Here is an 83,917-nt window from a genome sequence, read left to right on the forward strand (position 1 = left end):
CGCCTTGTTGTCCTTGCGGCAAGACGAGCTTCATCAATCGGCCGGTGTTGCTGTCGAAGATCGCGAGCGACCGGCCGCCATTGGTCCGGAAGTCTGCCGACGAGCTGAAGATATACGCGTAAACGCCCACGTCGGGGCGATGAAGCAGGCCGGTTTCCCGCATCGGATCAAGCGAAAGGCCACGGCGTGCCATCTCGCCTGCCGCAAGATTCTTGCCCACCGCCTCGGCCGCCCTGAAATCCAGCCGCGGCGTGGGGCGCGACGTAGCTGAAGGCACGATGCCCGCTTCCAATCGCTCGTAGCCGAATTGTTCCATCACGGGGTTATAGACCTGCGTCAGTGTGAAGGAGACGCCGGACCAAGCGAATACCAGCAGAAGCGGCCATATCCAGAGCGCTCCGGCGCGATGCAGATCGACCGTGAGGCGGTGCTGCCCGCCTGTCCAGCGCACGAGCCAGTTCGGCTTCCAGCGCGACCACCATCCGGTTGCGGAGACGCCGCCTTGTGGTGCACCACGCTTCAGCCGTAGCGGAAAAGTGAGCAACAGCCCGACGAAGCAGTCGATCGTCCAGATCAGCGCGGCGACGCCAAAAGCCAACATGCCATATTCGCCAAGCGCGAAGCTGTGGTGAAGTTGATACAGGAAGGGCATGAGATTGATCATGCCCTGTCCGATGTTTCCTACCTGGCGCTGCCCGAGCGATTGGCCGGTGTAAGGATCGACGGAGAGTTCGTCCCATTCCTCCGACCAGGGACGTAGGGCGCCGCTCGCAGGATCGACGCGCTCGACGTTCAGTCGCACGCTTTTCCAAGGTTCGAGATGAAGCGGCAGATAGGTGATGACCCCGCCAGGATGGCTTGCCAGCACCCGATCGCGCAGCACTTGCGGATCGAGCATCGCTGCCCCCTGAGCCGGCGGACGGGCGATATGCATGGTTGGCGCAAACAGGGCGTCGAGTTCCTCATAGAAAGCGAGGAGCGTGCCGGTGGTTCCGGCAACCGCCAGAAACAGTGCGATCGTCAACCCCGCCCAGCGGTGTGCGATCACCCAGATCCGGCGGCCGCGCATGGTTGATCAGAACCGCGTGGACAGGGACAGCCGCCACGTCCGCGGTGCGCCCGGCCATACTTCGAAAAGGCTGAACGCATGGGTGTAATAGCGCTCATTGGTGAGGTTTTCGACACTTGCGCCCAATTTGACGTTTTCGGTCAACGCGTAGCTCATCTGGAAGTCGGCGCGCCAATAGCCCGGCAGTTCGAAGCTATCCTCCAGATCGCCCGAACGGTCGCCGGTATACGTCGCCGAGCCACCGAACGCCAAGCCCGCAAGCATCCCGTTACGGACTTCATAGTCGCCCCGGAACACAAGGCTGTGCTGGGGGATGTTTCGGATGCGCTTGCCGACCAGCGCAACATTGGTGTCTTCGGTGGTCTTGGCGTCCGTATAAGCGTAGCCAGCGTAGAGGGATAGACCATCCACCGGTCGGGCGCTCGCCGACAGTTCGAATCCCTTGGCGACCTGCGCGCCGATCGCGATCAGCGCGGACGGATCGTCACGATCGGACACTGCAACGTCGCCGCGCTTCAGATGGAACAGCGCGGCGTTCAGCGCCAGCCGTCCGCCGAGCAGCGAGGCTTTTGCGCCCAGCTCATATTGGGTGCCGGTTTCGGGTTCGAGCGGCGAGCCATCGGCCGTCACGCCCTGGACCGGAAGGAATGAGGTTGTCCGGTTGGCGAACAAGGCGACATTCTCGACTGGCGTGTAGAGCATCCCGAGTTGGCTGGTCCACGCGGTCTGGGTCTGCCGGTTGATATTGAGGGGGCCCGTTCCCTGGGTGCTCTCGGTTCGCTGGCGGTAGTGTGACCAGCGCAGCCCGCCGACGAGCTTGATTTGGTCAGTCAGTGAGATGCGATCCTGAGCGAAGAGTCCTGCGGTGCGCGTGGATTCATCGGTTTCGCTGCCGAAATCGGGGAGCGGGAACGTGTCCGGGCGCGCCGCCAGATCATAGACGGGATCATAAACATCAAGACTTGCGGCAAGGCCGACGTCGCTCCGATTGTGACGGTCAAACCAGGTATAATCGCCGCCCAGCACCAGCGAATGGGTGATCGGCCCAGTGTCGAATTCCAGCGCCAGATCGCTGTGCGTGGTCCAGCTATCGCCCTTGGAGACGGAGGTCAGCACGGCGCGCATGAGATTACGCTTGGCGTCGTCCTCCCATCCGAGCAGGCCGAACACGCCTTCCTCGTCGGTCTTCTCATGTGTCCAGGAGAGCGCGGTGCGCCAGGTCGCTCGATCGCTGAAGCGATGCTCGACGCGTGCGGAGATATCGCTGTTCTCGCGGATCGATGGCGCAAAGGTCGGATCGGCGTGTCCGAGCGAACGTGGCAGCGGGCCGTTCGGGTTGGGGAGCACGGTGCCTTCCGCCGGCAATCCGTTGACGAAGCCGCTAAGCTTATTGCGCGTATAGAGGCTCTCGATCGTCACCGTCGTTGCTTCGCCGATATCGAACGCGATGGTCGGAGCGATGAAGAGGTGCTTGCGGCGCCAGAAATCGACAAAGCTATCCGCATCGTCATAGGCCCCGGTCAGCCGGAAACGGACCTTTCCGCCCGCGGTAATAGGCCCGGTGAGGTCGATGGTTCCGCGCCAGTCGTCAAAGCGGCCATAGCCGAGGCTCGCGGCACCGGCCCAATCGCGCTCGGGCTGCTTGGTGACGATATTGACGACGGCGCCTGGCTGGAGCTGGCCATAGAGCACCGAGGCCGGACCCTTCAGCACCTCGATCCGTTCGATCGCGATGCTGTCGCGCGCCTGGCGCAGCGCATTGGTGTTGATTCCGTTGACCGTCTGGTTGGCTTGGAACCCGCGGATCAGATAGGTGTCGCCGAAAGCGTCGAGCGTGGAGCCGTCACGCGAGGCTCCGGGCACGAACCGCAACGCATCTCCGACGGTTTCGCTGCCGGTGGATTGGAGCAACTCGCTGCCTAGCACATCAATCGACTGTGGAATTGTAAGCGTCGTGTCCTTTGCCAAGCGGCCAAAGACCAGAATCTCATCGTTTGCCTTTTCATCGCCGACTGATGCCGAATCACCTTCGGCCGATTGGGCCCATGCCGGCGCGGCGGAAAGCAGGCAGATTGCCAGTGCGGTCCCGGAAATTCTCAATGTCATATGTCCCCCGTTATCGCGCTGCGAAACCCGCCCGGTGCATGCCAACATTTGCATTTGCGACAGCTGAACGGAGCGCTGTCCGTGAAAAGATCGCGAATAATTGTCAATAGCGATTACTGAATCGGCTGACACGACAACTCGCGCAGGCGAACATGGCGCGCCAAGGCTTTGGAACGCGCAGCAGCCCTCATCATTGGCGAGCGGTGCAGCGGTTGAGTGTGAGATTGGGGATGCCCTTGCTCCGCCTGGACGGCAGTAATATCACTATTGCTAATCATTCTTAATATCTGTAGCGGCGGCGCGAGATTCATGCTGCGAGGGAATTGAGTGTGCGCCTGCTTCTGACCGTATCCGTCCTGGCGATCAGCCAGCCTTTCGGCGCTGCGCTCGCTGCCGAAGCGTCGAGCGCAGAGGGCGACAATGACACGCGCGTTATCGTTGTGACGGGGACACGCGATAGCGGCGGCTACGTCCAATCCGACAGCTCGATCGCCAAGATCGATGCACCGCTGCGCGACATTCCGCAAACCATCGATATCGTGCCGGACGCGGTGCTAAAGGATCAGCGGGCTTTGTCGATCCAGGATGCACTCAAGAATGTTCCGGGCGTCGGCCTGTCGCATGGCGACGGGCAGCGCGACCAGGTTACGATCCGCGGCTTCTCGGCGATCGCCGACCAGTTCGTCGATGGCTTTCGTGACGATGCGCTCTATTTCCGCGACCTTTCCAATGTCGAACGGATCGAGGTCGTGAAGGGCCCCGCCGCGGTCCTTTATGGTCGCGGATCCTCAGGCGGACTGATCAATCGCGTGACGCGCAAGCCCGGCACGAATATCGTCTCCGCGACCGCAAGCTATGGCAGCTTCGACACGAAGCGCGGCGAGGTCGATCTGGGGCAGGTAAACGCCGTCGGTGACGTGGCGTGGCGGCTGACCGGCGCGATCGAGCGCGACGACAGCTTCCGCGACCAGCAGTTTCTCGATCGGGAGGCGATCGCGCCTTCCATCCTCCTCGGTGGAGGCGGCGGTACGGTCCTGCTCGTGCAGGCCGATTACCTCAAGGATCGCCGCGTTACCGACTTCGGCATTCCGGCCTATCTGGGCCGCCCCGTCGATGTCGACCGCTCGACCTATTATGGCGCGGCCAACGCGCGCGACGCCGACGTGAGCCAGTCGGAGGTTTTTTCCCAGACGCTGACCTTCACGCATCGCTTCAGCGATACGCTGTCGTTCCGCAACGGATTTCGCCATTACAATTATTCGCTCGATCGCAAGAACACGTTGCCCGGGTCGGTCAACGCCGCGGCACGGACGGTCACGCTCAACCGCTCCAACGTCGACCGCGACGAGGATGGCTGGTCGAACCAGGCTGAATTGACGCAGACACTGAACATCGCCGGCACCCAGCATAAACTGCTTTATGGCTTCGAGATCGCACGGCAGGTGAAGGATTTGAAGAATGTGTCGCGCAACGGCATCGCGACCGTCGATCTGTTCAATCCCGCTCTGCCGGTCGTTCCCATCATCCTGACGAACCCACCAGCAGCCTATAATCGCGGCGTCTTCAACAACCGCGCACTCTATGTACAGGACCTCATCGACTTTGGCAGCGGCTTCAAGGCGCTGGTAGGGCTTCGTCACGACTGGTTCGATCAGCGGACGATCCAGTACATCGCGAACAAGCCCAATCTCGACCGCAAGGACCGGGATTGGAGCCCACGCGCTGGTCTCGTATTCCAGCCCGATACCGCGCAGTCCTATTATGTCTCGTGGAGCCGGTCGTTCCAGCCGTCCGGTGAAGCTTTCTCGATCGCTGCGAACAACGCCGACATTGCTCCCGAGCAGACGACAAACAAGGAAATCGGTGCGAAGTACACGCTGTTTGGCGGAGCATTGAACACGACGGTATCGCTGTTCGAATTGAAGCGCACCGGTATCAAGACCACCGATCCCGCCAACCCGACCCAGTTGATCCCGATCGGCGTCCAGCGAACGCGCGGCGCGGAACTCGCCGCGACCCTTGAATTGGCCTCGGGATGGCACGCCATTGCAGGCTATTCCTATCTCGATGCGGAAATTGTCCGGTCGACGGTGCCGAATGTTCAGGGCAAACGGGCGACGATCACCCCGAAGCATAGCGCCAACCTGTTCCTGTCGAAGTCCTTCGGCGACCGGTTCGGAATAGGCGCTGGTGGCAATTATGTGGGGGACCGTTATGCCGACCCGGCCAACACGGTGCTCTTGCCCGGATATGTGACCGCCGATGCATTTGCCTGGTATCAGGCGGGGCCGGTGCGGCTGCAGGTGAACGGCTATAATCTGTTCGACAAGAAATATATCATTTCGGGCCATGGCTCGTCGGCCAATCTCAACCTGCCGGGCGCGCCGCGCTCGATAATCGTCACCGCACGCTTTGCCATGTAGCGATTTTCCGAACGGGATTTGATTTCAAATCCCGTTCGGAACTGATCGTCAATTCGAGACAGCGCGCGGGACAATGCCAGTCCCATTCAGAGCTGTATTTCCCTTGCTTTAATCAAGCCTTGCCTTCGCGCGCGCCGAGCGAAAGGCGGCGTTCTCTCTTGCGCGGTGCGCGGCGGCACATCGCAGCTTCTCAGCCAATCAGCACACAAATTGCGCGACCTCGTGGAATAGACTCCCGCTTCATCCGTCATGAGTTTGGGGGACACACTGGGGCCTGCTTATGAACGCACATTTGGAATTCCGAACTTCGAGCAAAGCAACAACCAAACCCGCGACCGAGGGACGCCTCGCTGGCAGGGTTGCGGAGGAACAGGGTCAAATCCCTGAACGAATAGCTGCGGCGCGGAAGAGCTTCGTAACGCGGCGGGTCGATTTTCGCGACGCCAAAGCCTTGATCCGCGCACGGGCGCCTCGCGCCGGAGATCTGGTCCTGGCGCGGGTGAACTCCATCGGGCATCATGGTCGGCTAGAGACCCCAGCCGGCCGGCGCAGCAAACTCTACTGCGGCGACGAGATTATCGTCGCATATGGCGCTCGCTATGCTCCCGACCAGTTCGAGGCGGATGTTCCCTCCGATCTGGAGCCATGCGATCTCGTGGCCGGCGGCGGCATCGCTGCCCGCATGGTCAGCCGGCACGCGAAAGTGGGGCGCCCGACACGAATTACCCCCATCGCGTTGCTGGCCGACGGACGGGCCCGGCCTTTGAACCTCTCGCGTTATGCGATTCAGCCGCCCCGGTCACCTACCCCACGCCCACCGGTGATTGCGGTTGCCGGGTCTTCCATGAATGCCGGAAAGACCACAGCGGCGGCGGCTCTCATCCACGGCCTCTCCCGCGCTGGCCTCACCGTCGCGGGCACGAAGGCGACGGGCACCGGTTCGGGCGGAGACCTTTGGTCCATGGCGGATGCAGGGGCCGATCAGGTGTTCGATTTCACAGATATGGGACACGCCAGCACTGCGGGTCTTTCCCTTTCGTTTCTGGAGGAGATCGTCCGCGGCCTGATACTGCAAGTGTCGGAACTGGGCAGCGACGTCATCATTCTCGAGCTGGCAGACGGTATCTTCCAACGCGAAACAGCAAGCTTGCTCCAATCCCACCTGTTCGGCGACGCAATTGATGGCATTCTTTTCGCCGCCCCAGACGCCCTGAGCGCAACTTATGGCGTCGATTGGCTGCGAACGCGCAACCTACCAGTTCTAGGAATCACGGGGCTGATGACGGCCTCGCCGCTCGCGACCCGCGAGGCCGGGGCCAACAATGATATTGCAGTCGCTACACTCGAGAATTTGGCGGACCCGCATTTCGCAACCAAGCTGTGCTTCGGAGCGACAGCGAAGCCGCCCGCCGCCAAGGTATGACAGTGCCGGCATTCATACGACGCAACTTGCTACAATTTGCGGGTCTGCTAGCGGCGGCTTTCGCCTATGCGGGAGCAGCCATTTTTCTCGCATGGAGCATTGCTCGCCTGTTCGACACCGCCGTTGGTCGGGGCGCGGGCAATCATTCGCTTCCGATACATCCCGCGGCTTCGTCCATTCTGGCAATCATGGTCTTGCTGGTGACGGCAATGGTGCAGCGCCGAATGGCCGACGGCATGGGCTTGGCCTATGTACACTGGCTGCGACTGCGGCTTTTCAGGCATCTTCTGCGCGCGATCACACCCCCGTCGCTCAAGGGCAAGCGGGTCGGCCTGCTTCTGCCGTTCGTCGGCGATTTGGGAGCAATCCGTCAATGGGTGGGCGATGGTCTCGCCCGGCTCATACTCGGCGTGACGATCACCCTGACCCTCCTTGCGTACATCTTGATCCGCCACTTCTGGATCGGCTGTTGGCTGGCCACCGCTGTCATGGTGCTGGCGGTTGTTGCCTGGCGATTGAATAGCCCGCTTGACCAGGTGACGCGCGACATTCGTCGTCAACGTGCGAAGGTCTCCGGTTTCGTTACGGGGCGCCTGGAAGCAGCCGCGACCGTTGTGTCAATGGGTCGCAGCGTTTCTGAACTCCGCAAGCTGGAGCGACGTTCGCTCAGCCTGACCGCCGCAGCCCGTCGCCGCGCGTGGCTTGTCGGAGCCCTGCGCGGTCTTAGTCAATCGAGTGCCGCCATCATGATGCTCCTGCTGTTGCTGGCCGCAAGCAAGGAGGTGCGCGTGGGCACCATGACGAACGGCGATCTACTGGGCCTGATGAGTCTGATCGGAATAATGGGTCATGCGCTCCATGATACTGGGCGCGCATTCGAGCGCTTCATACCCGGGCGGGTAGCCATGCAGCGGATCGATCGCCTGATGGCGCTGCCACGCCGCTTCAATCGCCGAAAAGCCCATGCTCGACTCGACATGGCCGGGCTGAATATCGACAAACTCACATTGCCCGGAATGACCGGTATCATCGACCTCGCTGCAACCCCTGGCGAGGTCATATTGCTGGATGGCCCAGTGGGTAGCGGCAAATCGGCGCTGATGGCCATCCTTGGCCGGCTAAACTCGCCGCCGCAGGGAGCGATCCGGATCGATGGGGCGGATTTGGAAAGCCTGTCCGGGGCCGATGCACAGCGCCTTATTGGCCTTGCCAGCCATGCGGTTCCGTTGCTTCCTGGTAGCGTCGATATGAACCTGAGGTATCGGCAGCGGTCGGCCTCCGACCTCGAAGTCCTGCAACTGGCGGATCAGCTTGGCCTGGATAGCATCGGTCTCAACCTCCGACACATGATCGGCGAGCCGCGTACTTCGCTTTCGGGTGGCCAGCATGAGGCTCTGCTCATTGCTCGCGCCTTGCTCGGCCAACCATCGCTCCTGTTGCTGGATGCGGTGGAAGGCCATTTGCCCGACAGCATGATCGACAGGCTTGCTACCCTAATCGCAAATTACCCTGGTGTCGTGATCATGGTGGCGCGGCGCCACGGACTGCGCCGGATCGCCAATCGAGGCTGGCGTATCGAAGAAGGGAGTATCCGCGAGAGTTGCCAGAACCTCGAGCCTGTCGCGTCGACCGGAAATGGCAAGGCGTCACCAAAATGAACTGCGCCTCGCGAGAATATGCGGCGGAACCGCTTCCGAGAAAGGAGCATGTCCAGTTCCGCTCTATCCCCGGATTACCGCCGCGCGAATTCTTTCTCTATGTACCGAGGGCCGCGCGAAGGGATCGGATATTGGTCCTGATGCACGGTATTTCCGAGAATGGATGCGAGTTGGCACTGCGCTTCGCGGAAGAGGCGGAAGCACGGGGCGTGGTGCTCGTTGCGCCGCTGATGCGCCGATCGGTCGTCGGACAATATCAGCAACTTCTGGATCCGAAGACCGGCATTCGCGCCGACCGTTTGCTGTTCGATATTCTCGATGCCGTGCGCGGAGAGCTCGGCCTCAAGGCATGCCCAGTCGATATATTCGGCTTCTCGGGCGGTGGGCAATTTGCGCACCGTTTCGCCTTCAATCATCCTTACATGATCCGCAACGGCGTTCTGGTCGCGCCCGGCTGGTTTACCTTTCCCGACCGCGCGGCGCCCTATCCCCAAGGGCTGCGCAATTCGCCCGAGAAATTAGATGTGCCGGCGATCCGCTCGATCCCATTCCATGTGATTGTGGGTGACGAAGATATCGTTCGCGATTCATCGCTTCGCAGATCCCAAAGGATCGACCGGATTCAAGGCCGAAATCGCCTGGAACGGGCGAGGCGCTGGCACCATGCCATGCTGGAATGGGGGGCCGATCCGCGCACCAGCCTGACCGTTCTTCCGGGTCTGGCTCACAGCTTCGCGCAGGCGGCCCGAAATCACCACCTGCCGCGGCTCACGTTCGAGCTCCTGGAAGCAGGTATAAATTCAATATCTTAAACAAAAAGGGATTAGTGGCATGACGAAACATTTCTCACGGGCCTTTGTAGCGTGCCTGTTTGCCGCCTACGGGCTTGGCCAAACTGCGCCGCTAGCTGCCAAGGAAGGCCTTTCGACTGGCCCGGACGGAATCAAGTTGGAGAGTGGCGACGTGGAACTCACGCTCGGGGGGCGCCTGCATCTCGATGCAGCCATTTTTGATGACGGTACAGGGAGTGAAAGCGAAGCCGATGTTCGCCGCGCGCGCCTCGAATTCTCGGGTCGGATCGGGGATGTGTTGCGATTCCGCGTGGATCGCGAATTTGCCGGCGCCGATGGCTGGCGCAACCTCTGGGCCAGCATCAGGCCGGTCGATGCCATCGAAATCAAGGGCGGCAATTTCATCGTCCCGTTCAGTATGGAAGATATGCAAAGTTCGAACGACACGGTTTTCGTGGAACGCTCCTTGGCCAGCACGCTGGCGCCAGCATTCGGCCTAGGCGGCGCAGTGAAGGCGGCGGGAAACAATTGGACCGTCAGCGCCGGCTATTTCGGCGATGCGCTCGACGATGCAGAGGGGCGCGCCAAGGAACGCGGCGATGGCTTCGCAGGAAGGGCGACCTTCGCGCCGACGCGGGGCGACGATGGCTTCCTCCATTTGGGCGCCGCTTATGAGCGCCGCTCTTTCGACACCCTCGACGTTGTCCGTTTCTCGAGCGGACCGGGGTCCGATCTGGCGCCAAATCTCATTCAGACAGGGGGCATTGGCTCGCCATCGAAGCTGAACAATGCGGGAGCGGAATTGGCGTTCGCTCATAAATCGCTGCAGTTCCAGGGCCAGTATATCGCGACGCGGTTGTCGCGCGACCTAGGCCCCCGGCTGAAGTTTGACAGCTGGTACGGACAGGTCAGCTGGATGCTGACGGGAGAAAATTATCAATATTCCCGCAGCAACGGCCTCCCATCGGGGCCAAAACTCCACAAGAAGCGGGGCGGCGTCGAACTGGCTGCGCGCTATAGCGAGCTGGATCTCGACAATAGCGCGCTCGATGCCGGCAAGGCTTCGTCGGTTTCCGTTGGCGCAAATTGGTATGTTTGCAGCAACGTCCGCCTGATGGCGAATTATGTGCATTCGACCCATTCTGACAGCCTTGTCCGGCCGGATCGCAAGGTCGATCTCGGGGTGGCGCGTTTGCAGATCGCCTTCTGACGCGAGCGGACCGAGCGGTCGCCTGCCCGCCGTTCCGACCCCATTCAATTGGGGCGTGAGTTGATCCATTTTCGCGCGATCAACTCACGCTCCTGGGCGCTCGTCAACGCATCTCCTGCCATCATCGCGTCGACCGCGCCACCGAACCCATTTTCCTCGCCCGAGGTGGCCGCCTGGTAATTATCACTGGTCTTCGTTTCGGGATCCGAGGCGGAAGCAAGCCTCACATGCCATTGCCGATCACGATCAATACAGGCGATCGCGCCGACACTCTGCGAGGCTGACGTCAGTTCGAGTTCCCGGCAAGGGCTGCCGTCACGAGCAATGAAACTCAGTTTCATTTCCAAATTCTGCTTGCCGGGAAGCGCGCGCGTCGCGCCGCTTTCGGTATTCGCCAGCAAATCGTCGAGGGCGCTGTCCCGTTGGACCGGTCCGAGGGCGAGAGACATGGGGCCTTCGGTTGTCCCGGTGAGGCCGGCGACACCATATCCGGCGCCAAAGCCGAGCAACAGTGCGATCGAAGCCGCCAACGGCAAGGCATAACGTTGGGCAACCGGCCGGTTGCGATGCGGATTGATAGAAAGAATCGCTCCCTTGCCGATCCGAGAAGACTGTGTTTCTCCTTCGAGGAGCGCGCTGACGGCGCCAGGGAGCGGCAGCCGATCGATCGCGCTGAAATGCTCGACCATGATATTGTTGGCGCCGGTGAGTTCGGCCAGTCGCTTCGCGACCGACGGATCATTGCGGATCGCCTCTCCAACCGCCTTCTGTTGCTGATCGTCGAGTTCATGATCCAGCCATGCCGACAACAATTGATCATCGATCTGCATGGGCGGACTCCTTGCCTTGACCGGGAAAGCGATCGACGGGATTCGCCGAAAATTGCACGGCAAGGCTGGCGCGCGCCCGTGAAAGCCGGCTCATGACCGTCCCCATCGGAATGTCGAGCAGCTCGGCAGCTTCCTGATAGGACAGTCCCTCGATCGCGACGAGAATGAGCAAGGCCCGCTGCGCTTCTGGAAGATCCCTCATCGCCATATCCACTTCCTGGAAGGAGACGGCGACGTCGGCCAGATGCTGACCGTCCACGACGGTCTCGCCGATTTCGGACTGCAAGGCACTCCACTCGCTCCGCACGCGATTCGCTCTCCGCATGTCGATCCAGAGGTTACGGCAGATCCGGTAGCTCCATCGCCTGACATCTGCGTCCGCTGGCATTGGCCGTTCCAGAATCCGCAAGACCGTGGCCTGCATCAGATCGTCGGCATCTGCCATCGAGCCGGTGAGCGCATAGGCGAAACGCCGGATTCCTTTCAGGCAGGCCAACAACTCCTGACGTGCCCGTTCCTCCATCATCGTTTCCAATTTCTAGACGTTCAACCGAGCGTCATTATTCCACGTGTCGCGGAATAAATCCTTACTTCCCGCGTCTATTTCCTAATATGGTACCCGCACCGAGTGGTGGAGGATAAACTTGATTGGCCGTCGATCAACTGCGCGACCCCGCAAATCCAGGCTTCGCCACTTCGCGGTCCCGTTGCTGTGTGCGTTTGTCCTGTTGGCCCCATATCCTGGCAATGCCTGGGGCCAGAGTGGTCCGGACGAAGACGACGTCGCTGACTCCGTTGAAGATCAAGTGGAACGCGATGTCGAGGAGCAAATTGAGGATCATGTCGAAGCCGCGGCCGAAGCGCAGGTCGAGGATGCTGTCGACGAGGACGTGGAGCAGGTCGTCGAACCGGAATTCGGCGAGGAAGTAGACGATCGCGATGGCGAAAGTGAGAGCGAAGGCGTTTCTTCCACCGACCAGCAAGATCAGACCGAACATGACGACGACGATGATGGGGATGCGATAAAGAAGGTAAGTGCCGCAGAGCGGGAGTGGCGTGACACTGAACGAGCGTCCACAAATCGTGACGTGGGCGTGGTTGGCGACAGCATCGAACTGCGCGGCATCGCGCGCGACGTCGATGGCTTCGAGGTCGCGCGTGACGAATGGTTGATCGCGGCCACGAACAAGGAACTCGCCCTCCTCGCCGAAAACGGATTCCGTCTCCGTGCTGTGGAAGAGATTGGCCTGCTTGGCGAGTCGCTGGCACGGATTGAGGCGCCAGGAGGTGCCGATGACGAGAAGACGGAGCAGCGCATTCGCGCGATCGCGCCAGATGCGATCATCGACCGCAACCATCTCTATTCACCGCAGGCAGCGCGTAGCGGGAGCGGCGAAGGGGCGGTCCGTCCGAGGGACGTGTTCGCCCTGCCATCGGCGGCGGACAGGTTGACCAAGCCGATCGGGCTTATCGACACGGCCGTCGCGAAAGGCGTGCCAGCCCTGCGCCGCGCGCGCGTCTCGCGCATGGACTTTGTTACAAGCAACAATCAGCGGCCTAACGAACACGGAACCGCAATCGCATCGATTCTTGTGGGCCGGGATGGATCCTATGTAGGCCTCTTGCCTTCAGGCGCCCTATACGCGGCCTCGGTGTTCGAGGATCTGCCGGGTCGGCCGGGAACGGCCACGACGGCAAGTCTCGTTCGAGCCCTCGACTGGATGGCAAAGCAAGGGGTCGGCGTGGTCAGCATGAGCTTGACTGGCCCGCATAACCGAATTCTCCAGCAAGCCATCATACGGACGCGCGCGCGCGGTGTGACGGTCATCGCGGCGATCGGCAATGCCGGGCCTCACGCGCGGCCGCTATATCCGGCCGGCTACAGGGACGTGATCTCGGTGACAGCCCTCACGCCGGACCGCCAAGTTTATCGAATGGCGAATCGCGGCGCTTATCTCGACTTTGCGGCACCTGGAGTAGGCATTCTGCATGCTGGTCCGCGAGGCGGTTACGTAACATCATCCGGCACATCAATGGCGGTCCCGTTCGTCGCGGCCGCTCTTCTGCTTTCGACCGACCGCAATGGGCGATCGAACGCAGGAATCGAGGAGCGGCTGAAGCGATTTGCCATCGACCTGGGTCCCGCCGGTTTTGACGAAATCTATGGAAATGGTTTGATTCAGCCGCTGCCGTGAAAGGTCGGTCCGACCGATCGCATGTCGTCGATCCGTCCGTTTTTCGGTGGCAAGAAAGGGTGCATGTGAAATACAGCTTCAAGGTAGGGCATATAAGGCGGTTCAGGCTTTTCGCGCTGACCTTTTCAGCCCTGATGGTTCAGCCGCCATCGGCTTACGCAAATCCGGAATCGGCAGAGTCCAAGGCCTCCCTCAGCGGCGAAATCCAACTCGGTGCTCAATATGACAGCAATGTATCGGTTGACGATATCGATTCGAACGTCGGGCGCGGAGACTGGGCTGCCCTATTGGAAGCGCGAGCGAATCTGAAGACCGATCTATCGCGCAAAACCAGCCTCCGGCTTTCCTATGCCTTTTCCCAGTCGCTATACGAGAGCTTCACCGACTTCGACTTGCAGACCCATTTGGGTTCGGCCGATATTTCCCACGGCTTCGGCAGGGTTCGCATCGGCGCCGCTGGCCGGCTTGCCCACAGCAGGCTCGGCGGCGATGGGTTCCTCACGACGCAGCAATTCTCGCCTTATGTCAGCTTCAGGGCCAGTTCGTCCCTGCTGCTGCGGGTCGACTATAGTCATGCGAACAAGAATTTCATCGGCAGGGCCGATCGCGATGCACGAAACAACGCCGCGACGGCTAACGTCTATTATTTCGTGAACGGAACGCGCACCTATTTTCAAGCAGGCTACAGCTATGCCCACGAAAATGCCGAGGCCGCTCCGTTCGACTATGAAGCGCAAGGTTTCCAGCTGCGCTTCAATCAGAAGCTCGCAATCGGCAGCAATGACGCGACCTTGCGTCTTGGCTGGCGCTACGATCGGCGCAATTATGACGAAATCACGCCGGCCATCCAGGCGGAACGCCGAGAACGCCGGCATCGCCTGCAAGCGAATGTCGAACTACCGGTTTCGAAAAAGATATTCCTGTCAGGTGGCTATGAATATACCGACCGAAACTCCAATCTTCCTTCCGCCAACTATAATCAGCACCTTGTTTCCCTGATGCTGGGAGCAAGATTTTAGCCGCCATGGCAAAAGGACCGCCGCCGGTCCGATATGATCCAGACAACGCCGAACCTGCCGCGGCCAGTGGGATCGGCTGACCTGATAGTCAACTGCGACAAACCGGGCAGAATATTCGCTGAAACGTCGGAATTTTCACTGGCCCGGGCGCGAAGCGGAAAGACTATTCAGCCTTCCGCCATCTTGCAAACCTTAACCTGCCACATGGTCGCAGAGGAAGGAAGAACCATGCTTTCGATGAAAAAATTTGCGCTGGCGACGTTTCTCGGGGTGAGCGCGGTGGCCTCGTTGCCCAGCGAGGCGGCTGCGCATGACCGGCACCATCGCTATTCTCACTATGACGATGACGATGACGATGACGATGATGACTGGCGCGAACGCCGCGAGTATCGCAGGGATTATTATAGGGATCGCCGCTATTATCGCCCCCGTTATCGGTGCCGCACTAACGGAACATCAGGGATGATCATCGGCGGTGCTGCGGGCGCCTTGCTCGGCCGGAGCGTCGATCGCCATGGCGATAGGGCTTCTGGTACGATCATTGGTGCTGCAGGCGGTGCCCTGCTTGGGCGCGAAGTCGCCCGTGGACGCCGATGCTAGGCGCGCGCACCGTGCGATTGCCTGACGCTGCCTCTTCCAGATTTCATACAGATATTTGGAAAGCAGGCGGGCAGTTGCGGACGGCATGACCTGGCCTGCCAACCGGTGGCGGGGCCGTCGGTTCGGCTATCGCGTTCTGGGCTGTCTCCTCGCACGGAAGAGTGGTGAGGGACGCCCCAGAAGCATCAACCATCATGAAAGCGCGAGACCTTGCGGTTGAACTGGTAGAGAGCGGGGGGAGGCGCCACCGTTCGTGGCCATCGGCGCACCACATTTCCCTCATTGAGATCTAATATTGCAAATCAATCGCATTATCTGTAGGGGCGCGCGATAATCGCTACTCTCAGGGGGAAGTTCATGAAATCCAGATTGCTATTGTCGGCTGCCTTGCTTGCGTTTCCAACCGCCGCGATGGCGGCCGAAGCCGAGTCGGACGACAGCCGCACGATCATCGTCACCGGCAAAGCCGACGGCTATCTCGCGGAAAACTCGGTCACCGCGACCAAGACCGACACGCCGCTCATCGACGTGCCGCAGACCATCTCGGTCGTAACGCGCGAGCGGCTGGACGATCAGGCACAGCACAGCATCGCCGATGTCTTGCGCTACGTGCCTGGAACCACCATCGGCCAGGGTGAAGGAAACCGCGACCAGATTACCCTGCGCGGCCAGAACACGACCGCCGACTTCTTCCTCGATGGCGTGCGCGACGACGTGCAATATTATCGCGGCCTGTACAACATCGAGCGCATCGAGGTCCTCAAGGGCCCCTTCGCGCTGATCTTCGGCCGCGGCGGCAGCGGCGGCATTATCAATCGCGTGCAGAAGACGCCTTCCGCCGAGGCGCTGGCGATCGCCGGCACGGCGAGCGTCAACAGCTTTGGTGCGTGGGATGTGTCGGCGGACATCAACGCGCCCATCGGTGGCAATGCCGCTTTCCGCCTGAATGCCAATTACGAAAGCCTGGACAACCACAGGGACTTCTTTGGGGGTGAGCGCTATGCGATCAATCCCTATCTCGCGGTCGATCTGGGGCAGTGGAAGCTCGGCCTCTCCTACGAATATGTGAACGACGATCGTGTCACCGACCGCGGTGTACCTTCGATCGCGACCGCGGCGGGCCAGCCGAACCGCCCGATCTCTGGCTATCGCGACACATTCTTTGGCGTCCCGGGTGTCAATAGCTCTGGGCTCGAGGCGCATATCGTCAAGGCGCGGCTCGATGGCGAACTGACCGAAAACCTGAACTGGTCGACCACGCTCCTCTATGGCGACTATGACAAATATTATACCAATGTGTTCGCCAATGGCGCGGCCACCAGGCAGAGCGGCACCGTCGCACTGTCGAGCTATACCGATCCGACGACGCGCGAGAACTTCATCGCTCAGAGCAATCTGGTGTGGGACGTGAATTTCGGATCGATCGGCAACAAGATCCTGCTCGGCCTTGAATATGGCGACCAGAATTCTACCAACCAGCGCCGGAACGGAACGCTGTCGAGCAGCACGCTCAACCTCTCCAATCTCGTCTATCCGACGGTCAGCTTTGGCGCGCTGGCCCGGAATACCGAGTCCGACGTGCTATTCTTCTCGGCCTATGCGCAGGACCAGATCAGCTTTGGTGCGCATGTCGATCTGGTGGTCGGCCTGCGCTACGACCGGTTCGAGATCAAGGGCACCGACCTCATCCCCACGGTCACTTTCCCGTCGGGACGGCCGTTCGCCAGGACCGACGACAAGGTCTCGCCGCGCGTCGGCCTGATCCTGAAGCCGCGTGACAATATCTCGGTCTATGGCAGCTACAGCCGGTCCTTCCTGCCGCGCTCGGGCGACCAGTTCCTGACGATGTCGGCGACCCAGCAGAATCTCGCGCCCGAAAGATTCACCAATTATGAGGTCGGCGCCAAGTGGGACATCCGGCCCGATCTCAATGCCACGCTCGCGCTGTTTCAGCTTGAGCGCACCAATGCGACGACCCCCGATCCGAACAATGTCACCGCGACGATCAACGTCGGCGCGACGCGGACCAAGGGCGTCGAACTGGCGTTGACCGGCAGGATCACGCCCAATTGGCAAGTGAGCGGCGGCTATACCTATCAGGATGCGCAGCTTCGCGGGAACGGTTTCGTCCGGTTGGGGCAGGTGCCAAAGCACCAGTTCGCCTTGTGGAATCGCTATGACTTCAACGACAGCGTCGGTGCCGGCATCGGCGTGATCCATCAGTCCAGCCAGTTCGCCGCAATCCGGACTTCTGCGACGACCACCCGCCTGCCTGCCTTTACCCGCGTGGACGCCGCGCTGTTCTTCAAGGCGAACGAGCGGCTCGAGATCCAGGTCAACGTCGAGAATTTGCTCGACGAGAGCTATTTCTCCGACGCGCACAACAACAATAACATCACGACCGGCGCGCCGATCAACGCGCGCTTTACCGCTCGCGTGAAGTTCTGACGGCAAGCCGGGAGGGCGGGAGTGCCTTGCGCTCTCGCCCTCCCGGCATCACGGTCTATCGTCGCGCCCGACCGTAAATCGCCTTGGTGCGCGGGGAGGTGACGCCAATGACCATGCGCCTCAGCAGGCTTGCTCGCGTTGAGCGGCAAACAATTGCGTGCGTGAGATCCGCCTGCTTCCCTGCTGACGCGCCCGTCTGTGGCAGCGACTTCCAGATATGCCGTGCCGTCAAGCCCATGGCGGACCGGTTGGCCGAAACTCGCCTTTCGATCTGGCACCCAGGCGCGATGTTCGTGAGCCAGGATGAGATTTCACTGCTTGCATTGCTCGCAGCCTTGCAGCGCTGCGGCAGCTTCACTGTGAGTTGCGATCTCAGTCCTGACCTGATCGAAACGCTGCGGCAGTACGCCACCGCTCTGGCCGAAGCTGGCGCCCGCTTGCCGTTCAGGGGCTTCGCACACGCAATGATCGAGCGGCAGAAAGGGCCCTTGGAAAGCACAGGTCTCGATGCCTGCACACAGAATTCCGTGCTGCGTGTCCGAGATCGCTCCGTCGCAGCAAATGCGCTCGAGATGGTTCGCGAACGGGAACTCGTCAGTACAAGAGAATTTGAACGATCAGGCATTTCGCGTCAGTATCTGAGCCTGCTATTCAAGAAGGGCCATCTTACGCGTGCCCGTCATGGCTGGTATCGCGCCTTCAATGATTAACCGGGGAACAGGTTAGTACGCTATTCAAATTTGCGGATGTCCAATCCTGATGGTGCAGCGCACCTGCTTCTTCGCGCTGAGAGCGGCCTTTTCGCAGGCGGCAATCTTTTCCCGGTTATCGCGCCGCATGTCGGCAGCGGCCGAGATAGCTTGAAAAGCTTCCGGGCTGTCGGCACGCATGAGGCGCACCCCGCCTTCCCATAGGCTGGGTGCGCCGACAACATGCGCCGCCATTTTTTCGGGCAAATGCCAGCTCTGTGGCAGCGACCGCACAATGGCGCCCGGAAGGACGGACCATAGCAAGACCCCCGCGAGCAGGCCGCCGCCTGCCGCCCATCTGAGGTGACGGCGCTGCTCGTTGATGGTCGCGGCGGTTCCAAGCAAGGCCCGCAAGGCGCGCGCCGCCTCGCCATGCTGCTGCTTCGCTTCGGCTATCGCGGCCTTATCCTCGCGCCGCGCGACGGCCGCTGCCGCCGCGGTCCGTGCGCCCATGTCCTCCGGCGTCATCTGCATGGCGGGTTTGCGCTCAATGGAGACGAGCCGCTTCGCTATCTCGGAAAGCGTGCTGCCATAATCCGGTACGTCGATCTCGGCCTTCTCGGCGGCCATATGCTCGACCGCGCGGCGCATGAGCGCCATTTCACCTTCAAGCCGATTAAAGGCCCGCGTCGCCGGGTCGGGTTCGGGCGGCTCATAGGGCAGCGGCAGGGGCAATCGTCTTTCATCCATGTTGTCCTCCTATCGGCTCATGCCAAGATCGCGGGCAGGATCGAACGGCACCGACGCCGCGAGGTCGTGCGCGACGCTGCGGCCTGCTGCCCTGTCAATGCCGAGATCATGCCGTCGTCCGCTAAGGAGTGATTCCACCTGAGCGTCGCGTTCGAGACTTTTCGCCATCCCCGTCATGCCCTGCGCGACGCGCTTCGCGCCCCGCAAATCCCCGTCGCGCCGCAATTCCTCCTGCGCTTGCCGGAGCTGCTGCCAGCCTTCGACGAACCGGTCGGCGCGCTGGAAGGGATCGGCGCGTAGTTCGGCTTCCTTGTTCATCGCCCGCACCACGGCCTGGCCGTGACCGTCTGCGGCTTCGCGAACAAGTTCGGGCTCACGCTGGAAGGCCGCGCCAAGGTCGGACGACGCATGGGGCCGGATCGCGTCGAGCGACTCCCTTGCCCGGTCCAGCGCTTCGCGCTGGTGCGGCATCGGATCGAGACCCTGCGCGCGAGTCTGGCCCCATGCGTCGAACGCCCTTGCATAACGCTCCACGGCGCCGCGCAGACCGCCGACGCGCATCGGCTGCAAGTCGCGGGCGAGTTGGTCCCTCCGTTCCGGCTGCTGTGACCGGGGCGCTGGCCGGAAGCCATCGAACATGCCGCGTTCGCGCTGCGGCTCGGCCTTGGGCCGGAAGCTGTCGAAGATGCCGCGCGCCTTTTCCGGCACGGCCTTGATGATCTCGGCGATGCGCTCGCCGAAGCTGATCCCGCGCCGTTCGGCAAAGCTGAGGGCGGGATCAGCTTTAGCATATTCCAGCGCCATGTCCTTGGGCCGTTCACGCGACAGGGTGTGGACAAGCCGGGACTGATCCTTGAAGTCGTCGCGGCCAAAGTGGAGCGCCACGCCGTCGCGGTGGCGCGACATGGCGACATAGGCGCCATGGCGATCCATGCCCGGCGTCGCCAGCACATGGGTCCGGTCCACAGTCATGCCCTGCGCCTTGTGGATCGTGGCGGCATAGCCATGATCGATATGGGCATAATCTTTGGTGTCGAATGCGACGCTACGCCCGTCATCGGTGCGGACCGCCATGCGCTGCTCGCTGACGCGCTCGATCGTGCCGAGCGTGCCGTTCTTGACCTCAAGCCCGCGCTCGTTGCGCAGGAACATGATACGGTCGCCTACGGAAAAATCCCGGTCGCCGCGTTCGACCTTGAGGCGAACATTGTCGCCCAGATCATGGCCCGCGTGCATCCGCTCGCGCGCCGCTTCGTTGAGTTCGCGCACCTCGGCATTGGTGTGGGTGAGGATGATGCGCGATGCATCGGGGTTCGCCTGCCGTTCGCGGTCCCAGCGCTCGACAAGCTCGCTACGCGCAGCCTCGCGCGTGTCGGCCGCGTGGACCATATCGCTTGTCGCATAGGCATGGATGGCCTCGCCGGTCCGTCCGGTCGCCAGATGCTGAGTGGCGTCGCGCTGCCAGTCGATATGCTGCCGACGAACCTCCGTGATCTCGACGCCGCCATGCCGTTCGTGGATCGCGCGGAAGGCCGCGCCCGCTTCGATCGCCTGCAACTGCTGCGGGTCGCCGACCAGCACGACCTTGGTGCCGGCGTCCGCGGCTTGGGAGAGCACACGCTCCATCTGGCGCGTGCCGACCATGCCCGCCTCGTCGATGACGAGAACGTCGCGCGAGGTGAGCAAGTCGCGGCCCTGCGCCCAGCCATGTTCGAGGCTCGCGATGGTGCGTGAGGCGATGCCCGACCCGTTCTCCAGGCCCTCGGCCGCGATGCCCGACAACGCCGCGCCGCGCACCTCATACCCTCCGCGTTCCCACGCCTCCCGCGCCACGCCGAGCATCGCGCTCTTGCCGGTGCCCGCGTAGCCGACGACAACGCTCAAATCCCGCTCGCTCGTCGAATGCTCGAACGCGGCGCGCTGCTCGCCGGTCAGCATAAGCCCGCCCGCCTCCGCACGAGCCAGCGCGGCGGTGCGTTCCTGCTCGCCCACGCGATGCCTCTCGCGCTCAGCCATCAATTCGCTGGCGCGCTGCAACCGCTGTTCGGTTTCGATCATGTCGCGCGATGTGAAGCGATCTTCGCCGCGTCCGTCCTTGCCGAGCGCGATCAGGTCGGGCGACGCGCGAACCGCGCTTATTGCCCGGTCGTATTGGTCCTTCCCGTCGGTGTGGCGATGCACGAACATCGACATGTCGCGCCGCGTGAACGTCGCCTGATGGTTCGTGATCGCGTCCAAGGCGATACGCGGCTCCGCGATGATGCGTTCGCCATTCCGCTGCGCGACCGCGCGGTGATCTTCGATGCGCTCGGACTCAAGTCCACATGTCCCCATGCGCGATGCGGCGGGACCGATCTTGTCCTGCGGTTCGAGGCCGATACCTTGCGCTTCAAGGCTGCGATGATCGATGCGAGCGTCTATGTCGAGCTCTGCGAGCCGCTGGTTGACGTGGTCCGCCCAGTGCTCGCGCCATTGCTCGACAAGTTCGGTGCGATTCCAGTCGCGTTCCTTCGCGCCGAATCCATCCGCGCCAACCTCGCGCATGGTGAGCATGACATGGGCGTGCGGTTTCGCCATGCCGTCCGCGCCAATATCCCAATGGACATTGAGGTCGGCGATCATACCGCGCTCGACAAATTCGGCAGCTACGAAGTCGCGGGCGAGCTCGATGCCCTGCGCCTGGTTCATCTCGCGCGGGATGGCGAACTCGACCTCGCGCGCGAGCTGCGCATCCTTGCGCTTCTCGGCTGCTTCGACTTCGTTCCAGAGCTTTTCGCGATCGCCCAGCCGTTCGGGCGCACCGTCGGGCAGCATCACTTCCGAATGCACGACCCCCGACTTGTTGGTGAAGTCATGTGCGCGGTCGAGCCGCTCGTCGTGTAAGCGCTCGGCCGAACGATAGGCAGCGGCGGCCACGGCGTTGCGCCCGGCAGCACGGCTGATGACTTTGACCGAGAGGTGATAGATTGCCATGACGGCCATCCATCTACACTTCAAAAGCCACGTCGGCACGACGTATAAGCGCGCCCTCCCCCGAATAAATCCGGGCAGGGACTAGGCGGTGTCAGACTGTCCCGACGACTCTACTGCGTCGGCTCCGCGCTTCTTCTATCATGGCCGCATCGTCACTCAATGGAGACTTTGCGATGCGCAAACCACGGGATTTTGATTCGGAGTTGAAGGCGCTCGCGGACAAGGCGAAGCTGCTCAAGGAACGCCGCGTTCGCCAGCTCGGCGAACTCGTCATGGCGACCGGCGCCGATGCGCTCGATGCCGACAGCCTTGCGGGCGCGCTGCTCGCGGCCGTCGCAACGAAAGATGGACAAGCGAAGGAGGGCTGGCGCCGTGCGGGCACGGCCTTCTTTCAGCGAGGCCCACGTCAGCCTGCGCCGCGACCTGAACGCCAGCCAGACGGCACTCTCCCGCTCGAAGGCGGCGCGGCATCGCATTGAAGCCGCCAAGGCCAGGACTGACACGCGCGAATGGGTCGTGATGCGCCGCGAGAGAACGCGCCAGTTGATCGAACTCGGTGGGCTCGTCGCGAAGGCCGGTCTTGTCGATCTGACCGACGACGATCGCGCGATGCTCTATGGCGCCTTCCTCTGGGTAGCTGACAAGCTTCGCAGCGATGAAGGCGCTCACGCTTCCGCGCTTTGGCAGCGGCGAGGTAGGCGGGCCTTCGAGGCAGAAACTTCGTCGAGCTTTGAGCAGACAGGCGATCTCCGCTCATTGCGCGCGTCTCAACGGAACCTTTAGCGGCGTCTTGCGTATATATGGTCACAACAAAGAACAGGCTTACGGCACTCTGATGCTCTTGCTGGGCGCACCTCTAGTGATTTGGAGAGTCGCATGAAGCGTAGACCGGATTCATCCTCGGCGAGTAGTGAAAGGCAGGCCGAGGATCGGTACCTGACCGTTCATCGCGTCGCAAAGGTCGTTCGGCAGGACGACAAGGGCTTGTGGCGCGTGCGTAACATGTCGAACCGCGGTATGCTCTTCGAAGTCGATGTTCCCGTTTCGCCGAACGAACGGCTCACTATAATCCTGTCCGACGCAATCCGGCTGACAGGTCGCGTCATGTGGTCTGGTGACGGCCGGTGCGGCATCGTCTTCGACGAGCCGGTGCATATCGGAGAATTGCTGCGCGCGCTGGTCGCCGAACGCGAAGCCGAGGGGTATCGGCCGCTCCGCTTGTCGCTGCGCAGCCCGGCCCGGCTGTGGAGCGATGAAGGCGAGACGGAGATCATGGTCACGTCGCTTTCGCGGGACGGCGTTGGGTTTTCCTATGACGGCGAGTTGGCGGAAGGTGACCGCATTAATATCGCCCTCGCCGATGGCCTGTGCCGCCGTGGCAACATCAAGTGGTTCAACGGGCAGCGTGGCGGGATCAGGCTGGCCTGCCCTTTCGCAATTTCCCAGCTCGAAAGCCTGCGGAATTTCATCTCGGTTCCGAGGGATTCGCGCAGCTTTATCCGGCAGTAGGTGTGGGCGCCGTCGGCAAACGGTTCGCCGCAAAATGGACCAGCCGCCAATCTATTCTTAACCTCGTATTGCGAAGATCATCCCGTTGAAAGAGCGGGGGGCACAAAAGCAGCGCAAGCTGTGCGACGGAGAGTCGAAGTGCTCGAAAATCAGAAGATACGTCCGGCATCGGTGATCGGCCCGATGGGCGAGGAATTGACATTGGGCAGCCTTCCGCCGCCCGACACCACGCGCTGGGTCAGCCGCCGCAAGGCGCAGGTTGTTGCGGCGGTCGAAGGCGGCCTGCTGACGGCGGACGAAGCCTGTGCCCGTTACCATATGAGTCTCGAGGAACTGGCGACCTGGCAACGCCTGTTCGCCAGGGTCGGAGTGCCGGGCCTCAGGGCGACGCGCATCCAGCTTTATCGCGAGGCATTTCCCGACCGGCTGTTGTCATCGTAGCTATTCGTATTCCATTAGCGCCTGATCCCGTCCGAAGTAATTGCCTTGGACGGTCGATGCCAACCGCCAAATCGGCTGGGAACAAATATGTTTCCCTATTGACGAGGATACACCGCTTCGCGGGCGGATCATTCTCGTTCATTGGGCGTTTCGCCAATATCCGCTAATCGGGAAAACAAGACCTCAGGAGAAATTTGCCGTGAAGAAAGTCCTTGCCGCTGTCGCTCTTGCCGCCGTCGCCATGCCGTCGGCTCCCGCCCTTGCCGATCCGCCGCCCTGGGCTCCGGCGCATGGCAAGCGCGCCAAGGACCGTGGGCTCTACGACGGCAATGGCCGCTATTATGAGCCGCGGCGGATTTCGCGTGGCGACCGTATCTGGCGCGGTGACGACGGGCGCTATCGTTGCCGCCGCGACAACGGCACGACCGGGCTGATTATCGGTGCCGCGGTCGGCGCGCTCGTCGGGCGCGAACTCGACGGCGGGCGCGACCGCACGGTCGGCACGATCATTGGCGCTGCGGGGGGCGGCCTGCTTGGACGGGCGGTCGATCGCGGGGAACTCAAATGCCGCTGACCCGGTTTTCCGCGAACAAAAGCGATAGGCGTTGGTTGCAGATGCGAAACTGGCCCTGGAATCACCCTTCGCCAAGTGCGCCATGACGCGGGAACTGACAGACACCATTCTTCGGGTCGTCAAGCGCGCGCCGCAATGGATCAGGCGCGACCTCGAAGCGAAAAATCCGGCAGCGCGTATCCGTGCCGAAGAGGCGCTCGCGGCGATGATCGCCGAGGCGCTCAATCTGCGGACTGCTGCTGACGCCGACGCCGAGACTTGATGCCTATTTCGCGCGGCGCCTGATGGTCTTGTTGCGGCCGCCGCCGCGGCCCTTGGTGCCGAGGCCGATCACCTTCGCGAGCGCGCGACGCTTCTCGGCATAAGCGGGCGCGGTCATCGGATAATCCTTCGGCAAGTTCCATTTGGCGCGATACTCGTCGGGCGACATGCCCGCATCTCGCCTCTTCTGCAAGAAAAGCTGGCGTGATTATCGCGCAGGGGAACCGCAACGATTCCGGTGCGTTGGGCTGGGCGACCATATTCTGGTTGGTGGTCACTTACCAATGCTCGCTCCGCCAACCGGCGGGGCGTTTCATATGGCCGCCGACCGGCACGATATGGCCTCGCTCCAATCCCCCCCCGCGAGTGAGGTCGAAGGGTTCCGTCTAGGGGGACGGAACCCTTCATCTCTTCCGCATGGGAAGGCGGCGAATGGGCAGCGCGATAAGGGACCAGCTCGTCGCGCCGCCCTTCGCGATGCCGCCATGTGGGGTAAAGAAGGCGGGCGGCACCGGAATTGCGATGCCGCCATCGTCGGCTGCAATGGTTAACAAAATATGGATTCCGCGGCGGCTTTGCGATGAGCCGTGGCATCGGCAGCGGCATTGGTGCGTGGGTCCATACATCCGTCTATCCATAAAAAGCGGAGCGGATGATCTCCCATTTTCGTTGCAGCCCGAGCCGCATCACCATGAAGTCGAACCTTATGCGCTCCCCAAGCGACGGATAGGCTATGTCGATGATCGCATAGTTGGCGCGGCGCAAATGGCGTCCGACAGAGCGGCGGCTGATCCCGAGGCGCGGCGCGATGTCTTCGAACGGGCGGCCATATAGATCGAACAAGATCCAGACCTGCCGCGTCAGTGCCGGCTGATCGACCAGCCGCTCCGGAATCTGCACCGTGTCGGCGACCGCTTTGCCATTCTTCTCGGCTTCCGTCATCACCCGCTCGTCGGGAAAGGGACGTCGCCGCCGCCGATAGTCCACATAGCCATGCGGATAACGCCGCCCCAGGTTCAGGCGCTCCGCCAGCCATTCGTCGAACGGCTCCCATCCCGCGCATTGGAGCGCGTCGGTGACGCGCAGCAGGCGCTCGCGCCGATAGCGGCGCCACGGCCACAGGATGCGCCAGAGATCGACCGTGGCGACGTCTTCGCAGCACGACCGTGCGACCGCGCGGCGTAGCGTCGCTGGCAACGCCGCGACGATGAACGCGGCGGCGACCTCTTCGTCGGCGGCGATGTCCGCTGGCGGATCGGGCCATGCGACCTCGCCCGGATAACCGCTCTCGGTGAAGGCGGTGGCGAGCGAGCGCCGATAGTCCTGCTGCAAGCGCGCCTGCAAGGCGGCGACCCGCGGCCTGACGCCGGGGACGGTGTCCGTATAGCAGACGCGCGCCCGAAGGATCGCGCGTGCGTCGGCGAGGCACGCGCCGATGGTGTCGCCATCGGTGCCGAGTATGTCCGCCATCGCTCCGGCATCGACGCCGTAGAAGTTGTGGAGCAGGAACAGCGCGCGCGGGAGCGGAGGCAAGCGCTCGATCGCCGCGTAGCGGGGGTGATCGAGCGACGATCGGGTCAGCACGTTCACCATTGTCCGGCAACTGCCGTGCGGCAGAGCGTCAACGCCCGCGCCATATGATACTCAACCGTGGCGACGCTGATGCCGACCTGCTCGGCGATGTCCTTGTAGGACTGCCGGTGGACGCGGTGCATCACGAAGACACGCCGCGTCTTGGGCGGCATCGCGCGCACCGCCTGCCTATAGAGACGCTGCAAATCCTTCGCTTCGATCCGCCATGTCTGTTCGGGTGCTGTTGGTGCGGTTCGTTCCTCGTCGAGCGGAAAGAAGACGGGAAGGCCTCGCTGCCTTTTGCGCGCGCGGTTGATCAGCATGTTGCGGGTGATCCGCGACAGATAGGCGGCGGGGTTTTCGATCCTCTCCGGGTTCCGCGCGCCCAGCAGCCGCGCGAAGGCTTCCTGAACCAGGTCGGGGGCCTCGTCCGGGCCAACCCTTCGCCTGAGGTAGCGCAGCAGCCGGGCATGTTCGGTATGACAGACGGCCTCGAACCTCGGTGACATATCGGGGAGCGTCATGGCCGCGCCTCCCCGCGTTCCCCGGGCGCCAGCGGCGCATCGCGCGAAGCGCGATAAAGGGTGATGCCCGCCTCGATCCGGTCGAGGATGAAGGTGTCGCGCTCGGCTTTCGCGATGCGGATGTCGGCTTTGGAGTAGGTGTCAAGACTGACCGCGCAGCGGTCGCCGAGTTCGCGCTGGATGACATCATGGGCGCGGCGCCAGCAGCATTCTTCCTTGAACAGCGGATGGCCCACGACGATCCAAAACTCATAATCGGAGAAGTGGATCGTCTGGTCGTCTTCGTACCAGTTTCTCCGCGCGTAAGGGCCGATCAGGATGATGCGCCGTATCTGGCCCGGCTCGGGCGCCTGCACCCGGGTCGGATCGAAAGAGGTGCGCAATATGCGCGCGATCCGCTCGACCTCCTGCTGCTTGCGGCGGATGAGGTGGCCGACGCGCGCCATCACGACTTCGCGCGCGTAAACGTCGTTCAATTGTGGGGTAGACATTTGCAGCTCACACACCAGCGGTCCGCGCGTCGATGCGCGGATGTGCAAGCGGTGTCCGCTGTGTGGCGCCGCAATCGCGGCTTACAGCAACTGCCCGACCGTGATGGCCGAACCTACATGATGCCTGGCAGGATTATCCCGAGGATGGCCGCCAGTCCTTCCATCCCGTGGCCGCGATCATGCCAGAATCGGGGAGTCCCGGCAAGCGATCCGGCCAGGAGGGCAAAGTCAGTCGGAATGCCTGTCCTTCCTAGCCGTCCAGTCGCGGGCGAGTTTTGAGAGCGGAAGTAACGCCGATTCAGCGCCGCGAACGCAGCCGCTACCAGTCGCCGCGGTCGTGCCGGTAAATTGTGCATCCCATGGAACGGGACTTTTTCACGCGATACCGGCCTGGAAGTATGATGCGCGTACTCAGGCCATATCTGGTTACGAAGCTTCCGATTCGCGGAAATATCAGGATACGCGAACGCCATGCATAAGGGTCATCGGTTGCCATTTGCGAGAGCCTCTATCGCCAGTAGCGGCTTAACGAACTCCGCTGACTTATGTTCCAATCCCCTGGAAATATGGACTGATTTTCATCACATCTGGCGTGCGGGCCTGGTGCTGTTCGACACCGGTCAACTCAGTGTGGGCCGCTGCGATCTACCTGTCGGCGGCCTTTTCGAGTTCGGCGATCTTATCGGAGCAGACCTGATGGACCACGCGGCCTAATTCCTCGACGCGCGCGCCGAGCCACGCCAGCTCTTCTTCGCTGATCTTGTAGTGCCTGGCGTAGCGAGCCTTGGTGTAGGCTTCCTTCAATTTCTGGAACATCGCGCGCTCGCGGCGGTTGCCATCCGGCCAGATGCCATAGAGTCTGCGGTCAAGCCCCTCGGCGAGAGAGCGGAGGAAGGCGATGTTGTGGTTGTAAGGCGTGTAATATGTCAGCGTGAGCATCAGCCCTTGATACAGGCGCTCGGTCGCTTGATGCAGCATGAACGCTGCATCACGTTGTTCGTGCTGGGAGAGGAAGAACAGGAATCCCTTCTGGGCGCTGGCCGCTTGGGGCATCCACTCCTCGAAATATTCTCTCGCCGCGTCTAGCGCTTGCGACGGAGTTTTCGGCTTGGGCGTCGCCAGTTCGCTGCCGTCGCTCTCGTATAACGCGACACCATCCTTGGCGACCTCCATGAAGAACACCCGGCCATGCGCCAGACCATCGTTCACCTCGTGCAGCGAATGGACGATAAAATTGACCGGCGTTCGCAGCGTCTTCTCGATCGTGTAGGCGCGGATGAGCCGCTCCTCGGCCTTCGCCCAATAGCCGGCGCGGTCGGTAAGCTCCTTCTGGCTGACGATGACAAGGATGTCGTAATCGGATTTATACTGGTTCGCCGACAACGGCGCATCGACCCAGTCACCGCGCGCGTGTGAGCCGAACAGGATGACTTTCAGGATGCGGGCGCCCTTGCGGCGCCCGGTCGCATTTTCGGTCGCCTGGCCGAACTCGTCGAAGAGGATTTCGACGATGCGCTCAAGCTCGCGCTGCTTGGCGGCAGGAAGATGATCGACGTCGGTTCGCATGGGCCCGGAATCTTCGGGCAATGCCCGCCACTTGGCAAGGACAGAATGCCCGGCGCTTTGCGCCGGGCAAAAATTGGAGGAGCGGGCTCGCCGCTCCTCCAGGAAGTTTGCAGTTCGCAGTTTGCAGGTCAGGCCGCTTGGCGCATTTCCGGTTCGGCGTCAATTTCGACTGGAACGAGAAGCGGCGCGATGCTGCCGCTCCGTTCGACACAGCCGATACCGCCCCGATCGGTATATCCCGACGGCGGAAAAGCGAACCAGCGAGGAAGCCATCCCTCGACCTTCGTCCGGCCATTGCTGCCAGCGAGGCAGTCGGTGAGAATGCCGCGCTGCACCTTGGCGGTCGCCCCGGCGTTGGCTTCGGCCACGTCGGCACCCGCAACCTCGTCAATGATTGCGGTGAGCAACGGCTTGTCGCGGATCAGGCCGGGCAGAACCGCATCATCTTGCCAGCAGGTCCGCATATCGGTGCCGAGCAACTGACCCAGCATGCCGACCTGGGTGCTGCCGACCGCAAGCGTCTCGCCCATCACGACGGGAAGGATGCCCATTACCTCACTATCGGACAGAGCCGCCAAACGGGCGAACAGCCCGGCAATACCATGATCGCCGTCATAGCCGCCAACCACGGTGAGAGTCTCCGGATCGAAGCCGAGCAAGGCCAGAACCTCGCGGCGCTTCGTATCGAACGTGGCTTCGCTTGCCGACACCTCGACGCTCTCGGCGATGGCATCGCTCGCCGCGCGCTGCTTCTCGACATCGACCCGCCACAGATGCGATCCGACAATGGCGTGAGCGACCATCATGCGGAGCGCGGTTCCCGTATCGGACAGCAGAGAGGCGCGCACGGCGGCATGACGGTGGAGGTCGATATAGTTGCTCAATGCAGCGCTGACCTCGGGACGCACCGGCTTGGCCGCATCGGCACCGGCCTTGCCCTTGGCGCGCTGCCGCGCTTCCTTCATCGTGATATAGCCTTCGTGGAAAGCGACCTCGCCGCGATGGCTGATGGTCACGAAGGCCTTGCCGCCCTTCTTCTTCGGGCAGCGTTCATGCTCCCAGCTATTGAAATACTCGCCGCGCTCCATGATGACGACATCGGTCCATCCCGTCTCGCGATAGAAGTCCGCCTGTTTCTCGACCTCGGTCATCTGCGCGGTCCAGAATGCGTCGGCATCGGCAAAATAGCTGTCCTCGCCGAACAGGTCGGAGACGATCTCGCCGGTGTAGTCGGCAAGGTCGAACATCGCGACCTTGGCCGCAATCGCGCTGCCTCCGAATAGCCACGCTCTCAAGCTCGTGCCGGTGGGTGCGTGCTTCTCGGGACAATCGACCAGCGCCAGCCACTCGCGCTGCTGCGTTTTGGATGCCAGCGTCAGGTGGCGCATCGTGACGACATCGATCTTGTCGGTGCGATAGAGATTGCGGATACGCGGCAGCAGATTGCCGATGGCAAGCGTCCGCTTCACCTGCAACGACGTGAGTCCAAAGGTGAGGCCAATGTTCTCGACGCTCCGTCCTTCGCGGACGAGGCGGGTGAAGGCTTCGCAGCGATTGATCTCGTCGGGATCGAGGCGGGCGATATTCTCGATCAGCGAGGCCTCCAATGCCGCCGCATCGTCACCGGCCTCCATCACCGCGCAAGGCAGCGGATCGATGCCACCCTGTTCCTCGGCGACGGTCAGCGCCGCATGGTAGCGCCGCTTGCCCGCAACGATCTCGTAATTCCCGTCTTCCGCTCCGGGCCTGACGATAAGCGGCACGAGGATGCCCCGTGCCCGCACCGAGGGCAGGATATTGGTGAGGTCGGGCTTCTTGGTGATCCCGCGCATGTTGGCGGGCGACACGACAAGCTGCGACAGTTCGATATGCTTGAGTTCCACGGATCTTCTCCTTTGCACTTTCCAAACCACCGCAGCCCCGGCTGAGCGGGGTGGGCGGCGAGAGCGACCGGAGAGGTCCGCTATGAAGGCAGGGCGCACCCGAAGGGTCGGAACAATGTGGAGAACCCCGAGAGGGGTTGCACCCTGCCGGGCGGGCCTCACAGGTGAGCGACCGGCTAACCCGCACGGCCGGAGGCCACCGCCATTGCGCGCCTGCGCGATGTCCTTACGGGCCGGCGCGAAGTGCCGGTCCCTTGCATCAGTGATCAATCCGGCGTCAGCCGGCGAGACGGGGCGTCAGCCTCGGCTCCCGAACCAGTTCGCGCGCCAGTCGCGCTTCGGCTCAGGCGGTTTTCCCGTCGGGCGCCTTCGGCGCGGGCTTGCGCCGGGCAAGCTGCTTCTCGAGCGCGGCGATCTGCCCTTCGGCATGGGCGGCGCGATCGAGCGCCGCGCGCTCGCTGACCGCAGCGGCGCTGGCCCGCTCCTCGCTGTCCCCGGCGCGGCGCTTCTCGAGCGCGAGTTCCGCGGTCATGCGATCGCGCTGCCCGCGCAGGTCTGCAAGCTCGCCCGCGAGGCGTTCATTGTCCGCCGCGAGCACATCGGCGCCTTCGATCGCCTCGGCGAGTTCGGCCCGCCAGGTCTCGCGCTCGGCCGCCATCTGCTGCCGCTCGCTTGCCAGCGTCGCATCGGCGGCGGCGCGCGCGAGGCCCCAGATGTCTCCGGCCAGCGCGGTGGCCCGCTCGGCGAGGTCGGGCGGCGGCGGCTCCTGGGGCGCGGCGGCGGCCTGCTCGCGCCGGGCCTTCCACTGGACCATCGCCTCCTGGATCGTGGTGAAGCTGCCGAGGCCCAGTCGCTTGCGGACGGCGCTGAGGGTCGGCCTGGCGCCTTCGGCGTCGAGTTCGTCGGCGGCACGCCAGACCGTTTCGGGGGTGAGGGCCATGGGGTGATGTCCTTTGATCGGATGATGATTCAGATAGTATCATACAACATACTACAAATACTACTCGAAATGACCGAAATAGGCGCAGCGACCATCGCGGGGCCGAAGGCAAACCTTCCTCGATATGACGCGGCTTCCGATCGGGACGGCATGGGAAAAATATTGGGCGGCGCCGGAAGGCGACAGCGAACGCCGAGGGACGACAAGCGACGCCGGAGCCCGCCGCGCGGGCGGCACGGGCGTGCCCATGTCCTTGCAAAGCCCGGCTGAATCGCCAATTCTTCACCCAGGGGCTGCCACCAACCGTCAGATGATGGAGTATGCCCCATGTCTAACCCCGAACGGATTATCCGCCTCCGGACCGTCCTCACGCGCACCGGGCTGTCGCGCTCGACCCTCTATCGCAAGATCGCCGAAGGGACGTTCCCGGCACAGTTGAAAATCAGTGTTCACGGGACCGGATGGCATGAATCCGCCATCGAACGCTGGATTGCCGATCCCGTGCATTATCGTGCCGACAACGACAACCCCGCGTCCCGCGAGGGCGATCGTGCAAGAGGATGACGCGCCCCGCGCGCGGCCTGTCACGGCTGCGAACGACAATGACGTCGCTCCGGATCCCGTTGCCGTTGACGCGGCGCTGACGCGCATCGCCGAGGCGATCGGGCGGCATATCGCACGCGAGCATATCCGGGTGCGGAAAGCCGCCAACGACAATGAACCGGGCGGGAAAAACCGAACCCGCTAAAGCGTTGACGCTAGGGTATCCCGGCGCGACACTGTCTTATCCGGTTGTGCGGGGATGCTCCCCGCCACTCCAAAGGAAGACATCATGATCCGTGCCGCGCTTTATGCCCGCTATTCCTCCGACCAGCAGAGTTCGGCGTCGATCGCCGACCAGCAGCGTATCTGCCGCGAGCGTGCGACGCGCGAAGGCTGGCAGCTTGTCGGCGATTACGAGGATGCCGCGATATCGGGCGCGAGCATGATCCTGCGCCCCGGCATCCAGGCGCTGCTTGCCGACGCGCAGGCGGGCAAGTTCGATATCGTGCTCGCCGAAGCGCTCGACCGGGTGTCGCGCGATCAGGCCGATGTCGCGACGCTCTACAAGCATCTGCAATTTGCCCGCGTGCCGCTGGTCACGCTCGCCGAGGGCGAAATTTCCGAGCTGCATGTCGGGCTCAAGGGCACGATGAACGCGCTGTTCCTCAAGGACCTTGCCAAGAAGACGCATCGCGGCCTGCGCGGGCGCGTCGAGAAGGGCTTTTCTGCCGGGGCGGTCGGCTATGGCTATCGGATGGTCCGACGTCTCACCAGCGGGGGCGAACTGGTGCGCGGCGAGCGCGAGATCGACCCGGTGCAGGCGCTGATCGTCGAGCGCATCTTCCACGAGTTTGCGGACGGGAAGAGTCCGCTTGCCATCGCGCGTGACCTCAACGCTGACGGCATCCCCGGCCCGAAGGGGCTTGTATGGCGTGACACCAGCATCCGCGGCGATGTCCGGCGCGGGACCGGGATCATCAACAACGAGCTTTATGTCGGGGTCCGTGTCTGGAACCATAAACATTATGTGACCGATCCCGGCACCGGCAAGAGCGTCACCCGCTTCAATCCTGAATCCGAATGGATCCGGAACGAGGTTCCCGATCTTCGCATCGTCAGTGATGCGCTATGGCAGGCGGCCAAGCGCCAGCAACAGGCGCTTGCCGAACGCCATGCCGGTATCAGGGAAGCGGCGCAGGCGCGGGCGCTTCTGAATGCGCGGCGTCCCGCCTATCTGCTGTCCGGCCTGCTCGAATGCGGCGTCTGCGGCGGAACCTATGCGGTTGTCGTGGGCGACCGCTATGGCTGCGTCGGTCATCATCGCGGCCGCACCTGTTCCAACAATCGGACGATCAAGCGTGCCGAGCTTGAACGCCGCGCTCTGGCCGGCATTGCCGACCGGCTCGTATCGGCCGACAAGATCGAGGCTGCTGTCGCCGCCTATGCGGCACATATCAACCGCGAGAACCGCGAACAGCGCATTCAGGCTGATGCCGATCGGCGCGGGCTCGCAAGGATCGACAAGGCTGTCGCGGGGATCATGGCCGCGATCGAGGATGGCCTGTATCAGCCGGCGATGAAGGCGCGCATGGCCGAGCTGGAACGCGAGCGGGTCGAGATCACCGCGCGACTGGCCGAAGCGCCGCAGGGCATCCCCGACATCCATCCCGGCATTGCCGAAATCTACAAGCGCAAGGTGGCGGCGCTCACCGAAACGCTCAAAGACCCCGCAACGCGGCTCGATGCTTCAAGCGACATCCGGTCGCTTGTCGGCAGGATCGTGCTGCATCCCGGCGCGAAGCGCGGCGAGGTTCATGCCACCCTCCACGGCTCGCTCATGGGCATCCTTGACTTCGTCAACGACAAACCACAACCCGAGAACCGCCGAGTTATAACATCGGTGGCCCCGGGTTCGCGGGAATGACGAAGGTCGGTGGCCTCAATCGTCGCCGACAGGCTTCGACTGAAGCTGGATATAATTTTCGATTCCCATGCGCTCGATCATCTCGAACTGCTTTTCGAGTTCGTCGACATGATGCTCTTCGCTTTCGAGGATGTCGGCGAACAGGTCGCGGCTGACATAGTCGCGCACGCTTTCCGAATGCGCGATCGCATCCTTGAGCAGCGGGATCGCCTCTTCTTCGAGCGCGAGGTCGGCCTTCAATATCTCCTCGACCGTCTCACCCACGCGCAGCCGGCCGAGCATCTGGAAATTGGGGAGGCCGCCGAGGAAGAGGACGCGATCGGCCAGCTTGTCGGCATGCTTCATCTCGTCGATCGATTCTTCGCGCTCGAACGCGGCGAGCTTCGCGACGCCCCAATTGTCGAGCATGCGATAGTGCAGCCAGTATTGGTTGATCGCGGTCAGCTCGTTCTTGAGCGCCTCGTTCAGAAAATCGATGACCTTTTCGTCGCCCTTCATGGTGTCGTTCCTGTCATTTTTGTCTTGGAATGGAGTGAGCGCATTATACGCCCCCGAACCCCATCAGGCCAAGGTCAAAAATGGCGGAAAACCAAGAAAAATCAGGCGGTCGCGGCGACGTCGCTGATGATATTGCGAGCGAATGGCAGGCACTGTCCGCACTTGGGTTTGCGACCCAATTGCGCATAGGCGGCCTTGGCGCACCGCAATTGGCCATCGCGCGCGACATCGCGCAGCTGGCTTTCTCTTATTGCGTTGCAGACACAGACGACCATGTGCGAATCCTTCTCAACAAGGCTGATGTAGGGATAGTGCGAGCGATTCGCAACAGGAAAGATGCGACTGGTTCGCAATCCGAACAGCGGTATTTTTCGCCGTTCGCTTGGCCCGCCGCCCCTTGCCCCCAAAGTGATTCGCGGGCATAGGCGCGCCCATCTTCCCCGCCCGCCAAAAAGCAAAGGTCCGCCCCATGAAAGTGAATGTCTATGTGACGCTCAAGCCGGGGGTGCTCGATCCGCAGGGCAAGGCGATCCATCATGCGCTCGAGGGTCTCGGTTTCGGCGGCGTCGCCGACGTCCGCGCCGGCCGCTTCATCGAACTCGACGTCGCCGATGGTACGAGCGACGCCGACCTCGACGCGATGTGCGCCAAGCTGCTCGCCAACACGGTGATCGAAAACTACCGCATCGAACGTCCGTAAAGGGAGCGCACGCCATGAAGACCGCCGTCATCGTCTTTCCGGGCTCCAACTGCGATCGCGACATGGCGGTCGCGCTGGAACAGGTCACCGGCCGTGCGCCCGCGATGGTGTGGCACCGCGAGACCGAGCTGCCCGATGGCACCGACTTTATCGCGCTGCCCGGCGGCTTTTCCTATGGCGACTATCTGCGCTCGGGCGCGATGGCTGCGCGGTCGCCGATCCTGCGCAGCGTTGCCGATGCCGCAGCGCGCGGCGTGCCCGTGCTCGGCGTGTGTAACGGTTTCCAGGTGCTGACCGAGGCGCTGCTGCTGCCGGGCGCGCTGATGCGCAACGCCGGGCTCAACTTCGTCTGTCGCACCGTGCCGCTCAAGGTCGAGAACAGCCAGTCGCTGTTCACCGCGAGCTATAGTGCGGGCGAGGAAATCAACATCCCCGTTGCGCACCACGATGGCAATTATTTCGCCGACGCGGCGACGCTCGACCGCATCGAGGGCGAGGGGCGCGTCGCGTTCCGTTACGCCGATGCCGTCAACGGCTCGGCGCGCGATATCGCGGGCGTGCTCAACGATGCGGGCAATGTCCTGGGCATGATGCCGCATCCCGAACGCGCGATCGACCGCGCGCACGGCGGCACCGACGGGCTACGCCTGTTCGAGGCGGCGCTCGGCGTCCTCGCTTGATACCTCTCCCGCGGCATCGCCCGCGGGCTTTGCCTCGGGATGCAGCCAGCGTCCGATCAGCAACAGGACCGTCGGCCAGAACATCGTGTTCCAGATGTCGTGCCAATGCGCGGCGTCGGGCTGGATCGCCGATCGTTGCGCTTCGAGCGACATGTCGAGCCATTCGCCGCCCGACGCCATCGCCAGCACCGCGAGCCACGCGACCAGCCATCCTCCGCGCCAGCGCCACATAAGCCGCACCGCCACGAACAGCGCCAGTCCGAAATAGATATGCAGCGCATCCTTGCTGAGATCGGTCGAGGTGACGAGCCAGGTCTTGCGCTCGGTGAACAGCGCGGCGAATTCGATCAATGTCATGCCGTCAGACCTTGGCTCCAAAGGGGTTGAAGTCGGTGCCTTCGTCGAACACGTCGACACCTTCGCGCCGCTTCAACGCCCCCACCACCAGATAGGTTGCCGGGGTCAGCGCCGCTTCCCAGGCGACCTTCATCGCCCAGTTCGTGGTCAGAACGAGCAGCACCTGCTCGTTTTCCCAGATGCCGAGGAAGGCGATGGGATAGAAGATCAGGCTGTCGATACCCTGTCCGACGATCGTCGACCCGATCGTGCGCATCCACAAAAAACGCCCGCCGGTCGCAAGCTTCATCCGCGCAAGGACATAGGAGTTCACGAATTCGCCGGCCCAGAAGGCGGCTATCGAGGCGAGGACGATGCGCCACGCGCTGCCGAACACGCTTTCATAACTCGCCTGACACACCGCGCCCGTCCCGCCCGCGTCGCCCGATTTGAGCGTCAGCGCGTCGGCGCCGCTGCACCACCAATCCTGTGCGGGCGGCATCGCGAGCACGATCCAGCTCATCACCGCCATGAACAGCAGCGCGCCGAACCCCGTCCAGATGACGCGGCGCGCGCGCGCATAGCCATAGACTTCGGTCAACACGTCGCCGATCACATAGCTGACCGGGAAGAACAGGATGCCGGCGCCAAAGGTGAATCCGCCGACCATCGACAATTTCGACGCACCGATGATGTTGCTGAGCAGCAGAACCGCGACGAACGCCGCCATCACTAGGTCATAATAGCGAAAATGCCGGATGCTCGCGGCGCTGACATGGGCGGGTTTAGCGGGCGGGGCATCGGAATCGATCATGGGCCGCTGCTTAACCCGCTTTGCAGCCTACGCAAACCGCGCTATTCGCCGCGCGACGCAAGCAGCGCTGCGCGCCCGTAGCTCAGCTGGATAGAGCACCCGCCTTCTAAGCGGGTGGTCGCAGGTTCGAATCCTGCCGGGCGCGCCATTTTCCTTAAATGTCTCGGAATACTGCAAAACGCGCAGAAACCTTTGACAATTGCGCGCCATTTGGTCCTAAGGTTGGTCCTAATGGGGAGGGGTGATGAGCGGCAAAAAGCGTGTTCCGGGATACGACTATCTTTACGAGGTCGGCCGAAGCCTAGTTGTGCGGGTACAGGTGCCGAGCGCCGTCCGGTCCGTTTTAGGCAAGGGCGAACTCAAGAAGTCGTTTGGGCGCGATCACGCGACTGCGAAGAGCGAGTATTATCGCACCGTCGCGGTATTCAAGGATACAATAAAGAGCGCGCGAGGAGCACCCGCCAACGCCGCAGGATCGCCTATCATTCATGGTGTTGAACCGTCTCTCCAAGAGATGGAAGCCGCCTCCTATGACCATTTCCAGAGGGTCATGATACATCTGCGCAGGAAGAACGTTTCGCCAGATGGAAGCGCCGCGATCAGCCGGAAGCAAAGGGCTGAAGGCTTCCGAGAAATGATCGACCACTTTGCCGACGTTTATGACGCAGACCAATGGCAGTTGATGTCTTTCGATGTCGATGGGCTTTGTGAACGACAGGGTTGGGCTCTTGAAAAGTTGTCGGCCGGATACGAACGAATGTGTCGGCTCATGCTGCGCGCGCGGCTCCAAGCGTATAAAAATGAACTGCGCCTTCTTGAGGGCTCATTTTCTGCTGATCCAGAAGCCGATCCATTGTTCGATAAGGAGCCGCCTACGAGGTCAAATGCGCCGAGAAACCTCGGCGACCTTCTGGAGCGTTTCAAGGCCGCGAGGAGCCTGCGGTGGTCCGCATCGACATCGAAGAACTACATCATCATTTTCCGTGTCATTGAGGAGGTGTGCGGACGTGACACGGTGCTCTCTGCGATTGATCACGACTTCTGTGTGAAGGTGCGGGATCAGCTACGTCTTATACCCGCTAACTATAAGAAAATGCCTGCACTTGCGGAGAAGCCACTTTCAGAAGTGATCCGTATTTCCGCCGAGTTGAGGCTTGCGCCGATTAGTCCAGCCACGGTCAACAGCCACCTGAACAAACTAGGCGCTGTCATCCGATACGGACGGGATCAGGCGTGGATTTCGGGAAATCCCATGGCGGACATCGAGGTCCCCGATCCGGTTGCGCCGGAAGACAAGCGGGACGCATTCACCATCGAGCAACTACGCACGCTCTTCGCGGCCAGTCCATGGAACGACCCGAAACATGACATCACGGAGCGTCCGTCTCGTTACTGGGCTCCCCTTGTCTCATTGTATTCCGGTGCTCGCCTGACAGAAATCTGCGGTCAGCGAGTTGACGAAATGGTGATGGAGAATGGCGTCGCGTTTTTCGATTTTCGTCATCGTCCGGACGACCGAGCGATGAAGAATGGAAAGAGCCGGAGGGTGCCGGTTCATCCAGAACTGATCCGGCTCGGGTTCTGGGGATTTGTCGAAGCGGCAAGGGTCGCTGAACGCGAAATGCTATTTCCTGATGTGAAACGGCACCAGCTTGGGAAGTGGGGAGACGGAACATCGAAGTGGTTCTCCCGTAAGATCGACAAGTTGAAACTCGTTGGAACAAACCTGTCATTCCATAGCTTGAGGCATTCATTCGAGGATGCGCTAAAGCGCGTTGATCTGCACGATACGCCTGTCGGGAATGCGATCACAGGCCGCTGGAGCGCGGGTGTCTCAAAGAACTACGGGACGAAATATTCGCTCGAAAAGTTGACCGGCGCGCTTGAACGGGTGAGCTATCCCGGCCTTGTTTTGATACCTCGCGAGGGATGATCACAATTTCCGCTAGCGGCTTCCCAAGCTGACGCTCTTTGCCGTTTTCCGGCAATAACTCTGCAAGATGCCGACAAGGTCTTCCTTGTTTCAGTCATTTACGATTGGGATGTAAAACGGGACAGGGGGTGGGATACAACGGGTTGCAATGCAGGGTTATGCAGCAATTCCCCTTCATGGCTTTGCCGTCGCATGCCATGTAAACTCTTTCCAAAAGAACCGCGCCTGCGCTTCCTGCGCGTTTAGGATTTCCAGCTTCGGACTTTTTGTCAGGGCGTTCGTAACCATCGCGAGCCTCCAGTGCCTCACATTTGCGAGCATGTAAGCATATTCGCGATGCGACATCAGGAAATGGGGGTTGGCGTTCTGCGTCCCCTTAACTTCTATGTGAAGTTCGTCGCGTGGATCGGATTTGCTTCGGACGAGCAGATCAAACCCACATTTGTCCATCTGGCGATCATCAATCTCAAACTTGCTTTTGGGGAAGTGCTTCTTGACGGTAGTTACCGCCGCTTCTTCCACTTCCTTTCTTCTTTCGGGATCGGAGCAAATCCCACCGCTGCCCGAGCCAGCCCCTCGTATTTCCACCGACCGGTTTTCGTTGAGATAGCGGCGCCGAACGGCCAGCAGCTTTTGGGCCAGTTTGGCGCACCATTCTGCCTTTTCGCCATTCCCTCTCAAATAGTAGATTGGAGACCGCTTCATGTGGTCGCCGGGAAACACGAATGGCTCGACGTTCGGGTCTATCTGGACCGCATCGTCCGCAGAAAGGGTGTAAGAGAACTCTCCCCCATGAGCGTCGAGTGGAAGGGCAGTTCGCCTAGAAAGGTATTCGGGACGGGGCGTGTAAGTGCCCTCGAATGTCGCGTCTTCGTACCAACCGGTAAGATACAGGCCGGGCCGATGAGGAGATTTGGCTACAGAAAAGACCAGCCACCCCTCTAGGTTTCTCGGTTTGGGGGCAACTTCAAATCCACCGACTGGCGGTGCATATGCGTAGAACCTTCCATCAGGGCCGCGAAGAAAGTTGTATTTTTCGTGCCCGTCCTTGAACTTGCGAACGTGCTTATGAGCGGCCTCTACCGGGCTTCCCATAAAATCTTCCGACCAGCCCGTCTTGATGACTGCGATGCGCTTTTCCATCGCTTAGGCGGGCCGGAGCGTAAATATGATTTCGTTGGCATTGGTGCGTGCGCTTCGACCAGCCTGTGCGTTCTGGCCATCGCTTCTACCGCCAAGCGAACTGAACTTGCTTTGCACCAAATACTCTTCAACCCTGAAAAGCTGATGCGCCACTTCGCGGACCTGCTCGCCCGAAAGTCCATTTGAGCATTCGGCGTCTGGGAATGTCACAATCGCCGACGCCCCTTGAACGGCAATCTTTTCCAGCAGGTTGGTGATTGCCACTAGAGACTTCGTCTTCAGGCTATAGTCCGACTTCGGTCGTTGTTCTCTAGAAGGATAGCGGCCGTTGCCGCTTACTTCCCCACATTCGCCTGCCGCTATCGTTTCCAGCACATGATAGAATCGACTGTAGTGCACTCCGGAGTAGGGCGGGTCGATAAACAGCAAGTCTCCACGTTTGGTATTTAAAACCAGTTCGTTCGCATCTGCGCTATGAGCCTCCCCGATCACTTTTGCATGGCGTTCGGCGAGGCCCATCAATGCGTCCCGGACACGAGCGTGAGGATCTCGTCGCCACGCTTCAGATATAAACTTGATACCCGTGGCAGACGGTTGGAACGGCTGCGCGGTATGGCCCGGCGCGGCAACACATTGGCTCGCTGCGATGATGATGGCTGCGATTTCTACGGATCCAATCACAACGTCGTCGGATACCGTCGACCGGTAGGCGTCGAACGCCATCGCTTGGTGGGCGCTGAAATAGTGTCCGCCGTAAGATTGGGTGACGGGGTAGCCAATTTGACGCGCTGACCATTCTCGGTGACGCGCAATATCGGACGCCGTGCGGAAGTCGCGCGGGGCATCAAGCGCGGCGTTTAGCTTCTTCGATGCGCGAGCATCCCACGCCGTCCAGATTTCCGCACCTTTCAGCGGATGAACTCGATGCAAGATGGCCTGCGCCAGAACCCGGCTGTATTGTTGCAGGTCGTTCGCGACGACGGGAACGGGGAACTTCTCGCCTACGAAACGTGCCACTGCCGCCGATCCAGCAAAAAGGTCAAAAAAGCGGCTGCAATCTTCCACTTCGCGAGTGATTAACTCGCCAAGGCCGTTTTGCAGCATGGACCTCTTCGACCCCATATATTTAAGATAGGGGGGCTGCATCTACACGCTTCCTATCGCCCACATCGGTATCGCTTCCAATCCCGTGAGTTGGACGATTGGCCTTTCATATTCCGCTCGCAGCTTAGCGTAGGTTGCATCATTTGCAGCGTCAGTAGGGAAACTCTCGATGTCTGCAAGAGCCTCGGCGATGTCGGTCCAAAGATCGGTCGCGGGATCCGGTATGGCACCGTCCGGAGAGATGCCTCGACCAGTGTTCAGGCTGTCTTTCCAGAACGACAGTTCGCTATTCGATACGCCCGCTTGTCCGAGAGTGTAGTCAATGATGCCGGTCGAGATGCGCAACAGGAGAAATGCGCGCGCGATAACCCCAAGATGCGAATGCGGATGGTTCGTAATGGGCAGCGCCGCGATGTGTAGAATGTTTTCCGGCTCCGATTGTGGGTCAGATTTCAGGAAATCCTTAGCTTCACTGACCCCTCTCGCGGATGGAAAGTTCTGTGCATCCACCAACTGGTCTACAAACGCTCGAAACTCGGCGTTTGCGCTTGATGCCGTGTTTCCGCTTCGCCCTTCAAAAACTGCCCTAACAGTTGCCCGGAGCAACAGCCGATCAAGTCGCTCGAACTTCGAGGATCCTACCGGCTCACAATAGCGCCATAGTGCACGCACAAATCGAACCGCCGATCCTGCATCAACCGGTGTTTGGCCGAGAAGCATAGTCGGACGATAACTTACATCGTTCCGCGCCTGACGATCCCCTCGCGAATTATCAGCCATTCGGCGCAGATCGAGGCCCCACTTTCGCACCCACTTGCGGGCAACGGGCTGTAGTTTGTAGTTCCCCGGCAAGGAAGCGAACCATTCGCGAAGTGGAATGAGAAATGGCGTGATCGTCTCCGCCATAAGGTTTGCTACGCTAGGTTTGCCAGCCCACTCTTGAAGAGCGAGCCATGCGAACTCGTGGGTTGCCGTGCTTCCGGGCAGCTTCTCGGCTATATTGGGCCTAGTTATGGAGGCGTGCTGCTTGTTAAGAACGCAGATGCCGTCAGATGCTAGCCCGGACATTGCCGCTCGAAGTTCGGCATAGTAAGCCATATGCACAGCAGTGTAGCTGTCTCCCCGCAACAGCGCGCTTAATGAGGTCCCGAGAAAACCCCAACCGTCGATGCAGTGGATCGTCCCGCTGGCCGCGATGTAGTGTGATAGATTTTGCTGCTTCCGCGTCGTGAAAGTGCCGGTCGAGTGGAAGTCTTCTCTGACTTTTCCAACTGTATCACGGGCATAGCGATTGTTATCCGCCAGCCATTGGCTGCGAGAAAAATATCGGCGCAAGTCAGCGACGGTGCTTTCGACATCCGCCCGCGACGTCGATTGAATGCGCGAAACCGCGCCCGGAGTGAGCGTCACTGATCAAATACCTGATTTTTGATCTTCGTCGCGAGTTCCGAGAACGATTTGCTGTTTTTTTCAAGGTGCTCAAGCAATTGGAGGCGAAGTTCTTTGTAGCCGCCGCTTCCACGGAAGACCAGCTTCCGGCGTCTATCTTGCTCGTCTAAATCCGGAGTGCTGCTTGTTCGCCAGTCAAAGGCCGCAATATCGGCTGCGAACTCGCGAACATGGTTTGCGGCATCGGTCTTTTCAAATGTCGCGAGCGCCTGCGTTACCGCGTCATTGTCCGCCGCAGCGGAAGACAACTCGGCATGCCAATCACCGAGTTTCCATTTCGCGGCATTGAAATAGGCGACGTCGTTAAGCGTTTGCAGAAACCCACGCACGCCTTGATCTGACGCAATCAACGAATACTGGCCACCGAACGCCGGATCAGTCTTTGGTTTCTCTTCGGTCGTATGCCGGATAGCGCGGAGGTTCTGTGCCCAACCGGTCTTAAGCGCGATCACCGCCCTCTCTAACTCGCGCCACGAGAATATCAAAAATGCTGCTTGCTGCGCCCGGTTCCAACCCAGCACTTCTTCTTCGTTTTCCAATCGAGAGCCGAATAGTCCTCCGGTATTGCTACCGCGCTGTGTCCATGGCTTGATCAATGTCGCCATGATCGACTTAATCCACGACGATTGCGAGACGCCCTCAACCCCACGCTCGCCAAGCATGTTGATGCGGTCATACCATGGACTTTGTGGGTGCGCCCAAAGGCTCTCGGTAATCTCTTGCGCTCGGGTTTCCCGGTAAACCGAGTGCCCCTCGGCTCTCTCCAGCCAATCTTCGCTCCGGAGCAGGGGGTAGAGGTCGAACGCGAGACTTGGGTTTATCCGCTTTGGCTTGATGTTGATTGTGTAGAAAAGATAGGCCTGCCAGCTTATGTCGAGACCATAAAATGCGACGACCGGTACTTCAAAATCAAGGCTGGAACTGTCGTCGAATGCAAACAGGCGATGTTGGCCGTCGATAACTTCAAATGGGGGCAGCCCCGTCGACTTCCAATCTGCCGACCACGAAGCATAGGGAAGCGACAGCCGCGAAACATCACCGTCGTCCGCAATGGCGACTTGGTCCTGCTCGTGCACTTTGGCTCCCCGGCGCAGATCCTCGGGGCGAAGAATATTGATCACTATAGCTGTGGGGAGCCAGCCCGGCTTGCGGAGGTCGTGATACTCCTCCGTCTTCCGCTTGGCCTTGCTTATCGTGGACCATGGGAACCCGAACTGAACAAACCTCGAAATCTCCTCGGATCGCTCACCGTCGTGTTGACGCTGAATGCCAAGATCGTCTGTCCGCGATGCCATCTTCTCTGCGCTGCGCCGGTATATACCGCACAAAGAGCGAAGTTCGACGGCTGGAATGGAGAACAGATAAAAGTGGGGCAGAGGCTTCGTGCGACGCTGTGCAGGGTCAAATGGAATTTCATCCCATCCTTTGTCCCATTGCCGCACGCGGAGCGCAGTTAAAGCCCTCTTTTCCTGCGCTTTCGTCATTCACCCGTTCCCCTCGACCGTCATTGGACGTCATAATCTTTCGGACGGAATACACCAGAAAAGGTTTTCGAGGAGTGCATATTGCCGCCAGTTCGACTTCGATCAACGTCCTCGCGCTCTACGTGATAAAACTTGCGATTAATGACATCCCTCAATGGAATGGGTTATCGCACAGGCTTCCCTTTGGAAGACGACGGCACCGGGTGCGATCTGTGCCACACAGCTTCGATTTTCCTCATTTGGACGTTTCTCAATGAGCCTTGGACCCTAGCAGGCTCTTTCGCATGGCCCTAGCGTTTGCCTGATCCCCCGCATTGCTCTGTAGAGGGGAAGTTATTTCGGGATGGGGGGAATATGACCGACAATACAGCTGATCGGTCACGGTTCATTCGTGCAAGGCAAAGAGATCGCGCTGCTTCCATGGTCGGCTTCTCGGTCGACTTGATGCCGTCGCTTGTGCAGGTCGGCCTAGATAAGTTGGAAGTGTCTGTGGCCGGGCATTGGTTCAGCCACTCCGGCACCGGCGAGGCCATGTTCCGGAATATGCTGACATTGCCGGACGTGCAGTGGTTCAATATGCCGCAGACCTCACCCAAAAACATGACGGTGAACATGAGCCGTAGTCAAAATGGCTCGACCATCTCGGAGTGTAAGGTCCGCATAACCTCTCCCCGGAGCGACCACGGCGGCATCCACGTCAATCTGACTGTTAATCCCACTCGCACGCTCGCCCACCTGCTTGCCAGATTTGGCAACGCTATGTCGCCTGCTGAAATGTGGGAGGAAATTGCTGGTCTGTCGCCGGTGTCATTTTTCGCGAAAGCCGAAGCCGGGCTGATTAGCCCGTCGTTGGATGGTTCGGATAACTGGCTTCCGGCCCCGCGATACCTGCGAGATAGGCTAGGGGCCGATCCTTGGGAGCGTTTTCTGCCCCTCTTTTGTGATCGCCTCCGCAGGGTTTGCAACGCGTTGCAAATGGAGGCTCCGTTTGACGTCGCCAACGAACCTACGAACCGCATGTCCTCGCCGTCAGGGGAAGTCAGTCTACATTGGGGTGAGGTGAGGGTGTCACCTGTTGAAGCATACTTCGAGCGTTACCATCGTCAGGCGGTCTCAACCGTGCGTCGAGGCGGCAACGCCCTTCTCGCTGCTGATCACGCTGTCGATTTTTGGAGATACGTACCCGAAGCATCGTCATTTCATCGAGAGAACTCGCGCTTCTCGATAAGCCTGAAACTCAAAGAAGGATTGCGGCTGGCAATCTATGCAAAACTCCGGGATCGACTGCGATTTGAAATCCGCAGAAAGGGAAAAGGAGACTACTCGCGGCTCGGTAGCCCCACGGATGGTAATATGCGGCTATTCGGTATTTTAGAGCAGGAACGGCGCGCCCTGATTGGTGCCGTTAGGTGGAATGCGATTGGCGAATTGTTCGCTGGCCCCGATCACCCCCAGATTGCGGACATAGAAACACTGATCGAGCAAATTTGTGCATCATGCGGGGAGGATGCCAATCTTGCGGCCCAAATACTAAATCGTCTACTGTTTGACGGGGCGATAACCGAGGCTGATGCGCCCCCGGCAACCCTTGGGAATTTACAGAAGCTGGGCATCCTTGAGAGACGGTTGATCCGCGCGCGGGATCAAAATGGACGAGCAAAACGATTTTCGCTTACGGCTCCCTACCTTGATGTTCACTTAGCGATGATAGATGAATTTGACGCTGGTGGCGGTCGATGAGGCATGACGGGGCATAACACTAAACGCCCGTTGCGATCACCCTAGACCGCACCAACCGGGAGGGTAGGATCATCCAATAAAGGAAGGATGATCAAATGCTTATTGGATATTATCGCTCCAGCACACATGACCAGAGAGCGGGTTTTGATGCTCAAGCCGAGCAATTGATGGCAACCGGGTGTATCCGACTTTTCTCGGAAATGGTTTCCTCGGTTCGGGATCGCGAACAGCTTCGACAGGCTCTCGATTTCGTGCGTGAGGGCGATGTGTTGGTTGTGTGCAAGCTGGACAGGCTGGCCCGGTCGGTTGCCGACCTTCTCGGTATTATTGAAACGCTGGAGAGAAAGGGCGTCGGCCTGCGGGTGCTCGACTTTGGTGGAAGCGAAATCGACACAAAAAGCCCGACCGGGAAGATGGTAGTCACAATGTTCGGCGCAGTCGCAGAGTTCGAGAGGGCGCTAATGTTGGAGCGTCAAAAGGTCGGCATTGCGCGTGCGAAGCTGGAAGGTCGCTATCACGGGCGTGCTCCTACAGCCCGGCGAAAGCTGCCCGAGATGCGACGTTTGGCGGAGGAGGGCTTAAGTCCCTCAAGCATTGCCGCCCGCTTGCAGGTGTCTCGCGCGTCAGTATACCGCCTATTGGCGGAGGATCGGGTATGAGCGACCCGACACAACTCTACGCCACGCTGACGGGCAACCTCGAAGACCTGCACGGTTTGGCGGTTGAAGGCCAAGCTGCCGATCAGCCTGCCGAGTTGCTGCTGATGTTGGCGGATCAGATTTGCAACGGGTTGCATCGCTGTCAACGCATCGCCGACCAGATTAAGACCTGCTCGGTGTCCCATGATCGTTCGATTTCGTGAAATGCTGCCGCCTGACATCTTGATAGAACGGGCCGTTGATAACGCAATTGCGAGCGGGTGCCGCGTACCTCGATGGGGCTGGCCAATTCCTGGCCCTTACAATGGCGCAACAGGCCGCGAGAGGATCGTTGCATGGCAGAAAGTGCGGGTTGCCGAAGATTTAGGTCTGCTGGGGGGCCGGCACCGATGTGGCCTATGCCACGCTCTGGAAGCGCCGCAGTGGCATACGGAGATATATCATCGTCCGCTAACGAGCCGTCCGATATGCAAGTCATGCCATTTCCATGTGCATAGACGCTTCAAACGGCCGTACGCTTGGGGCGCGAAGTTGGCCGAGTTTCCGGAGGCGGACGATTGGGTTTGCGGATTGCGGACCATCGAAATGTCTCGGTCGGAGGCGATGATCATCGCGAAACAGCCAGATGTATTCGCCGCTATAAGAGCATCGACGCTACCGGCCTAATTCTTCTTACGCCGGGGCGTCGTCGCCAATTCAGGAATGCCCGCGACGAGTTCGGACGCTTGAACTCCAAGAGCGGCCGATAATCGGCTGATGACCTCAATCGTTGGGTTTCTGCGGCCTGTTTCCACATCGCTCATAAATGATCGCGAAACGCCCGCCTTAAATGCCAGATGTTCTTGGGAAAGAGCCTGACCCTTCCTAACTCGACGAATGTTCTGACCGAGGATCGTGCTCGCTTCCATCGTGCATGGCAAAGCCCCGTATCCCGAACCTCGCCACCCTGTATAAGGGTCATTTTTCTCTTGAGCGGACTGCGCGGGCGACTAGGATCAAGTGATCAACAAAGGGGGTATAGATGCCAAAGTCGAAGATTTTCGGAGCGGTGATGGTTATTCTGGCAGCGGCGGCGGCAACGCCTGCCGCCGCGCAGGGGATCACCTATCTCGAATGCAACATGACAGCGGGCGGTGAAGGCGACGACATCATTTGGAAACTCGCTCTGGACGAGCGCGCGAAGACGGTGTCCTTTGAACACCCACAGGCGAGCGGTACTCTTCCCGCGACTTTCGCCGCCGACAAGGTGACGTGGAAGGGCGGTCGGTTCTCGGTCAGTCGGATCAATCTTACGTTCTCGCGCGAGTTCCTTGGGGTTGTCGACACCGGAAAATGCAAAGTCGTTCAGCCGCCGAAGCGCGCATTTTAGGAGGCAGCGGGAATGGAAACGCTGTTATTTATCCTGATTTGTTTCGCGCTCGTAACCGCATTGGTGGCGCATGGAAAAGGGCGCAACACGCTTGGGTGGTTAGTCCTAGGCTTCCTATTCGGACCACTCGCCCTTCTTGCAGTGGCAGTGGCAAGCCCGGATCGCCGAAAGGCCGAATTAAAAGAGATCAAAGCCGGGCTCCAATCGGGCGCGTTGCGGCGGTGCCCTTCCTGTGCCGAAGCGATCAGACGAGAAGCTGTACGTTGTAATCACTGCTCGTCCGAGGTGGAACCGCTACCGCCCCAAAGGGGGCTAATCGGAAGACTTTTTGGCGGACAAGTGAATTGACCGGCATACTGTCGCCCACCTTTCGGCGGCACGACCGGCTGCAACGACGCCCAAATATCTGTTCAAGCTACCAACAAGGGGCAGGATGATTGGTCCTAGAGTTGGTCCTAATTTTTCATTCTGGCCCAAAGAAATTGACGTAAAATTGCGGTTTTGTGAGAATGGTGCGCTTTCCTGCCGGGCGCGCCAATTCCATTCGACGCCTCGAGCGCGCAGCAGAGAGCCCTGACCTTGAATTGGCGGTCGCAAAAATGCGAGCGGTGGCCGGCGGCATGCGCCGGCCACCGCCGCTCGCTGCGGCACGGTTTCCGCTTCGTGCGCTCAGCGATCCGCCACTTTGCGATCGAGGAACGTGCGGATGAGCGGCGCCATCTCGTCGAGCTTGTCTTCGAGCGCGAAATGGCCGGTGTCGAGCAGGTGAAGTTCCGCGCCCGGCAGGTCACGCAGATAGGGGTGCGCACCCTCCACCGGAAAGATCACGTCATTCTTGCCCCACACGACCAGCGTCGGCGGTTTGTGCTCGCGGAAGAACGCCTGGAACTGTGGATAGAGCGGTACGTTGGTCCGATAGTCGTAGAATAGGTCGAGTTGGATATCCTTGTTGCCCGGCCGGTCCAGTCCCGCCTGATCGATCACCCAATTGTCGGGGCTGATCCGGCTTGGGTCCTTGACGCCATGCGTATATTGGAACTTGGTGGCGTCGAGCGTCAGGACGCCCGCAAGCGCCTTGCGGTGCTCGGCCGAACCGTCGCTCCAATAGGCTTTGATCGGGTTCCAGAATTCGCGCAGGCCTTCGGCATAGGCGTTGCCGTTCTGGACGATCAGGCCGCTCACCCGCTCGGGATGCTTCAGCGCGAGCCGGTAGCCGACGGGCGCGCCGTAATCCATCACGTACATGGCGTATTTCCGCGCGCCGACCTGGCCCAACAGCGCGTCGACGATGTCGGCATAATGCGCAAAGCTATAGTCGAATTTCGTGCGATCGGGCGCGTCGCTCTGGCCGAAGCCGGGATAGTCGGGGGCGATCACGCGATAGCGATCGGCCAGTTGCGGAATGAGGTTCCGGAACATGTGCGACGAGGTCGGGAAGCCATGGAGCAGCAGAACCACGGGGCCGTCGGCCGGACCGGCTTCGCGATAGAATATCTTCACGCCGTCGATCGTCGCGCTGCGATGGTGAATAGTGACCGGCGCGGGGGCGGTGGTTCGCGCAGCGGCGGCGGTGACCTTTGTCGGCTCGGTGGGCGCGGCAATGGCGGTGCCGGACAACGCGACGCTCGCGGCACTTGCAAGCAGCGCGGAAAGGACAAAATGCTTCATGATCCAAAACTCCTTGAACGATTGTCGATGGCCCAACGGCCTTCGTGCTCAAGAGATATTCTTTCCCATAAAGATTATAATTGGAAAAAATCGGAATATTTTATTCCATTTATTGTAATAAAGTCACTCGGCCGGGGTTCCGCCTGAAGTGATAGGTGGGCCATCCGCCAAAGACCGATGGATATGCGCCGTCCGCTATGCTCTAACCGGGTTGCGATGGCGCACGACAAACCCCGCTACCAGCCCTACAACAGTCCCGCCGGCGGCTGGGGCGCGGCGGCCGCGACCGCCAAGGTGCTGCTCGAACAAAGCGTCGTCACCAAGGGATCGCGCGCGCTGCTGTCGATGAACCAGCCGGGCGGTTTCAAATGCCCGAGCTGCGCCTTTCCCGACGCCAGCTGCACCAAGAAGCTGGAATTCTGCGAAAATGGCGCGAAGGCGCTTGCGCACGAGGCGACGAAATTCCGCGTCACGCGTGAATTTTTCGCGCAGCACAGCGTGACCGACCTGAAGAAGCAGTCGGATTATTGGCTGGAGATGCAGGGGCGGCTGACCGAGCCGATGCGCTACGACGCCGCGACCGACCATTATGTGCCGGTGAGCTGGGACGATGCCTTCGCGCTGATCGGCGCGCATCTGCGCGCGCTCGCCAGCCCGCATGAGGCCGAATTCTACACCTCGGGCCGCACCGCGAACGAGACGGCGTTCCTCTATTCGATCTTCGTGCGCGAATTCGGCACCAACAACTTCCCCGACTGTTCGAACATGTGCCACGAACCGACGAGCCGCGGGCTGCCGCACTCGATCGGCGTCGGCAAGGGCACGGTAATCCTCGACGATTTCGAGCATGCCGAGGCGATCTTCCTGATCGGGCATAATGCCGGGACCAACGCGCCGCGGATGATGACCCCGCTCGTCGAGGCGCGTAAGCGGGGGGTGCCGATCGTCGCGGTCAACCCGATGCCCGAGCGCGCGCTGATCAAATTCACCGAGCCGCAGGACATCGTCCAGATGGCGACCTTCGGCTCGACCGAAGTCACCAGCGAATTCGTCCATATCCGGATCGGCGGCGACCTCGCGCTGCTCAAGGGCATGATGAAGGTCATGTTCGAACGCGAGGCGGCGGGCGAGGCCGTGCTCGACCACGACTTCATCGCCGAACATACGTCGGGCTTCGCCGCGCTGAAGGCCGATATCGAGGCGCAGAGCTGGCCCGACCTCGTTGCCGCGGCTGGCATCGACGAGGCGCAGATCCGCCGCTGCGCCGAAATCTACATCCGGTCGAACGCGACGGTCATCTGTTACGGCATGGGGGTGACCCAGCATCAGCAGGGGTCGCAGCTGGTCCAGCAGATCGCGAATATCCTTCTCCTCAAGGGCAATTACGGCAAGCCCGGCGCAGGCATCTCGCCGATCCGCGGCCATTCGAACGTGCAGGGCGACCGCACCGTCGGCATCGACGAGAAACCGGGCCAGGCCTATCTCGACAAGGTCCGCGACGTCTTTGGTTTCGAACCGCCGCGCGAGCATGGCCATCATAGCGTCGAGTCGGTCGAGGCGATGATGGCGGGCACCGCCAAGGTCTTCATCGGCCTCGGCGGCAATTTCGTCCGCGCGGTCCCCGACACTGACCGCGCCTATGCCGCGATGCGCCAGCTGAACCTGACCGTCGGCATCGCGACGAAGCTCAACCGCGGGCATCTGGTGCATGGCAAGGATGCGCTGATCCTGCCCGTCGTTGCACGCTCCGAGCGCATCGAAACCGCCGCCGGCGAACAGTTCGTCACGATCGAGGATTCGATGTCGAACGTTACCGCCTCGCGCGGCGTGCTCGAACCCGCGAGCGCCGATCTGATGCCCGAGACCGAGATCGTCTGCCGCATGGCGATGGCGACGCTCCCGCACAGCAAGGTCGACTGGGCCAGCTATATCGATGATTATGGCCTGATCCGCGACAGGATTGCCGAAGTCTACCCTGCGCTCTACGCGGATTTTTCGGAGCGCATCAAGGCGCCGATGGGCTTCCATCTCGACATCCCGCCGCGCCGCCGTGCGTGGGCGACACCGACCGGCAAGGCCAATTTCCTTGTGCTCCCGGGGCTCGCGGTCAATGCGCCGGTCGACGACGCCGACATGCTGCGGCTCGCGACCGTCCGCTCGCACGACCAGTTCAACACGACGATCTACAGCTACAACGACCGTTATCGCGGCGTGTATAACGACCGGATGGTCCTGTTCCTGAACGCCGACGATATCGCGGCGCGCGGGCTGGAGGCGGGAATGAAGGTCGCGCTCGAAACGATCAGCGCCGACGGTATCGTGCGCCGCGTAGAGGGGCTGACGATCCTCGACTATCCGATGTCGCGCGGCTCGGTCGCGGGCTATTATCCCGAGCTCAACCCGCTGCTGCCGCTTGGCCATTATGACAAGACCAGCGGTTGTCCGGCCGCCAAGTCGATCCCGGTGCGCGTCGTCCGGGCTGCGGACTGACGCCGCCGATGGCCGTCGGCAAACATATCGCGCCGGTCCGTTTCCTGATCTTTCCGTTCGTGCTGGTCGCGGCGATGGGAGCGGCGCTCGCATCGGACATCGATCCGCGCGCCGCATTCCTGATCGGCTTCGACGTCGCCGCCTTTGTCTTTCTTTGCACCGTCGTGCCGCTCTTCCGTGCCGACGCCGATCAGATGCGTCGCCGCGCCGAATTTAATGACGCGAACCGCATCGGCCTGCTCGCGATCACCGTGCTGCTCTCGCTCGTCATATTGTTCGCGGTGGGGACGTTGATCGCAAGCCCGGGCAAGCTGGATCGCTGCGACGTCATCCTGATCGTCGCGACCCTCGCGCTGGCGTGGCTGTTCGCGAACATGGTGTTCACGCTCCACTATGCGCATCTCTATTATCTGCAGAAAGACGGCCGCGACCAGTGCGGGATCGAGGTTCCGGGGGTGCACGAGCCCGGTTACTGGGACTTCCTCTATTTCGCCTTCACGCTTGGCATGACCTTCCAGACCTCGGACGTCACCATATCGGGCGCGCATATGCGGCGCGTCGTGCTCGGCCACTGCATGGCGGCCTTTATCTTCAACATGGGCATTCTGGCGTTCACGGTGAACGCCATCGGTGGATCATGACCCCGCCAGCCGATCGAGGTCGGCGACGCTGTTGATGTTCGGCGGCACGAAATCGCTGGACACCGCCCGCGCGCCGATCCGGCGGGCATAGGCCCGGACGGCGAGGTCGTGTCCGTCCTCGAGGATGGCCCGCAGGTCATTGATCGAGGCAACCGGCCACAGCCCGATCACCGGCTGCGTCTCGAGGAAGGCCGGCGCCGGTTCGAGAAGCGCGCGAAGATCGTCGGGCAGGCGCACGCAATCGACCGGCGCCGTCAGCAGTTGATCGAAGCCATTGTCCGCCGCTTGGATAAGCGCACCCGCAATTCCGCCGAGTGGGCCCATGTCGGGGCGCGGCCAGTCGGCGATGCCGCCGTCGCGGCCGATGACGACCACCGTGTCGCAATGCGGTTGGAGCGCCGCCGATGCATGGTCGAGCAAGCTCCGCCTATCGAGCATCGCAAGCGCCTTGTCAGACCCGAAGCGGCTCGACCGCCCGCCCGCGAGCACCGCGCCGAGCGTCCTCATGCGATCATTCCGTGCGGATCGCTGACAACTAGCGCGGAATCCGTCCGCGCCAGCGTCACAAGCGTCAGCCCCGCCTGCACGGCGCGTGTCGCGGCGAGGCTGGTCGGCGCCGAGATGGTGACGAGCATCGGGCAGCCCGCGCGCACCGTCTTTTCGACCAACTCATAACTGCACCTTGCCGACAGCAGGATAAAGCCGGTCGCGGGATCGATGCCCGCGCGCGCCAAGGCCCCGATCAGCTTGTCGAGCGCATTGTGCCGCCCCACGTCTTCGCGCGCGAACAGGATGTCGCCGCCGGGCGAGCAGAAGGCCGCGGCGTGCACGGCACCCGTGGCGCGGCCGAGCGGCTGCTGATCGTGCAGCGCTGCGAGCGCGGCTGCAATGGCGTGACGATCTGTGCCGATGCGCGCGGTCACCGGCGGAAGCGGCCGCAGCACCTGCTCGATATTCTCGATCCCGCACAGCCCGCAGCTGCTCTCGCTCACGCGCTTGCGCGCGCGATCGAGCGCGATCGCGTTGCGTTCGGGGGGTAGCCAGATACGTAGCGCCCAACCGCCTTCGATGGGATGGGCATCGACGCGCCCGATCTGGCCCGGGGTTTCGATCAGGCCCTCGCCCAGCGCAAAGCCGATCGCATAATCCTCAAGATCGGCCGGCGTCGCCATCATTACCGCATAGCCGATGCCGCCGACCTCGATCGAAACCGGCGCCTCGACCGGAATGCTGCGGGTCAGTTCCGCGTCGCCGGGCTCGCCAAGCCCGAGTCGCCGGACGGAAAGGTCGATCATGTCCTGATTCATCGGCGCACCGTACCGCATCCCCGCTCGCCTGTCTCAACCGGCACGGCCGAGCTGTTCGGCGAGGAAGTCGACGAACACGCGAACACGCGCCGGGGTGTTCGCGCCGCCAGCAAACACCGCGTGGATCGCCTCGATATCGCCCGGATTATAGTCCTCCAGTACCGGGACGAGCGCGCCGCTCGCGATCTGGTCGGCGATGCTGAACGCGCCGACGCGCGCGATGCCGACCCCCGCCGCGGCAAGCTGTCCCAACGTCTCGCCATTGTTCGCCTCGATATTGCCCTGCACCGATAACGTGAATTCGCGGTCGTCGTCGCGGAAGGGCCAGGTCGGCTCGGCGCGGCGGAAATTGAAGTTCAGGCAATTATGGCCGTGCAGATCCTCGGGCACGCGCGGCGTGCCATGCGCGGCGAGATAGGCGGGTGAAGCGATGATGACGCGGCGGCTTTCGCCCAGCTTGCGCGCGGTCAGCGGGCTATCGGCGAGCGGACCGAAGCGGATCGCGACATCGGCTTGCCCCGCGGCAATGTCGACGAGCCGGTCGGCAAGGCTGATGTCGACAAGGATGTGCGGATAGAGGCGCACGAAATCTCCGAGGAGCGGCACGATGCTAAGCCGTCCATGTGCCTGAGCCGCGCTGACGCGGAGCCGCCCGCGCGGTGCGCCCTGATCGGCGATGACCTGCTCGGCATCGTCGAGGTCGGCGAGGATGCGGCGCGCCGCGCGCAGATACGCCTCGCCCTCGGCGGTCAGCGCGAGCGCGCGCGTCGAGCGTAGGAGGAGCCGGACGCCAAGCCGCGTTTCGATCCGGTCGATCGTCCGGCTGACCGCCGACGGGGTCAACCCGAGGCAGCGGCCGGCGGCGGAAAAGCTGCCCTCGGTGACCGCGACGGTAAAGACTTCCATCGCGCGCGCGCGGTCGCTCGTTTCGGCGATCTTTGCGTTCATTTCAAAAATCCTTCGCTTTTGGGAACGCTACTGTGTGCGAGACCGCGCGTCCATCTATGCCTCAACATCGCAAATGAAAGGGCAGGATCATGGAATATCGTCAATTGGGATCGTCGGGGCTTCGCGTTCCGGCCTTGAGTTTTGGAACCGGGACGTTCGGCGGCCAAGGCCCGCTGTTCAGCGCGTGGGGCACCAGTGATGCCGCCGAGGCGCGGCGCCTGATCGACATCAGCCTCGATGCCGGGGTGACCCTGTTCGACACCGCCGACGTCTATTCGAACGGCGCGTCCGAGGAAATATTGGGCGAGGCGATCAAGGGGCGCCGCGATGCGGTGCTCATCTCGACCAAGACCGGGCTGCCGATGGGCGACGGGCCGCAGGATTGGGGCGCCTCGCGCGGCCGGCTGATTCGCGCGGTTGAGGATGCACTGCGGCGGCTCGGCACCGATCATATCGACCTGCTCCAGCTCCACGCGTTCGACGCCTCGACCCCGGTCGACGAACTGATGGGCACGCTCGCTACGCTGATCGCCGCGGGCAAGCTCCGCTACGCGGGCGTCTCCAACTATCCGGGCTGGCAATTGATGAAGGCGCAGGCGACCGCCGACCGCCTCGGCACCCCGCGTTTCGTCGCGCACCAGGTCTATTATTCGCTGATCGGGCGCGCCTATGAGGCCGATCTGATGCCGCTTGCCGCCGATCAGGGCGTCGGTGCGCTGGTGTGGAGCCCACTCGGCTGGGGCCGGCTGACCGGCAAGATCGGGCGTGACCGCCCGGTTCCCGCCGGCAGTCGCCTGCACGAAACCGAACAATTCGCGCCGCCCGTCGCCGAAGAGCTGCTCTACCGCGTCATCGACGCGCTCGAAGCCGTCGCCGCCGAAACGGGCAAGACGGTGCCGCAGATCGCGATCAACTGGCTGCTCCGGCGCCCGACCGTCTCGTCGGTGATCATCGGCGCGCGCAACGAGGAACAGCTGCGCCAGAATCTCGGTGCGGTCGGCTGGGCGCTCACCGCCGAACAGGTGGCCGCGCTCGACGCCGCGAGCGATGTGCTCCCACCCTATCCGCACACCCCCTATCGGCAGCAGGCCGGGTTCGCCCGCCTGAACCCGCCGCTCGTCTGATCGGAAGAACCGACATGAAAATTAACTTCCCCCTCCTTGCGCTCGCGACCGGTGCCTTTGGCATCGGCATCACCGAATTCGCGCCGATGGGCCTCTTGCCCGATATGGCCGAGGGGCTGGGAGTGTCCATCCCCGCCGCCGGGCTGCTCGTCTCGGCCTATGCGCTCGGCGTGCTGATCGGTGCGCCATTGATGACGCTCACCACCGCAAGGATGAACCGGCGCACCCTGCTGATCGGCCTGATGGCGATCTTCACGCTCGGCAATTTCCTGTCGGCGATCGCGGGCGACTACACGACGCTGATGGTTGCGCGCGTCATCACGTCGCTCAACCATGGCGCCTTTTTCGGCGTCGGCTCGGTCGTCGCGGCGAGCCTCGTCGCGCCCGAGAAGCGTGCGAGCGCGGTCGCGGCGATGTTCATGGGGCTGACGCTCGCCAATGTCATCGGCGTGCCGCTCGCGCCATGGATCGGCGAGACCTTCGGCTGGCGCACCGCGTTCGGCGCGATTGCGATCTGGGGCCTCATCACGATGGCCGCGCTCCGTTTCGCACTCCCCGATATCCCGCGCGCCGAGGGCGGCAACATGCTCGCCGAACTCGGCGTGCTGAAGCGCCGCGAGGTGCTCGTCGCGCTCGCGCTCACCGCGATCGGCTCGGCGGCAATGTTCACCGTCTTCACCTATATCGCGCCGATCCTCACCGAAGCGACGGGGGCAGGGACGCTGTTCGTGACCGCGATGCTGGTGATCTACGGGCTCGGGTTGACCATCGGCAACTGGCTCGGCGGTATCTTCGCCGATCGTTCGATCGACCGCACCTTGATCGTCTCGCTCGCCGGGCTTGCGGTAATGCTAATCCTGTTTGCTGCCACAATGTATTCGCCGATCGCGGCCGCGGTCACGATCTTCCTGTGGGGCGTCGCGACCTTCGCCATCGTCCCGCCGCTCCAGATGCGCGTTATGGAGGCGGCCTCCGATGCGCCCAACCTCGCCTCGGCGGTCAATATCGGCGCGTTCAACCTCGGCAATGCGATCGGTGCCGCGGTCGGCGGTGGGGTAATCGGCCTCGGCCTTGGTTTCCCGGCGGTGTCGATCGCGGGCGCCGCGATGGCGGTCGCCGGGCTCGCAATCGTGCTCGCGTCACGGCAACGCGCTGCCCCGGCACTCGCGCAGGCCTGACGATTGCCATTTCGGCGGCAGAGCCTATGCAATCGCGGGTATGAAAGCCGAAATTCTCGCTGTCCTGCTTGGCAAGGTCCGCCCTTTCCGCGGTGACGATGAACCGAGCGCCATCGGCAAGCTGCCGGTCGCGGACTTGGTCGCCGTCGGCGCGATGGGCCTTGCCGGCGACGAGCAGGCCGACCGCACGGTGCATGGCGGTATCGACAAGGCGATCCATCATTATCCCGCCGATCATTATGACTGGTGGCGCGGGTATCTGGGCGATGCGCCGCTGCTCGACGCGCCCGGCGCGTTCGGCGAAAATATTTCGACGACCGGTTTCGATGAGGAAAATGTCTTTCTCGGCGACCGCTTCCGCCTCGGCACCGCGCTCGTCGAAGTGACGCAGGCGCGCCAGCCGTGCTGGAAACTCGACCACCGGTTTCAGGCCAAGGGGGTAATGGCGCAGGTCGTGAAGACGCGGCGGACGGGCTGGTATTACCGCGTGCTCGAACCCGGACAGGTGCGGGCGGGCGATGCGCTCGACCTCGTCGAACGGCCCTATCCCGAATGGCCGCTGGCGTCGCTGTTCGCCTTGCTGATCGGCGGCGAGGCAAAGGATCGTCCCGCGGACCTGCGCGCGCTCCGCGACGTGCCCGTGCTCGCCGAAACATGGAAGGTAAGGCGTGCCAAGCTCGCCGAGCAGTTCGGCGCGGATTAGGCCATCGCATATTCATTCCGGCTTTCGCGGGAATGACGAAATCAGGGCTATGCGGACTGCGCGAGGGGGCGTTTGGCTTCGAGCCAGACGGCGAGCTTCGCGACCTCATCGTCGCTGAAGTGCAGCCCCAGCTTGCTTCGCCGCCACAAGATATCGTCGGTCGTGCGCGCCCATTCGCGGTCAACCATCCACTGCACCTCGGCGGCGCTGAGTCCATGCGCGATCTCGCCGCCGAGCGCATCCCAATCCTCGGCCTGGCCGAGCCAGGCGCGCGCGTCGGTGCCATAGGCGCGGGTGATGCGGTCGACCGTCGCCGCGGTCAGGAAGGGGTAAGCGAGCTTATATTCGGCCTTGAGCGCCGCCACGCCGTTCGTCGGGAAATCGCCGCCGGGAAGCGGCGCCTTGGCGGTCCAATGCTTGGCCGACAGCGCCTCAACATGATCGACAAGTTCGTCGACCGCGGCCTCGGCGACATGGCGATAGCTGGTGATCTTGCCGCCATAGATGGTGAGCAGCGGAGCGCCCTCGGTGAGGTCGAGGTCGATGCGATAGCCGCGCGTTGCGGCTTCGGGGCGGCCCGATCCGTCCTCGATCAGCGGCCGCACGCCCGAATAGGTCCAGACGACATCGGCGGGGGTAACAGGCGAGCGAAAATAGAGGCTGGCACCTTCGCACAGATAGGCGATTTCCTCGTCGCTCGCCTTCGCCTCGCTCGCCGGCCCGTCATGGTCCTGATCGGTCGTCCCGATCAGCGTGAAGTCGCGCTCATACGGAATGGCAAAAAAGATGCGTCCGTCGGGAAGCTGGAAGAAATAGGCATAGTCGTGCTCGAAGACCTTGCGCACGACGATATGCGAGCCGCGCACCAGCCGCATCTGATGGTCGGGTTCGGCGTCGGCGCGTTTGAGAAGGTCGAGCACCGCGGGCCCCGCGGCATTGACGATGCTGCGGCCGGAGAAGCGATATTGGTGGCCTTGATCGTCGCGCGCGTCGACGACCCACAGGCCATCCTCGCAGCGCAGCATTTCGGCCCGCGTCCGCGTGCGGACGCGGGCGCCGCGATCGCCGGCATCGCGCGCGTTGAGCGCGACGAGCCGCGCGTCGTCGGCCCAGCCGTCCGAATATTCGAAGCCGTGCACATATTGCGGCTGGAGCGGGCCGCCCGCAATATGGCGACGTAGGTTGACCGAGCGCGTCGCGGGCAGTTTCTTGCGGCCCCCGATATGGTCGTAGAGGAAGAGGCCGAGCCGCAGCAGCCAGCGCGGACGCAGCCCGTCGCGATACGGCAGGACGAAGCGCAGCGGGCGGATGATGTGCGGCGCGATGCCCCACAATATTTCGCGTTCCTTCAATGCCTCGCGGACGAGGCCGAATTCATAATGTTCGAGGTAGCGCAGCCCGCCGTGGATCAGCTTGGTCGACTTCGACGAGGTGCCTTGAGCCAGATCGCCCGCCTCGAGCAGCAGCACCCGCGCGCCGCGTCCGGCGGCGTCGCGCGCGACCCCCGCGCCGTTGACGCCGCCGCCGACGACGATGACATCATAGGGCGGGGGGGCGTCGTTCATGGTGCGGTTTCCTAAGCCAAGTCGGCCGCGCTTGCCAATGGCAAGACATCGTATGCGGCTTACGTATGCGCGTTGCATTCGCTTCGTGTATCGCCCAATTCTTTGCAGATAATCCAAGGGGACGAATGTGAGCGTGAAAGTCGAAACATTGGTGCTGTTCGGCGCGACGGGCGACCTGGCGCAGCGCATGCTCTTTCCCTCGCTTTACAATCTCCACCTCGACGGGCTGCTTGCCGATGCGCTGACGATTATCGGATCAGGGCGCTCGAAGATGGATCGCGCGGCGTTTCAGGCGCAGGTTCGCGATGCGCTGACCGAACATCTGCCCGCGGACCGCATCGAGGATGCGGGTGTCGCGGCCTTCCTCGATCGCATCGATTATTGTGCGATCGATGCCGGCGCGGGCACCGGTTATGATGAACTTGCCGCGCTGCTCGGCGACCGAATGGGCCGCCCGATCGGTGTCTATCTGTCGACCCCGCCGTCGATGTTCGGCCCGATCGCGCAGGGGCTGAAAGCCGCCGGCATCGCCTGCGCCGAATGCCGCATCGCGATGGAAAAGCCGATCGGCCACGACCTTGCTTCTTCGCGCGACGTCAACGCGCAGGTCGGCGACGCCTTTGCCGAGGACCGCGTGTTCCGCATCGACCATTATCTCGGCAAGGAGACAGTGCAGAATCTGCTCGCGCTGCGCTTTGCCAACATGCTCTTCGAGCCGCTGTGGAACGCGCAGGCGATCGACCATGTCCAGATCACCGTCGCCGAAACCGTCGGGCTCGAAGGCCGCGTATCCTATTATGACGGCGTCGGCGCATTGAAGGACATGGTGCAGAACCATATGCTCCAGCTGCTCGCGATCATCGCGATGGAGCCGCCGTCGAGCGTCTCGTCGACCGCGGTGCGCGACGAGAAGGTGAAGTTGCTCCGCAGCTTGCGCAAGATGACCGCCGCCGACGTCAAGGCGCATAGCGTCAAGGGCCAGTACACCAGCGGCGCGGTGAACGGCGGCGCTGTCGCGGGCTATGCCGACGAACTCGGCAATCCGTCGAACACCGAAACCTTCGTCGCGCTCAAGGCCTATATCGACAATTGGCGCTGGAAGGGCGTGCCCTTTTACCTGCGCACGGGCAAGCGGATGCCGCAGCGCAAGTCCGAGGTGCTGATCCAGTTCAAGCCGGTGCCGCACAATATCTTCGCGCGTGTCGGCGCGGGCAAACTCGATGCGAACAGCATGATCATCAACCTCCAGCCCGAGGAGAATATCCGGGTCAAGGTGATGGCGAAGCAGCCGGGGCTCGACCGCGACGGTGTGAAGCTCAAAGAGGTGACGATGGACGTCTCGCTCTCGCACAGCTTTGCCGGTGAGCGGCGGCGGATCGCGTACGAGCGCCTGCTGCTCGATTTCATCGAGGGCGACCAGACTTTGTTCGTCCGCCGCGACGAGGTCGAGGCGCAGTGGCAGTGGATCGATTCGATCCGCGACGCCTGGGCCGAAGTCGACATGGCGCCGCAGAATTACACCGCGGGCAGCTGGGGCCCGTCGAGCGCAATCGCGCTGATCGAACGCGACGGAGCGAGCTGGCATGATTGAAGCCGCCCAAAACCTTCTCCCCTTGGGGGAGAAGGATACGAAGCCTTGTCGCGCAGCGACTAGGCGCAGTTGGATGAGGGTCTCTGTCGTTGCTTTCATCGCTGCCGTTCACACCCTCACCCAGCTTCGACTAGCGAGCAAGCTCGCAAGTCTGCGCATCCCTCTCCCCCAAGGGGAGAGGGTTTTGGAATTGTCATGACCACTCTCCACCCCACCATCGCCGCGGTCACCGACCGCATCATCGAGCGCAGCGCCCAACGCCGCGCCGCGTACCTCGCCCTGATGGACCGCCAGCGCGAGGCCGGCACCAACCGCGGCAACCTCTCGTGCGGCAACCTCGCGCATGGCTTTGCCGCTTCGGGCGAAGACAAACCCGTCATCCGCACCGGCGCGGCAATGAATATCGGCATCGTCACCAGTTACAACGACATGCTCTCGGCGCATCAGCCATATGGCCGCTATCCTGAGCAGATCAAACTCTTCGCGCGCGAAGTCGGCGCCACCGCGCAGGTCGCGGGCGGTGTTCCCGCGATGTGCGACGGCGTGACGCAGGGGCAGGCGGGCATGGACCTGTCGCTGTTCAGTCGCGACAATATCGCGCAGGGCACGGTGATTGCGCTCAGCCATGCGATGTTCGAGGGCGCGCTGCTCCTCGGCATTTGCGACAAGATCGTCCCCGGGCTGCTGATCGGGGCGCTGCGCTTCGGTCACCTGCCGCAGATCCTGATCCCCGCCGGGCCGATGCCCTCGGGACTCGCGAACAAGGAAAAGCAGCGCGTCCGCCAGCTCTACGCCGAGGGCAAGGCGACCCGCGACGAATTGCTCGAGGCCGAGGCTGCCTCCTATCACGGTGCGGGCACCTGCACCTTCTACGGCACCGCGAACAGCAACCAGATGATGATGGAGCTGATGGGGCTCCACGTCCCCGGCAGCGCCTTCACCAACCCCGGCACCAAGCTGCGGCAGGAACTGACGCGTGCCGCGGCGCATCGCGTTGCCGCGATCGGCTGGGACGGCGACGATTATCGTCCGCTGGCGCGCTGCATCGATGAGAAAGCGATCGTCAACGCCGCGATCGGCCTGCTCGCGACCGGCGGCTCGACCAACCATGCGATCCATCTGCCCGCGATCGCGCGCGCGGCGGGGATCATCATCGACTGGCAGGATTTCGACGAGCTCAGCCACGCGGTGCCTTTGCTCGCGCGCGTCTATCCGAACGGCGCGGGCGATGTGAACAATTTCCATGCCGCGGGCGGCATCGGCTATGTCGTGCGCGAACTGCTCGATGCCGGGCTGCTCCACGGCGATGTGCTCACCGTCGGCGGGACGATGGCAGATTATGCCGCTGAGCCCGTGTTGGTGAACGACGAGCTTCACTGGCAGGCGGCGCCCGCCGAGAGCCGCGACGATACGATGCTGCGCCCGGCCGCGGCGCCTTTCTCGCCTGACGGCGGGATGCGCCTGCTCGCGGGCAATCTCGGGCGCGCGATCATCAAGACGAGCGCGGTTGCCGAGGACCGCTGGACGATCGAGGCGCCGTGTCGGATCTTCGACACGCAGGACGCGGTGCTGGCGGCGTTCAAGGCGGGCGAGCTCGAACGCGACGTGATCGTCGTCGTGCGCTTCCAGGGGCCGCGCGCCAACGGCATGCCCGAACTGCATAAGCTGACGCCCGCGCTCGGCGTTTTGCAGGACCGCGGTTTCCGCGTCGCCTTGCTCACCGACGGCCGCATGTCGGGCGCGAGCGGGAAAGTGCCTGCGGTGATCCACCTCTCTCCCGAGGCGCTGCCCGGTGCCGATGGGGTCAGCGGTCCGCTCGCCTTCCTCGTCGACGGCGACATCGTCCGTGTCTGCGCACGCAAGGGCGAGGTGCTCGCGCTCGTCGATCCCGATATCTGGGCCGCGCGCAGTCCCGCCGTCCCGCCGCCGCCCGCGGTTGGCGTCGGCCGCGAACTGTTCGCGCTGTTCCGCCACCATGCCGATGAAGCCGAAAAGGGCGGATCGGCGGTGCTCGCAGCGATGGAAACGGTGATCTGAACCCGATCCGCTTGCCCCACGGGCAGGCGATGCAAAATTTTGAATGGAGTAGAGAATGTCCGACAGCGGTATCGAGCAGATCATGCGTTTGGCGCCGGTCATCCCGGTGATCGTCATCGATCGCGTCGAGGATGCGGTGCCGATGGCCGAGGCGCTCGTCGCGGGCGGCCTTAAGGTGCTCGAAGTGACGATGCGCACGTCTGCGGCGCTCGATGCGATCAAGGCAATGAAATCGGTCCCGGGCGCCGTGGTCGGCGCAGGCACGGTGCTCAATCCCCGGATGCTCAAGGACGCGCTCGACGCGGGTTCCGAATTCATCGTTTCGCCAGGCCTTACCGACAGCCTCGGGCAGGCCGCGGTGACAAGCGGCATTCCCTTCCTCCCCGGCGTTGCCAATGCGTCGAACATCATGGCGGGGCTCGACCTCGGGCTCGACAGCTTCAAATTCTTCCCCGCGGCGACGAGCGGCGGCATCCCGGCGCTGAAGGCGCTTTCGGGTCCGTTCGGCGGGATCAATTTCTGCCCGACCGGCGGCATCAGCGCCGCGACCGCGCCCGAATGGCTCGCGCTGGGGCCGGTGCTGTGCGTCGGCGGCAGCTGGGTGGTGCCCTCGGGACCGTTGGACCCCGCGCGGATCGAGGCACTCGCACGCGAGGCGGCAGCGCTCGCATCCTAACCCGGACCCTGAATTGGGCGCATTGATAAACGCCATCTTTACTGCCATCGTGCAGGAAAGGCGGCAATATAGCCGCTTGGTGGGGAGATGCGCGTGCCGAGGCCTCAGCCGCATTTGGAAGAAGTCCTGGCGTCCGAACCCGGACCGCATATCGCCGCGCTCTTCGATTTCGACGGTACGATCATCTCGGGCTACTCCGCGACCGCGATGCTGCGCGAGAAATTCCAGCGCCGCGAAATGTCGGTCGAGGAAATCGCCGAAACCGCGCAGGTGGTCGCGCAGCACAGTCTCGGCACCATCGGTTTTTCGGGGCTGATGTCGGGCGCCGCCAGATTCATGCGCGGCGTCGATGAGGAAAGCTTCATCGAATTCGGCGAGGAGCTCTACAAAAAACATATCGCGCGCAAGATTTATCCCGAGACGCGCGCGATCATCGAGGCGCATCAGGCGAAGGGCCACCGCGTCGCGATCATCTCGTCGGCGACGATCTATCAGATCGAACCCACCGCGCGCGACCTTGGCATCACCGACATCAAATGCTCGGCCTATGAGATCGAGGACGGCGTCTTCACCGGCGAGATCATCCGCCCGCTCTGCTTCGGCGAAGGCAAGGTGCTCGCGGCCGAGGAACTCGCCGCCGAATATGGCCTCGATCTGGGTCAGAGCTTTTTCTATTCGGACAGCGACGACGATATCGAACTGCTCGAACGCGTCGGCAAACCGCGCCCGCTCAACCCGAATTTGAAGCTCAAGGCGATCGCCGACGAGCATGGCTGGCCGGTGCAGCGCTTCGCGAGCCGCGGCACGCCGAGCTGGATCGATTATACGCGCACCATCTATGCCACCGGCTCGCTCGTCGGCGCCTTCGCCGCAGGGCTGCCGATCTGGGCGCTGACACGCTCGCAGCGCGAGGCGGCGAATTTCTCGATCGGGCTGTTCGGCGACTTCGCGACCGCGATCACCGGGGTCGAACTGGAGGTCGAGGACGAAAAGCATCTCTGGTCGTCGCGCCCGTGCGTCTTCATCTTTAACCACCAGAGCAAGGCGGATGTGATGATCCTTGCCAAGCTCATCCGCCGCGACATGGGCGGGGTGGGCAAGAAAGAGATCAAGGATATCCCCATCCTTGGCAAGCTGATGGAGTGGGGCGGCACGGTCTTTGTCGACCGCGCCGACGGCAAGAGCGCGATCAAGGCGATGGAGCCGCTCGTCGATGCGATCAAGATCGAAGGCAAATCGATCTGCATCTCGCCCGAGGGGACGCGCAGCCTGACGCCGAAACTCGAGCCGTTCAAGAAGGGCGCCTTCCACCTCGCGATGCAGGCCGGCGTGCCGATCGTCCCGATCGTGATCCACAATGCGACCGACGTCGCGCCGAAGAACGAGTTTGTGATGCGCCCCGCGACGGTGCGCGTCACCGTGCTGCCGCCGGTCGACACGTCGAAATGGAGCCCTCGGACGATCAATACACACGTCCGCGACGTGCGGAACAGGTTCCTTCGCACGCTCGGCCAGCCCGAGGAAAGCGCGGCAGAATCGGTCGCGGCCGAAGCGCCTTCCGAAACGAAGGCGGAAAAGCCGAAGCCAAAGAAGACGGCCGAGAAGAAATCGCCGGTGAAAAAGAAGGCGCCGCCCAAAAAACCGGCCGCCCGCAAGGGAAAGACCGGCTAAACGGTGGCCGACGGAACGCCCCGCACCCCAATCGTGGCGGAGCAGGCGGCCGACCGGCTCTATATTATCGACGCGCGCGGGCGGCTCGAGCGGCGTATCCTGCTCGACTGGATTCATTCGACGAGCGGCGACGAGGAACCGGCCTGGGCGAGCCTCGACATCGAGGACGACGATCATGCGCTGCCCGTCGACGTGCTGCAGGCGCGGCTCGGCGGGGCGCCGTCGCGGCAGATCGTGCCGCTGCGTATTGCGTGGCGCATCCCGGGTTTCGACAAGAATCGCGCTCTCAAATTTCGCCACCTGATCTTCGGCGACCCGCGCCATCCCGGACCGTTGCGCGCGCAGCTGATCCTGTGGCGCGATCGCCGCCGCGCGCAGATATTGGTCGGCGAGGCGGCGACGCTCGACATGCTGCGCGACCGCTTCTGCGCGCAGACCGGCGGCGGCGACGGCGAGGGGACCGACAGTCCCGAATTCGCGGGCTTCGTCGCGCGGCAGGCGGCACTTGCGCTCGACGTTGCCGAGCGCGGCATTCGCGGCACACGCTATAAGGTCCCGCGTTTTGTCGCCGATGGGCTGCGCACCAGCCCGAAATTCCGCGCCGCACTCGCCGAACTTTCGGAGAAGACGGGGCGCCCGGTCGCCGACCTCTACCGCGAGGCGCGGCCGCTGATGAAGGAGGTCATCGCGCGGCCGTCGGCGCTGTTCCTCGACCTGCGCGCGCGGCTCGATCGCATGATGTTCGGCGGCTACGCGCCCGAAATGGAAATCGACGCCGCCGAACTTGCCAAGCTGCGGTCGATCCTGCGCGAGCATCCGACCGCGATCCTCTTCACCCACAAAACCTATATCGACGGCGCAACACCCAGCCGGCTTGCCTATGAAAACGACCTGCCGATGCTGCACAGCTTCGGCGGCGCCAATCTCGACTTCGCGGTGATGGGCGAATTTTTCCGCCGTTCGGGAATGATCTTCATCCGCCGCAGCTTCCAGGATCAGCCGGTCTACAAGCTCGTGCTGCGTCATTATATCGCCTGGCTGCTTGCTAAACGCTTCCCGTTGTCGTGGGCGTTTGAGGGCACCCGCTCGCGGCTCGGCAAGCTGATGCCGCCCAAATACGGCCTGATGAAATATGTCCTCGACGCGGCGCATGCGACGGGGACGAAAGACGTGCATTTCGTGCCCTTCGTCACCAGCTTCGACCTGATCCGCGACGTCGAGGAATATGCGGCCGAACAGACGGGCCGGAACAAGAAGCCCGAGAGCCTGTCGTGGTTCCTCGGCTATATGAAGAGCCTCAAGGAACCCTCGGGCCGCATCCGCCTCGACATCGGCAACCCCGTGGTGATCGACGCGGCGCCGGCCCCCGATGACAAGCGCGCGCTCGAAACAATTGCCTTCGCGGTCGCGGTCGAGGCGAATCGCGTCACGCCGCTCACCGTCACCTCGGTGATGTGCCTGATCCTCCTCGGCATGGCGCCGCGCGGCGCGACCGCGGCCGAATTGCTCGGCGCGATCGGCGCGGTAACCGACTGGGCGCGGGCACGCGACATTCGGCTCAGCAGCGAACTGGAGAGCGGCGACAATACCGCGCTCTCGGCGACGGTCGACACGCTCGTCGCGAGCGGGCTGCTGACCCGCTACGAGGCGGGCAGCGAGAATGTCTATTCGATTGACCCCGCCAAGCATCCGATGGCGAGCTATTATCGCAACATCATCGCGCATCATTTCCTCGACCGCGCGATGATCGAACTGGCGCTGTTCGAGCTGCGCGACGGCGACAGCGGCGATGCGACCGCGGCCTTCTGGGCAAAGATCGACCGGCTGCGCGACCTGTTCAAATTCGAATTCTTCTATCCGCCGCGTGACGAGCATCGCGCCGCGATCGAGGCCGAACTTGCGCGTATCGACCCCGTATGGGACCGCCGCCTCGCCGGCGGCGACCGCGGCATCGCGCAGCTCCTCCGGCGGTGCCAACCGGCGGTTGGTCACGCGATATTGCTTCCCTTCGCCGAGGCTTATTCGGTCGTCGCCGAACTGCTCGCGCGCGCGAAGCCCGGCGACGCCGTCGACGAACAGGCGCTGCTCGATGGCGCGCTGGCCGAGGGCAGGCAGGCGTATCTGCTGCGCCGGATCAGCAGCGAGGCGGCGATCGGCAAGCTGCTCTTCGCCAACGGCCTGTCGCTGATGCGCCATATGGGACTGACAACCGACGCGACCCCGGTGAACCTCGCCGCGCGCCGCGCGCTGCTGATGGAACTGCGCGGCCTCGCCAACGTCATGGAAACGATGCGGCTTTCGACGGTGGCGCTGGCCGACCGATTGCCCGGTTCAGGAGGATAGGATGCTCAAACAGCTCAGCGCGCAGGACGCCCAATTCCTCTACACCCAGACCGCGAACAATCTGACGCACATCATGGGCGTCTATATCTACAACCCCTCGACCGCGCCCGGCGGCTTCGTACGCTTCAAGGATATCATCCGCCACGTCGAAAGCCGCGTTCATACCTCGCCCCTGTTCAAGCGCCGGCTCCACCGCCTGCCGTTCGACATGGATCATCCCTATTGGGTCGAGGACGAGCATTTCGACATCGAGGCGCATATGAGCCACGCGCGGCTGCCCGAGCCCGGCGACTGGCGGCAATTCTGCATCGCGGTCGCGCGCTGGTTCTCGAAGCCGATGGATATGAACCGCCCGCTCTGGGACATCTATATCATCGAGGGACTCGATCGCATCCCGGGCATCCCGAAGGGTAGCTTCGCGATGCTCCACCGCGTCCATCACGCCGCGGTCGACGGTGCCTCCGGCGCACACGCCTTCATCGCGATGAGCGACATCGATGCGAAGGGCACGCCCGCGATCGCCGAGCCGCCGCCGGTCGAGGAACTCGGCACGGTGCCGTCGAGCGCCGAAATCCTCTCGCGCGCCTGGTCGGCGTCGATGCAGTCACCGGTCAAGTTCATGAACGCGCTGATGAAAATGTCGCCCGCGATCATCTCGTCGGCGAGGCGGTCGATTGCCGAAGGCGGCATGACCGCCGGCGTCCCCGAAACGCGCTTCAACGTGCCCGTCGGCCCGCACAAGATGTTCGACGCGACGACGGTCGCGCTGACCGACGTTGCCGAGATCCGCAAGAAGGTGCCGGGCGCGACGGTCAATGATGTCGTGCTGACCACCGTCGGCGGCGCGCTCCGCAAATATTTGCAGAAACACAAAGAGCTGCCGAAAGACAGCCTTGTCGCGGTCGCGCCGATCAATCTGCGCGGGAAGGGCGGGAAAGCCTCGAAGCCGGGCAATCAGGTGTCGGCGATGAGCGTCCCGGTGCGCACCGACATCGCCGATCCGCTCGCGCGGCTTGCGGCGATCCGCAACTATACCGTCGAGGCAAAGGAAGCGAAGGCGGGAGTCAGCGCACGGATCATGACCGACCTGTCACAGCACATTCCGGGCGCGACGATGGCGGCTGTGGCGCGGCTCGTCACCAGCGAGCGTTTCGCGGTGCGCGGGACCAACCTTTTCATCTCGAACGTACCGGGGGCGCAGGTGCCGCTCTATCTCGCTGGGGCGCAGCTCGTGCAGCAGCATGGCATGGCGCCGCTTGCGAACAACATGGGCCTGTTCGTCGCGACCCCCAGCTACAACGGCCGGATCGCTTTCTCGCTCATCTCCGAACGCGCGGTGATGCCCGACATCGCCTTTTTCAGGGAGTGCATCGAGGAAAGTTTCGCCGACCTGATGGCGGCGGTGCCGAAGCCGGAAAAGGCAAAAGCCGCTACGGCGGAGCCGAAACCCGCGGCCAAGCCCAAGCCAAAACCCAAACCCGCGCCGAAACCTGCCGCGAAGCCCAAGGTGAAACCGGTTGCTAAAGCGAACGCAACCGGCAAGACTCGAAAAAAATAATGATGCTCTCGCAGGATTACCGAATGCTTTTCACCCCGACGCTCAGCGCCGACCGCGATCTTGTGACCGCACCCGACTATATCGCATGGGCCAAGGCGGCTCGCGAACATGACCGGAAATCTGGATTGCAGGCGTGGCGTGACTCCGACGAAAGCAAGCATTTCGATTATAAGGCGATCCGCGCGCGGCTCGAAAAATTGCGCAAGCTGTCGGCGGCGGGGGACGTCAAGGGGCTGCTGTTCGTTCTCAACGAAGGCATCCACGGCAATATCGACGGCATGGGGCACGAGCGGCTCTATCAAAAGGCGCGTTTCGGCACCAAGAAGCTGGTCGAGGATTATGTCGCCGAGGTCGTCGTATCGCTCGACAAAATCGCCGCCGCGCGCAGCATCACCCGCGAGGAAAAGCGCGACTTCTTCCGCCGCGCCCAGCATTGCTACGGCCGCTCGGCGCTGCTGCTCTCGGGTTCGGGCAGTTTCCTCTTCTTCCACATCGGTGTGGTGAAGGCGCTCTGGGAAGAAGGCGTTCTGCCCGCGATCATGTCGGGCGCGAGCGGCGGGTCGATCGTCGCCGCGATCGTCTGCACGCGCAAGAATGCCGACATCGGCGCCTTCCTCGAAAGCAACCGTCTCGCCAACCCCGCTCGCGACCCCGAACAACGGCGCCTCGCGCCCGATGAGGTGCGCGAGCGGCTTGCCGACCTGATCCCCGACCTGACCTTTCAGGAAGCCTATGAGATCAGCGGCCGTCACCTCAATGTCTCGGTCGCGCCCGCCGAAAAGCATCAGAACGGCCGGCTGCTCAATGCGATCACCGCGCCGAACGTGCTGATCCGCGAAGCCGTGCTCGCGTCGTGCGCGGTGCCCGGCGTCTTCCCGCCGGTGATGCTGATGGCGCGCGACGACAAGGGCGAGCGCATTCCCTACCAGCCCGACCGGCGCTGGGTCGACGGGTCGGTGACGCACGACATCCCGACCAAGCGGCTCGAACGCCTCTATGGCGTCAACCATCATATCGTCAGCCAGGCGAACCCGATCGCGCTGCCCTTCGCGACCGACACGCGCAAGCAGATGGCGCCGATCGAGGCGATCCAGCATGCGTCGATGGCAACCTTCAAGGCGTGGCTCAACGCGAATATGGTGATTTTCCAGAAGCCGCTCGAATGGGTGCCGCCGCTTAACAGCCTTGCGAACATGGCGCGCTCGGTGATCAATCAGGAATATACCGGCGACATCAACATCATCCGCCCGCCCAAATTCTGGTCGCCAGCCAAGATTCTGTCCGACCTCGCGCAGGAGGATATCGACGAACTGATCGACACCGGCGAACGCACCGCATGGCCGAAGGTCGAAATGGTGCGCACCCAGACCGCGATCAGCCGCGCGCTCGAGGCTATCCTCGCCAAGATAGACAAGGCGGGCGACGACGGCCCCGGGCACCGCAGCGCGGCGCTGAAGAAGGCGGTTCGCTGAGCATGGCGGCGGGTGCGGTGATCCTGCCTGCTGAGTCCGCGGCGGCGGGGGCGAAGCTGCACGTCACCCACTGGCTGCCCGAAGGGCGTCCGCGTGCGGTGGTTTTGCTCGCGCACGGCTATGCCGAGCATGCGGGGCGCTACGCATATGTGGCGAAACGCCTGACCGATGCTGGTTACGCCATCTATGCGGTCGACCATTGGGGGCACGGAAATTCGGATGGCGAGGGTGGTTTCGTCCCGCGCTTTTCGGCCTTTCTCGACGGCATGAGCGAATTGCTGACGCTCGTCGAAATCAACCATGCCGATACGCCGCGCCTGCTCCTCGGTCACAGCATGGGCGGGCTGATCGCGACGCTGTTCCTTATCGAGCGCCAAAATGCCTTTGTCGCGGCCGCGGTGTCCGGCCCGGCGATCCTGCCTGCCGAACCGCCGTCGCGCTTCACCGTCTGGATCAGCCGTTTCCTCTCGCGCTTCTTCCCGCGCCTCGGCGTGCTCTCGCTCGATGCCACTGGCGTCAGCCGTGATCCGCAAGTGGTCGCCGCCTATCAGGCCGATCCGCTTGTTTATGAAGGCAAGATCGGGGCAAGGCTCGGCAAGGAGTTCATGGACGCGATGGCGGTGGCGCAGGCCGACGCGCCGAAGATTCGTCTGCCGATCCTGATCCAGCACGGCGAAGCCGACCGGCTCACAGCCCCCGCGGGGTCGCGCTACCTGTTCGAAAATGTCGGCTCGACCGACAAGCGCCTCGAAATCTATCCCGGCCTGTTCCACGAAATCTATAACGAGCCAGAACGCGACGCGGTGCTGGACGACCTGATCGACTGGTTCGAGGCGCATATCCTGAATGGTTCTCCGCCGCCCCTTTCGCGCTGAAGGGCGGGCCCGGGCCGCATGGCGGCCGCCGATTAACCCATTGACCACGCTTCGCGATCCCATCACAAAAGACTTGAGCTTCGGCTCGGGGGAATATTGGGGGGAATATGGAAAAGGCGATATGGCTTTTGACGGCTGCCGCGCTGTTCGCGCAGCCGGTTGCGGCGCATGCGGCGGAGACCAACGCGGACTCGCCCGAGGAGATAGCCGAAGATGCGGCACGCGATCTCAAGGACAGTCGCTTTTACAACAAGCCCGGCGCCAGCCGGGCGGAATATGATGCCGATTGGCAAAGCTGCCGGTTGATCGCGCGCGGGTCTCAGACACCAGCCGGATCGGTTCCGGTCTATAATCCGGCGATGTATAATCCGGCGATCTCACCGCTTGCCGCGGGTATCGGAGGCGGAATCGGCGCGGCCATCGGCGCCGCGATCGTCGAGGGCCAGATGCGCCGGGCCAACCGGCGGAACTGCTTGCTGATCAAAGGGTGGCGCCTCGTCGAGCTGCCTGCGGCGCAATCGGCGAAGGTCGCCGCCATGTCCGACGCCGAACGGCAAAGCTATTTCGAAACCGTCGTCGGAGCCCAGGCGGTCGACGGCTACATCACCGAAATGACAAGCTTCACCCCGGTGGCCGATGCTGGGCTGAACATGAACGGCACTCTTGCCGGTCCGGCGTCGCTGTTTCTGGGCAAGAAGGTCGATCCCGCAGCGCCATTGGCGCTCGGGGAAAATGAAGGCGGTCTGATCGTCGCATTCCGGCGCAACGATGCCGGAAGTGCGGGGCGCTCGGGCCGCGTTCAGATCCGTCGCTTCGATCGTGAAAACGGGGACCTTTTCTATCAGCCTCGCGACTGGAAGAAAAAGGGCGATCGCACGACCTATGCCAGCGAATTTGTCAGCAAGGACAAGAAGGCGGCCTATGAATTGCAAGTCGTGAAGCTGACGCCCGGCTGGTATGTCTTGCAAACCGATGCGGTGGGCATGGTTCCGCCCAACACGACAAACTGCTTTGGCGCGCCGGCCTTCGAGGTCAAGGCGGGCGAATATGCGTATCTCGCCGACGCGAGCCCCTTCCTCGACGCCGCGCTTGCCACGGGCCGCCGGCATACCGGCATGGGCTATGCGCGCAATTTCAACGAGGCCAAGGCCGCCATGGCGGGTTTCCAGCCCGATGTGGCTGCCCGGATGGCCGAAGCCAGAATCGAAAATCTTGCGACCTATAGCTGCGCCGGACAGGTGATGACGCGCATGGATTTCCCGGGCGTGACCGACACCGTTCCCGCGCCCGTCGCCAAGAGCGTACCCGCCGTCGCGGTGTCGGAGGATGGCGCGGCGGTGCCTGCGGCGGCGCAGGGGTCGACACCGGCGGAATAAATGGCAGGATCGCGGCCATGAGACTCCTCCTCGTCCTGATCTTCGCGCCGCTGATCGCGCTTGCGCTGATGTATTTCGTCTTTCCCGGTCGCCTCGTCGCGCTCGGGCGCGCATTGCTTCGCCGCCGCGGCGGGATGGTGCAGAAGAGCGTCGCCGTCGACGGCCGCCGCTGGCCCTATCTCGAGGGCGGCGACCCGTCGAAGCCGCTCCTCCTCCTCGTCCACGGCTTTGCCGGCGACAAGGATAATTGGTCGATGATCGCGCCCTACCTTACGCGCGATTATCATGTCATCGCTCCCGACCTGCCGGGGTTTGGCGAGAATGAGCGCGATCCCGACCTCGCCTATGACCTTCAGGCGCAGACCGCGCGGCTCAAGGTGTTTGCCGACACGCTCGGGCTCCAGCGTCCGCATGTCGCCGGCAACAGCATGGGCGGCTGGATCGCGCTGCGCTACGCGATCGACTATCCGGGCGCGCTCGCCAGCCTGACCCTGCTCGACAATGCCGGGGTCAATGGTGCGAACGAGAGCGCGCTTCAAAAACAGGCGGCGAACGAGGATTATAACCCCCTCGTCATCGCGAGCCTTGAGGACGCCGACCGGCTGGTGGCGATGGTCGTACACAAGCCGCCCTATATCCCGTCACGTTTGAAGCCCGTCCTTTATGCCGACGCGCTCAAATATCGCGACCAGCTCGACACGATTTTCTGGGTGATCGCGACCGAGGGCCGCGACCATCCGCTCAACGACCGGCTCGGCGAGGTGAAGGTGCCGACGCTGATCATCTGGGGGCGCCACGACCAGCTGCTCGACGTCAGCTGCGTTCCCGTGCTCGAAGCGGGCATCGCCGGCAGCGTCTCGCATGTCTTCGACCATGTCGGCCATGTCCCGATGATCGAGGATCCGAAGGCGACCGCTGCGGTGATGAAGGGCTTTCTTGCCAAGCATTGAAATGATCGTCAGTCTCGCGGGAAATAGCGGGAGAGGCCAATGCGGTTGAAGGTGGGGCTGCTCGGCGGGGGCAGTTGGGGGACGACGGTCGCCTCGGTGGTGTCGCGCAATGCGCCGATCACGCTGTGGGCGCGTGACGCCGAGACCGTGGACGATATCAACACGCGTCACGAGAACCGCAAATATCTGCCCGGTATCGCGCTGCCGCCGGTCCTCCGCGCCACGAACGACATGGCCGAAGTTGTGGCTGGCGCTGACGTGCTCGTGATGGGCGTCCCTTCGCACAGTTTTCGTGCGGTGCTCGAAGAGGCGCGCGCGCACCTTCGCCCGTGGGTGCCGGTGATCAGCCTGACCAAGGGGCTCGAACTGTCGTCGGGCAAGCGGATGACCGAATTGATCGAGGAAGTGCTCCCCGGCCACCCCGTCGGCGTGCTCACCGGGCCGAACCTCGCGCGTGAAATCATGACCGGGCAGGCGGCCGCAAGCGTCCTGTCGATGGAGGACGAGATCGTCGTTCGCGCGCTCCAGCCGGTGTTCCACTCGGGGCTGTTCCGCGTCTACACCAACACCGACCTGCTCGGCTGCGAACTTGGCGGAGTGCTCAAGAATATCATCGCGATCGCGGTCGGGATGGGCGACGGGCTCGGCGCGGGCGACAACACCCGCTCGGCGCTGATGACGCGCGGGCTTTCGGAAATTACCCGGCTCGGCGTAGCGATGGGCGGGCGCGCGGAAACTTTCGCGGGGCTCACCGGCATGGGCGATCTGATCGCGACCTGCACCAGCCCCTTGTCGCGCAACCGTCATGTCGGGGTCGAACTCGGCAAGGGGCGCCCGATTGATGAGATCATCGCGGGGATGAACATGGTCGCCGAGGGGGTGAAGAGCGCGCCGACCGTCATCGCGCTCGCCGAAAAACATGGCCTCGACATGCCGATCGCACGCGATGTGTATGATGTGACGCAAGGAAAACGCAGCGCGCAGGACGTGTTTCGCGGCCTCCTTCGCTCCGCCGTCGGCGACGAAGCGCACCCCGGATGAGCTTTTCCGCCGCCACCCGTGCCATTTCGGCGTTCAGCCGGGAATAAAAGCGCGATCTGCTTCGTTGACTCCCCTGACCGCCCCGAACGGGCGGGCAATCAGGAGATGGACGATGAAAAAATGGACCACCCTTGCCGCAATGATGGCGCTCCCCGCGACGGCCGCCGTCGCTGCCGTTCCCTATGGCGCGATGCCGCCGGGTTTCGAGGCGCCGCACATCCGCACCTCCCCGATCGCGGGCGTCGTCAACCAGCAATGGTATAATTACAAGGCCGACATTCTCGAAGCCGAGAAGGAGCTGACCAGCGACCTTCGCCATTCGACCGACCGTGAGGATCGCTGGGACGCGTGGGATGAATGGCAGACCGAGGTCGTCGATGCCGACAAGGATTATGTGAAGGAAATGCGCGAAAAGGGCTATCGCACCGGCCGCGTCACGGTCGGCGGCTAAACGCCTCCGAGCTCCCCTGACCTTGCTCGGGGTCGTAGGAAAGGGCGGACGTCATGGGGCGTCCGCCCTTTCTTGCGTCAGGAGGCAGTTTCAGCCAGCAGCGCCTGCGCTTCCTTGCCCTGCCAGTCGATGGCGCCGACGACGCGCCAGATCTCGCGCCCCGCGGCGTCATAATAGATGCTCGTCGGCAACGCGCTGTTCGCCGCGTCGAGCAGGCCGTTTTCGGGGTCGATGTAAGGTTGCAGCGCTTTCAGTCCCGCCTTCTGGAACCACGGGTCGACAATTTCCGCCCCTTGCAAATCCTGCGCGACGGCGATCACCATCATCCGCTCGGCGCTTTTCGCCGCGAGCGCGTCGAGCGTCGGCATTTCGGCGATGCACGGCGCGCACCAGGTCGCCCACAGGTTGACGAGCAACGGCTTCCCGCGAAACGACGCCAGCGTCACCGGCGCGTCGTCGGGTCCGCGAAAGCCGACCGTCGGTGCCGGCTCGCCCTTGTGACTGCGGTCGACGATATACTCGAACTTCCCGAGCCCCTTCGCTTGGCCCGCCGAAACATTTGCTTGGCCTTGCCCCGCTTGCCCGTCCGGCTGCTTTTCCCTATCGCAGCCGGCGATTGATCCGGCCAGAAGCACGGCGAGGATCGCAAGGGACGGATTTGGGACGCGGCGGATGGCGAATACTCCGGACAGCAACAGCATGTGGGGCGGCCGCTTCGGTGGCGGACCCGCGGCGATCATGCAAGAGATTAACGCCTCGATCCCGGTCGACAAGCGCTTGTGGGAAGAAGATATCGCCGCGAGCCGCGCGCACGCCGCGATGCTGGGCGCCGCGGGCATCATCGGCGCCGACGATGCGGTGGTGATTGATCGCGGCCTCGCACAGATCGCCGACGAGTTCGCCGCGAACGGCGTTCCCGTCGACCTCGCGCTCGAAGACATTCACATGACCGTCGAATCGCGGCTGAAGGAACTGGTCGGCGAGCCCGCCGGACGGCTCCACACCGCGCGCTCGCGCAACGATCAGGTCGCGACCGATTTCCGCCTGTGGGTGCGCACCGCATGCGAGCGCATCGATGCGGGGTTGAAGGCGATCCAGACGGCGCTCCTCGCGCGTGCCGACGAACATGCGGGCAGCATCATGCCCGGCTTCACGCACCTGCAGGTCGCGCAGCCGGTGACGCTCGGCCATCACCTCCTCGCCTATGTCGAGATGTTCGGCCGCGACCGCTCGCGCTTTGCCGACGCGCGCCGCCGCCTCAACGAATCGCCGCTCGGCGCCGCCGCGCTTGCGGGCACCAGCTTCCCGCTCGATCGCCACGCGACCGCCGCCGCGCTCGGTTTCGACCGCCCGGTGGCAAACAGCATCGACGCCGTGTCGGACCGCGACTTCGCGCTTGAATTCTGCGCCTCGGCGTCGATCGCCGCGATCCATCTGTCGCGCCTCGCCGAAGAAATCGTGATCTGGGCCAGCCAGCCCTTCGGCTTCATCAGCCTGCCCGACGCCTGGTCGACCGGCAGCTCGATCATGCCGCAAAAGCGCAACCCCGACGCCGCCGAGCTGGTGCGCGGCCGCGCGGGGATGCTGCTCGGTGCCTTCCAGCGGCTCGCCGTGATCGTGAAGGGCCTGCCGCTGACCTATTCGAAGGATCTGCAGGACGACAAGGAAACCGTCTTCGGCGCCTTCGACGCGCTTGCGCTGTCGCTCGCCGCGATGACGGGCATGATTGAAACCTTGACCTTCCGCACCGACCGCATGCGCGCGCTCGCCGCGTCGGGTTATTCGACCGCGACCGACCTCGCCGACTGGCTCGTGCGCGAGAACGGCCTGCCGTTCCGCGAGGCGCACCATGTCGTCGGTGCCTGCGTGAAGCGCGCAGAGGAACTGGGCGTCGAACTGTCGGCGCTGCCCGCGGCCGACGCGGCCGCGATCCATGCGGCGGTTACCCCCGACGTGCTCGCCGCACTGACGGTCGAGGCATCGGTTGCCAGCCGCATGAGCTATGGCGGCACGGCGCCCGAACGGGTAAGGCAGGCCGTCGCCGCGGCCCGCGCGGCGCTCGAAGGGACGATTTGATGGCGAAGAACCGCATCGTCATGGCAACGCTCGCTGTAACTGCGCTGCTCGGCGCGTGCGGCAGCAAGGAAGATCTGAAGCCCGTGGCAGGCCAGCCTGCACCGGTGATTCCCGTCGGCGCGGCCCGCGCCCCGACTACGGAGGAGCTTACGACGCCTGACGCGCAGGCCCGGCCCGCGCGCAGCGACGAACTTCTCAAACGGTCCGAACAACGCGAACCCGACGATTTTGATCTGCCGCCTCCGGGCTGAGCCTCAGGACTTTTTATCAATGAATCATTTTGAACTTCGTGACGGCGTGATGCACGCCGAGGATATTCCGCTGCCACGCATCGCCGAGGAAATCGGCACCCCCGTCTACGTCTATTCGCGCGCAACGCTGGAGCGTCATGCGCAGGCGTTCCGCGACGGGCTGAAGGATGTTCCCAAGAAGCACCTCGCCTTTGCGATCAAGAGCAACCCCAACCTCGGCGTGCTTCGCGTCCTCGCGCGGCAGGGCTATGGCGCCGACGTCGTCTCGGGCGGCGAACTCGAACGCGCGCTGGCGGCGGGCATGGCACCGGAGGACATCGTCTTCTCGGGCGTCGGCAAGACGCGCGCCGAACTGGCGCAGGGTCTCGACCGCGGCATCGGCCAGTTCAATATCGAGCATGAGCCCGAAGGCATCGCCCTCGCCGAGATCGCGCTCGCCAAGGAAATGACCGCGCCCGCGGTGCTGCGCGTCAATCCCGACATCGATGCGGGCACGCATGCCAAAATCTCGACCGGCAAGGCCGACAACAAGTTCGGCGTCGGCATCGACGTCGCGCCCGAAATCTTCGCCCGGCTGTCGGCGCTGCCGGGGCTCAATATGCGCGGCATCGCGGTCCATATCGGCAGCCAGCTGACCAGCCTCGCCCCGTTCGAGGCGGCGTTCAAGCGCGTCGGCGAGCTCGTCGCCGACCTGCGCGCCGCGGGGCACAGCATCACCCATGTCGACCTCGGTGGCGGGCTTGGTGTGCCGTATCGGGCGGGCGACAATATCATCCCGCCGTCGCCCGCCGATTATGGCGCGATGGTTGCGCGGGTAACGCGCGATTGGGACGTCACGCTGATGTTCGAGCCCGGCCGCGTCATCGCGGGCAATTCGGGGGTTTTGCTGACCGAGACATTGTGGGTGAAACCCGGCGCAACGCATCCCTTCGTCATCGTCGATGCGGCGATGAACGACCTTGCCAGGCCCGCGCTCTATGACGCCTGGCACGATTTCGTCGCGGTAAAGCCGTCGGGCGAGACGATGACCGCGTCGATCGTTGGGCCGGTCTGCGAAACCGGCGACACCTTTGCGCGCGACCGGCTGATCGACAAGGTCGAGGCGGGTGACCTCGCGGTCTTCTGCAGCGCGGGGGCTTATGGCGCGACGATGGCGTCGACCTATAACAGCCGCAGCCTCGTTCCCGAGGTGCTCGTCGACGGCGACCGCTATGCCGTCGTTGCCGACCGCATCGCCGCGGGCACGATCATGGCCGCCGAGCGTGTTCCTGACTGGATCGACTGACGATGGAACAGCTTCCCATCTTCCTGAACTTGTCCGGCCGCGCGGTCGTGCTGGTCGGGAAGGGGGAGGCTGCCGATGCCAAGGCGCGGCTGATCGCGCGCGCGGGCGGGCGGATCGTGCCCGAGTGGGAAGACGGCGTGACGATCGCTTTCGTCGCGCTCGACGATGACGATCAGGCCCGCGCCGCAGCGCAGGAACTTCGCGCGCGCGGGCTTCTCGTCAATGTCGTCGACCGCCCCGATCTCTGCGATTTCACCACCCCCGCGATCGTCGACCGCGCGCCGGTGACGATCGCGATCGGGACGGGCGGTGCGTCGGCGGGCCTCGCAAAAGCCGTCCGCCAGCGCATCGAAGCCTTGCTCCCCGCCCGCCTCGGCGCGCTCGCTTCGGCGCTCCACGCTGCGCGCGATGCGATGAAAGCGCGCTGGCCCGCCGCCGCCGACCGCCGCCGCGCGATCGACGCCGCGCTCGCGAGCGGCGGTGCGCTCGATCCGCTTGATGCCGAAGCGGCGGACAAGGTCGAGAGCTGGCTGGCGAGCGATGTCTCGGCGGCGTCATCGCGCCTCGAAACCATCCGCCTCGCCAGTCCCGATCCGGACGATCTGACGCTGCGCGCCGCGCGCCTGCTCGGCGAGGCCGACCATATCTTCCACCCAGCCGAGGTTCCCGCCGCCATCCTCGACCGCGCCCGCGCCGATGCGGTGCGCCACATCGCCGAGGCGCCGCCCGCCGACGCGCCGCCCGGCCTGTCACTCTGGCTTTCCCCGCCATGAGCCCTATCCATCCGCTCTACGTGGCGATGGAGCCGACGATTTTCGAACATATGTCGGGACTCGCGCGAGCGCATGATGCGATCAACCTGGGGCAGGGCTTTCCCGACGAGCCGCCGCATCCTGACATGATCGCCGCCGCGGCGCGTGCGCTCGCCGAAAAGTCGAACCAATATCCGCCGGCGTTCGGGCTGCCTGAACTGCGCGACGCGATCTGCGGCTTCTACGCGCGGCGGCAGGGGCTGGCGCTGGTCCGCGAGCAGGTGATCGTGACCTCGGGCGCAACCGAGGCGCTCGCCGCATCGATTCTCGCGCTCGTGGCGCCGGGCGACGAGGTAATCCTGTTCCAACCCGCCTATGACAGCTACGCGCCGATGGTTCGCCGGGCGGGCGGTATCCCGGTTTCGGTCGCGCTCTCTCCGCCCGACTGGCGGTATAATGCGGAGCAACTCGCGGCCGCGATCACACCGCGCGCCCGCGTGCTCATGCTCAACGATCCGCTCAATCCCGCGGGCGCCGTCGCAAGCGAAGCCGAACTCGCGATGCTCGCCGATATCTGCGTGCGCCATAGTCTGGTCGCGATCTGCGACGAGGTCTGGGAGGATGTCCGCTTCGACGGAGTGCCGCACCGTTCGCTGCTGTCTTTTCCGGAGATGGCCGAACGCGCAGTGAAAGTCGGTTCGGCGGGCAAGATCTTCGGCCTCACCGGATGGAAAACCGGCTGGATATGCGCCGCGCCCGAAATGGCGGCCGCGCTCGGCCGCGCGCACCAGTTCCTCACCTTCACGACGCCCCCCGCGCTGCAATGGGCGGTGGCAGAAGGGCTGGGCCGCCCCGACGCATGGTTCGCGACGCAACGCGAGGGCTGGGCCGCATCGCGCCAGCGTCTTGCCGAAGCGCTGGGCGCCGCGGGCTTCATCGTCTTGCCAAACGCCGCGACCTGGTTCCTGTGCATCGACCTCGCCGCGTCGGGGATCGCACTTTCCGATCGCGAGTTCAGCGAGCGCGCTGTGTGCGAAGCGGGCGTCGCCTCGATCCCCGTCTCGGCGCTCTTCGAAGGCGATGGCCCGCGCCACATCCTGCGCCTCTGCTTCGCCAAGGATGGCGCGGTGCTTGACGAGGCGGTGGCGCGCCTCGCGGTCTTTCGCGACAAGCTGCGGGCCGAAAAAGCCTAGGGCGCAATCGCCAGCCCGTCACCGTTCTTGCCCGCGGCGATCCGGCGCAGCACCGCACCGCTCGCAACATCGATCTCGGCCACCTTGTCGTGCCCCGTCTCGGCCGCATAGAGTCGCTTCGAATCGGCGCTAAAGAGCAGCGTGACCTGGCCCTTCGCCTGCTCCCCCGACACCTTGATCGTCCGCACCGGCGCGCGCGTTTCGGCGTCGAACAGGCTGATCGTGCCCGCGGCGATATTGCTCGTCGCGACGAGCTTGCCGTCGGGGCTCGCCAGCACCCGGATCGCGACCGGGTCGACCGCCTGCTCGGCGATCTTCTCGCCGGTCTTCGCATCCCAGATCGACACCCGCGGCGCGTCGAGGTCGCCGACCCACAGCTCGCGCCCGCGCTTGGTCAGCGCTATCCCCTCGGGCCTGCCGCCGATGGCCAGGTCGCGGAGCTTCTTCCCGGTTTTGAGGTCTAGCACGCTGACCGTCCCCGATCCGATATTCGCGGTATAGGCGGTACGATTGTCGGGCGCGACGACAATCATATGCGTGCCCTTCTGCCCGGTCGAAATCGACGCCACCTTGCCATCGAGCGCGACCACCGCGACCGACTCGCTGCCTTCGGTCGTCGCGACCAGCCGCCCGTCGGACAGCCACAGCAGTCCGTGCGGCCGCTGGTTGGGGCTGAGGTCGATCGTCCGGACCTTCGTCCGGCTCGCGACGTCGAACAGGTCGATCGTCGTGCTGCCGTAGGCGACGACTGCCGCCTGCTTGCCGTCGGGCGAAATCGCGATCTCGTGCGGCATCTTGCCGGTCGGCAGCCGCGCCAGTTCCTCCCCCGACGCCAGCGCGATGACGCTCAGCGTATCCTCGCCCTTGTTGCCGACGAGCAGGGTCTCGGCCCCCGCGGGCGCAGCGAGCAAAAGCGTGCAAAGGACGGCGGCGATGGTGCGGCGCATGGCAAATCTCCCGGTTGCGACGTCACCACCCTATTCCCGGTGGATCTCGCCGCAACCCCGCTTCGACCAGCGACATGACCTGCGATTACGATAAGTTAACTGGGAAGCGCACCCGCGTCTTCTTAGCCCTGTTCCCGGCGGCAGGTCGCGCCGCCGGTCAGGACAGGAGGGGGAATATGGGGCTTCCAACCATCGATATCGAGGCGCTGCCTTTGCTCGACACCGCAGTCGGATTGTTCGGCTCGCTTGTTGGCGAAAGCGCATCGTCGGGGCCGTCGGTGTTCGAAATCGCCGTCGTCATCGCGCTGATCGTCTACGACTGACCTCGGGTGGGAACGGTGGGCGCCGCCAATCCAGCGCTCACCGCTCCCCCCGCTTTTCGAGGGTGCCCATCATGCCATCCCGCCACGATCATTTTCCCCTGGCCGATGTCGCGCGCCGTTCGGCGATGCGCCGCGCTGTCGCGGACCTCGATGCCGCGTGGCAATCGGTCGACATCGCCCCCGATGGGCTGGCGACCGCCATCGCGGCGCTCGCCGATGCCCCTGCCGATGTCGCGATCGTGCATCTTCTTCCCTGGCTCTCCGACACCGGCTGGCTTGGCGGCCGGCTCGATGCGGCGCTGGCGTTGCTCGCCGCCGATCCCTTTGCGCGCCCGCCGTTGCGAATGATGGGGGGCGGCGATGGCGGCCGCGGCGGCCTGGTCCTCGCCGATCATGGCACGATTCGCGTGACGCTCCAGCTGCGGCCGTTCACCGAGAACAGGACCGCGCCCGGCGCCGCCGTCTTCATCCCCGGCCGGGCGGTGATCCACATCCTCAATTGCGGCGGCGCAGAGCTTACGGAGCACGCGGTGGCGGTCAGCACGGCCGAAGAAGCCGGCGGATTCACCGCGAAGGGCGCCGCGCCGTGCCACAGCCAGCCGCCGCGTCCGCTGCGGACAGGCGAGACGCTGATGCTCGACACCGCGCGCCAAAGTTTCACGCTTGAGCATGCGGGCGCCCGCCGCGACATCCTCTTCCTCGAACCCGCCGTCCAGCCGCCGTCGCGGCTTCCGATCCGCGCCTATGACATCGCAAGCGGCTGCCTGACGCACGTCAGTGCGTCGCGTCGCGACAGCAGCTTCCGTCAAATGGCGCTCGCGTTGCTGCGCCAACTCGGCCGCACCGACGCCGCACCGCTCTTCGTCGCCGAGACGGCGAGCGAGGATTTCGCCGCGCGCTGGAATGCGATGCGCGAACTCGTCGCGCTCGACCCCGCGGCGGCGCTCCCGCATCTCGGCGCGATGGCGGCGACCGATCCGCATCCCGAGGTTCGCCGCGCCGCCGTGGTGACGCGCGCGCTCTTCTCCCTGCCTTCCGGTGAGACGGGGCGGGAGGGGGGGGGGGCTGGCCCTTTCTCCCACTCTACGGCTGCGGAGCGTCGCT

General features: G+C 63.0%; 77 protein-coding genes, 1 tRNA gene and 1 pseudogene (1 of these 79 running past the window's edge). 50 read left to right on the plus strand and 29 right to left on the minus strand.

What is annotated here, in order from left to right; genetic code table 11:
* Positions 1 to 1,069, minus strand: partial view of a PepSY-associated TM helix domain-containing protein gene (locus tag FG91_RS08045; RefSeq protein WP_037513933.1) — the 5' portion only. 200 nt of this gene lie to the left of the window's left edge; the window shows 1,069 of its 1,269 coding nt (coding positions 1-1,069); its start codon is at positions 1,067 to 1,069; the stop codon falls past the left edge of the window.
* Between the two features lie 6 nt (positions 1,070 to 1,075).
* Positions 1,076 to 3,307: a TonB-dependent siderophore receptor gene (locus tag FG91_RS08050; protein WP_200878419.1), complete on the minus strand. Its 2,232-nt coding sequence runs from the start codon at positions 3,305 to 3,307 to the stop codon at positions 1,076 to 1,078.
* A 197-nt stretch (positions 3,308 to 3,504) separates the two neighbouring features.
* Here FG91_RS08050 and FG91_RS08055 point away from each other — a divergent pair, with 197 nt between their 5' ends.
* The 5 genes from FG91_RS08055 to FG91_RS08075 all read left to right on the plus strand — a co-directional run bounded on the left by FG91_RS08055 (position 3,505) and on the right by FG91_RS08075 (position 10,680).
* On the plus strand, positions 3,505 to 5,598 hold the full coding sequence (locus tag FG91_RS08055) for a TonB-dependent receptor (RefSeq protein ID WP_037513936.1): 2,094 nt from the start codon (positions 3,505 to 3,507) through the stop codon (positions 5,596 to 5,598).
* A gap of 280 nt (positions 5,599 to 5,878) precedes the next feature.
* On the plus strand, positions 5,879 to 7,021 hold the full coding sequence (locus FG91_RS08060; protein ID WP_200878420.1) for a DUF1611 domain-containing protein: 1,143 nt from the start codon (positions 5,879 to 5,881) through the stop codon (positions 7,019 to 7,021).
* Between the two features lie 2 nt (positions 7,022 to 7,023).
* A complete protein-coding gene (locus FG91_RS08065; protein WP_161785638.1) occupies positions 7,024 to 8,679 on the plus strand; it encodes an ABC transporter transmembrane domain-containing protein in 1,656 nt (551 codons plus the stop codon).
* A gap of 131 nt (positions 8,680 to 8,810) precedes the next feature.
* On the plus strand, positions 8,811 to 9,491 hold the full coding sequence (locus FG91_RS08070; protein WP_152568047.1) for a hypothetical protein: 681 nt from the start codon (positions 8,811 to 8,813) through the stop codon (positions 9,489 to 9,491).
* Positions 9,492 to 9,510: 19 nt separating this feature from the next.
* Positions 9,511 to 10,680, plus strand: a complete 1,170-nt coding sequence (locus FG91_RS08075) for an OprO/OprP family phosphate-selective porin (protein ID WP_081940478.1) — start codon at positions 9,511 to 9,513, stop codon at positions 10,678 to 10,680.
* 44 nt (positions 10,681 to 10,724) lie between these two features.
* Here the strand turns inward: FG91_RS08075 and FG91_RS08080 are convergent, their stop codons facing one another.
* A complete protein-coding gene (locus FG91_RS08080) occupies positions 10,725 to 11,510 on the minus strand; it encodes an anti-sigma factor family protein (RefSeq protein ID WP_037513940.1) in 786 nt (261 codons plus the stop codon).
* Positions 11,497 to 12,036, minus strand: coding sequence for an RNA polymerase sigma factor (locus tag FG91_RS08085; RefSeq protein WP_081940479.1), 540 nt, complete (start codon positions 12,034 to 12,036; stop codon positions 11,497 to 11,499). The genes FG91_RS08080 and FG91_RS08085 overlap by 14 nt, the downstream gene beginning before the upstream one ends.
* 280 nt (positions 12,037 to 12,316) lie before the next feature.
* On the opposite strand from FG91_RS08085, the gene FG91_RS21725 reads away from it, so the two are divergent.
* From FG91_RS21725 to FG91_RS08105, 5 genes are all read left to right on the plus strand, one after another.
* Entirely contained in the window at positions 12,317 to 13,705 is a 1,389-nt protein-coding gene (locus FG91_RS21725) for a S8 family serine peptidase (RefSeq protein WP_152568048.1), read from the plus strand.
* Between the two features lie 65 nt (positions 13,706 to 13,770).
* The gene (locus FG91_RS08095; protein WP_152568049.1) at positions 13,771 to 14,724 is read left to right on the plus strand and encodes a surface lipoprotein assembly modifier; all 954 of its coding nucleotides are present in this window, start codon (positions 13,771 to 13,773) and stop codon (positions 14,722 to 14,724) included.
* Between the two features lie 228 nt (positions 14,725 to 14,952).
* Entirely contained in the window at positions 14,953 to 15,324 is a 372-nt protein-coding gene (locus FG91_RS21355) for a glycine zipper 2TM domain-containing protein (RefSeq protein WP_235211979.1), read from the plus strand.
* A 357-nt stretch (positions 15,325 to 15,681) separates the two neighbouring features.
* Positions 15,682 to 17,772, plus strand: coding sequence for a TonB-dependent receptor (locus tag FG91_RS08100; RefSeq protein WP_037513945.1), 2,091 nt, complete (start codon positions 15,682 to 15,684; stop codon positions 17,770 to 17,772).
* 107 nt (positions 17,773 to 17,879) lie between these two features.
* Complete coding sequence (locus FG91_RS08105) at positions 17,880 to 18,482, plus strand: type IV toxin-antitoxin system AbiEi family antitoxin domain-containing protein (protein ID WP_037513947.1); 603 nt, start codon at positions 17,880 to 17,882, stop codon at positions 18,480 to 18,482.
* A gap of 24 nt (positions 18,483 to 18,506) precedes the next feature.
* Here FG91_RS08105 and FG91_RS08110 read toward each other — a convergent pair whose 3' ends face one another.
* Positions 18,507 to 19,211 (minus strand): DUF6118 family protein, encoded by a 705-nt coding sequence (locus tag FG91_RS08110; RefSeq protein ID WP_037513949.1) that lies wholly within the window; start codon positions 19,209 to 19,211, stop codon positions 18,507 to 18,509.
* 9 nt (positions 19,212 to 19,220) lie between these two features.
* Positions 19,221 to 22,184: a Ti-type conjugative transfer relaxase TraA gene (traA, locus tag FG91_RS08115; RefSeq protein ID WP_037514096.1), complete on the minus strand. Its 2,964-nt coding sequence runs from the start codon at positions 22,182 to 22,184 to the stop codon at positions 19,221 to 19,223.
* Between the two features lie 173 nt (positions 22,185 to 22,357).
* Here traA and FG91_RS08120 point away from each other — a divergent pair, with 173 nt between their 5' ends.
* From FG91_RS08120 to FG91_RS08145, 6 genes are all read left to right on the plus strand, one after another.
* On the plus strand, positions 22,358 to 22,663 hold the full coding sequence (locus FG91_RS08120; protein ID WP_037513950.1) for a conjugal transfer protein TraD: 306 nt from the start codon (positions 22,358 to 22,360) through the stop codon (positions 22,661 to 22,663).
* A 40-nt stretch (positions 22,664 to 22,703) separates the two neighbouring features.
* The gene (locus FG91_RS22355; protein WP_037513952.1) at positions 22,704 to 22,967 is read left to right on the plus strand and encodes a conjugal transfer protein TraD; all 264 of its coding nucleotides are present in this window, start codon (positions 22,704 to 22,706) and stop codon (positions 22,965 to 22,967) included.
* Between the two features lie 93 nt (positions 22,968 to 23,060).
* Positions 23,061 to 23,693, plus strand: coding sequence for a PilZ domain-containing protein (locus tag FG91_RS08130; protein ID WP_081940481.1), 633 nt, complete (start codon positions 23,061 to 23,063; stop codon positions 23,691 to 23,693).
* A gap of 138 nt (positions 23,694 to 23,831) precedes the next feature.
* Positions 23,832 to 24,134: a CtrA inhibitor SciP gene (sciP, locus tag FG91_RS08135; RefSeq protein WP_037513953.1), complete on the plus strand. Its 303-nt coding sequence runs from the start codon at positions 23,832 to 23,834 to the stop codon at positions 24,132 to 24,134.
* 199 nt (positions 24,135 to 24,333) lie between these two features.
* Complete coding sequence (locus FG91_RS08140) at positions 24,334 to 24,708, plus strand: glycine zipper 2TM domain-containing protein (RefSeq protein WP_037513955.1); 375 nt, start codon at positions 24,334 to 24,336, stop codon at positions 24,706 to 24,708.
* Between the two features lie 31 nt (positions 24,709 to 24,739).
* A complete protein-coding gene (locus tag FG91_RS08145) occupies positions 24,740 to 24,970 on the plus strand; it encodes a hypothetical protein (protein ID WP_327195807.1) in 231 nt (76 codons plus the stop codon).
* Between the two features lie 3 nt (positions 24,971 to 24,973).
* Here the strand turns inward: FG91_RS08145 and FG91_RS21360 are convergent.
* The 7 genes and pseudogenes from FG91_RS21360 to FG91_RS08175 form a co-directional block, all read right to left on the minus strand.
* Positions 24,974 to 25,138 (minus strand): annotated as a pseudogene (locus tag FG91_RS21360) (MucR family transcriptional regulator); the annotation flags it as partial.
* Positions 25,139 to 25,599: 461 nt separating this feature from the next.
* The gene (locus tag FG91_RS08150) at positions 25,600 to 26,562 is read right to left on the minus strand and encodes a hypothetical protein (RefSeq protein ID WP_037513960.1); all 963 of its coding nucleotides are present in this window, start codon (positions 26,560 to 26,562) and stop codon (positions 25,600 to 25,602) included.
* A complete protein-coding gene (locus FG91_RS08155) occupies positions 26,556 to 27,065 on the minus strand; it encodes a sigma-70 family RNA polymerase sigma factor (protein WP_235211980.1) in 510 nt (169 codons plus the stop codon). The genes FG91_RS08150 and FG91_RS08155 overlap by 7 nt, the downstream gene beginning before the upstream one ends.
* Positions 27,062 to 27,556: a hypothetical protein gene (locus tag FG91_RS08160; RefSeq protein ID WP_235211981.1), complete on the minus strand. Its 495-nt coding sequence runs from the start codon at positions 27,554 to 27,556 to the stop codon at positions 27,062 to 27,064. Before FG91_RS08160 ends, FG91_RS08155 begins: the two co-directional genes overlap by 4 nt.
* A gap of 645 nt (positions 27,557 to 28,201) precedes the next feature.
* Entirely contained in the window at positions 28,202 to 29,122 is a 921-nt protein-coding gene (locus FG91_RS08165; RefSeq protein WP_037513962.1) for a HEPN domain-containing protein, read from the minus strand.
* A 128-nt stretch (positions 29,123 to 29,250) separates the two neighbouring features.
* Entirely contained in the window at positions 29,251 to 31,005 is a 1,755-nt protein-coding gene (locus tag FG91_RS08170; protein ID WP_037513966.1) for a ParB/RepB/Spo0J family partition protein, read from the minus strand.
* A gap of 343 nt (positions 31,006 to 31,348) precedes the next feature.
* Positions 31,349 to 31,945: a DNA-binding protein gene (locus FG91_RS08175; RefSeq protein ID WP_052187414.1), complete on the minus strand. Its 597-nt coding sequence runs from the start codon at positions 31,943 to 31,945 to the stop codon at positions 31,349 to 31,351.
* 327 nt (positions 31,946 to 32,272) lie between these two features.
* Here FG91_RS08175 and FG91_RS08180 point away from each other — a divergent pair, with 327 nt between their 5' ends.
* The gene (locus tag FG91_RS08180; protein WP_037513968.1) at positions 32,273 to 32,509 is read left to right on the plus strand and encodes a helix-turn-helix transcriptional regulator; all 237 of its coding nucleotides are present in this window, start codon (positions 32,273 to 32,275) and stop codon (positions 32,507 to 32,509) included.
* Between the two features lie 268 nt (positions 32,510 to 32,777).
* Complete coding sequence (locus FG91_RS08190) at positions 32,778 to 34,412, plus strand: recombinase family protein (protein ID WP_037513971.1); 1,635 nt, start codon at positions 32,778 to 32,780, stop codon at positions 34,410 to 34,412.
* Positions 34,413 to 34,427: 15 nt separating this feature from the next.
* Here FG91_RS08190 and bfr read toward each other — a convergent pair whose 3' ends face one another.
* Both bfr and FG91_RS08200 read right to left on the minus strand, forming a co-directional pair.
* Complete coding sequence (gene bfr / locus FG91_RS08195) at positions 34,428 to 34,910, minus strand: bacterioferritin (RefSeq protein WP_037513972.1); 483 nt, start codon at positions 34,908 to 34,910, stop codon at positions 34,428 to 34,430.
* Positions 34,911 to 35,011: 101 nt separating this feature from the next.
* Positions 35,012 to 35,185, minus strand: a complete 174-nt coding sequence (locus FG91_RS08200) for a (2Fe-2S)-binding protein (protein WP_037513974.1) — start codon at positions 35,183 to 35,185, stop codon at positions 35,012 to 35,014.
* A 194-nt stretch (positions 35,186 to 35,379) separates the two neighbouring features.
* Here FG91_RS08200 and purS point away from each other — a divergent pair, with 194 nt between their 5' ends.
* Positions 35,380 to 35,610 (plus strand): phosphoribosylformylglycinamidine synthase subunit PurS, encoded by a 231-nt coding sequence (gene purS, locus FG91_RS08205; protein ID WP_037513977.1) that lies wholly within the window; start codon positions 35,380 to 35,382, stop codon positions 35,608 to 35,610.
* A gap of 14 nt (positions 35,611 to 35,624) precedes the next feature.
* On the plus strand, positions 35,625 to 36,290 hold the full coding sequence (gene purQ / locus FG91_RS08210) for a phosphoribosylformylglycinamidine synthase subunit PurQ (RefSeq protein ID WP_037513980.1): 666 nt from the start codon (positions 35,625 to 35,627) through the stop codon (positions 36,288 to 36,290).
* On the opposite strand, the gene FG91_RS08215 is transcribed toward purQ, so the two are convergent.
* Positions 36,252 to 36,647, minus strand: a complete 396-nt coding sequence (locus FG91_RS08215) for a hypothetical protein (protein WP_037513981.1) — start codon at positions 36,645 to 36,647, stop codon at positions 36,252 to 36,254. The two genes, purQ and FG91_RS08215, sit on opposite strands and share 39 nt — an antisense overlap.
* Before the next feature lie 4 nt (positions 36,648 to 36,651).
* Positions 36,652 to 37,440, minus strand: coding sequence for a queuosine precursor transporter (locus tag FG91_RS08220; protein WP_037513982.1), 789 nt, complete (start codon positions 37,438 to 37,440; stop codon positions 36,652 to 36,654).
* 71 nt (positions 37,441 to 37,511) lie between these two features.
* Between FG91_RS08220 and FG91_RS08225 the strand changes: the two genes are divergently transcribed.
* Both FG91_RS08225 and FG91_RS08230 read left to right on the plus strand, forming a co-directional pair.
* Positions 37,512 to 37,588: transfer RNA gene (locus FG91_RS08225), tRNA-Arg, on the plus strand.
* A gap of 96 nt (positions 37,589 to 37,684) precedes the next feature.
* Positions 37,685 to 39,373 (plus strand): site-specific integrase, encoded by a 1,689-nt coding sequence (locus FG91_RS08230; RefSeq protein ID WP_037513983.1) that lies wholly within the window; start codon positions 37,685 to 37,687, stop codon positions 39,371 to 39,373.
* Positions 39,374 to 39,547: 174 nt separating this feature from the next.
* Here FG91_RS08230 and FG91_RS08235 read toward each other — a convergent pair whose 3' ends face one another.
* The 4 genes from FG91_RS08235 to FG91_RS08250 are packed head-to-tail and all read right to left on the minus strand — an operon-like array spanning position 39,548 to position 44,553.
* Positions 39,548 to 40,516: a protein NO VEIN domain-containing protein gene (locus FG91_RS08235; protein WP_037513985.1), complete on the minus strand. Its 969-nt coding sequence runs from the start codon at positions 40,514 to 40,516 to the stop codon at positions 39,548 to 39,550.
* 3 nt (positions 40,517 to 40,519) lie between these two features.
* Entirely contained in the window at positions 40,520 to 41,662 is a 1,143-nt protein-coding gene (locus tag FG91_RS08240; RefSeq protein ID WP_037513986.1) for a DNA adenine methylase, read from the minus strand.
* Positions 41,663 to 43,030 carry a hypothetical protein gene (locus tag FG91_RS21730; protein WP_152568050.1) on the minus strand — a complete coding sequence of 456 codons (1,368 nt, stop codon included), beginning with the start codon at positions 43,028 to 43,030 and terminating at the stop codon, positions 41,663 to 41,665. It lies immediately after the preceding gene.
* Positions 43,027 to 44,553 carry a DGQHR domain-containing protein gene (locus FG91_RS08250; RefSeq protein ID WP_037513990.1) on the minus strand — a complete coding sequence of 509 codons (1,527 nt, stop codon included), beginning with the start codon at positions 44,551 to 44,553 and terminating at the stop codon, positions 43,027 to 43,029. Before FG91_RS08250 ends, FG91_RS21730 begins: the two co-directional genes overlap by 4 nt.
* 354 nt (positions 44,554 to 44,907) lie before the next feature.
* Between FG91_RS08250 and FG91_RS08255 the strand changes: the two genes are divergently transcribed.
* From FG91_RS08255 to FG91_RS08265, 3 genes are all read left to right on the plus strand, one after another.
* A complete protein-coding gene (locus tag FG91_RS08255; protein WP_152568051.1) occupies positions 44,908 to 46,293 on the plus strand; it encodes a hypothetical protein in 1,386 nt (461 codons plus the stop codon).
* A gap of 95 nt (positions 46,294 to 46,388) precedes the next feature.
* Entirely contained in the window at positions 46,389 to 46,952 is a 564-nt protein-coding gene (locus tag FG91_RS08260) for a recombinase family protein (protein WP_037513993.1), read from the plus strand.
* Positions 46,949 to 47,155 carry a hypothetical protein gene (locus FG91_RS08265; RefSeq protein ID WP_037513995.1) on the plus strand — a complete coding sequence of 69 codons (207 nt, stop codon included), beginning with the start codon at positions 46,949 to 46,951 and terminating at the stop codon, positions 47,153 to 47,155. The genes FG91_RS08260 and FG91_RS08265 overlap by 4 nt, the downstream gene beginning before the upstream one ends.
* 459 nt (positions 47,156 to 47,614) lie before the next feature.
* Here the strand turns inward: FG91_RS08265 and FG91_RS22590 are convergent, their stop codons facing one another.
* Positions 47,615 to 47,860 (minus strand): helix-turn-helix domain-containing protein, encoded by a 246-nt coding sequence (locus FG91_RS22590; protein WP_037513997.1) that lies wholly within the window; start codon positions 47,858 to 47,860, stop codon positions 47,615 to 47,617.
* Positions 47,861 to 47,973: 113 nt separating this feature from the next.
* Between FG91_RS22590 and FG91_RS08275 the strand changes: the two genes are divergently transcribed.
* Entirely contained in the window at positions 47,974 to 48,321 is a 348-nt protein-coding gene (locus FG91_RS08275; RefSeq protein WP_152568052.1) for a hypothetical protein, read from the plus strand.
* Between the two features lie 669 nt (positions 48,322 to 48,990).
* Here FG91_RS08275 and FG91_RS08280 read toward each other — a convergent pair.
* Positions 48,991 to 49,989 (minus strand): alpha/beta fold hydrolase, encoded by a 999-nt coding sequence (locus FG91_RS08280; protein WP_200878422.1) that lies wholly within the window; start codon positions 49,987 to 49,989, stop codon positions 48,991 to 48,993.
* 216 nt (positions 49,990 to 50,205) lie between these two features.
* On the opposite strand from FG91_RS08280, the gene FG91_RS08285 reads away from it, so the two are divergent.
* Positions 50,206 to 52,479 (plus strand): FdhF/YdeP family oxidoreductase, encoded by a 2,274-nt coding sequence (locus FG91_RS08285; RefSeq protein WP_037514000.1) that lies wholly within the window; start codon positions 50,206 to 50,208, stop codon positions 52,477 to 52,479.
* An 8-nt stretch (positions 52,480 to 52,487) separates the two neighbouring features.
* A complete protein-coding gene (locus FG91_RS08290; protein ID WP_037514110.1) occupies positions 52,488 to 53,120 on the plus strand; it encodes a DUF1345 domain-containing protein in 633 nt (210 codons plus the stop codon).
* Here the strand turns inward: FG91_RS08290 and mobA are convergent.
* Genes mobA through FG91_RS08305 form a run of 3 tightly spaced genes read right to left on the minus strand, consistent with a single transcriptional unit; the run spans position 53,115 to position 55,375 of the window.
* On the minus strand, positions 53,115 to 53,627 hold the full coding sequence (mobA, locus tag FG91_RS08295) for a molybdenum cofactor guanylyltransferase (RefSeq protein ID WP_037514001.1): 513 nt from the start codon (positions 53,625 to 53,627) through the stop codon (positions 53,115 to 53,117). The genes FG91_RS08290 and mobA overlap by 6 nt on opposite strands.
* Positions 53,624 to 54,415: a formate dehydrogenase accessory sulfurtransferase FdhD gene (fdhD, locus tag FG91_RS08300; RefSeq protein ID WP_235211982.1), complete on the minus strand. Its 792-nt coding sequence runs from the start codon at positions 54,413 to 54,415 to the stop codon at positions 53,624 to 53,626. The genes mobA and fdhD overlap by 4 nt, the downstream gene beginning before the upstream one ends.
* A gap of 45 nt (positions 54,416 to 54,460) precedes the next feature.
* Positions 54,461 to 55,375 carry a LysR family transcriptional regulator gene (locus tag FG91_RS08305; protein ID WP_037514003.1) on the minus strand — a complete coding sequence of 305 codons (915 nt, stop codon included), beginning with the start codon at positions 55,373 to 55,375 and terminating at the stop codon, positions 54,461 to 54,463.
* An 89-nt stretch (positions 55,376 to 55,464) separates the two neighbouring features.
* Between FG91_RS08305 and FG91_RS08310 the strand changes: the two genes are divergently transcribed.
* From FG91_RS08310 to FG91_RS08320, 3 genes are read left to right on the plus strand one after another with little or no spacing between them, the layout of a single operon-like run.
* Positions 55,465 to 56,499 (plus strand): aldo/keto reductase, encoded by a 1,035-nt coding sequence (locus tag FG91_RS08310; protein ID WP_037514005.1) that lies wholly within the window; start codon positions 55,465 to 55,467, stop codon positions 56,497 to 56,499.
* Positions 56,500 to 56,513: 14 nt separating this feature from the next.
* Positions 56,514 to 57,677 carry an MFS transporter gene (locus tag FG91_RS08315; RefSeq protein ID WP_037514006.1) on the plus strand — a complete coding sequence of 388 codons (1,164 nt, stop codon included), beginning with the start codon at positions 56,514 to 56,516 and terminating at the stop codon, positions 57,675 to 57,677.
* Positions 57,678 to 57,717: 40 nt separating this feature from the next.
* Positions 57,718 to 58,380 carry an MOSC domain-containing protein gene (locus tag FG91_RS08320; protein WP_037514008.1) on the plus strand — a complete coding sequence of 221 codons (663 nt, stop codon included), beginning with the start codon at positions 57,718 to 57,720 and terminating at the stop codon, positions 58,378 to 58,380.
* A gap of 47 nt (positions 58,381 to 58,427) precedes the next feature.
* Here the strand turns inward: FG91_RS08320 and glpD are convergent, their stop codons facing one another.
* Positions 58,428 to 59,945, minus strand: coding sequence for a glycerol-3-phosphate dehydrogenase (gene glpD, locus FG91_RS08325; protein WP_037514010.1), 1,518 nt, complete (start codon positions 59,943 to 59,945; stop codon positions 58,428 to 58,430).
* A gap of 127 nt (positions 59,946 to 60,072) precedes the next feature.
* Here glpD and zwf point away from each other — a divergent pair, with 127 nt between their 5' ends.
* The 12 genes from zwf (at position 60,073) to FG91_RS08385 (ending at position 75,986) form a co-directional block, all read left to right on the plus strand.
* The gene (zwf, locus tag FG91_RS08330) at positions 60,073 to 61,536 is read left to right on the plus strand and encodes a glucose-6-phosphate dehydrogenase (protein ID WP_037514011.1); all 1,464 of its coding nucleotides are present in this window, start codon (positions 60,073 to 60,075) and stop codon (positions 61,534 to 61,536) included.
* Positions 61,537 to 61,731: 195 nt separating this feature from the next.
* Positions 61,732 to 63,573, plus strand: a complete 1,842-nt coding sequence (gene edd, locus FG91_RS08335; protein ID WP_037514012.1) for a phosphogluconate dehydratase — start codon at positions 61,732 to 61,734, stop codon at positions 63,571 to 63,573.
* A 55-nt stretch (positions 63,574 to 63,628) separates the two neighbouring features.
* Positions 63,629 to 64,249 carry a bifunctional 4-hydroxy-2-oxoglutarate aldolase/2-dehydro-3-deoxy-phosphogluconate aldolase gene (gene eda, locus FG91_RS08340; protein ID WP_037514013.1) on the plus strand — a complete coding sequence of 207 codons (621 nt, stop codon included), beginning with the start codon at positions 63,629 to 63,631 and terminating at the stop codon, positions 64,247 to 64,249.
* Between the two features lie 87 nt (positions 64,250 to 64,336).
* Positions 64,337 to 65,920 carry an HAD-IB family hydrolase gene (locus tag FG91_RS08345; protein ID WP_037514017.1) on the plus strand — a complete coding sequence of 528 codons (1,584 nt, stop codon included), beginning with the start codon at positions 64,337 to 64,339 and terminating at the stop codon, positions 65,918 to 65,920.
* Between the two features lie 3 nt (positions 65,921 to 65,923).
* Positions 65,924 to 68,263, plus strand: coding sequence for a glycerol-3-phosphate 1-O-acyltransferase (locus FG91_RS08350; RefSeq protein ID WP_037514019.1), 2,340 nt, complete (start codon positions 65,924 to 65,926; stop codon positions 68,261 to 68,263).
* Position 68,264: 1 nt separating this feature from the next.
* Positions 68,265 to 69,821: a WS/DGAT/MGAT family O-acyltransferase gene (locus FG91_RS08355; RefSeq protein ID WP_037514023.1), complete on the plus strand. Its 1,557-nt coding sequence runs from the start codon at positions 68,265 to 68,267 to the stop codon at positions 69,819 to 69,821.
* 23 nt (positions 69,822 to 69,844) lie between these two features.
* On the plus strand, positions 69,845 to 71,293 hold the full coding sequence (locus FG91_RS08360; RefSeq protein ID WP_037514114.1) for a DUF3336 domain-containing protein: 1,449 nt from the start codon (positions 69,845 to 69,847) through the stop codon (positions 71,291 to 71,293).
* A gap of 2 nt (positions 71,294 to 71,295) precedes the next feature.
* Positions 71,296 to 72,168, plus strand: coding sequence for an alpha/beta hydrolase (locus tag FG91_RS08365; protein WP_037514026.1), 873 nt, complete (start codon positions 71,296 to 71,298; stop codon positions 72,166 to 72,168).
* A gap of 107 nt (positions 72,169 to 72,275) precedes the next feature.
* Complete coding sequence (locus FG91_RS08370; protein ID WP_052187415.1) at positions 72,276 to 73,544, plus strand: hypothetical protein; 1,269 nt, start codon at positions 72,276 to 72,278, stop codon at positions 73,542 to 73,544.
* 17 nt (positions 73,545 to 73,561) lie between these two features.
* The gene (locus FG91_RS08375) at positions 73,562 to 74,494 is read left to right on the plus strand and encodes an alpha/beta fold hydrolase (RefSeq protein ID WP_037514028.1); all 933 of its coding nucleotides are present in this window, start codon (positions 73,562 to 73,564) and stop codon (positions 74,492 to 74,494) included.
* Between the two features lie 39 nt (positions 74,495 to 74,533).
* Positions 74,534 to 75,535, plus strand: coding sequence for an NAD(P)H-dependent glycerol-3-phosphate dehydrogenase (locus FG91_RS08380; protein ID WP_037514031.1), 1,002 nt, complete (start codon positions 74,534 to 74,536; stop codon positions 75,533 to 75,535).
* Positions 75,536 to 75,647: 112 nt separating this feature from the next.
* On the plus strand, positions 75,648 to 75,986 hold the full coding sequence (locus tag FG91_RS08385) for a hypothetical protein (RefSeq protein ID WP_037514032.1): 339 nt from the start codon (positions 75,648 to 75,650) through the stop codon (positions 75,984 to 75,986).
* 77 nt (positions 75,987 to 76,063) lie between these two features.
* Here the strand turns inward: FG91_RS08385 and FG91_RS08390 are convergent, their stop codons facing one another.
* Positions 76,064 to 76,687: a TlpA family protein disulfide reductase gene (locus tag FG91_RS08390; RefSeq protein WP_052187425.1), complete on the minus strand. Its 624-nt coding sequence runs from the start codon at positions 76,685 to 76,687 to the stop codon at positions 76,064 to 76,066.
* Here FG91_RS08390 and argH point away from each other — a divergent pair.
* The 5 genes from argH to FG91_RS08415 are packed head-to-tail and all read left to right on the plus strand — an operon-like array spanning position 76,686 to position 81,543.
* Complete coding sequence (argH, locus tag FG91_RS08395) at positions 76,686 to 78,062, plus strand: argininosuccinate lyase (protein WP_037514033.1); 1,377 nt, start codon at positions 76,686 to 76,688, stop codon at positions 78,060 to 78,062. The genes FG91_RS08390 and argH overlap by 2 nt on opposite strands.
* Positions 78,062 to 78,313, plus strand: a complete 252-nt coding sequence (locus FG91_RS08400; RefSeq protein ID WP_052187416.1) for a hypothetical protein — start codon at positions 78,062 to 78,064, stop codon at positions 78,311 to 78,313. The genes argH and FG91_RS08400 overlap by 1 nt, the downstream gene beginning before the upstream one ends.
* Before the next feature lie 19 nt (positions 78,314 to 78,332).
* A complete protein-coding gene (lysA, locus tag FG91_RS08405; protein ID WP_037514034.1) occupies positions 78,333 to 79,598 on the plus strand; it encodes a diaminopimelate decarboxylase in 1,266 nt (421 codons plus the stop codon).
* Positions 79,599 to 79,600: 2 nt separating this feature from the next.
* Positions 79,601 to 80,371, plus strand: a complete 771-nt coding sequence (locus FG91_RS08410; protein ID WP_037514036.1) for a precorrin-2 dehydrogenase/sirohydrochlorin ferrochelatase family protein — start codon at positions 79,601 to 79,603, stop codon at positions 80,369 to 80,371.
* Positions 80,368 to 81,543, plus strand: a complete 1,176-nt coding sequence (locus FG91_RS08415) for an aminotransferase (protein ID WP_037514037.1) — start codon at positions 80,368 to 80,370, stop codon at positions 81,541 to 81,543. Before FG91_RS08410 ends, FG91_RS08415 begins: the two co-directional genes overlap by 4 nt.
* On the opposite strand, the gene FG91_RS08420 is transcribed toward FG91_RS08415, so the two are convergent.
* On the minus strand, positions 81,540 to 82,490 hold the full coding sequence (locus FG91_RS08420; RefSeq protein WP_052187417.1) for a YVTN family beta-propeller repeat protein: 951 nt from the start codon (positions 82,488 to 82,490) through the stop codon (positions 81,540 to 81,542). The two genes, FG91_RS08415 and FG91_RS08420, sit on opposite strands and share 4 nt — an antisense overlap.
* A 176-nt stretch (positions 82,491 to 82,666) precedes the next feature.
* On the opposite strand from FG91_RS08420, the gene FG91_RS21995 reads away from it, so the two are divergent.
* Both FG91_RS21995 and FG91_RS08425 read left to right on the plus strand, forming a co-directional pair.
* Positions 82,667 to 82,813 carry a hypothetical protein gene (locus FG91_RS21995; RefSeq protein ID WP_161785639.1) on the plus strand — a complete coding sequence of 49 codons (147 nt, stop codon included), beginning with the start codon at positions 82,667 to 82,669 and terminating at the stop codon, positions 82,811 to 82,813.
* A 71-nt stretch (positions 82,814 to 82,884) separates the two neighbouring features.
* A partial coding sequence (locus FG91_RS08425) for a HEAT repeat domain-containing protein (RefSeq protein ID WP_037514042.1) occupies positions 82,885 to 83,917 on the plus strand: 1,033 nt, incomplete at its 3' end.

The organism is Sphingopyxis sp. LC81 (assembly GCF_000756375.1).
Taxonomy (GTDB): Bacteria; Pseudomonadota; Alphaproteobacteria; order Sphingomonadales; family Sphingomonadaceae; genus Sphingopyxis.

Excerpts from the sequence above, each read along its gene's own strand:
- FG91_RS08060 (WP_200878420.1), top strand. The coding sequence starts at position 5,879 with ATGAACGCACATTTGGAATTCCGAACTTCGAGCAAAGCAACAACCAAA.
- FG91_RS08075 (WP_081940478.1), top strand. The coding sequence starts at position 9,511 with ATGACGAAACATTTCTCACGGGCCTTTGTAGCGTGCCTGTTTGCCGCC.
- FG91_RS08080 (WP_037513940.1), bottom strand. The coding sequence starts at position 11,510 with ATGCAGATCGATGATCAATTGTTGTCGGCATGGCTGGATCATGAACTC.
- FG91_RS08085 (WP_081940479.1), bottom strand. The coding sequence starts at position 12,036 with ATGATGGAGGAACGGGCACGTCAGGAGTTGTTGGCCTGCCTGAAAGGA.
- FG91_RS21355 (WP_235211979.1), top strand. The coding sequence starts at position 14,953 with ATGCTTTCGATGAAAAAATTTGCGCTGGCGACGTTTCTCGGGGTGAGC.
- FG91_RS08100 (WP_037513945.1), top strand. The coding sequence starts at position 15,682 with ATGAAATCCAGATTGCTATTGTCGGCTGCCTTGCTTGCGTTTCCAACC.
- FG91_RS08105 (WP_037513947.1), top strand. The coding sequence starts at position 17,880 with ATGACCATGCGCCTCAGCAGGCTTGCTCGCGTTGAGCGGCAAACAATT.
- FG91_RS08110 (WP_037513949.1), bottom strand. The coding sequence starts at position 19,211 with ATGGATGAAAGACGATTGCCCCTGCCGCTGCCCTATGAGCCGCCCGAA.
- traA (WP_037514096.1), bottom strand. The coding sequence starts at position 22,184 with ATGGCAATCTATCACCTCTCGGTCAAAGTCATCAGCCGTGCTGCCGGG.
- FG91_RS08120 (WP_037513950.1), top strand. The coding sequence starts at position 22,358 with ATGCGCAAACCACGGGATTTTGATTCGGAGTTGAAGGCGCTCGCGGAC.
- FG91_RS22355 (WP_037513952.1), top strand. The coding sequence starts at position 22,704 with ATGCGCCGCGAGAGAACGCGCCAGTTGATCGAACTCGGTGGGCTCGTC.
- FG91_RS08130 (WP_081940481.1), top strand. The coding sequence starts at position 23,061 with ATGAAGCGTAGACCGGATTCATCCTCGGCGAGTAGTGAAAGGCAGGCC.
- FG91_RS08150 (WP_037513960.1), bottom strand. The coding sequence starts at position 26,562 with ATGGTGAACGTGCTGACCCGATCGTCGCTCGATCACCCCCGCTACGCG.
- FG91_RS08155 (WP_235211980.1), bottom strand. The coding sequence starts at position 27,065 with ATGACGCTCCCCGATATGTCACCGAGGTTCGAGGCCGTCTGTCATACC.
- FG91_RS08160 (WP_235211981.1), bottom strand. The coding sequence starts at position 27,556 with ATGTCTACCCCACAATTGAACGACGTTTACGCGCGCGAAGTCGTGATG.
- FG91_RS08165 (WP_037513962.1), bottom strand. The coding sequence starts at position 29,122 with ATGCGAACCGACGTCGATCATCTTCCTGCCGCCAAGCAGCGCGAGCTT.
- FG91_RS08175 (WP_052187414.1), bottom strand. The coding sequence starts at position 31,945 with ATGGCCCTCACCCCCGAAACGGTCTGGCGTGCCGCCGACGAACTCGAC.
- FG91_RS08180 (WP_037513968.1), top strand. The coding sequence starts at position 32,273 with ATGTCTAACCCCGAACGGATTATCCGCCTCCGGACCGTCCTCACGCGC.
- FG91_RS08190 (WP_037513971.1), top strand. The coding sequence starts at position 32,778 with ATGATCCGTGCCGCGCTTTATGCCCGCTATTCCTCCGACCAGCAGAGT.
- bfr (WP_037513972.1), bottom strand. The coding sequence starts at position 34,910 with ATGAAGGGCGACGAAAAGGTCATCGATTTTCTGAACGAGGCGCTCAAG.
- FG91_RS08200 (WP_037513974.1), bottom strand. The coding sequence starts at position 35,185 with ATGGTCGTCTGTGTCTGCAACGCAATAAGAGAAAGCCAGCTGCGCGAT.
- purS (WP_037513977.1), top strand. The coding sequence starts at position 35,380 with ATGAAAGTGAATGTCTATGTGACGCTCAAGCCGGGGGTGCTCGATCCG.
- purQ (WP_037513980.1), top strand. The coding sequence starts at position 35,625 with ATGAAGACCGCCGTCATCGTCTTTCCGGGCTCCAACTGCGATCGCGAC.
- FG91_RS08215 (WP_037513981.1), bottom strand. The coding sequence starts at position 36,647 with ATGACATTGATCGAATTCGCCGCGCTGTTCACCGAGCGCAAGACCTGG.
- FG91_RS08220 (WP_037513982.1), bottom strand. The coding sequence starts at position 37,440 with ATGATCGATTCCGATGCCCCGCCCGCTAAACCCGCCCATGTCAGCGCC.
- FG91_RS08230 (WP_037513983.1), top strand. The coding sequence starts at position 37,685 with ATGAGCGGCAAAAAGCGTGTTCCGGGATACGACTATCTTTACGAGGTC.
- FG91_RS08235 (WP_037513985.1), bottom strand. The coding sequence starts at position 40,516 with ATGGAAAAGCGCATCGCAGTCATCAAGACGGGCTGGTCGGAAGATTTT.
- FG91_RS08240 (WP_037513986.1), bottom strand. The coding sequence starts at position 41,662 with ATGCAGCCCCCCTATCTTAAATATATGGGGTCGAAGAGGTCCATGCTG.
- FG91_RS08250 (WP_037513990.1), bottom strand. The coding sequence starts at position 44,553 with ATGACGAAAGCGCAGGAAAAGAGGGCTTTAACTGCGCTCCGCGTGCGG.
- FG91_RS08255 (WP_152568051.1), top strand. The coding sequence starts at position 44,908 with ATGACCGACAATACAGCTGATCGGTCACGGTTCATTCGTGCAAGGCAA.
- FG91_RS08260 (WP_037513993.1), top strand. The coding sequence starts at position 46,389 with ATGCTTATTGGATATTATCGCTCCAGCACACATGACCAGAGAGCGGGT.
- FG91_RS08265 (WP_037513995.1), top strand. The coding sequence starts at position 46,949 with ATGAGCGACCCGACACAACTCTACGCCACGCTGACGGGCAACCTCGAA.
- FG91_RS22590 (WP_037513997.1), bottom strand. The coding sequence starts at position 47,860 with ATGGAAGCGAGCACGATCCTCGGTCAGAACATTCGTCGAGTTAGGAAG.
- FG91_RS08275 (WP_152568052.1), top strand. The coding sequence starts at position 47,974 with ATGCCAAAGTCGAAGATTTTCGGAGCGGTGATGGTTATTCTGGCAGCG.
- FG91_RS08280 (WP_200878422.1), bottom strand. The coding sequence starts at position 49,989 with ATGAAGCATTTTGTCCTTTCCGCGCTGCTTGCAAGTGCCGCGAGCGTC.
- FG91_RS08285 (WP_037514000.1), top strand. The coding sequence starts at position 50,206 with ATGGCGCACGACAAACCCCGCTACCAGCCCTACAACAGTCCCGCCGGC.
- FG91_RS08290 (WP_037514110.1), top strand. The coding sequence starts at position 52,488 with ATGGCCGTCGGCAAACATATCGCGCCGGTCCGTTTCCTGATCTTTCCG.
- mobA (WP_037514001.1), bottom strand. The coding sequence starts at position 53,627 with ATGAGGACGCTCGGCGCGGTGCTCGCGGGCGGGCGGTCGAGCCGCTTC.
- fdhD (WP_235211982.1), bottom strand. The coding sequence starts at position 54,415 with ATGATCGACCTTTCCGTCCGGCGACTCGGGCTTGGCGAGCCCGGCGAC.
- FG91_RS08305 (WP_037514003.1), bottom strand. The coding sequence starts at position 55,375 with ATGAACGCAAAGATCGCCGAAACGAGCGACCGCGCGCGCGCGATGGAA.
- FG91_RS08310 (WP_037514005.1), top strand. The coding sequence starts at position 55,465 with ATGGAATATCGTCAATTGGGATCGTCGGGGCTTCGCGTTCCGGCCTTG.
- FG91_RS08315 (WP_037514006.1), top strand. The coding sequence starts at position 56,514 with ATGAAAATTAACTTCCCCCTCCTTGCGCTCGCGACCGGTGCCTTTGGC.
- FG91_RS08320 (WP_037514008.1), top strand. The coding sequence starts at position 57,718 with ATGAAAGCCGAAATTCTCGCTGTCCTGCTTGGCAAGGTCCGCCCTTTC.
- glpD (WP_037514010.1), bottom strand. The coding sequence starts at position 59,945 with ATGAACGACGCCCCCCCGCCCTATGATGTCATCGTCGTCGGCGGCGGC.
- edd (WP_037514012.1), top strand. The coding sequence starts at position 61,732 with ATGACCACTCTCCACCCCACCATCGCCGCGGTCACCGACCGCATCATC.
- eda (WP_037514013.1), top strand. The coding sequence starts at position 63,629 with ATGTCCGACAGCGGTATCGAGCAGATCATGCGTTTGGCGCCGGTCATC.
- FG91_RS08345 (WP_037514017.1), top strand. The coding sequence starts at position 64,337 with ATGCGCGTGCCGAGGCCTCAGCCGCATTTGGAAGAAGTCCTGGCGTCC.
- FG91_RS08355 (WP_037514023.1), top strand. The coding sequence starts at position 68,265 with ATGCTCAAACAGCTCAGCGCGCAGGACGCCCAATTCCTCTACACCCAG.
- FG91_RS08360 (WP_037514114.1), top strand. The coding sequence starts at position 69,845 with ATGCTTTTCACCCCGACGCTCAGCGCCGACCGCGATCTTGTGACCGCA.
- FG91_RS08365 (WP_037514026.1), top strand. The coding sequence starts at position 71,296 with ATGGCGGCGGGTGCGGTGATCCTGCCTGCTGAGTCCGCGGCGGCGGGG.
- FG91_RS08370 (WP_052187415.1), top strand. The coding sequence starts at position 72,276 with ATGGAAAAGGCGATATGGCTTTTGACGGCTGCCGCGCTGTTCGCGCAG.
- FG91_RS08375 (WP_037514028.1), top strand. The coding sequence starts at position 73,562 with ATGAGACTCCTCCTCGTCCTGATCTTCGCGCCGCTGATCGCGCTTGCG.
- FG91_RS08380 (WP_037514031.1), top strand. The coding sequence starts at position 74,534 with ATGCGGTTGAAGGTGGGGCTGCTCGGCGGGGGCAGTTGGGGGACGACG.
- FG91_RS08385 (WP_037514032.1), top strand. The coding sequence starts at position 75,648 with ATGAAAAAATGGACCACCCTTGCCGCAATGATGGCGCTCCCCGCGACG.
- argH (WP_037514033.1), top strand. The coding sequence starts at position 76,686 with ATGTGGGGCGGCCGCTTCGGTGGCGGACCCGCGGCGATCATGCAAGAG.
- FG91_RS08390 (WP_052187425.1), bottom strand. The coding sequence starts at position 76,687 with ATGCTGTTGCTGTCCGGAGTATTCGCCATCCGCCGCGTCCCAAATCCG.
- FG91_RS08400 (WP_052187416.1), top strand. The coding sequence starts at position 78,062 with ATGGCGAAGAACCGCATCGTCATGGCAACGCTCGCTGTAACTGCGCTG.
- lysA (WP_037514034.1), top strand. The coding sequence starts at position 78,333 with ATGAATCATTTTGAACTTCGTGACGGCGTGATGCACGCCGAGGATATT.
- FG91_RS08410 (WP_037514036.1), top strand. The coding sequence starts at position 79,601 with ATGGAACAGCTTCCCATCTTCCTGAACTTGTCCGGCCGCGCGGTCGTG.
- FG91_RS08415 (WP_037514037.1), top strand. The coding sequence starts at position 80,368 with ATGAGCCCTATCCATCCGCTCTACGTGGCGATGGAGCCGACGATTTTC.
- FG91_RS08420 (WP_052187417.1), bottom strand. The coding sequence starts at position 82,490 with ATGCGCCGCACCATCGCCGCCGTCCTTTGCACGCTTTTGCTCGCTGCG.
- FG91_RS21995 (WP_161785639.1), top strand. The coding sequence starts at position 82,667 with ATGGGGCTTCCAACCATCGATATCGAGGCGCTGCCTTTGCTCGACACC.